The sequence below is a fragment of the Nitrospirillum guanabarense genome, assembly GCF_034653355.1.
GTDB lineage: Bacteria > Pseudomonadota > Alphaproteobacteria > Azospirillales > Azospirillaceae > Nitrospirillum.
Map to the genome: position 1 here is coordinate 866,057 of NZ_JAYEER010000004.1, position 114,326 is coordinate 980,382.

General features: G+C 68.1%; 104 protein-coding genes and 2 pseudogenes (2 of these 106 running past the window's edge). 68 read left to right on the plus strand and 38 right to left on the minus strand.

Annotated features, from left to right (window positions below; translation table 11 throughout):
- Positions 1-1,067 carry the 3' portion of an OmpA family protein gene (locus UAA55_RS22010; protein ID WP_145609635.1) on the plus strand. Its footprint begins 4 nt before the window's first position, so 1,067 of the gene's 1,071 nt are visible here — the last part of the coding sequence; the start codon falls outside the window, past its left edge; the stop codon is at positions 1,065-1,067.
- Positions 1,068-1,299: 232 nt separating this feature from the next.
- Here the strand turns inward: UAA55_RS22010 and UAA55_RS22015 are convergent, their stop codons facing one another.
- Entirely contained in the window at positions 1,300-1,962 is a 663-nt protein-coding gene (locus UAA55_RS22015; RefSeq protein ID WP_322955404.1) for a response regulator transcription factor, read from the minus strand.
- A 619-nt stretch (positions 1,963-2,581) separates the two neighbouring features.
- Between UAA55_RS22015 and UAA55_RS22020 the strand changes: the two genes are divergently transcribed.
- Complete coding sequence (locus UAA55_RS22020; RefSeq protein WP_322955406.1) at positions 2,582-3,304, plus strand: response regulator transcription factor; 723 nt, start codon at positions 2,582-2,584, stop codon at positions 3,302-3,304.
- A 277-nt stretch (positions 3,305-3,581) separates the two neighbouring features.
- Here the strand turns inward: UAA55_RS22020 and UAA55_RS22025 are convergent, their stop codons facing one another.
- The 3 genes from UAA55_RS22025 to UAA55_RS22035 form a co-directional block, all read right to left on the minus strand.
- Positions 3,582-4,334 (minus strand): hypothetical protein, encoded by a 753-nt coding sequence (locus UAA55_RS22025; protein WP_322955408.1) that lies wholly within the window; start codon positions 4,332-4,334, stop codon positions 3,582-3,584.
- 70 nt (positions 4,335-4,404) lie between these two features.
- On the minus strand, positions 4,405-5,289 hold the full coding sequence (locus UAA55_RS22030) for a 23S rRNA (adenine(2030)-N(6))-methyltransferase RlmJ (protein WP_322955409.1): 885 nt from the start codon (positions 5,287-5,289) through the stop codon (positions 4,405-4,407).
- A 118-nt stretch (positions 5,290-5,407) separates the two neighbouring features.
- On the minus strand, positions 5,408-6,115 hold the full coding sequence (locus tag UAA55_RS22035) for a transglycosylase SLT domain-containing protein (RefSeq protein WP_322955411.1): 708 nt from the start codon (positions 6,113-6,115) through the stop codon (positions 5,408-5,410).
- Between the two features lie 467 nt (positions 6,116-6,582).
- Here UAA55_RS22035 and UAA55_RS22040 point away from each other — a divergent pair, with 467 nt between their 5' ends.
- Complete coding sequence (locus UAA55_RS22040) at positions 6,583-7,911, plus strand: methyltransferase (protein WP_322955413.1); 1,329 nt, start codon at positions 6,583-6,585, stop codon at positions 7,909-7,911.
- Between the two features lie 100 nt (positions 7,912-8,011).
- On the opposite strand, the gene UAA55_RS22045 is transcribed toward UAA55_RS22040, so the two are convergent.
- The 4 genes from UAA55_RS22045 to UAA55_RS22060 form a co-directional block, all read right to left on the minus strand.
- Complete coding sequence (locus UAA55_RS22045; RefSeq protein WP_322955415.1) at positions 8,012-8,737, minus strand: LrgB family protein; 726 nt, start codon at positions 8,735-8,737, stop codon at positions 8,012-8,014.
- On the minus strand, positions 8,734-9,186 hold the full coding sequence (locus UAA55_RS22050) for a CidA/LrgA family protein (protein WP_322955417.1): 453 nt from the start codon (positions 9,184-9,186) through the stop codon (positions 8,734-8,736). Before UAA55_RS22050 ends, UAA55_RS22045 begins: the two co-directional genes overlap by 4 nt.
- Before the next feature lie 138 nt (positions 9,187-9,324).
- The gene (locus tag UAA55_RS22055) at positions 9,325-10,458 is read right to left on the minus strand and encodes a hypothetical protein (RefSeq protein WP_322955419.1); all 1,134 of its coding nucleotides are present in this window, start codon (positions 10,456-10,458) and stop codon (positions 9,325-9,327) included.
- Between the two features lie 61 nt (positions 10,459-10,519).
- Entirely contained in the window at positions 10,520-11,050 is a 531-nt protein-coding gene (locus UAA55_RS22060; RefSeq protein WP_322955423.1) for a MarR family winged helix-turn-helix transcriptional regulator, read from the minus strand.
- A gap of 135 nt (positions 11,051-11,185) precedes the next feature.
- Between UAA55_RS22060 and UAA55_RS22065 the strand changes: the two genes are divergently transcribed.
- From UAA55_RS22065 to UAA55_RS22125, 13 genes and pseudogenes are all read left to right on the plus strand, one after another.
- Complete coding sequence (locus tag UAA55_RS22065; RefSeq protein WP_322955425.1) at positions 11,186-12,280, plus strand: serine hydrolase domain-containing protein; 1,095 nt, start codon at positions 11,186-11,188, stop codon at positions 12,278-12,280.
- A 367-nt stretch (positions 12,281-12,647) separates the two neighbouring features.
- Positions 12,648-14,339, plus strand: a complete 1,692-nt coding sequence (locus UAA55_RS22070; protein WP_322955427.1) for a DEAD/DEAH box helicase — start codon at positions 12,648-12,650, stop codon at positions 14,337-14,339.
- A gap of 81 nt (positions 14,340-14,420) precedes the next feature.
- Positions 14,421-16,034, plus strand: coding sequence for a peptide chain release factor 3 (locus UAA55_RS22075; protein WP_322955429.1), 1,614 nt, complete (start codon positions 14,421-14,423; stop codon positions 16,032-16,034).
- 148 nt (positions 16,035-16,182) lie between these two features.
- A complete protein-coding gene (locus tag UAA55_RS22080) occupies positions 16,183-17,583 on the plus strand; it encodes a flavin monoamine oxidase family protein (protein ID WP_322955432.1) in 1,401 nt (466 codons plus the stop codon).
- Positions 17,580-17,972 (plus strand): VOC family protein, encoded by a 393-nt coding sequence (locus UAA55_RS22085; RefSeq protein WP_322955434.1) that lies wholly within the window; start codon positions 17,580-17,582, stop codon positions 17,970-17,972. The genes UAA55_RS22080 and UAA55_RS22085 overlap by 4 nt, the downstream gene beginning before the upstream one ends.
- A 154-nt stretch (positions 17,973-18,126) precedes the next feature.
- The gene (locus tag UAA55_RS22090; protein WP_322955436.1) at positions 18,127-18,663 is read left to right on the plus strand and encodes a flagellar basal body-associated FliL family protein; all 537 of its coding nucleotides are present in this window, start codon (positions 18,127-18,129) and stop codon (positions 18,661-18,663) included.
- A gap of 218 nt (positions 18,664-18,881) precedes the next feature.
- Positions 18,882-19,960, plus strand: a pseudogene (gene fliM / locus UAA55_RS22095) (flagellar motor switch protein FliM).
- Positions 19,957-20,883, plus strand: coding sequence for a DUF6468 domain-containing protein (locus UAA55_RS22100; protein WP_322955437.1), 927 nt, complete (start codon positions 19,957-19,959; stop codon positions 20,881-20,883). The pseudogene fliM and the gene UAA55_RS22100 overlap by 4 nt, the downstream one beginning before the upstream one ends.
- Positions 20,880-21,809, plus strand: coding sequence for a MotE family protein (locus UAA55_RS22105; RefSeq protein ID WP_322955438.1), 930 nt, complete (start codon positions 20,880-20,882; stop codon positions 21,807-21,809). The genes UAA55_RS22100 and UAA55_RS22105 overlap by 4 nt, the downstream gene beginning before the upstream one ends.
- 83 nt (positions 21,810-21,892) lie before the next feature.
- Positions 21,893-22,555 carry a protein phosphatase CheZ gene (locus tag UAA55_RS22110; protein ID WP_145749564.1) on the plus strand — a complete coding sequence of 221 codons (663 nt, stop codon included), beginning with the start codon at positions 21,893-21,895 and terminating at the stop codon, positions 22,553-22,555.
- 64 nt (positions 22,556-22,619) lie between these two features.
- Positions 22,620-23,309, plus strand: a complete 690-nt coding sequence (locus UAA55_RS22115; protein WP_322955440.1) for a flagellar motor protein MotB — start codon at positions 22,620-22,622, stop codon at positions 23,307-23,309.
- The gene (locus tag UAA55_RS22120) at positions 23,306-24,034 is read left to right on the plus strand and encodes an OmpA/MotB family protein (protein WP_322955442.1); all 729 of its coding nucleotides are present in this window, start codon (positions 23,306-23,308) and stop codon (positions 24,032-24,034) included. Before UAA55_RS22115 ends, UAA55_RS22120 begins: the two co-directional genes overlap by 4 nt.
- Positions 24,031-27,399, plus strand: a complete 3,369-nt coding sequence (locus tag UAA55_RS22125) for a tetratricopeptide repeat protein (RefSeq protein WP_322955443.1) — start codon at positions 24,031-24,033, stop codon at positions 27,397-27,399. The genes UAA55_RS22120 and UAA55_RS22125 overlap by 4 nt, the downstream gene beginning before the upstream one ends.
- A 3-nt stretch (positions 27,400-27,402) precedes the next feature.
- On the opposite strand, the gene UAA55_RS22130 is transcribed toward UAA55_RS22125, so the two are convergent.
- From UAA55_RS22130 to UAA55_RS22160, 7 genes are all read right to left on the minus strand, one after another.
- Positions 27,403-27,834: an STY0301 family protein gene (locus UAA55_RS22130; RefSeq protein WP_322955444.1), complete on the minus strand. Its 432-nt coding sequence runs from the start codon at positions 27,832-27,834 to the stop codon at positions 27,403-27,405.
- Positions 27,835-27,839: 5 nt separating this feature from the next.
- Positions 27,840-28,244, minus strand: coding sequence for a BPSL0067 family protein (locus UAA55_RS22135; RefSeq protein ID WP_322955446.1), 405 nt, complete (start codon positions 28,242-28,244; stop codon positions 27,840-27,842).
- Between the two features lie 166 nt (positions 28,245-28,410).
- A complete protein-coding gene (locus tag UAA55_RS22140) occupies positions 28,411-28,866 on the minus strand; it encodes an STY0301 family protein (RefSeq protein ID WP_322955448.1) in 456 nt (151 codons plus the stop codon).
- Positions 28,867-29,011: 145 nt separating this feature from the next.
- Entirely contained in the window at positions 29,012-29,800 is a 789-nt protein-coding gene (fliP, locus tag UAA55_RS22145) for a flagellar type III secretion system pore protein FliP (protein ID WP_322955450.1), read from the minus strand.
- Entirely contained in the window at positions 29,797-30,150 is a 354-nt protein-coding gene (locus tag UAA55_RS22150) for a FliO/MopB family protein (RefSeq protein WP_322955451.1), read from the minus strand. Before UAA55_RS22150 ends, fliP begins: the two co-directional genes overlap by 4 nt.
- A gap of 4 nt (positions 30,151-30,154) precedes the next feature.
- Positions 30,155-30,442 (minus strand): hypothetical protein, encoded by a 288-nt coding sequence (locus UAA55_RS22155; RefSeq protein ID WP_322955452.1) that lies wholly within the window; start codon positions 30,440-30,442, stop codon positions 30,155-30,157.
- A 43-nt stretch (positions 30,443-30,485) separates the two neighbouring features.
- On the minus strand, positions 30,486-30,857 hold the full coding sequence (locus UAA55_RS22160) for an EscU/YscU/HrcU family type III secretion system export apparatus switch protein (RefSeq protein ID WP_322955453.1): 372 nt from the start codon (positions 30,855-30,857) through the stop codon (positions 30,486-30,488).
- Positions 30,858-31,302: 445 nt separating this feature from the next.
- Here UAA55_RS22160 and flgB point away from each other — a divergent pair, with 445 nt between their 5' ends.
- From flgB to UAA55_RS22205, 9 genes are all read left to right on the plus strand, one after another.
- Complete coding sequence (flgB, locus tag UAA55_RS22165) at positions 31,303-31,710, plus strand: flagellar basal body rod protein FlgB (RefSeq protein WP_322955454.1); 408 nt, start codon at positions 31,303-31,305, stop codon at positions 31,708-31,710.
- Between the two features lie 73 nt (positions 31,711-31,783).
- Positions 31,784-32,194: a flagellar basal body rod protein FlgC gene (gene flgC / locus UAA55_RS22170; protein WP_004272111.1), complete on the plus strand. Its 411-nt coding sequence runs from the start codon at positions 31,784-31,786 to the stop codon at positions 32,192-32,194.
- A gap of 26 nt (positions 32,195-32,220) precedes the next feature.
- Positions 32,221-32,526, plus strand: a complete 306-nt coding sequence (gene fliE / locus UAA55_RS22175; protein WP_322957743.1) for a flagellar hook-basal body complex protein FliE — start codon at positions 32,221-32,223, stop codon at positions 32,524-32,526.
- 139 nt (positions 32,527-32,665) lie between these two features.
- The gene (gene fliQ, locus UAA55_RS22180; protein WP_322955456.1) at positions 32,666-32,944 is read left to right on the plus strand and encodes a flagellar biosynthesis protein FliQ; all 279 of its coding nucleotides are present in this window, start codon (positions 32,666-32,668) and stop codon (positions 32,942-32,944) included.
- Positions 32,944-33,705: a flagellar biosynthetic protein FliR gene (gene fliR / locus UAA55_RS22185; protein WP_322957744.1), complete on the plus strand. Its 762-nt coding sequence runs from the start codon at positions 32,944-32,946 to the stop codon at positions 33,703-33,705. The genes fliQ and fliR overlap by 1 nt, the downstream gene beginning before the upstream one ends.
- 13 nt (positions 33,706-33,718) lie before the next feature.
- Positions 33,719-34,801 (plus strand): flagellar biosynthesis protein FlhB, encoded by a 1,083-nt coding sequence (gene flhB, locus UAA55_RS22190; protein ID WP_322955457.1) that lies wholly within the window; start codon positions 33,719-33,721, stop codon positions 34,799-34,801.
- 196 nt (positions 34,802-34,997) lie between these two features.
- The gene (locus UAA55_RS22195; RefSeq protein ID WP_322955458.1) at positions 34,998-37,472 is read left to right on the plus strand and encodes a hybrid sensor histidine kinase/response regulator; all 2,475 of its coding nucleotides are present in this window, start codon (positions 34,998-35,000) and stop codon (positions 37,470-37,472) included.
- A 304-nt stretch (positions 37,473-37,776) separates the two neighbouring features.
- Positions 37,777-38,853, plus strand: a complete 1,077-nt coding sequence (gene recA, locus UAA55_RS22200; RefSeq protein ID WP_145609610.1) for a recombinase RecA — start codon at positions 37,777-37,779, stop codon at positions 38,851-38,853.
- Between the two features lie 176 nt (positions 38,854-39,029).
- Entirely contained in the window at positions 39,030-39,551 is a 522-nt protein-coding gene (locus UAA55_RS22205) for a DUF2380 domain-containing protein (RefSeq protein WP_322955459.1), read from the plus strand.
- 5 nt (positions 39,552-39,556) lie between these two features.
- On the opposite strand, the gene UAA55_RS22210 is transcribed toward UAA55_RS22205, so the two are convergent.
- Complete coding sequence (locus tag UAA55_RS22210; protein ID WP_322955460.1) at positions 39,557-40,063, minus strand: DUF2867 domain-containing protein; 507 nt, start codon at positions 40,061-40,063, stop codon at positions 39,557-39,559.
- 146 nt (positions 40,064-40,209) lie between these two features.
- Here UAA55_RS22210 and UAA55_RS22215 point away from each other — a divergent pair, with 146 nt between their 5' ends.
- The 7 genes from UAA55_RS22215 to UAA55_RS22245 all read left to right on the plus strand — a co-directional run bounded on the left by UAA55_RS22215 (position 40,210) and on the right by UAA55_RS22245 (position 50,589).
- On the plus strand, positions 40,210-41,244 hold the full coding sequence (locus UAA55_RS22215) for a hypothetical protein (RefSeq protein WP_322955461.1): 1,035 nt from the start codon (positions 40,210-40,212) through the stop codon (positions 41,242-41,244).
- 202 nt (positions 41,245-41,446) lie between these two features.
- On the plus strand, positions 41,447-44,104 hold the full coding sequence (alaS, locus tag UAA55_RS22220) for an alanine--tRNA ligase (protein ID WP_322955462.1): 2,658 nt from the start codon (positions 41,447-41,449) through the stop codon (positions 44,102-44,104).
- 476 nt (positions 44,105-44,580) lie between these two features.
- Complete coding sequence (locus UAA55_RS22225) at positions 44,581-45,426, plus strand: AAA family ATPase (RefSeq protein ID WP_322955463.1); 846 nt, start codon at positions 44,581-44,583, stop codon at positions 45,424-45,426.
- 30 nt (positions 45,427-45,456) lie between these two features.
- The gene (locus UAA55_RS22230) at positions 45,457-46,236 is read left to right on the plus strand and encodes a hypothetical protein (RefSeq protein ID WP_322955464.1); all 780 of its coding nucleotides are present in this window, start codon (positions 45,457-45,459) and stop codon (positions 46,234-46,236) included.
- A gap of 152 nt (positions 46,237-46,388) precedes the next feature.
- Entirely contained in the window at positions 46,389-46,910 is a 522-nt protein-coding gene (locus UAA55_RS22235) for a hypothetical protein (RefSeq protein ID WP_322955466.1), read from the plus strand.
- A gap of 376 nt (positions 46,911-47,286) precedes the next feature.
- Positions 47,287-48,978, plus strand: coding sequence for a methyl-accepting chemotaxis protein (locus UAA55_RS22240; protein ID WP_322955467.1), 1,692 nt, complete (start codon positions 47,287-47,289; stop codon positions 48,976-48,978).
- A 132-nt stretch (positions 48,979-49,110) separates the two neighbouring features.
- Complete coding sequence (locus UAA55_RS22245; protein ID WP_322955469.1) at positions 49,111-50,589, plus strand: methyl-accepting chemotaxis protein; 1,479 nt, start codon at positions 49,111-49,113, stop codon at positions 50,587-50,589.
- Positions 50,590-50,607: 18 nt separating this feature from the next.
- On the opposite strand, the gene UAA55_RS22250 is transcribed toward UAA55_RS22245, so the two are convergent.
- On the minus strand, positions 50,608-51,849 hold the full coding sequence (locus tag UAA55_RS22250; RefSeq protein WP_322955470.1) for an ABC transporter substrate-binding protein: 1,242 nt from the start codon (positions 51,847-51,849) through the stop codon (positions 50,608-50,610).
- A 259-nt stretch (positions 51,850-52,108) separates the two neighbouring features.
- On the opposite strand from UAA55_RS22250, the gene UAA55_RS22255 reads away from it, so the two are divergent.
- The 6 genes from UAA55_RS22255 to UAA55_RS22280 all read left to right on the plus strand — a co-directional run bounded on the left by UAA55_RS22255 (position 52,109) and on the right by UAA55_RS22280 (position 59,210).
- Complete coding sequence (locus UAA55_RS22255; protein ID WP_322955471.1) at positions 52,109-53,641, plus strand: alkaline phosphatase family protein; 1,533 nt, start codon at positions 52,109-52,111, stop codon at positions 53,639-53,641.
- A 60-nt stretch (positions 53,642-53,701) separates the two neighbouring features.
- The gene (locus UAA55_RS22260; RefSeq protein ID WP_322955473.1) at positions 53,702-54,895 is read left to right on the plus strand and encodes a vWA domain-containing protein; all 1,194 of its coding nucleotides are present in this window, start codon (positions 53,702-53,704) and stop codon (positions 54,893-54,895) included.
- A gap of 225 nt (positions 54,896-55,120) precedes the next feature.
- Positions 55,121-56,572, plus strand: coding sequence for an NADP-dependent isocitrate dehydrogenase (locus UAA55_RS22265; protein ID WP_322955475.1), 1,452 nt, complete (start codon positions 55,121-55,123; stop codon positions 56,570-56,572).
- A 415-nt stretch (positions 56,573-56,987) separates the two neighbouring features.
- Positions 56,988-57,347 carry a GcrA family cell cycle regulator gene (locus tag UAA55_RS22270; RefSeq protein ID WP_004272076.1) on the plus strand — a complete coding sequence of 120 codons (360 nt, stop codon included), beginning with the start codon at positions 56,988-56,990 and terminating at the stop codon, positions 57,345-57,347.
- Between the two features lie 773 nt (positions 57,348-58,120).
- Positions 58,121-58,324, plus strand: coding sequence for a hypothetical protein (locus UAA55_RS22275; RefSeq protein ID WP_322955477.1), 204 nt, complete (start codon positions 58,121-58,123; stop codon positions 58,322-58,324).
- A 43-nt stretch (positions 58,325-58,367) separates the two neighbouring features.
- Positions 58,368-59,210 (plus strand): hypothetical protein, encoded by an 843-nt coding sequence (locus UAA55_RS22280; RefSeq protein ID WP_322955478.1) that lies wholly within the window; start codon positions 58,368-58,370, stop codon positions 59,208-59,210.
- 165 nt (positions 59,211-59,375) lie between these two features.
- On the opposite strand, the gene UAA55_RS22285 is transcribed toward UAA55_RS22280, so the two are convergent.
- Both UAA55_RS22285 and UAA55_RS22290 read right to left on the minus strand, forming a co-directional pair.
- On the minus strand, positions 59,376-60,599 hold the full coding sequence (locus tag UAA55_RS22285) for an NADP-dependent isocitrate dehydrogenase (protein WP_322955480.1): 1,224 nt from the start codon (positions 60,597-60,599) through the stop codon (positions 59,376-59,378).
- A gap of 243 nt (positions 60,600-60,842) precedes the next feature.
- The gene (locus UAA55_RS22290) at positions 60,843-61,427 is read right to left on the minus strand and encodes an LOG family protein (RefSeq protein WP_322955481.1); all 585 of its coding nucleotides are present in this window, start codon (positions 61,425-61,427) and stop codon (positions 60,843-60,845) included.
- A gap of 243 nt (positions 61,428-61,670) precedes the next feature.
- Here UAA55_RS22290 and UAA55_RS22295 point away from each other — a divergent pair, with 243 nt between their 5' ends.
- The 3 genes from UAA55_RS22295 to UAA55_RS22305 all read left to right on the plus strand — a co-directional run bounded on the left by UAA55_RS22295 (position 61,671) and on the right by UAA55_RS22305 (position 64,081).
- On the plus strand, positions 61,671-62,198 hold the full coding sequence (locus UAA55_RS22295; protein ID WP_322955482.1) for a c-type cytochrome: 528 nt from the start codon (positions 61,671-61,673) through the stop codon (positions 62,196-62,198).
- Between the two features lie 7 nt (positions 62,199-62,205).
- Entirely contained in the window at positions 62,206-62,925 is a 720-nt protein-coding gene (locus UAA55_RS22300; RefSeq protein ID WP_322955483.1) for a cytochrome b/b6 domain-containing protein, read from the plus strand.
- A gap of 142 nt (positions 62,926-63,067) precedes the next feature.
- Positions 63,068-64,081 (plus strand): Ig-like domain-containing protein, encoded by a 1,014-nt coding sequence (locus UAA55_RS22305; protein ID WP_322955484.1) that lies wholly within the window; start codon positions 63,068-63,070, stop codon positions 64,079-64,081.
- Between the two features lie 27 nt (positions 64,082-64,108).
- Here the strand turns inward: UAA55_RS22305 and UAA55_RS22310 are convergent, their stop codons facing one another.
- The 3 genes from UAA55_RS22310 to UAA55_RS22320 all read right to left on the minus strand — a co-directional run bounded on the left by UAA55_RS22310 (position 64,109) and on the right by UAA55_RS22320 (position 66,717).
- Positions 64,109-64,669, minus strand: a complete 561-nt coding sequence (locus UAA55_RS22310; RefSeq protein WP_322955485.1) for a hypothetical protein — start codon at positions 64,667-64,669, stop codon at positions 64,109-64,111.
- A gap of 70 nt (positions 64,670-64,739) precedes the next feature.
- Positions 64,740-66,137 carry a tyrosinase family protein gene (locus tag UAA55_RS22315; RefSeq protein WP_322955486.1) on the minus strand — a complete coding sequence of 466 codons (1,398 nt, stop codon included), beginning with the start codon at positions 66,135-66,137 and terminating at the stop codon, positions 64,740-64,742.
- 115 nt (positions 66,138-66,252) lie between these two features.
- Complete coding sequence (locus UAA55_RS22320) at positions 66,253-66,717, minus strand: hypothetical protein (RefSeq protein ID WP_322955487.1); 465 nt, start codon at positions 66,715-66,717, stop codon at positions 66,253-66,255.
- Between the two features lie 239 nt (positions 66,718-66,956).
- Here UAA55_RS22320 and UAA55_RS22325 point away from each other — a divergent pair, with 239 nt between their 5' ends.
- A complete protein-coding gene (locus tag UAA55_RS22325) occupies positions 66,957-68,216 on the plus strand; it encodes an FAD-dependent monooxygenase (protein ID WP_322955488.1) in 1,260 nt (419 codons plus the stop codon).
- Here UAA55_RS22325 and UAA55_RS22330 read toward each other — a convergent pair.
- On the minus strand, positions 68,213-68,902 hold the full coding sequence (locus UAA55_RS22330) for a helix-turn-helix transcriptional regulator (protein WP_322955489.1): 690 nt from the start codon (positions 68,900-68,902) through the stop codon (positions 68,213-68,215). The two genes, UAA55_RS22325 and UAA55_RS22330, sit on opposite strands and share 4 nt — an antisense overlap.
- Positions 68,903-69,030: 128 nt before the next feature.
- On the opposite strand from UAA55_RS22330, the gene UAA55_RS22335 reads away from it, so the two are divergent.
- From UAA55_RS22335 to UAA55_RS22350, 4 genes are all read left to right on the plus strand, one after another.
- On the plus strand, positions 69,031-69,588 hold the full coding sequence (locus UAA55_RS22335) for a DUF5655 domain-containing protein (protein ID WP_322955490.1): 558 nt from the start codon (positions 69,031-69,033) through the stop codon (positions 69,586-69,588).
- Positions 69,575-70,081 (plus strand): SRPBCC family protein, encoded by a 507-nt coding sequence (locus tag UAA55_RS22340; protein ID WP_322955491.1) that lies wholly within the window; start codon positions 69,575-69,577, stop codon positions 70,079-70,081. The genes UAA55_RS22335 and UAA55_RS22340 overlap by 14 nt, the downstream gene beginning before the upstream one ends.
- A gap of 23 nt (positions 70,082-70,104) precedes the next feature.
- Entirely contained in the window at positions 70,105-70,686 is a 582-nt protein-coding gene (locus UAA55_RS22345; RefSeq protein WP_322955492.1) for a class I SAM-dependent methyltransferase, read from the plus strand.
- A gap of 101 nt (positions 70,687-70,787) precedes the next feature.
- On the plus strand, positions 70,788-71,291 hold the full coding sequence (locus UAA55_RS22350) for a hypothetical protein (RefSeq protein ID WP_322955493.1): 504 nt from the start codon (positions 70,788-70,790) through the stop codon (positions 71,289-71,291).
- Positions 71,292-71,388: 97 nt separating this feature from the next.
- Here the strand turns inward: UAA55_RS22350 and UAA55_RS22355 are convergent, their stop codons facing one another.
- Positions 71,389-72,210 (minus strand): DUF2189 domain-containing protein, encoded by an 822-nt coding sequence (locus UAA55_RS22355; RefSeq protein ID WP_322955494.1) that lies wholly within the window; start codon positions 72,208-72,210, stop codon positions 71,389-71,391.
- Positions 72,211-72,514: 304 nt separating this feature from the next.
- On the opposite strand from UAA55_RS22355, the gene ccoN reads away from it, so the two are divergent.
- The 14 genes from ccoN (at position 72,515) to UAA55_RS22425 (ending at position 84,014) form a co-directional block, all read left to right on the plus strand.
- On the plus strand, positions 72,515-73,996 hold the full coding sequence (gene ccoN, locus UAA55_RS22360) for a cytochrome-c oxidase, cbb3-type subunit I (RefSeq protein ID WP_322955495.1): 1,482 nt from the start codon (positions 72,515-72,517) through the stop codon (positions 73,994-73,996).
- 15 nt (positions 73,997-74,011) lie between these two features.
- Positions 74,012-74,737, plus strand: coding sequence for a cytochrome-c oxidase, cbb3-type subunit II (ccoO, locus tag UAA55_RS22365; RefSeq protein WP_322955496.1), 726 nt, complete (start codon positions 74,012-74,014; stop codon positions 74,735-74,737).
- 10 nt (positions 74,738-74,747) lie between these two features.
- Positions 74,748-74,939, plus strand: coding sequence for a cbb3-type cytochrome oxidase subunit 3 (locus tag UAA55_RS22370; RefSeq protein WP_322955497.1), 192 nt, complete (start codon positions 74,748-74,750; stop codon positions 74,937-74,939).
- Positions 74,940-74,948: 9 nt separating this feature from the next.
- Positions 74,949-75,818, plus strand: a complete 870-nt coding sequence (gene ccoP / locus UAA55_RS22375; RefSeq protein WP_322955498.1) for a cytochrome-c oxidase, cbb3-type subunit III — start codon at positions 74,949-74,951, stop codon at positions 75,816-75,818.
- A 335-nt stretch (positions 75,819-76,153) separates the two neighbouring features.
- Positions 76,154-77,737 carry a cytochrome c oxidase accessory protein CcoG gene (ccoG, locus tag UAA55_RS22380; RefSeq protein ID WP_322955499.1) on the plus strand — a complete coding sequence of 528 codons (1,584 nt, stop codon included), beginning with the start codon at positions 76,154-76,156 and terminating at the stop codon, positions 77,735-77,737.
- A gap of 18 nt (positions 77,738-77,755) precedes the next feature.
- A complete protein-coding gene (locus UAA55_RS22385; protein WP_322955500.1) occupies positions 77,756-78,271 on the plus strand; it encodes a FixH family protein in 516 nt (171 codons plus the stop codon).
- Between the two features lie 19 nt (positions 78,272-78,290).
- The gene (locus tag UAA55_RS22390; RefSeq protein WP_322955501.1) at positions 78,291-80,684 is read left to right on the plus strand and encodes a heavy metal translocating P-type ATPase metal-binding domain-containing protein; all 2,394 of its coding nucleotides are present in this window, start codon (positions 78,291-78,293) and stop codon (positions 80,682-80,684) included.
- Positions 80,684-80,848, plus strand: coding sequence for a cbb3-type cytochrome oxidase assembly protein CcoS (ccoS, locus tag UAA55_RS22395; RefSeq protein WP_322916700.1), 165 nt, complete (start codon positions 80,684-80,686; stop codon positions 80,846-80,848). Before UAA55_RS22390 ends, ccoS begins: the two co-directional genes overlap by 1 nt.
- A 26-nt stretch (positions 80,849-80,874) precedes the next feature.
- Complete coding sequence (locus UAA55_RS22400; RefSeq protein WP_322955502.1) at positions 80,875-81,090, plus strand: hypothetical protein; 216 nt, start codon at positions 80,875-80,877, stop codon at positions 81,088-81,090.
- 85 nt (positions 81,091-81,175) lie between these two features.
- Positions 81,176-81,706 carry a mismatch-specific DNA-glycosylase gene (locus UAA55_RS22405; protein WP_322955503.1) on the plus strand — a complete coding sequence of 177 codons (531 nt, stop codon included), beginning with the start codon at positions 81,176-81,178 and terminating at the stop codon, positions 81,704-81,706.
- 189 nt (positions 81,707-81,895) lie between these two features.
- Positions 81,896-82,678 (plus strand): hypothetical protein, encoded by a 783-nt coding sequence (locus tag UAA55_RS22410; protein ID WP_322955504.1) that lies wholly within the window; start codon positions 81,896-81,898, stop codon positions 82,676-82,678.
- A complete protein-coding gene (locus UAA55_RS22415; RefSeq protein WP_322955505.1) occupies positions 82,636-83,118 on the plus strand; it encodes a GGDEF domain-containing protein in 483 nt (160 codons plus the stop codon). Before UAA55_RS22410 ends, UAA55_RS22415 begins: the two co-directional genes overlap by 43 nt.
- 121 nt (positions 83,119-83,239) lie before the next feature.
- Positions 83,240-83,542, plus strand: coding sequence for a flagellar motor switch protein FliN (gene fliN, locus UAA55_RS22420; RefSeq protein ID WP_322955506.1), 303 nt, complete (start codon positions 83,240-83,242; stop codon positions 83,540-83,542).
- 34 nt (positions 83,543-83,576) lie between these two features.
- Positions 83,577-84,014: a PaaI family thioesterase gene (locus tag UAA55_RS22425; protein WP_322955507.1), complete on the plus strand. Its 438-nt coding sequence runs from the start codon at positions 83,577-83,579 to the stop codon at positions 84,012-84,014.
- Between the two features lie 28 nt (positions 84,015-84,042).
- Here the strand turns inward: UAA55_RS22425 and UAA55_RS22430 are convergent, their stop codons facing one another.
- The 6 genes from UAA55_RS22430 to recG all read right to left on the minus strand — a co-directional run bounded on the left by UAA55_RS22430 (position 84,043) and on the right by recG (position 95,927).
- Entirely contained in the window at positions 84,043-90,156 is a 6,114-nt protein-coding gene (locus UAA55_RS22430) for a beta strand repeat-containing protein (protein ID WP_322955508.1), read from the minus strand.
- Between the two features lie 532 nt (positions 90,157-90,688).
- Positions 90,689-91,381, minus strand: coding sequence for a Crp/Fnr family transcriptional regulator (locus tag UAA55_RS22435; protein ID WP_322955509.1), 693 nt, complete (start codon positions 91,379-91,381; stop codon positions 90,689-90,691).
- Positions 91,382-91,600: 219 nt separating this feature from the next.
- Positions 91,601-92,128: an isoprenylcysteine carboxyl methyltransferase family protein gene (locus UAA55_RS22440; protein ID WP_322955510.1), complete on the minus strand. Its 528-nt coding sequence runs from the start codon at positions 92,126-92,128 to the stop codon at positions 91,601-91,603.
- Between the two features lie 3 nt (positions 92,129-92,131).
- On the minus strand, positions 92,132-93,214 hold the full coding sequence (locus UAA55_RS22445; RefSeq protein ID WP_322955511.1) for a type III polyketide synthase: 1,083 nt from the start codon (positions 93,212-93,214) through the stop codon (positions 92,132-92,134).
- A 169-nt stretch (positions 93,215-93,383) separates the two neighbouring features.
- Positions 93,384-93,749, minus strand: coding sequence for a hypothetical protein (locus UAA55_RS22450; protein ID WP_322955512.1), 366 nt, complete (start codon positions 93,747-93,749; stop codon positions 93,384-93,386).
- A 96-nt stretch (positions 93,750-93,845) separates the two neighbouring features.
- The gene (recG, locus tag UAA55_RS22455; RefSeq protein WP_322955513.1) at positions 93,846-95,927 is read right to left on the minus strand and encodes an ATP-dependent DNA helicase RecG; all 2,082 of its coding nucleotides are present in this window, start codon (positions 95,925-95,927) and stop codon (positions 93,846-93,848) included.
- Positions 95,928-96,119: 192 nt separating this feature from the next.
- Here recG and UAA55_RS22460 point away from each other — a divergent pair, with 192 nt between their 5' ends.
- The 3 genes from UAA55_RS22460 to UAA55_RS22470 all read left to right on the plus strand — a co-directional run bounded on the left by UAA55_RS22460 (position 96,120) and on the right by UAA55_RS22470 (position 100,874).
- Complete coding sequence (locus UAA55_RS22460; RefSeq protein WP_322955514.1) at positions 96,120-96,467, plus strand: FAD assembly factor SdhE; 348 nt, start codon at positions 96,120-96,122, stop codon at positions 96,465-96,467.
- A gap of 34 nt (positions 96,468-96,501) precedes the next feature.
- Entirely contained in the window at positions 96,502-100,185 is a 3,684-nt protein-coding gene (gene mfd, locus UAA55_RS22465; RefSeq protein WP_322955515.1) for a transcription-repair coupling factor, read from the plus strand.
- A gap of 113 nt (positions 100,186-100,298) precedes the next feature.
- On the plus strand, positions 100,299-100,874 hold the full coding sequence (locus tag UAA55_RS22470; protein ID WP_322955516.1) for a tetratricopeptide repeat protein: 576 nt from the start codon (positions 100,299-100,301) through the stop codon (positions 100,872-100,874).
- A 165-nt stretch (positions 100,875-101,039) separates the two neighbouring features.
- Here the strand turns inward: UAA55_RS22470 and UAA55_RS22475 are convergent, their stop codons facing one another.
- Entirely contained in the window at positions 101,040-101,417 is a 378-nt protein-coding gene (locus UAA55_RS22475; protein ID WP_322955517.1) for a hypothetical protein, read from the minus strand.
- 224 nt (positions 101,418-101,641) lie between these two features.
- On the opposite strand from UAA55_RS22475, the gene UAA55_RS22480 reads away from it, so the two are divergent.
- Complete coding sequence (locus tag UAA55_RS22480; RefSeq protein ID WP_322955518.1) at positions 101,642-102,934, plus strand: O-acetylhomoserine aminocarboxypropyltransferase/cysteine synthase family protein; 1,293 nt, start codon at positions 101,642-101,644, stop codon at positions 102,932-102,934.
- A 90-nt stretch (positions 102,935-103,024) separates the two neighbouring features.
- Here UAA55_RS22480 and UAA55_RS22485 read toward each other — a convergent pair whose 3' ends face one another.
- The 6 genes from UAA55_RS22485 to UAA55_RS22510 all read right to left on the minus strand — a co-directional run bounded on the left by UAA55_RS22485 (position 103,025) and on the right by UAA55_RS22510 (position 108,014).
- Positions 103,025-103,894, minus strand: a complete 870-nt coding sequence (locus UAA55_RS22485; RefSeq protein ID WP_322955519.1) for a DUF2189 domain-containing protein — start codon at positions 103,892-103,894, stop codon at positions 103,025-103,027.
- 282 nt (positions 103,895-104,176) lie between these two features.
- A complete protein-coding gene (locus UAA55_RS22490) occupies positions 104,177-104,590 on the minus strand; it encodes a VOC family protein (RefSeq protein WP_322955521.1) in 414 nt (137 codons plus the stop codon).
- Positions 104,591-104,708: 118 nt separating this feature from the next.
- A complete protein-coding gene (locus UAA55_RS22495; RefSeq protein WP_322955523.1) occupies positions 104,709-105,125 on the minus strand; it encodes a thioesterase family protein in 417 nt (138 codons plus the stop codon).
- Between the two features lie 64 nt (positions 105,126-105,189).
- Entirely contained in the window at positions 105,190-106,260 is a 1,071-nt protein-coding gene (locus UAA55_RS22500) for a serine hydrolase domain-containing protein (RefSeq protein WP_322955525.1), read from the minus strand.
- A gap of 121 nt (positions 106,261-106,381) precedes the next feature.
- Complete coding sequence (locus tag UAA55_RS22505; protein ID WP_322955528.1) at positions 106,382-107,314, minus strand: alpha/beta fold hydrolase; 933 nt, start codon at positions 107,312-107,314, stop codon at positions 106,382-106,384.
- A gap of 37 nt (positions 107,315-107,351) precedes the next feature.
- Positions 107,352-108,014 carry a DsbA family oxidoreductase gene (locus UAA55_RS22510; protein ID WP_322955529.1) on the minus strand — a complete coding sequence of 221 codons (663 nt, stop codon included), beginning with the start codon at positions 108,012-108,014 and terminating at the stop codon, positions 107,352-107,354.
- Positions 108,015-108,311: 297 nt separating this feature from the next.
- On the opposite strand from UAA55_RS22510, the gene UAA55_RS22515 reads away from it, so the two are divergent.
- From UAA55_RS22515 to UAA55_RS22530, 4 genes and pseudogenes are all read left to right on the plus strand, one after another.
- A complete protein-coding gene (locus UAA55_RS22515) occupies positions 108,312-108,752 on the plus strand; it encodes a hypothetical protein (RefSeq protein WP_322955531.1) in 441 nt (146 codons plus the stop codon).
- 178 nt (positions 108,753-108,930) lie between these two features.
- Positions 108,931-110,278 (plus strand): annotated as a pseudogene (gltX, locus tag UAA55_RS22520) (glutamate--tRNA ligase).
- A gap of 57 nt (positions 110,279-110,335) precedes the next feature.
- Positions 110,336-111,721: a cysteine--tRNA ligase gene (cysS, locus tag UAA55_RS22525; RefSeq protein ID WP_322955533.1), complete on the plus strand. Its 1,386-nt coding sequence runs from the start codon at positions 110,336-110,338 to the stop codon at positions 111,719-111,721.
- Between the two features lie 84 nt (positions 111,722-111,805).
- Positions 111,806-113,242 carry a tetratricopeptide repeat protein gene (locus UAA55_RS22530; protein WP_322955534.1) on the plus strand — a complete coding sequence of 479 codons (1,437 nt, stop codon included), beginning with the start codon at positions 111,806-111,808 and terminating at the stop codon, positions 113,240-113,242.
- A 3-nt stretch (positions 113,243-113,245) separates the two neighbouring features.
- Here UAA55_RS22530 and UAA55_RS22535 read toward each other — a convergent pair whose 3' ends face one another.
- A protein-coding gene (locus tag UAA55_RS22535; RefSeq protein ID WP_322955535.1) for a tetratricopeptide repeat protein crosses the window boundary here: on the minus strand, positions 113,246-114,326 show its 3' portion. Its footprint extends 8 nt past the window's final position; the window shows 1,081 of its 1,089 coding nt (coding positions 9-1,089); its start codon lies off the right edge, out of view; it ends in the stop codon at positions 113,246-113,248.

The following is a 114,326-nucleotide window of genomic DNA, read 5'->3' on the forward strand; positions in this document are numbered from 1 at the left end:
AACTCCGTCATTCATTACTGTGCGCGGTGTTCGCGCTCGGTCTGCCGGCCACCGCGCTGGCCCAGACCAACGAGGGTTACTACCTCGGTGCCCAGGCCGGTGTGAACTGGGCTGACAAGACCGACCTGAAGGGCCCGGTCTACACCGACAAGGCCGACTTCACGACCTCCCCGACCGGCCTGGTCGAGGGCGGCTACAAGTTCGGCAACGGCGTCCGCGTCGGTGCGGAAATCGGCTACGGCGGCAGCACCGTCGGCGACATCACCGGTGGCGGCCCGGGCCGCGCCGGCGGCGCTGGCGACCTGACCGCCCTGACCTTCATGGCCGTCACCTACTACGAGTTCAACGTCGACAGCCCGCTGCGTCCGTATGTCGGCGCCGGTATCGGTTTCGGCCGCTACAAGTTCGACGGCGTGGGCGACCTGTACACGCCGGGCCTGTCGGTGGAGACCTCCACCACCGCCTTCACCTACCAGCTGGCCGCCGGCGTCGCCTACGCGCTGAGCGACAACCTGGACTTCACCGTCGGCTACCGTTTCATGGGCACGCCGGACACCACCTACGAGCCGTCGAACGCTCCGAAGTTCAAGGCCGGCTACCAGAACCACTCGGTCCTGGTCGGCCTGCGCTACACCTTCGGCGCCCCGCCGGCTCCGGCGCCCAAGCCGACCCCGACCGTGGCTCCGCCGGCTCCTCCGCCCCCGCCGCCCCCGCCGCCCCCGCCGCCGGCCCCGTCCATTTCGCGGAACTTCACGGTGTTCTTCGACTGGGACAAGACGGACCTGTCGGCTGACGCCAAGACCGTGCTGGACAACGCCGCCAAGGACGCTGCCACCGGCCACATCACGAAGATCAACGTGACGGGCTACACCGACCGTTCCGGTTCGGACGCCTACAACCTGAAGCTCTCCATGCGCCGCGCCGAGGCTGTGAAGGCTTACCTGACGTCCAAGGGCGTCGGTGCCTCCATCGCCACCGACGGCAAGGGCGAGTCCGATCCGCTGGTCCCGACCGCGGACGGTGTGCGTGAGCCGTCCAACCGTCGCGCCGTCATCATTTTCCCCTGATCCGTTCGGGGGGACTGGTGACCGGGCCCGGGGGTGACCCTGGGCCCGGTCTCCCGGCCCGATGACGACGCCTTCCGATTTCGGCCTTCGGCTCCCGCCACAAGGCCGGAAGCGGACGATGAAATAAGAAAGGGGCGCCACCCGGCTGGGCGGCGCCCCTTTTCTTGTCGGTTGTTCCGTGGCGCTGAGACGATTTCCCCGGGTGGTCGGGGCGCCTTGCCGGCGGTGATACTTAACTCAACGGCCCGATGCCGCGCTGAATGGCCCAGACGGCGGCCTGCGTGCAATTCTGCGCGCCGATTTTGCGCATCACGTTCTTGAAGTGCATCTTCACCGTGGATTCGGTGATTTCCAGCCGGCGGGCGATGGATTTATTGGATTGCCCGGCCAGCAGGCAGCCCAGGATTTGAATCTCGCGCCGCGACAGGTCGGCCGTGGCCGCCACCAGGTCGGCCGGCGTGGGGCCCTGCGGCTGCTGCGCCTGTGCCACCAGGGCCGCGGCGCGAGGCGGAAACACGGCGTCGCCGGCCAGGATCAGTTCCAGCGCGTCGCGCAGGGTGGCGACGCCGGACGATTTGGACAAGTGGCCGTCCATGCCGGCGAACAGGCTGGCCTTCAGCACCGAATTGCTGGTGTCGGAGGTCAGGACCGCGATGCGGGTCTGGGGGGCGGCCGCCCGCAGGCGCCGCAATTCGCTGGCCACGCGCGGCGGGTCGATGCCCCAAGGGTCGACCATGATCAAATCAGGCGCCGCGATGTCCCGCAGCACCTTCATTGCTTCCTCCACCGAAGGGACGGGCGGTAACAGCTGGAAGCTATCCTCCCCCAGCAATGTACCCAGCGCCGCCCCGAACAACTGATCCTGGTCGATCAGAAGAACGCTGCGGCCTGTCATTGCCTATTCCCCCATTGTGATTGCGGTCTCCCCCACCGGAGACTGTTTATTAAAAATTTTATTAACATTGTCGCGGATACTCGTGAAATGTCGACGCTAACCTGTTAACGGCCGATTTGCCCCGTGGCCAGGTAATAGATCGCCAGTTCTATTGCGACAATCCTATGGGAAAGTGGCCCCGAACGCCATGTTTCTGTTGCGGCATGTCTGAAAACGGGTCACAGTCTGTCACATCGTGAGGTGGATCGTTTGGCCACCTGGGAAGATCGCACGTCGCCGAGGGGGTACCACGGCGGAAATGGGGTTCCCGGGGAAAAAAGGTTAGGCTGCCCCATTTTGGCCGTGTTCGGATGGTCATGATGGCGAAGGTGTCGCTAACCAGTCAGGGTCACGCGTTCATCGAAAGTGTCGGTCCGGGGGCCAAAGGTGCCGGAACCGGCGGACGATCGTCAGGGGACCTGCCACGCAGGCGCCCCATGCCGGATGAAGCGTTTTGGATGGCCTGGGCCGGAAGTGGCCGGACTCGAACGTGGGGTTTCAGATGATGAGCATGACCGCGCGTTTTCCCGGGACTGTCAGCAGTCTAGCCGAGGATGGTTTGGAAAACGGAATTGCCGGTGTGGGCGCTTCGCCCCGCCATCGCACTTTTCTTGTCGTGGATGGCCAGGCCCTGGTGCGCCGTGGCGCCGCCTTGATGTTGACCTCCCAGTTCCCGGGGGCGTCTGCGCTTGAGGCCGGCACCGTGGAGGAAGCGCTGGCGCAGGCCATGTCCGCGCCGGGGATCGATCTCGTCCTGCTGGACCTGGACAGCCTGTCCGGCAGCCGGGTCGAGGCGATCGCCCAGCTGACGTCCGCCCTGGGCTCCGTGCCCGTGGTGGCGGTGTCCGCCGTGCAGGAGGGCGATGAGGTCATCGCCTCCATCCGCGCCGGCGCCCGTGCCTATGTGCTGAAGACCGGCCCCACAGAGGTGCTGGAACGCACGCTGACCCTAATCCTGTCGGGGGAGAATTACGTGGCCATGCCGCGCCAGGCGCTGACCGCCGCCTTGGCGGGGGTGCGTGGCGCCTCGGGTCCCGCCATGGGCCAGGCGCCCGCCGGCCGCGAGGCCGCGCTGGCCGACCGCTTGACGGAGCGCCAGCAGGATATCTTCCGCCTGATCCTGGCCGGCTGCTCCAACAAGGAAATCGCCCGCGAACTCGGCGTGCTGGAAGGCACGGTCAAGGTTCATGTCCGCGCGGTGATGCAGAAGCTGGGCGCCAAGAACCGCACGCAGGTGGCCGTTGCCGCCGCGCGCAGTGGCTTCGGCAGCATGGCCTTCATGGCCGGCACGCTGACCAACTGAGACATCGACGGTATGGTTCCGGCCCCACGGGGACCGGTGCACGGTGCAGGGGCCTTCGGGCCCCTGTTGCCGTTTTAGGGGCACGCACCGCGTGCTCGCGCGCTGCGGAAGAAAGATAACAAAGATAACAGAGCATTCCACGGCAGGAGCGTTGGCTCATGCCGGTGTAGGACGAGACTGCGTCCGCCGGAGCTTCGCGGACAGCGTGGCGAAGTGTGGAACGAGGACGCGCCAGGCCGGTGGATGCCGGCCCCCGCGTCCGAGGGAGACTCAATAATCAATCAAACAGCGCGTCGATGTCCGCTTGGGAGATGGTCTGGCCGCCGTCCTTGACGGGGCCGTGCAACTCCAGACCCTCGTCATGCTTATGGATGGACGGGGGCAGGGGCATGGTTTCGAACTCCTTGGTGTTCCAGACCGACATCATGGCCTCGACCCGCTCTTCGATGAAGCTCAGGGCCTGGACCACCTTGGTGATTCGCTGGCCGGTGAGGTCCTGGAAATTGCAGGCTTCGAAAATGCGCAGGGTGACTTCGTTCAGGTCCTTGAGGCGGGAGTTCTGGTAGCCCTCCGGCAACTGCGAGCGGACCTCGTTGGCGATGTCATCGATCTCTTCCGCCGCCTGGATGATGCTGTTGGTGGCGGCCTCGGTGGAGGCGACGACGGCGGTCAGCTGCTGGCTCGCCTCCATGAAGGTGTCGTCCTTGGCCAGCGGGTGGCGCAGCGCCGCCATCTCCAGCTTGGTCGCCTTGATGCGGCCGGCGATGTCGGCGATCTCCACATGGATCGCCTCGATCTGGGTGTGGTCGGTGTTCAGGAAGCGGTCCAGCTTCTGGCCCAGGTGCTGGATGGCCTCCATCACCTCCGACGTGTCCAGGCGAATCTCCTGCGCCGGGGTCAGGGGGGCCAGGGCGGCCGGGTTCAGCGGGGTGGCCGACAGCGACAGGGCGTCAACGGTGCCGGGTTGGTCCTGCGCCCGCCGCTGCCGTTGAATTTCCGCCATGAAAGGCCGCTGACCGTTCTGCGCCATCCGCTCGATCCCTTTTCCCCGTCGCATCACTGATGCCGCTCACAGCGAACCTAACCGAAAGGCTATGCCCTTAGGCGGTACTTTCGCCGGCGACCCATTCAACATGGGCGATACCCTGGGCGAAGCCAAGGGCCTCATGAAGGGACGGCAACATTTGCCGCAAAGTTTCATCCAATTGCCAAGGCGGGTTGACCAAAATCATGCCGGAGCCGTTCAGGCGGTCCACGCGGGCGTCATCGTTCCAGGTCAATTCGGCCGCCAGGATCCTCGGGATGCCGCTGTCCTCCAGCCGTTGGTGCAGGCGCCAACCGGTGGCGCGGTCCTTGATGGGGTACCATAGGGCGTAGATGCCGGTGGGCCAGCGGCCGTGGGCCAGGGCCAGGCCGGCAACCAGGCGGTCGAAATCGTCCGCCGCTTCGAAGGGGGGGTCGATTAGCACCAGGCCGCGCTTTTCCTTGGGCGGCAGGTGGGCCTTCAGCGCCGTCCAGCCGTCCATGTGGTGCACCGCCACCTGCCGATCACCCCGAAACACCCCCTTCAGGGTCCGCGCGTCCTCCGGGTGCAGTTCCGCCAGGATCAGGCGATCATTTTCCCGCAGGAAGGTGCGTGCCAGACAGGGGGAGCCGGGATAGTTGGTGATGGCGCCCAAAGGCTGCCCGGGGGCCCGGCCAGCGGCGATGCGCACGGCGTCCAGGTAGGGGGCCAGCGCCTCCGCCGCGGGCGCGCTCAGGGCGCCCGCCTCGGCGACCTGCAGCAGCCGCTGTATGCCCAGGGCGGCCTCACTCGTGCGAGTGGCCTCGTCCCCCGTCAGATCATAGCGGCCGATGCCTGCATGGGTGTCCAGCACGGCGAAGGGGGTGGTCTTGGCAGTCAGCCGGGTCATCAGCAGCGCCAGGATGGCATGCTTCATGACATCAGCCGGATTGCCGGCATGGAAAGCGTGGCGGTAGTTCATGGGGGCGGAGCATGCCAGCAAAACACGGCCAGCGACAATCGCCGCTGTCGCGACCCAGAAAAGCGAAAGGCCGCCCGGCGGGGCGGCCTGTTCAGCGGAGCGATGGGATGGGGCGGGATCAGCCCACCGGTTCGGTCGTGGCGCTCTCGTAGACGCGGCGGGTGCGCGGGGTCACGGCCGTGCTTTCCTCGTCACTGCAGCCGTTGCCATCGATCAGCGAGGCGTTGACGGAGTTCAGGCTGACCAGATTGCTGCGCACCTTGCAGGCATAGGCGTGCGCGGTCTTGCCGCTGCCGCCGTTGTAACGGGCGACGGCGGCGGCCCAACTGCCGGCGGTGGCGCGCAGGCGGGCCAGCATGCGGGCCGCGTATTGGACGTTTTCCTTGGGATCGACGATCTTTTCCACCGGGTGGAACGCGGCCTTGTGGTCGGACAGCGACAGCTGCATGCAGCCGGCGGTCACGTTCTGGCGCAGGTTACCCTTGGGATCGCGCAGGTATTTGGCGGCGGCCGTCGGCGTCGACACGAAATGGGCGGTGCCCTTCACGTTGACGGCGTAGGCCTCCGACGAAATGGACTGGCCACTTTCCACCAGGGCCACGGCCAGCAGCAGGCCGGAGGGCACCCCCGCTTCCTTTTCAGCCTGCAGGATGTGATCCAGGCAAGCGGCGTGGGCGGCGGGCGCCACAGTGAGAACGCCCAGGCTGAGGAACAGCCCGGCGATGGCGGTCTTGAAGAAGCGGACGGTGGAGATGTGGCTGCCTGCGAACTCGGATTCGGACTCCCGGCCTAGAAGGGCGTCGCTCCGGCGGCGCGCGATCTGCATGAGAGTCCTCCATCTATCGTCACTGGCGTCGACGACCTCGCGTCGCGACATCCATCTGGCGTCTGTGCTGGTTCCCCAAAGCACATCCCCGCTCGCGGGCGGGGTATTCCATCAGATCACCGATACTCAGTGCGGTGACCGCTCCCTAACCGAATGGGTCGAACTGCCGCTGCCGTCTGTCCGTAAGGCCTATATCCATGCAACGGCCGCATAGCAATTACAGACAAAACGCAGCAGGTCAATAAAAAATATGACCGGAGTGTGGCAACGGCGCCACGCTACGCCCCTGTCAGCGGGGGCACCATGCCCCATGCCGGCCGGGATTCCAAGCCCTTAGCGTGCGTCATGTTGCCCCCGTGTGAACTGCGGCACCCGCTACGAATAGCGCGACGGCCCCGGTTGCCCCCCAGGAATGGAGGGGCCATAAGGGGCTCTCAAACCCCGTTCCCTGGAACCCGAGTCCGACCATGACCTCCGACAGCGTTGCCGATTATGAACAGCGGATGGCCCAGGCCTATGACGCCCTGGACGCGGGGGATGAGGCGGTGGCGGAGACGGCGCTGACGGCGGCCGTGGCCCTGTTGCCCGAGGCCGCGGAGGCGCGGGGTGCCTTGGGCGCGCTGCTTCGCCGCCAGGGCCGGTTCACCGCCGCCGCCGCCCAGTTCGCCGCGGCGGCCGGAGCGGAGCCTGAGCGGACGTCCTGGGCGCTGGGGCAGGCGGCCTGCCTGGCCGATGCCGGCGACAATGAGGCCGCCTGGGGCTTGGTGGCGTCCGCGCTGGCGCGCCGGGCCGATGACGCCGCGGGGCACCGCCTGGCCGCCCGGCTGCAACTGGCGCGGGGGGAGACGGCGGCGGCGCTGGTCCACGCGCGTGAGGCCCGTTTCCTGGCGCCGCATGACCTGGAGGGGGCCGCCGAAGTGGGGCAGGTGCTGGTGGACGCCGGCGACCCGCTGGCGGCGGCGGAGATGCTGGAGCCGCTGCTGGCCCATGCCCACCCCGCCGACCCCGCCCGCGCGATGGCGCTGGTGCTGCAGGGCCGCGCCTGGGCCGCCCTGGCGGAAGGTGGGAAGGCGGCGCGCTGCTGGCGCCGGGCGCTGGAAGCCGATCCGGACGACCTTGGCGGTGCCGCCCGCCTGCTGGCGGCCCTGGAGGCGGCGACGGCCGCGGGCGGTGCCGACCTGACGCCCACCTATGTAAAGGCGCTGTTCGACCGCTACGCCGACCGTTTCGACACCGACCTGACGCGGAAGCTGCGCTACCAGGCGCCGCGATTGCTGCGCCAAGCGCTGGACGCCGTGGGGGTGGGCGCGGACCTGGACATCCTGGACATCGGCTGCGGCACGGGCCTGGGGGGCGTGGAGGTCAAGCCGCTGGCCCGGTTCCTGGCCGGCGTCGACCTGTCGCCGCGCATGGTGGAGCATGCCCGCGCCCGTGGTCTGTATGACCGGTTGTGGGACGCCGACCTGATGCGCGCCCTGGCGGAGGCGCCGGGTACCTGGGATTTGGTGCTGGCGGCCGACGTGCTGGTCTACCTGGGCGATCTGGCGCCGGTGTTCCAGGCGGCGGCCATGGCGCTGAAGCCCGGCGGCCGCTTCGCCGCCACGGTGGAGCGCTGGACGGGCGAGGGTCCCTATGCCCTGCGCGAAAGCCGCCGCTACGCCCATGCGCGGGAGCATCTGCTGGCGGCGGCCGGGGCGGCGGGCCTGGCGGTCGAGCATTTGGCCTCGGTGGCGCCGCGCTGGGAGAAAAACCGGCCGGTGGACGGCCTGCTGTTCATCCTACGCAAAGGGCCCTGATGCGAGTGGCATTCGATCGTGACAGTTCAAATGCGCCTCCCGTGCCGGACCCAGCATCGCTAAAGGGCATGAAACCCTGTCCCGTGCCCTCTTGGTCCGGTCAGAGCAGCAAGGCCAGCAGGAGGGGCACCAGCAGGGCGGTGATGAGGCCGTTCAGGGCCATGGCGATGCCGGCGAAGCTGCCGGCCAGGGGGCTCATGGTGTAGGAGATGGCTGTGCCCACGCCGTGGGCGGCCATGCCCATGGACAGGCCCTTGGCCCGGTCGTCGCGGATCTTCAGCCAGCGCAGCAGCAAGGGGCCGAACACCGCGCCGATGATGCCGGTCACCATGACCATGGCGGCGGTCAGCGACGGGATGCCGCCGATGCTTTCCGAAATGCCCATGGCGATGGGGGTGGTGACCGACTTGGGCGCCAGCGACAGCACGGTTTCCCGATCCGCTCCCAGCACATGGGCGACGAAGACGGCCGAGGCGGCGGCGGTGATGGAGCCCGCGACCATGGCGATGGCCAGAGGCAGGGCGCCCCGGCGCACGTCGGCACGGTGGCGCCACAGCGGTACGGCCAGGGCCACCGTCGCGGGGCCCAGCAGGAAATGGATGAACTGCGCGCCATTGAAATAAGTGGGATAGGGCGTGTCCGTGACCACCAGCAGGATGACCAGGAACAGCGCCGCCAGCGCCACCGGGTTGGCGAAGGGGTTGCGGTTGGTGCGGGTGTAGATCCGCACACCGACCAGGTAGGCCACCAGTGTCGCCGCCAGCCACAGCAGCGGGCTGGCCGACAGGTAGACCCAGATGTCGCCCAGGCCCTTTTTGCTCATCATGGGGCACCCCCCGTGCCGGTGGTGGCGCCTTTCTCCGTATCGGTATCGAAAGGATCATGGCTGGCGGCCACGTCTGTCGGCACCGGGCCCTTGCCGCCGAAGCGCCTGTCGGCCCACAGGAAAGCATAGGCGGTGACGGCTATGGTCAGGACGGAACTGGCGAACAGCGCCAGCACGATGGCCGGCCCCTGGGCCATGAAGCGCTGGCCATGCTGCACGATGCCCACGGCCGCCGGCACGAACAGCAGCGACAGGTTGCTGAGAATGACGTCGGCGGTGGTGCCCATGGTCTGGGTCGGGCCGCCGCGCCAGGCGAACCAGGCGACCAGCAGCAGCAGGCCCAGCACGGGCCCCGGGACGGGCAGGCGCAGGCCATGCACCACGATTTCCCCGATGAGCTGGCAGACCACCAGCATGGCAAGGGCGCCGACCATGGCGAACTCCGTCATGTGAGGCGGCCCCCGGCGGCGGAAAGCCTTGGGACGCCTGACGCGGTGGGTTTGGTGGATGTGGATTATCGCGACGCCAAGCTGACCCTGCGCGCCACCGGGGTCAACCGGCATGGGCGCAGGCGTGGCCCGCGATTTCTACCGGCCGTCGCCGATATCGGGGCCAGTATCGGCAAAACCCGCCGGCAGGACGGCCGGCCGCGCCTCTTGCGTCGTCAGTTCCAGGCCCCGGGCGCCCAGCCGCGCCTCCAGCCAGCGGCCATCCGTGGCCAGGGTGGGCAGCAGGCGGCAGGCTTCCTCCGTCGCTGGCGGCGCGCCGGGACGCAGGTGCACAATCTCCATGGCGGCGGCATCGCGGAGGCGGTCCAGCGCCGGTCTCAGGGTCTCCCCGGCGCCGCTGCCGGGACGCAAGCGGGCCAGGTGGGCGCGCCAGCCGGTGATGGGGGCGCGGGGGCCGCGTGTCAGCACCAAAGCCGCGCGGCAGCCGCGCAACCGGTCCAGCCGCTCCGTCAGCATATCCGGGTCGGCGGCGGCATCCAACGCCAGCACGCCCAGGCGGTTCAGCGTCAGGCCCTGCACCAGGTCGTTAGCGCCGGCCCAGGCGTTTTCCGCCTTGTCCTCCGCCCCCAACCCTTGGGCCAGCAGGCGGTGCAGGGCGCGGGGCCCGGCCGCCTTGCCATGGTGCGTCCCCGGGCCGGTCCAGGCCGCCAGGTGGGGCACGCTGGCCATCAGGGCGCGGCGTTCCGCCTGGGCGGGGCCGGCCAGCGTGCCGTTCGGCGCCAGGCCGAGCGGCACCACGCCACTGAGCACGAACAGGTGGAAGGGCTGCACCCGGTGGCGGGAAAGCAGGGCCGACCAGGCGGAAGGGCCAGAGGTCGAAGCGCCAGAGGATGAAGAGGCAAACGGGGCGTCGCCGCCAACATCGGCCAGCGCCACGCGTGGCGGCACCGCCATGCCGGGCACGGCGAAGGACCAGGGCGTGCCGAGGTCCAGGAAGCCATAGTCCGCCCGCCCATCCTGCGCGCCCCGGGGTACGGCGAAGTCGTAACGCCAGGCGGCGCCCTTGCCCTCGGGCAGTTTGCCCAGCCAGCGGGGCGGCACGGGCAGGCCCACGCCGGCCACCGTCAGATCCGGCGGCTCTTCCTCACCGTCCGTGACGATCACGGCGCTGACGCGCCAGCGGTCGCCCTGGCCGCCCCGGGCCAGCAGCAAGGGCCCCAGCAGCAGCGCGGGCTGGGCGGGCCGTCGGGGAGTGGAGGCGCGGCGTTTCATGGCGGCGGACCATGGACGACAGGGCCCGGCCGGCGCAAGGGTGTAGCGGCCCGTCTATGCCTTATGCCGTCCCGTCACCTGGGTGATCGTCCCCCAGATGATCCAGGACCCGTTGGTAGAGGCTGCGGCGGGCCAGCGCGTCCTCCAGCCGGTCGAGGGCGGCAGTCACGGCCTGCGCCTCGGCATCCAGGTCCAGCGCCGCCGCCTCCAGCGCCCGCCACAGCGGGCGCAGCCGTTCCACCAGCGCCACCCCCGCCGGGGTCAGGGCCAGGCGCCGGCGGCGCGCATCGTCCGGATCGGCGGTGGTCTGGGCCAGGCCCGCCTTCTCCAGTGAGGCGCGCGTCTGACTGACGGAGACGTGGGTGATGCGCAGGCGGCTGGCCAACTCCCCCACCGTCAGGGGGCCATTCAGCACCAGCTGGTTCAGCACGCCGAACCAGCGCTGCTCGAACGTGACGCCCAGGGTGTCGTAGGTACGGGTGGCGTCGCCGTCTATCGTCTCCGACAGGCGCCGCAAGCGGGCGCCCAGCGCCGCCCCGCCCAGGCGGCGGGAATAATCCTCCGGCGATGTGATCTCATCGGATGGCGGCACGGCGACAGGTTCCTTGACAGATATGTAGGTGCCTACTGATTATAGGAGCACCGGACCGGGATGTCCAGAATCAGGGTAGGGGAAGATATGGAACTGACGCGCCGTCATGTGATTGCCGCTGGGGCCGGGGTCCTGATGGCACGCAGGGCATGGGCCCAAACCCCTGCCCACCTGGACCACGACATCCGCATCACCTTGGCCCAGGCCGGCATTCCTGGTGCCGCGGTGGGCTACGCCCAGGAGGGGCGGGTACGATTTGTGCGCGGCTACGGCTATGCCGACGTGGCCCGCCGCCGGCCGGTGACGCCGGACACGGTGTTCGCCATCGCCTCCATCACCAAGACCATCACGGCGGCGGCCATCCTGCGCCTGGCGGGGCAGAGGCGCTTGCGGCTGGACGATCCGGTGGCGGCCCATCTCGACTTTCCCGTCGTCAACCCGCACCACCCCGGCGCGGTCATCACCGTGCGCCACCTGCTGACCCACACCTCCGGCATCTCGGACGAAAAGTACTACGCGGTGAATTTCCTGCACCGGGGCGGCGACACGCCGCTGGCCTTGCGCGACATGCTGGTCGGCTATCTGGTGCCGGGCGGCACCTATTATGATGCGGACGGCTGTTACGCCGCCGCGGCACCGGGAGAGGCCTGGGACTATTGCAATGTCGGCTTCGCCCTGCTGGGCTATGTCGCCGGCCGCGTCGGCGGCTTTGACGCCCGCATGGCCATCCGCCAGTTCCTGATGGCGCCCCTGGGCATGCGCCACAGCTATTGGACCTTGGGCGAGGTGCCACCCGCCCTGGCCGCCACGCCCTATGAGGATGGGAAGCCCGTGCCCACCATGGGTTTCCCCGACTGGTCGGCCGGCATGCTGCAATCCTCCGCCGCCGACTTCACCCGCTACATCGCCGCCTGCGCCAACGATGGCGCGGCGGAGGGCGCGCGCGTGCTGCCGGCCGGCACGATGGCGCGGATGCTGACGCGCCAGCCGGCGCCGAACCTGCCCGGCTGGCTGACGGGCCAGGGCCTGGGCTGGATGATGGGGCCGCTGGACGGCATGGACCGATGGGAGCATTGGGGCGGGGCGGAAGGCATCTTCACCGTGGCCTATCTGGACCCCGACCGCCGCCAGGGTGTCACCATCCTGACCAACGCCACCGCGACGGACGCCGCCAAGGCTGCGGTGAAGCGGGTGGCGGCGCGTTTGCTGCGGGAGGGACCGGATTTATAAGGGGTGATCCTGTGCGTCTGGCGCCACGCTGCGTTGCGTCGCGGCATGTCACGGAATCCTTGGCTTTTGTCAGCCACCCCCGTATGGTCCGCCTCGCCTGAGTGGCCGAGGGGCCCCCTGGCGCATGGTTATGGTCGTCTCCGCTTTCCAGGGGGCGACGCCAGCGCCGCTTCCATAGCCCCGCTTCTTTCGGGGTTGTGATCGCCGGATGGGTCCGGCTTTCCACACGTTCCGACGTTGCGCCGCTCTTTCGTTGGCTGGTGCCGCCTGCCGTTCATTCGGCGGGCGCGGTGCCGGCTTGTTTGTTCGCGTGCCTTTCCCGGGCGGGAGGGGCGCGGCGCTGTTTTGCTATGTGAAGGAAAGTCCCTTGGATTTGCCCGTTGCCGCCAATACCGAAGTGACCGAAACCGAAATTCTCGACGCCGTCGAGCTGGACGCCGCCAATGACGGCCGCGCCACTTTCGCCGACCTGGGCTTGGCCCCCGCCCTGACCAAGGCGCTGGAAGAAGTCGGCTACCAATACCCCACCCCCATCCAGGAGCGGGCCATCCCCGTCGCCCTGGCTGGCCGCGACCTGATCGCGTCCGCCAACACCGGCACCGGCAAGACCGCGGCCTTCGTGCTGCCGGCGCTGCACCGCATGGCCACCACCCCGCGCCCGCTGAGCGCCGAGGGCCTGCAGACCTTTGGGCCCCGCCTGCTGGTGCTGACCCCCACGCGTGAGCTGGCGACCCAGGTGATGGACGCCGTCCGCGGCTATTCCAAGTACAGCCGCATCCACACCCTGGCCATCCTGGGCGGCATGCCCTACCGCCAGCAGCTGGAGATGCTGCGCCGCCGGGTCGACCTGGTGGTCGCCACCCCCGGCCGCCTGATCGACCATCTGGAGCGTGGCCGCCTGGACCTCTCCACCGTCGAGATGCTGGTGCTGGACGAGGCCGACCGCATGCTGGACATGGGCTTCCTGGAGCCCGTGGAGATGATCGCCAACGCCTGCCCGGAAAACCGCCAGACCCTGCTGTTCACCGCCACGGTGGACAAGGCCATGGTGCGCCTGGCCGGCAACCTGCTGAAGAACCCGGAGCGCGTTGATGTCGCCGGCGGCAGCGTCAACGTCAGCGCCATCGAGCAGCGCTTCCTGCGGGCCGATGGCCTGGAGCATAAGGAAAAGCTGCTGGCCCACCTGGTGGCCGACCCGTCCATGAACAAGGGCATCGTCTTCGCCGCCACCAAGCGCGACGCCGACCGCCTGGCCGACAGCCTGTCGGAAATGGGCTACGCCGCCGCTCCGCTGCACGGTGACATGCGCCAGCAGGAGCGTAACCGCACCGTCCAGGCCCTGCGCAACGGCCGTGTCCGCCTGCTGGTGGCCACCGACGTGGCCGCCCGCGGCATCGACGTGCCGGACGTGACCCATGTCATCAACTTCGACCTGCCGCGCCAGGCCGAGGATTACGTGCACCGCATCGGCCGCACCGGCCGCGCCGGCAACACCGGCAACGCCTTCAGCCTGTACACCCGTCATGAGTGGGGCCTGGTGCGCGGCATCGAAGGTTACACCCAGACCCGCGCCGTTGAGCATGTCATCCCGGGCCTGGAGCCGCGTGAGCTGCCCAAGCGCCCGGCCGGCGGCCCCGGCGGCGCCCCCGGTGGCCGTCCGCGCAAGTCGTTCGGCGGCCATGGTGGCGGCTTCAAGCAAGGCGGCTTCAAGCAGGGCGGCTTCGGTGGCGACCGGAAGCCGGATGGCTTCCGCGCCGAGGGACCCCGGGGCGAAGGCCCGCGCGGTGAGCGCGGCGACCGCCCGGAAGGCGGCTTCAAGAAGTTTGGCGGCCCCCGCCCTGATGGCCAGCACCGCGGCGAAGGCCATCGGCAGGACCGCCCGGCCCGCGTCCACGGCGCCGGTCACGGTGGCGGCAACGGCGGCGGCTACCACCCGCTGGACGGTGCCAAGCCGGCCCGCGATGGCGCCCGCAAGCACGGCAACGGCCCGCGCCCGGCTCGGGTGCAGGGTGACGGCGGGACGGGGGGCTTGCGCCGTCCGCGTTCTTCCGCCAATTAAGTCCCGCGTTTGATGACGGGGCCGTCCGCACCGGACGGCCCCGTTTTCGCCTTTGCAAGCCTATAGCCAGTACCAGGTCCCATGAGCGCGCTCCCCCAGGAAGTCCATAACCGTCGGACGTTCGCGATCATCGCGCACCCCGACGCCGGCAAGACCACGCTGACGGAAAAGCTGCTGCTGTTCGGCGGCGCCATCCAGATGGCCGGCGCGGTGAAGGCGCGCGGCGAGCAGCGGCGCGCCCGGTCGGACTGGATGAAGGTGGAGCGGGAGCGCGGCATCTCCGTCACCGCGTCGGTGATGAACTTCGACTACGCCGACCGCACCTTCAACCTGGTGGACACGCCGGGCCACGAAGACTTTTCCGAAGACACCTACCGCACGCTGACGGCCGTCGACAGCGCGGTCATGGTCATCGACGCCGCCAAGGGCATCGAGGCCCAGACCCGCAAGCTGTTCGAGGTTTGCCGCCTGCGCAACGTGCCCATCATCACCTTCGTCAACAAGATGGACCGCGAGGCCCGCGACCCCTTCGACCTGATGGACGAGGTGGAGCGCGACCTGCAGCTGGAGGTGACGCCCGGTTCCTGGCCCATCGGTTCCGGCCCCGACTTCCGTGGCTGCTATGACCTGATCCGCGACCGGCTGGTGCTGCTGGACCGCCGCCAGGGCGACGTCGCCAGCGAGGGCATCCAGTGCGACGGCCTGGACGATCCCAAGCTGGACGAGCTGCTGCCTGCCGACCAGGTGGCCAAGCTGCGCGAGGACGTGGCCATGGTGCGGGAACTGTGCCCGCCCTTCGACCTGGAAACCTATCGCGAAGGCCACCAGACCCCGGTGTTCTTCGGCAGCGCCATCAATAACTTCGGCGTGCGCGAGCTGCTGCTGGGCCTCGCGGCCTACGCGCCGTCGCCCCGGCCGCAGCAGGCCGACAGCCGCACGGTGCAGCCGGAGGAGCCCAAGGTCACCGGCTTCGTGTTCAAGGTCCAGGCCAACATGGACCCCAACCACCGCGACCGTATCGCCTTCTTCCGCCTGTGCTCCGGCCATTTCCGCCGGGGCGTGAAGCTGAAGCACATGCGCTCGGGCAAGCTGCTGGCGGTGAACAACGCCGTGCTGTTCCTGGCCCGTGACCGGGAACTAGCGGAAGACGCCTACCCCGGCGACATCATCGGCATTCCCAACCACGGCACGCTGCGCATCGGCGATACGCTGACCGAGGGTGAGGATCTGCGCTACACCGGCGTGCCCAGCTTCGCGCCGGAACTGCTGCAGCGCGTGAAGCTGGACGACCCCATGAAGATGAAGCACCTGCGCAAGGCGCTGGAGCACTTCGCGGAGGAGGGCGCCAGCCAGGTGTTCAAGCCGCTGATCGGCGCCGACTGGGTGGTGGGCGTGGTCGGCCCGCTGCAGTTCGAGGTGCTGGCCGCCCGCATCGACGCCGAATACGACATCAAGGCCAAGTTCGAATCATGCGGTTATGATTCGGCCCGCTGGATCGAATGCGATGATCCGGTGGTGCTGAAGTCCTTCCTGGACAGCAACCGCTCCGCCCTGGCGGAGGATCACGACGGGGCCCTGGTCTTCCTGGCGCGCAACGGCTGGCAGCTGAACCGCGCGCAGGAGGATTATCCCAAGATCCGCTTCCAGAAGACCCGCGAGCAGAACCGCGCCGTCACCACCTCCGCCCTGGGCTGACCGGGGCTGCCCAGGCATCCCGACGCGTGAGGGACGAAGCCCTTATGCGGAAAGGACGAAATGGCGCATCCGCCGGATGGCGCGGTGACAGGGGCCAATCCCGGGCGGTATCATCCGCGCCGAAGATGGGTAAGTCGGAAGGCGTGACATGTCGGGTTCTTCCCGGTCACCGGGTTACATGCGGGGTGCCGGACTGTCGCGGCGCCGCCTGGTGGGCGGTCTGGGGCTGGCGCCCCTGCTGGCGGCGGGCCTGCCCGGCCTGGCGGGGGCGGTGGCCAGCCGCCCAGGGCCCATCCGTCCCGGGCGCACGGTGGTGGTCATCGGCGCTGGTCTCGCCGGCCTGGCCGCCGCGGGCGCCCTGCGCCAGGCGGGGGCCGAGGTCACCGTGCTGGAGGCCCGCGCCCGCGTGGGCGGCAGGGCCTGGACCGAGGCGCGGCCCTTCGGCTTCCCCTACGACATCGGCTGCGCCTCGTTGGAGGCGACGGCCGACAACCCGTTGCGGCGCCTGCTGGATGAACGCGGCATGGAAACGGTGCCGGACGACGGCGCCGACGACCTGCTGTTCTTCGACACCAAGGAGGCCGACGCCGACACCGACGCGGCGGCCGCCGACGCCATCGACCGGCTGGAACGCGCGGTGAAGGACGCCGGCCGCGCCCAGGTCGACCGTTCCGCCGCCGAGCTGGTGCCCGACCTGGGGAACCTGGGCCAGCTGGCCACCGCCTTGGTGGGGCCGCTGGACTTCGGGGTGGAGCTGAAGGACCTGTCCAGCCTGGACGCCGCCCGCCGTCCGGATGCGGAGGCGGCGCTGTGGTTTCCGCGTGGCATCGGCACGGCCGTCGCCGGCCTGGCCAAGGACATGGCGCGGGATGTGAAGATCACGCTGTCCAGCCCCGTCAGCCGCATCGACTGGTCGGGCAGCGGCGTGCGTGTCACCACGCCCAAGGGGGTGGTCAGCGCCGACGCCGCCATCATCACCGTGCCCATTTCGGTGCTGGCTTCGGGTGGCGTCACCTTCGACCCGCCGTTGCCCGACAGCGTGCGTACCGCCTTCGACGGCCTGGCCACCGGCTTGGTCAACCGCATCGCCCTGGGCTACAAGCCCGACAGCCTGGACTGCGACCCCTTCACCGCCCTGGACCAGGTGCGCGGTGACGGCCGCGTGCTGGATCTGTGCCTACGGCCCTTCGGCCGGGAACTGGCCATCGCCACCGTGGGCGGCGACTTGGCCCGCCAGCTGGAGAGGGCCAAGGACCAGGAGGCGGTGGACCTGGTGCGCGACGCCGTGGCCGACGTCTTCGGGTCGCTCACCCGCCGGCAGGCCACCGCCTGGCACGTCAGCCGCTGGGGGACCGACCCCTATTCCCTGGGGTCCATGACCGCCGCCAAGCCGGGTCATGCCGAGGCGCGGCGCATCCTATCGGAACCCGTGGGCGACCGGTTGTGCTTCGCCGGTGAGGCCTGTTCGCTCACCTGGCCCGGCTGGCTGCCCGGCGCCTATGAGACGGGCATGGCCGCCGCCCAGCGCGTGCTGGCGCTACCGTCATGAACGCGCGCGCCATCCTGAAGGGCATGGCACCGTTCTTCATCGTGCGCGACGTGGCGGCGTCGGCGGCGTTCTATCGCGACGCGCTGGGGTTCACGGTCATGCACATGTCTCCGGAAGAGGCGCCCTTCTTCGCCATCGTCGTGCGGGATGGCGCCATGCTGTTCCTGAAGTCGGTGGAGGTGGAGCCGGTGCCCAACCCCGCGCGGGCGGCCAACGCGCGCTGGGACTCGTACGTCAATACCGACGAACCGGACGCGCTCGCCGTTGAATTCCTGGGGCGCGGCGTCGTCTTTTCCGTGCCGCTGCAAGACACGGATGACGGCCTGCGCGGTTTTGAATTGATGGATCCCGACGGCTACACCCTGTTTTTCGGTCGCCCCCGGGGGTGAAGGCCGAGGGGTGGGCACCATCCCCCCGATTTTGTTGAAAGGAAGGGTTAACGCCTTCATGATTATATGAGCCTGCCCCGAGCGGGGGCGGGACGGTGGGCCCTACCTGGACGGAAGTCCCAACGGGCCCGGTGCACGAGCGTTGCGGGGTAGCATGACGGCCATCGAAACGGATGGTGGGGGCGAGCAGGAACTGCCGCGAAAGAAGTTCAGCGGCAAGAAGATCGTCATGTTCGTGGTGGTGCCGCTGCTGCTCATCGCACTCATCGCCGGCGGCCTGATCTTCAGCGGCCTGCTGGACGGCTTGCTGGGCAAGAAGAAGGCGGAGGAGGCGGAGGAGAAGCCCGCCGCCGCGGAGGAGGCGTTCGACCCCAAGGCGCCCCCGGTGTTCTTCCCCCTGGGTGAGCTGCTGATCAACCTGCAGACCAACGAACGCCGCCCGGCCTTCCTGAAGCTGAAGATCCAGCTGGAGATCTACAAGGAAGAGGACAGGCCCAAGCTGACCCTGGCCACGCCGCGCATCGTCGACACCTTCCAGACCTATTTGCGCGAACTGCGGCTGGACGATCTGAGGGGCTCGGCCGGCATCTACCGCCTGCGGGAGGAGTTGCTGCAGCGGGTGAACGCGGCCGCCGCGCCGGTGCGGGTGAGGGACGTGCTGTTTGAGGAAATTCTGGTACAATCACAGTGAGATGGGGCAGAGCCTTAAACGGTCCTGTCATCGTTTGGGTGGTCAGGGCGCGTGCGTGCTGGCATGGATATTGCCGCGACAATGATCGTAGTATGGCCTGGTACGTGCATACGTCTGAACAATCGGCGTCCCGCCCGGTTTCGTGATGGGCTGTCGCCTGGTGATCAAAGGGGTACCGGGGCCCCGCATGCGAGTTTTGTACGCTGGAGCGCTGACCGATGCCGGATCCGCAGGAGCTGAGTGAAGAGGAACGCATGGCCGCCGAATGGGCGGCCTTGGCGGACGAGGGCGCCGGCGACAGTGGCTTTGGCGACATGGGCGGCGGGGCCACCCGCGTCCTGAACCAGGATGAGATCGACAGCCTGCTGGGCTTCGACAAGGATGGCGCCGGCGACGGCGACAATTCCGGCATCATGGCGCTGGTCAACTCGGCGCTGGTGAATTACGAACGCCTGCCCATGCTGGAGGTGGTGTTCGACCGCCTGGTCCGCATGATGTCGACCTCCTTGCGCAACTTCACCTCCGACAACGTGGAAGTCAGCCTGGACCAGATCTCCTCGTCCGTTTCGGCGATTACCTCAACTCCATTCCGCTGCCCGCGATGCTGGCCGTCTGCAAGGCGGAGGAATGGGACAACTATGGCCTGATGGTCATCGATTCGGCGCTGATCTACTCCATCGTCGACGTGCTGCTGGGCGGCCGGCGCGGCACGGCGGCCATGCGCATCGAGGGCCGCCCCTACACCACCATCGAGCGCAACCTGGTGGAGCGCATGGTGCACGTGGTGCTGTCCGACCTGTCGGCGGCCTTCGACCCCCTGTCGCCCGTCACCTTCCGCTTCGACCGGCTGGAAACCAACCCGCGCTTCGCCACCATCGCCCGCCAGGCCAACGCCGCCGTGCTGGTGAAGCTGCGCATCGACATGGAGGATCGCGGCGGCCGCCTGGAACTGCTGATCCCCTACGCCACCCTGGAACCCGTGCGCGAACTGCTGCTGCAGATGTTCATGGGTGAAAAGTTCGGCCGCGACAGCATCTGGGAAACCCACTTGGCCAGCGAGCTGTGGATGACCGACGTGCACCTGTCGGCGGTGCTGGATGAGATCACGCTGTCGCTCTACGACGTGCTGAACTGGAAGGTGGGCTCACGCGTGCTGCTGAACGTGGCGCCGGACGACACCATCGAGCTGCGGTGCGGCGACGTGCCCATGTTCCTGGGCCGCATGGGGCGCAAGGGCGGCAACATCGCCGTCCGCATCGACCGCGAGGCGCCCAAGCCGGAGACCGCGCCGACATGAGCCTGACCATCCTGCTTTCCTTGGCTTTGGATGTGGTGGTGGGCGGCCTGCTGGTCGCCACCATCGTTTACGCCTTGCGCCTGAACCGCCAGATCGCCCAGCTGCGCGACAGCCGGGGCGAGATGGAGACCCTGGTGCGGGAATTCAGCGAGGCCACCGCCCAGGCGGACGCCGGCGTGAAGGGCATGCGCAAGGCCGCCGCCGAATCCGGCGAGGCGTTGCAGTACCTGATCGGCCGCGCCGACAAGATGCGGGAAGAACTGGAGCAGATGACCCAGGCGGCCGACGCCCTGGCCGCGCGTCTGGAAGGCGCCGCCCGGCGCGCCCGCGCCAATGCCGGTCCGCCGGAACCCGCGCGCGACACACGGCCCGAACCCCGTGATCTGCCCCGCGCGGAAGCCCTGCGCGGCAGCGCCGCCGGTGGTGGCGGCCTGGTCGGCGGCCTCGCGGGCGGCATGAACGGCCACAGGTCGGAAACGCCGCGCGGCGGTGCCGCCGGAATTCGGCCCGATCCGCGCCCCCTGCCGGCGCGCCTGGAGGCGGAGCGCGGCCAGGAACGCCCCAACGAGCGTTCAACCGCCGAACGACAGCTGGCGGAGCGCATGGCGGCGGAGCGCCAGATCGCCGAGCGGCAAATGGCCGAGCGCCTGGCCGGCGAGCGGCTGAACGGCGACCATATGAATGGCGAGCGCGCGCCCGAACGCGCGCCCCGGCCCGAGCGGCCGGGCGACCGCTACGGCAACGACGCCGGCCTGGATGACAACCGCCCCACGCCCCGCGCGGCACCGGCGCGCCTGCCGGCGCCGGGCGCCGCCGCGCCGGGTGGCGAGACCGCCGGCGGCCAGGCGGGCGGCAACCAGCCCGAGGCCCGCTCGCGCGCTGAGCGTGAATTGCTCCAGGCCTTGGAGAACATGCGTCAATGACGGCTGAACCTTCGGCTCCCCGGCAAGGCCGGCCTACGGCGGCACCCAATGGGGCGCCCATCGGGGCCGTGCCCAAGGCTGTCGGTCCCCAGGGCCCTCGGACCCAGCGTCCGGCGCCGGCCGCTGGTGCCCGCGCGGCTGCGGGCAAGGCCGGCCGCGCGCCCAAGAAAGAGGCGGCGCCCAAGGTTCCGCTGTGGCGCCGCCTGCGCCTGCGTCTGTTGCCGGCCACCATCTTCGCCGCCGTGCTGCTGCTGGGCGCGCGCGCGGGCGACGTGTGGTGGACCCTGACCGTGGGGGCGGCCCCGCCCGACGTGCCGGCCGCCAAGGCCCAGGGCCCGGCGCCGGAGAAGCCGGCCACACCCGCCGCCGCGCCCGCGAAACCGGCCGAAAACCCGGCCGCCAAGCCCGCCGAGGGCGCGGCCAAGGCCCCGGCCGCCGACGCCAAGGGGGAGACCCGAGGGGAGGGCGGCAGGCCGGAGCCCTCGGGCAGCCCGACGGACGGCCAAAGCTTCACGCCCAAGGATGTGGAGCTGCTGCAGCGCCTGGCGGAACGGCGCGAGGCCCTGGACAGCCGGGAGCGCGACCTGGACCAGCGCGAGGCCATGCTGCAGGTGGCGAGCCAGCGGCTGGACCAGAAGCTGGCGGAGATGCAGGCGCTGAAGAAGCAGCTGGACGGCCTGGTCAACCAGGTCAACGCCGATCAGGCGCAGCAGTTGGACAGTCTGGTGAAGATTTACGAGACGATGAAGCCGGCCGAGGCCGCCCGCATCTTCGAGGCCATGGACGACAAGGTGCTGCTGAACGTGATCAGCCGCATGAAGGAGGCCAAGGCCGCCCCGGTGCTGGCCGCCATGACGCCCAAGCGGGCGGAGCAGGTCACCACCATGCTGGCCGACCGCAAGCGACTGCCCAGCGTGCCGCAATGAGCGCGCCCACCAACCGCACCAAACCCCAACCCAGCCGCCACCAGGCCCGATAACCGGCCCCATTTGACGAGACGAGAGCCGCCATGATCCGCCCCGCCGCCGACCCGATCCTTCAGGACCGGCTGGATGCCGCCCGCTCCCAGGCCCGCCAGCCGCTGTCGCGGGAAGAGGTCGCCCAGATCGTCTCCACCGTCGTCGCCTCCATGGGCGGCGACGTGACCCAGCACGACATCAAGCTTTATGGCGAGCTGGAGGGCCTGGCCCGTTTCATCCACAATGCCAAGAAGGAAATCGCGGCGCTGCAGCCCAGCGACATCCACGCTGAACACATTCCCCGCGCGACGGATGAGCTGGACGCCGTGGTGGGCGCCACGGAGGATGCCACCAACCGCATCATGGACGCCTGCGACCAGCTGATGGGCATGGCCGGTGATGTGACGCCGGAGGTGTCGTCCAAGATGATGGACATCACCACCGGCATCTATGAGGCCTGCAACTTCCAGGACATCACCGGCCAGCGCATCACCAAGGTGGTGAAGGCGCTGAAGCACATCGAGGCCAAGGTGGAGGCCATGCTGGTGGCCTTCGGCGAAGATGTGCAGCGCCGCCACCCGGACGGCCCGCCCGCCGCCGACACGCCGGCCGGCGGCACGTCCGACGACGATTTTCTGCTGCACGGGCCCCAGCTGCCCGGCCGGGCCATCGACCAGGATGAGATCGACCGCCTGCTGGCGAGCTTCGACTGAGTCTCTAGAGGCGATGGGCCCAAGGGCGACAGGCATGACGGTTGGGGTATCCAGGAACCGGCCCATGGCGGGGCTGGTGACGGGGGGACGGAAGATCGTCCAGGAAGAGGGCGGGGTCTTCGTCCTCTACCTGTCGGTTTTCTTCCTGTTGCTGGCGTTCTTCATCCTGCTGACCTCGCTGTCCACCTTCGAGAACCGCAAGTTCGACGCCGTCGTGCAGGCCGTGCAGGACGCGTTCGGCGTCACCCTGACCCAGGGGCCAGCGGCGCAGGCCGCCCTGGCCCGCGCGGACGAGCGCCTGGGCGCCGTGGGCCGGCGCCTGGTGGCCGTGATGCCCGACACCGTCATCGACCAGGGCGGCAAGGGGGGCACCCTGGCCGCGACCATGCCGACATCCAGCCTGTTCGCCACGGCGGCGGCGGAGGGGGGCGGCACCGTCGTCACCGTCCTGCCCGGCCGCGAGGGCGTGTGGCACCAGATGGCCGAGGCGGTGCGCCCGGATGAGGAGACGGGGCTGGAGATCGATCTGGAATTCCTGGTCGGCGACGGTGGCAATCCGGGCGCCAGCCTGCCGGTCCTGCAGGCTGGGGCCATGGCCCGCACGCTGGCCGCCGCCGGGGTGGGCCCGCGCGCCATGACCGTGGGCGTGGAGAAGGGCGCGGCGGACAAGGTGCGCTTCCTGTTCCGCGCCCGGCTGCCGCATGCCGGCCCGCCGGCCGTTCCGGTGGCACCGGCGGCGGGGACACGGCCATGACCGGGCCCGACACCCTGCCGCCGCCCATCCCGGGCTTCCTGCCGGCTTTGGCGCCCAAGGCCCAGGCGCCCAAGCGCATCTGGCTGATCTCCTTCACCGATTTCGTCTGCCTGATGCTGTCTTTCTTCGTCATGCTGTACGGCATGACGGCGCCGGACGCGCGGCGGGACCAGGTGTTGCAGGCCATCTTCGGCGGATCGCCCGCCGAACAGCGCGGCAACGGCAACCTGGACCGGGGCAAGGCCACCGACCTGGGTTACCTGGGCCGGGTGATGGAAAGCCAGCTGTCCAGCGACCCGGCCCTGGCGGCGGTGCGCGTCATCCATGCCGGCGACCGCCTGGTGGCCGCCTTGCCGGAGGAGACGCTGTTCGCCCCCGGTTCCACCACCCTGTCCTCCGCCGGCTTGGCCATCCTGTTCGCCCTGGGCGGGGTGGTCAGCAACGTCGCCAACGCGGTGGAGGTGGTCGGCCACACCGATCCCAGCCCCATCGCCAACGCCGCCTATCCGTCCAACTGGGAACTGTCGCTGGCGCGCGGCCGCACCATCGCGCTGGCGCTGGCCCGCGCCGGCTACGCCGACCCCATCACCGTGCGCGGCCAGGCCGACGGCGCCGATCCGGTCGCCGCGGGCGTCGCCACCGACCCCGACCAGGCGCGGCTGGAACGCCGCGTCGACATCGTCATCCGCGACTATGCCGCCCGGGACGGCAAGGGCCCGTCATGACCGCTTACGCCCCGTTTTTCCGTTCCCTGATGCTGGGCGCCGCCCTGGCGCTGGCGGCCACGCCCGTGCTGGCCGCCCAGGAGGCCAAGGAGCCGCCGCCCACCGCCGCGCCGGCACCGGCCACGTCCCAGCCGGCGGAGGCCGCAGCCCCCCTGCCCACCGTAGCGGTGCGGGCCGGTGAGCACCCCGGCCGCAGCCGCCTGGTGTTCGACTGGACGGGGCCGGTCAGGGCCACGCTGGAGCGTGACGGCGCCAAGCTGCTGATCCATTTCGATAGACCGGCCAAGGCCGACTTGGGCGCCGCGCGCAAGGCCGGCTCCCCCCGCATTTCCGGGGTGGAGGCGGTGGCGGGCGGTCCCGGCCTGACCGTCGCCCTGACCATTCCCGCCAACGCGGCGGTGGAGCAGTCCCGCTCCGGCGACAAGGTCGTCATCGACGTTGGTGACGGCAAGCCCGGCGCGCCGCCGGTCACGGCCAGCACCACCACGTCCGCCCCCCCGGCCACGCCCGAGAAGGCGCCGGCCACGGCGGAGAAGGCCGCCGTCGGGTCCACCGCCAAGGCCGCGCTCCCGGCGCCGGGCGCGGCGGCCAACGCCGCGCCTTCGGTGACGGCGCCGCCGGCCGACCCGCGCGCGGTCAAGGAAGGACAGCCGCTCTACCTTATCCAGCAACAACAGCAGGCGGCCAAGAATACCGCCGCGAAGGAGGCGGCCGCCAAGCCGCCGGCGCTCGCGGCCCAGGCGCCGGAAACCCGGACGGCTGAGGCCAAGCCCCCGGCCGCCCCTGCCACGGCGGGTGAACACGCCGCCCCGCATCCACCCGCCGCCACCGGACCCGAGGGCGCGCCGGCCGCCCCCGACGTGACGGCACAGGCGGCCGATGCCCCGCCGGCACCAGCGCCGACCCTGGTGTTCGACCCGGGCCAGCCTTCGGCGGTCGCGGTGTTCGCGCGGGCCGGCTGGCTGTACGTGCTGTTCGACCGCGCGGTGCCGCCAACCACCGTGCCCACGGCCCCCGCCAACCAGCCGGCCGTGCTGGGCCAGGTGGAGCCGGTCACCTTCACCGGCGGAACGGGCTTCCGCCTGCCGGCGCCGGCGGTGCTGGAACCCAAGGTGACGGGGGAGGGGGCCACCGGCTACCGCATCACCTTCGACCACGCGCCCACCACCCCGCCCAACGGCGTGCCGGTGGTGACCGACCCCGACTTCGCCTTGGGCCCGCGCCTGGTGGTGAAGACGGCCAAGCCGGTGAAGGTGTTCACCTTCACCGACCCGGTGGTGGGTGACACGCTGAAGGTCGTGCCCATGAGCCCGGCGCCGCAGCTGACGCCGGCACCGTTGCGCTATGCCGAGGCGCAGTTCCTGCCCACGGCCCAGGGCGTGGTCATCCGCCCCATCGACGAGCGCCTGCTGGTGCAACCGTCCAAGGAGGGCGTGGAATTGACCGTGCCGGGCGGCCTGCGCCTCTCCCCCTCCACCGACGTCGCCACCGCCGCCCCGCCGCCGCCGGTGGTGGAACCCGACCGCTTCTTTGATTTCCAGCGCTGGGCCAAGGTGGACCCCAATGGTTTTGTGGCGGGCCGCGAGCGCGTCATGAACGAGATCGTCAAGGCCCCGCCGGACGATCGGCCCAAGCTGCGCCTGGATCTCGCCCGCTTCTACGCCGGCAACGGCTTCGGGCAGGAGGCGCTGGGCCTGCTGGAGATGGCGCGCAAGGACCAGCCGGATTTGGAAAAGCGGGCGGAGTTCGCCGCCGTGCGCGGCACCGCCCGCATCCTGACCGGCGACGCCAAGGGCGGTCTGGACGACCTGGCGGCGCCCCCCCTGCAGAACGAGCCGGACGTGGCCTTGTGGCGCGCCTACGCCGCCCACACCACCGGCGACGACGAAACGGCCTATCGTCTGTTCCAGAGCCGCCGGGAACTGCTGCGCGCCTATCCGGAGCCGTTCAACACCCGGTTCAGCCTCGCCGCGACCGAGGCGGCGCTGGCCAAGGGCGACGTGGACACGGCCAACACCCTGCTGGACCGGCTGGTGAAGCGGGGGGCCAACAAGGGCCCGGCCGAGACCGCCATCAACTATCTGCGCGGGGAGGCGGCGCGGCTGGCGGGCGACCATGAAAAGGCCATCGACTCCTACCGCGCGGCGACGGAGGGGACGGACCGCCTTTATCGCACCAAGGCGCGCATGGCCCTGGTGGACGAGGAGCTGGCCGCCGGCAAGCTGACCCCCGCCAAGGCGGCGGAGCAGATGGAGAAGATGCGCTTCGCCTGGACGGGCGACGATCTGGAACTGCACATCCTGCGCCGCCTGGCCGACCTGCACATCAAGGCCGGCAACTTCCCCCAGGCCTTCGACACCATGAAGCGGGCCATCACGCTGTTCCCCAACAGCCCCGAGGCGCCGCTGATCACCAAGCAGATGACGGACACCTTCACCGGCCTGTTCGTGCGCAATGGCGCCGACAAGATGCCGCCGCTGGAGGCGCTGTCGCTTTATGAGCAGTACAAGGAGCTGACGCCCCCGGGCCCGGACGGCGACACCGTCATCCGTGTGCTGGCGGAGCGGCTGGTGGATGTGGACCTGCTGGACCGCGCGGCGGAGCTGCTGGACCGCCAGGTGCAGTACCGCCTGCAAGGGGAGCAGAAGGTCCAGGTGGGAACGCGCGAGGCCGCCATCCGGCTGCTGAACAACCAGCCGGACAAGGCGCTGGCGGCGCTGGACCAGTCCGAGATGGCGGGCATCCCCGACACCATGGCGGCGGAACGCCGCCTGCTGCGCGCCCGCGCCCTGTCGCGCACCGACAAGGGGCCGGAGGCGGTGGCCCTGCTGAAGCAGGACAATTCCCGTCCCGCCAACCTGATGCGCATCGACATCGCCTGGCACGCCAAGCAGTGGCCGCTGGCGGCCCAGGCCCTGGCCGATGTTATCGGCCCGCCGCCGGCCGCCGGCCAGCCCGTGGACCCCAACATTTCGCGGCTGGTGGTGAACCGGGCGGTGGCCTTGTCGCTGGCCCAGGACTTGCCGGGCCTGCAGAAGCTGCGCACCGACTTCGGCCCGTCCATGGACAAGGGGCCGGACGCCAACATGTTCCAGGTGATGACCCGCCCGACCGAGGCCAACGGCCTGCTGGACGCCGCCACCATCCAGAACCAGGTCAAGGAGATCGACCTGTTCAAGAGCTTCCTGGACAGCTACCGCACCCGCCAGACCCAGGGGGCGGCTGTGCCGGGCGAGGCGTCGACGGCCGGGGGCGGGGCCGCACCCAGCGCCACGGCGCCACCGGAATCGGCCAAGCCGGCGGGCGAACCGCCCTCGGCATCCGCCGCCGCCGCCCCGCCCGCGCCGGGAGGCCAGCGGCGCTAAGTTTCAATGGCACCGCGTACCGGTTACGATATTGCCATCATGCTCGTAGCTGACCTTACATTCCTTAATGCCCGCCGGCATCTTCGTTACCGTAATAAGGGTCGTGGCGGCATAGGCGCAGGCCATCCATATGTCGTGGCCGGGGAGGGGTTGGAATTTCCAGGTCAACAGAGATTTTGTGGCCATGTCGGGAACAAGCCACGCCTGCTCGGCCGGCGGACCTTCGGAAAAAAGGACCGTCATTAAAGGATGCTGCAAGGGTGCTGGGGAAATTGCCACTGGCGGGTTCCTGCCTTGTAGAGCTGTGAAGCCGGCAGGTACATCTTGGGCGGATTCCACGACGCCCAGGGTTTTAGGGCATTGCGGCAAGCTTTCTGCGGCGGAAGACGCTGTTGCGGTTAAGATCGTAACGATAAAGAAAATGGGTTTGATCATTTTCGTCACTCTATAACAGAAAAGGCGTCACCATTTCGGCTGGGTTCGATATATGTCCCATCGGCATTCTGGCCCCTGAATAGAAGATGGCGCTTCTGAATGCCGCCGCTATTGGTGAACTGGTCAATGACCCAAATTCCTGTTGAATCTTGGCTTACATAAAAAGCGGCGTGATTGCCGTGGGCGTGGTTGGGGTATTGTCCATTCACAAAAGTGGCAATGGCTGTCCCAATTCTCAAGGATGTATTCCCCCGCACAGGAGCGCCTTGTTTCCAACTTGCCGTCCTCCCAGCAGAGGTAAATGCTTGAACCAAGGCAACGCATTGCCCCGTTCCTACATTCGGTTTTATCGGATTCGTCAAAAGTGACATGGCGTCATTATAGACGTAAGGCATGACGGCGATTTCCATGCGGGGTGGTGCACATTCTTCGCCTTGAAATAGAGGGGTGTCCTGCAATCTCCATTTCACTTAGGAACAGACTGCCCTGAGAGCCTTTATGCCTTTTGGGATGTTGGATGTTCGAGCGCCGGAAATGGAGGCAGGGGCCGGCGAGGGGCCGGCCCCTGACCTTCGCTTACTGGCAGGTCAAACCAGCGGCCATGTTGCCGTCGGGGGACAGGGTGACCGTGCAGCTGCTGACGCTGGCGGGCATCTTGGACGCGATCATGATGGCGGTGGCGTCGTAGGCGCAGGCCAGCCACAGGTTCTGGGTCTGGGCCGGCGTGAACCTCCAGGTCAGGGCCGCCCGCGACTGGCTGGACGGGGGCAGGGGCGGCTGGCCGTTGGGTTCCCCATTCCAGAACAGGATGGCGGCCAGCGGCAGGGGCAGGGGGCTGCCGTCCGGCGCCTTGGGCGGGTTGCCGTCCTGGTAGGCCTTGAAGCCGGCCGGCACGTCCCTGACCGTCTCGGTCACCGGCAGGGTCTTGGGGCACTGGGGGCCGCCCTGCGCGGCCGCCTGGCCGGCCCCTAGCCCGGTGACGGCGGTGACGGCGAACAGGGACAGCAGACCGCTGGTCAGAACCTTCTTCATTTTCCTCACTCGGGTCATGTGGACTCAAGGTCATGGGGTGGGGCGTCGGCGCCCACGCCTTATACGAATTTAGGGTGGGCGAGCCTGCCGCACAGCGGCAAAGCGTCCCACACTTCGTTGCGCCGGCGCGGAAGAGCGATGGGCGCTACCCGAAGCTTTTCACTAAGCTGCCGACGATCAGGTACCAGCCGTCCACCAGCACGAAGAAGATGATCTTGAACGGCAGGGAGATCATGGCCGGTGGCAGCATCATCATGCCCATGGACTGCAGCACCGACGACACCACCATGTCGATCACCAGGAAGGGCACGAACACCAGGAAGCCGATCTCGAACGAGCGCTTCAGCTCCGACAGCATGAAGGCCGGGATGACCACCTGGATGGGCAGGTCCTTGGCCGTCGTCACCTTGTCGATCTTGGCGATGTCGGTGAACAGCTGCAGGTCACGCTCCCGCGTGTGCTTCAGCATGAAGTCCTGGAAGGGCACGATGGCGTTCTTCAGGCCCGTCAGCTCATCCACCTGTTCGTCGATCATGGGTTTGATGCCCGCGTCGTAGGCGGCCTGGAAGGTGGGCGCCATGATGAAGAAGGTGAGGAACAGGGCCAGGCTCAGCATCACCTGGTTGGGCGGCACCTGCTGCGTGCCCAGGGCGGAGCGCAGGAAACCCAGCACGATGATGATGCGCACGAAGCTGGTCATCATCACCAGGATGCTGGGCGCCACCGACAGCACGCTGATCAGCACCACCAACTGGATGATGCGGCTGGTGGAACTGCCGCCCTGCGACCCCAGGTCCAGGTTCAGGCTTTGGGCATGGGCGGTGCCGGCCAGCAGGGAAGCCGCCACCGTCAGCAGGATGGCCAGGACGGGCACACCCCAGCGGAACAGGCGGGAAGGGGGCGGCGTGCGGGAACGGTGGACGGTGGTGCTCATGACAGGGGCCCCGGGGCGGGCGCCGTCGGGGCGGCGGCTTCACTGAGAACGGTCTGGAAGGTCGGGGCGGCCGTCCCGGATGGCAGGATGGGACCCTCCAGGTGCAGATCCTGGGTGCCGCCCAGCAACAGCAGATGCTCCACCCCGTCGCGGCGGATCAGCACCAGGCGGCGGCGGGGGTCCAGGGCCACGGCCTCCACCACGCCCAGGCGGCGCTGGGCCCGGCCAGGCAGCCGCGACAGGGCGCCGCCGCCGAAGCGGCGCACCAGCCAGCCGGTCACCAGGATGAAGCCCAGCACCAGGCCCAGCATCAGAGCGGCGTAGACGTAATAGGCGGCGGAGGTGACCATGGGTTCAGCCGACGTCCGGATCTTCGGCGCGACGGTAGGCGGCGGCGGCGCGCCCCACCGTGGCCTTGCCCTGCGTCAGCTCGTTGGCCTTCCTCACCACCGTTTCCAACCGTTCCAGCGCGGCCAGCACGTTCTCTAGCCGCGGCAGGAAGGTTCGCGCTTCCTGCGGCGGAAGTTGGACAACTGCATTGCATAATGCGGTAGCTTCTTCCTCCAAGCCAGCGAAGTCCACGGCGTCGCCGGCAGCCACCAGATTGGTGGTGCGGTCCAGGATGGCCAGCAGGGCGTCCATGGCCGCGGCCAGGGCGTCCGCTTGGGGGAGAGGGGGGACGTGGTCATCTGAGCGGCGGTGTTCCGGTCGTGGTGCCGGGCCCTGGACCGGGGGCCTGGCCATAAGGGTTGGGAGGCTGGACGGGGGCGTCCAGCGCGGCGCCGCTGCTGAGACGGCCGTTGGCACGGTAGACGTGCGCCAGGATTTCCGCCACCGCCGCCAGCGCCTCGATGGGGATTTCGCTGTCGATGTCGATGACCGACAGGATTTCCGCCAGGTCCGCGTCCTGTCGCACCTTGACGCCGTTGGCGAAGGCCAGCTCCAGGATCTGCTCGGCCACCGCGCCCTGGCCGGTGGCGACGATGCGGGGCAGGCCCTCGGCCATGTGCTGCAAGGCCACGGCCACCTGGCGGCGGGGCTTGTCGCTATCGCCCATGGGGTCTTGGGGCGGGGGGCCTGAGGGCGGGGGAGCCAAAGGCGGTAAGTCCTTCGTTGAATTGAAAACCGGTGCCGGCCGGCCATATGGGGCCATGGCGGCACATGCAGGGACGGGGCCAGGGTATATCCCCGTGCCCCTGGACGCAAATGGGCGACGCAAATGGAGGCGCGAATGGCCAGCCGGCAGGTGGGGCGGTACGTCGCCGTTGGAAAATGCATGGGACGCCGGAGCGGCGTCCGGGCCCGCGGAAACGAGGCCGGCAAAAAGTGCTGGAATCCCATTTGGTTTAGAGCGATTCTCCGAGCGATGGCTTGCGGATTGCATATAGCCATCTATCGCTGTAGAGGTGCCTGGATCTGGTGTGCGGGGTGACGGTTACCCCTTGGTTGAACCCTTACGGGTCGTTTGGTTTTAACCCCTTCGGGGTGGGCGGGTACGGATCATGGATCTGAACAGGCTGGGTATCTTCAAGCTGATGTCGGACAAGATGGCCTGGGACAACCAGCGCCAGGAGGTCCTGGCGCAGAACGTCTCCAATTCCGACACGCCGAGTTACCAGGCGCAAGATCTGGTGCCCTTCGATTTCAAGCACCAGCTGCGCGAGGCCGGCCATCTGGACCTGGTGTCGACCGATCCGGCCCACCTGTCGGCCAGCAGCACGGGGGTGGGCGGCTTCCGCTCCGCCAAGGACCGTACGGCCTATGAGACCTCGCCCACCGGCAACGCCGTGGTGCTGGAGGACCAGATGACCAAGATCGGCCAGAACGCGATCGACTTCCAGGCGCTGACCAACCTGTACCGCAAACAGATCGGCATGCTGAAGATGGCCCTGGGCAAGGGCTCCGGCTGACCGGTTCTGGTTAACATGTTCTTGATGATTGGTTTCGTACCTTAGGTTTCAAGGGTTGGGGACGAGGGTTCCGATGGATTTGATGAACGCGCTGAACTTGTCCACCGCCGGCATGAAGGCGCAGGGCACCCGCCTGCGCGTCATCGCGGAGAACCTGGCCAACACCGACAGCACGGCCGCCAGCCCGGGCGACCTGCCCTATCGCCGCAAGGTGGTGCTGTTCGCCAACAGCCTGGACAAGGCGCTGGGCATCAACACCGTCAATGTGAAGAAGGTGGATGTCGACCGCAGCGACTTCCAGCGCAAGTTCGACCCAGGCCACCCCAGCGCCGACAGCGAGGGCTATGTGCTGATGCCCAACGTCAACGGCCTGGTGGAATCGATGGACATGCGCGAGGCCCAGCGGTCGTATGAGGCCAACCTGGGCGTCATCGACGCCACCCGCACCATGTTGACCAAGACCATCGATCTGCTGCGCAACTGATCGCGACCCGGAGCTGAGTGAACAAGATGGCCATTCCCATTCCGAACGCGATCGCGGCCTACGCCAACACCGCCCGCCAGGGCGCCGGCCCCGGCATGGCGGCCCCCGCCAGCGGTCCCAGCTTCGGCGAACTGATGAAGCAGGCGGCGGTGGACGCCATCGACACCATGCACCAGGGCGAGCGCATGACCGCCGCCGGTGTGATGGGCAAGGCCGACCTGACCGACGTGGTGAACGCCGTCAGCAACGCCGAAGTGACGCTGCAGGCCGTGACGGCCGTGCGGGACAAGGTCATCTCCGCCTATCAGGAAATCATGCGCATGCCGATGTGACGGCGGTGCCGGACGGGGCGGGCCTGCGGGCCGGTCCCGTTTCACATTTGTGGGGCGGATGGTTCTGGGGCAAGCTGGCCCCGTTTCGCATTTGTGGGGCGGTCGGTGCCGGTTCGCCCCGCGCCGGGTGGATTTGCGCATGAACGAACAGGAAATCATCGAGATCGCGCGCCAATCGCTGCTGACGGTCATCATCGTCAGCGGGCCCATCATGGCCGTGTCCATGGTGGTGGGCCTGGCCGTCTCGCTGTTCCAGGCGCTGACCCAGATCCAGGAACAGACGCTGACCTTCGTGCCCAAGATCATCGCCATGTTCGTGGCGCTGGTGTTCCTCGCCCCCTTCATGATGCACCACATGGTGACCTTCACCGAAGGGATCATGGACAAGATCGTCGGGGTCGGAACGGGCAGCGAGTGATGTTGCAGACCTTCCTCGTCAGCCAGTTCTACACCTACCTGATGGTGTTCGTGCGGCTGGGGGCGACCTTCCTGATCATGCCCACCATGGGCGAAACCTTCGTCTCCACCCGCATCCGCCTGTTGTTCGGCGTCATGGTGGCGCTGGCGGTGACGCCGGCCGTGGGCGGCACCCTGCCGCCGGAGCCGGCGCAGCCCGCCGACATGGCCGTGCTGATCATCGGCGAGGCCTTGATCGGCATTTTCATCGGCACCATCGCCCGCACCATGATGGGCGCCCTGGAAACGGCGGGCAGCCTGATCGCCAACCATGTCGGCCTCAGCTCCGCCCAGGCCTTCAACCCCGCCATGTCGCAGCAGACCACGGTGGTCAACTCCATCCTGGGCATCCTGGGCATCCTGCTGCTGTTCGCCACCGACATGCACCACATGCTGATCCTGGCGGCGGTGCGCAGCTATGGCCTGTTTCCGCCCGGCGGCGCCATGCCGCTGGGGGACTTCACCGAGCATCTGACGCGCATCTTCTCGGAAAGCTTCTCCATCGGCCTGCAGATGTCGGCACCCTTCGTCGTCATCGGCCTGCTGTTCTTCCTGGGCATGGGCCTGGTGGCGCGGCTGGTGCCGTCCATCCAGGTCTTCTTCGTGACCCAGCCCCTGCAGATCGCCCTGGGCCTGCTGCTGCTGGGCGGCAGCTTGTCGGGGCTGATGGTCTATTGGCTGCGCGCCTTCCAGGGGCAGATGATGCCCTTCCTGTCGTCGTAGGGGGAAGGGGCCCATGTCGGAAGACCAGGATCCAGATTCCAAAACGGAAGAGCCGACAGGCAAACGCCTGTCCGAGGCCCGGGGGAAGGGCAACATCCCCAAGTCGCAGGAGGTGCCGCACCTCTTCATGCTGGGGGCCATCCTGGTGCTGGTGGTGGCCGTGCTGCCCTGGACCTTCGGGCGCATCCATACCGTGCTGATCCCCTTCATAGAACGGCCGGAGACCATGCCGGTGGACAGGGGCGGGCTGGGCCACCTGCTGACCGAGCTGATGGGCCAGGTGGCGATCGCCATGTCGGTGCCCTTCGCCCTGCTGATGATCGCGGCCTTTCTGGGCTCCGTCCTGCAGGTGGGCTTCGTCTTCAGCGCCGAACGGCTGCTGAGCTTCGACCTCAACCGTTTCAACCCCGTCAGCAACCTGCTGAACAAGTTCAAGGTCAGCAACCTGATCGAATTCGCCAAGTCGGTCATCAAGCTGACGGTGGTGTCGGTCATCGTGCTGCCCGGTCTCATCCCCCTGGGTCACGCGGTGGAGCATTTGATCGGCCTGCCGCTGATGGGCCTGGTGGCGGAGACCAAGAGCCAGGCGGTGGGCCTGATCTTCCGCGTGCTGATCGCGCTGGGCCTGTTGGCTGGGGCCGACTGGTGGTACCAGCGCTGGAAGTTCATGCGCGACATGCGCATGACCAAGCAGGAAGTGAAGGACGAGCACAAGCAGACGGAAGGCGACCCGCTGATCAAGGGCAAGATCCGCGCCCTGCGCATCCAGCGCGCCCGCAGCCGCATGATGGAGAACGTGCCGAAGGCCGACGTGGTGGTGACCAACCCGACCCACTACGCCATCGCGCTGAAGTACGACCCGCTGTCCATGACGGCGCCCATGGTGGTGGCCAAGGGCGTGGACTTCATCGCCGCCCGCATCCGCGAACTGGCGGAGGAGCACGGCATCCCCCTGGTGCCCAACCCGCCGCTGGCCCGCGCCCTGTACGCCACGGCCGAGGTGGACGACGAAATCCCGGCCGAGCATTACAAGGCCGTGGCCCAGGTCATCTCCTATGTCTTCAAGTTGAAGAAGAAGACCTTCCCCAAACGCTGACCTGAGGCGTTTTGCCGGAAAGGCCCCGGCGCGCCCGTTTTATTTCGCCCCCAATTTATTTCAGCGGGCCATCTCGTCCCGCGCGGCCGGTGCTGATAGGATCGTGGCCCCCATCCCGAGGTGCCTGCCGGTGGCCGCTTCCCCCTCCCGCCCGTCCTCCGACCCGTTCGTGACGCCGAAAGATGCCGGCACTGGAATGAGTTTGGCGCCGGGCGGATTGATGCTGCTGGTTGGGGCGCCGCTGCTGCTGATGGTCTTGTGCTTGGCGGCCGCGCTGGCTTGGGGGGTGCTGGACCATCCCCTTTCATTAATGGTCGCTGTGATCGCCGCAGGCGCTTTCCTGCTGGCGGCGCTGCTGGGTCTTTATTGGCTGCGCCAGGCGGCGGCGCGCGCGGCGGTGTTGCGCGCGGTGGTGGAGGCGGTGCCCGACGCTTTGGCCGTGGCGGGGGAGGACGGGCGGGTGCTGGTCGCCAACGGCGCCTTTTCCGCCCTGGCCCATGCCGCCGGAAGCGCCCGGGTGGCCGACATCCTGGCCCACCACTGCCGCGAGGGCGCCGACACCCAGCGCCTGCGCGACCTGGACGGGGCCGTGCGCCGGGGCGAGGGGGGCGAGGCCTTCGTCGTCTTCGTCGATGACGCGCCGGGCCAACCCGCCGGTGGCGTGGCCCGTCCGGTGCCCCGCCTGGTGGCGGCGCGGCCCCTGGCCGCCGACCGGCCAGGCCTGTCGGAATGGCGGGTGCGCAGCGGTGGCGCCGTCCCCGTGCCGGGCAGCCATCCCTGGCGCGAGCTGTGGGACCTGGCGCCCCTCGGCGTCATGCTGGTCGACGGCTCCGGCACCCTGCTGCGCGTCAACCTGACGCTGGCCGACTGGCTGGGCCATACCCGCGACCTGCTGGAGGATGGCAGCCGCCACCTGCGCGACCTGTTGGCCACCCCGCCCCAGGGCGAACTGTTTCCCGAGCGCCTGGCCGGCATGGCGGAGGTGGAACTGGCGGCCGCCCGCGCCGCCCCCTTGCGCGCCAGCGTGCTGCACGTGGCGTCGTCGCCCGGCGGCAGCCTGGTCTTCCTGGGCGACCTTACCCGCGAGACCGCGCGGGAGGAGGAACTGCGCCGGGCGGAGCAGCGTTTCCAGCGCTTCTTCCAGTTCGCGCCCACCGGCTTCGCCTTCGTGGATGGGGAGTTCCGCCTGGCGGAGTGCAACCCCACCTTCCTCACCATGGCCGACTTGCGCCTGGGCGACGTGCAGGGCGAGCCCATCGCCAGCCTGTTCCAGCCGGAACACCGCGCCAACCTGCTGGCCCGCCTGGGCGAGGTGCTGGAGGGCCGGCAGCCGGCGGGCGCCGCCGGGGGCATGGGCACGCCGGTGGAGGCGCGGCTGCGCGGCGCGTCGGGCGCCGTGGTGCATGTCTATTCCCGCCGCTTCGACGGCGAGGGCGACGGCGACCGGGGCCTGATCCTGCACCTGGTGGACATGACCGCCCAGAAGAACCTGGAGGCGCAGTTCGTCCAGTCGCAGAAGATGCAGGCCATCGGCCAGCTGGCCGGCGGCGTGGCGCACGACTTCAACAATCTGCTGACGGCCATGATCGGCTTCTGCGACCTGCTGCTGCTGCGGCACAAGCCGGGCGACCAGTCGTTCAGCGACATCATGCAGATCAAGCAGAACGCCAACCGCGCCGCCAACCTGGTGCGCCAACTGCTGGCCTTCTCCCGCCAGCAGACGCTGCAGCCCCGGGTGCTGAGCATCACCGACGTCCTGGCGGAACTGTCCAACCTGCTGCGGCGCCTGATCGGCGAGAACATCGAGCTGCGCATGCTGCACGGCCGCGACACCGGCCTGGTGCGGGTGGACCAGGGGCAGCTGGAACAGGTCATCATCAACCTGGCGGTGAACGCCCGCGACGCCATGCCCAAGGGTGGGCGCCTGACCATCGTCACCGGCAACCTGCACACCACCGAGCCCATCCGCCATGAGACGGAGGAGATGCCGCCCGGCGACTGGGTGGTGGTGGAGGTGATCGACACCGGCATCGGCATCCCGCCGGAGAACCTGCAGCGCATTTTCGAGCCCTTCTTCTCCACCAAGGAGGTGGGGTCGGGCACGGGCCTGGGCCTGTCCACCGTCTACGGCATCGTGCGCCAGACGGGCGGCTTCGTCTTCGTGGAGAGCAAGCCGGGGGAGGGGGCCAAGTTCTCCATCCACCTGCCCCGCCTGGACGACAAGGCCGCCCAGGCCGCGCCGGCGGAGGAGGCCAGGGACAAGGCCGCCGCCGATCTCACCGGCATGGGCACCGTGCTGCTGGTGGAGGATGAGGACGCCGTGCGTGTCTTCGGCGCCCGCGCCCTGCGCAACAAGGGCTACACCGTGCTGGAGGCCCGCAGCGGCGAGGAGGCGCTGGACCTGCTGCAGGGGGAGCGGGGTGGCGACGTGGACCTCATCGTCAGCGACGTGGTCATGCCCCAGATGGACGGCCCCACCATGATCGAGCAGGTGCGCCGCTTCCGCCCCGACGTGAAGGTCATCTTCATCTCCGGCTACGCCGAGGACCGTTTCCGCCATTCCCTGAAGGACGGCGCCGTGGTCGACTTCCTGCCCAAGCCCTTCAGCCTGAAACAGCTGGCGGCCAAGGTGAAGGAAGTGATGGAAGGCGCCCCGCGCACGGGGGCATGAGGCGGCGAATCCGGGGGGCTGTCCGAGGGGCCTGCTAACCCTCTGACCTGGAAGCGAATTGGAGCGCAGCGACGAGGCCCCGACCGGGGCCGCCGCAGGTTTCCGGGGAACGCAGTGGACTGGAAACCGAGGAAGCCAAGCCGGCGGATGCCGGCGCCCGGCGTCTGAGGGCATCATAACAAGAACAAAAAAGAACAAAAGATCAACAAACCCTCTTTCCAGACCAGAACAGACCATGTACGTTCTCCCTCACCACAGCCGTTGAACGCCCGTTGGCCGTATGCGACAAGAGGGGGACAGCAAGATGTCGGCACCACTTCGTCTGGTAGAAACACCCATGGATAAGCAAAAGGCCCTCGACGCCGCTCTCGGCCAGATCGAACGCGCGTTCGGCAAGGGCTCCATCATGAAGCTCGGCGCCAAGGAGGCGTCGATGGAGGTGGATGCCATCTCCACCGGCTCCCTGGGCCTGGACATCGCGCTGGGCATCGGCGGCCTGCCGCGTGGCCGCATCATCGAAATCTACGGGCCGGAAAGCTCGGGCAAGACCACGCTGGCGCTGCACGCCATCGCGGAGGCGCAGAAGGCCGGCGGCACCTGCGCCTTCGTCGACGCCGAGCACGCGCTGGACCCGTCCTACGCCCGCAAGCTGGGCGTGAACGTGGACGACCTGCTGGTCTCCCAGCCCGACGCCGGCGAACAGGCCCTGGAGATCACCGACACGCTGGTGCGCTCCGGCGCCATCGACGTGCTGGTGGTGGACTCGGTGGCGGCCCTGGTGCCGCGCGCCGAACTGGAAGGCGAGATGGGCGACAGCCATGTCGGCCTGCAGGCCCGCTTGATGAGCCAGGCGCTGCGCAAGCTGACCTCGTCCATTTCCAAGTCCAACTGCCTGGTCATCTTCATCAATCAGATCCGCCTGAAGATCGGCGTGATGTTCGGCAACCCGGAGACAACGACCGGCGGTAACGCGCTGAAGTTCTACGCCTCCATCCGCCTGGACATCCGCCGCATCGGCGCCATCAAGGACCGCGACAACGTCGTCGGCAACCAGACCCGCGTGAAGGTGGTGAAGAACAAGCTGGCCCCGCCGTTCCGCGTGGTCGAGTTCGACATCATGTACGGCGAGGGCGTGTCCAAGGTGGGCGAACTGATCGACCTGGGCATCCAGGCCGGCGTGGTGGAGAAGTCGGGCGCCTGGTTCTCCTACGACGGCCAGCGCGTCGGCCAGGGCCGCGAGAACGCCAAGCAGTTCCTGCGCACCAACCCGGCCATCGCCAAGGCCATCGAGGAAAAGGTCCGCGCCAATGCGGGTCTGGTGGCCGGCGCCATGATGGTGGGCTCTCCCGAGGCCGACGGCGACGCCGACAGCCCCGAGTGACGCCCTGACGGCGTCAGAGGAATGCGAATGAGCGAGGCGGGCCGGTGACGGTCCGCCTTTTCATATGTGTTCCTCGTTCTTTAGGCCTGGAAGAGGTGGGGGCTGTCAATTCGCCATGAGGGCGGCCTTATCCTGACCTGGACCAAAGGGCGGGAGGCCGAAGGGTGGAGGACGGAATGGCGGGGCGTTTCGGAAGCATCGGGCTCATCGCCTTGCTGGCCTGTCTGGCGCTGGGGGCCATCGGTCGCGCCGCGGCGCCCACGACCATCGCCATCACCGACTTCGGCTTTGTCGACACCTCGGACGAGGCGGGCGATCAGCGGGCGGCGCATGCGACACGCCTGACGGACCTGACCCAGGGCCTGAAGGCCGACCTGGGCGAGGGCGGCCATTATCGCGTGCTGTCCCTGGCCTGCGGCGGGGCGGGCAGCGGGGTGGATTGCCGGGCCGCCGACCCGGCCGCCCTGGCGGAGGAGGCCCGCCGGGCCGGTGCCCGCCTGCTGGTACTGGGGGATGTGCACAAGACCAGCACCCTGCTGCTCAGCACCAAGGTCCAGGTCCTGGATGTCCAGACCAACAGGCTGGTGCTGGACCGCTTCCTGTCCTTTCGCGGCGACAATGACGAGGCCTGGCGGCGCATGACGCGGTTCATCGCCCGCGAGCTGGACGGTTTGGCGCTGGACGGTACCCCGCCCTGAACCTCTTATGGGGACGCCACCTGGCCCAGCATGGTGCGCACCACCAGGCGGTGAAAGGGCATGATCAGGGTGAGGTAGGCGCGGCCCAGCCAATTGTGGGTGCGCACCACCGTGGTGGCGGTGACCTGGCAGCCGCCGGAATCCCGCCGCACATCGACCACGGCGCGGAAATCCAGGTGCTTGTCCGCCATGCCCAGCACCACCCGATCCGGCCCGCTGCTGAGGATGGGGAAAATACCGATATGGCCGGCGCGCGAAGCCTCCGCCGCAGCCGGCGGCCGGGGCGCCTTCAGGCCCAGGGGCGCCACGATGGCGTTGCGCACGGCCATCAGCCGCCGCACCCAGGCGGGGGAGGTGCCCATCATGCGCCGCGCCGCGGCCACGGCGTCCAGGGCGAGGGCATCGGCGGCGGCCCCGGCGGACGGCAGCGTCAGGCGAAAGGCGTCGGCGAACTGGGCGCCGGGCAACAGGGTCCAGGTGTCGGCCCCGGGGGTGACTTCGTGCACGGTCATGGCGGGGCTTCCTCGCGATCCGTCCGCATTTTACCCACTCCACCCCCAAAGGTGTAACGCCGCTTAATTGCAGAACTGAGATCAAAAGCGTATCATCCGCACCGATCGCATGAATGCGAAGATCATGGACCCAAAACGGGGGGCGGATGATGGTTTCGACCACCGGCGCGTACGGCTATTCCCAGGCGCAGAGCCTGGCTTCCTCGGCGGCGCAGCAGACGTCGCTGTTCGGTGGCGCGTCCACCGCCAACGCCCCCAAAACCACCGCCGAAAAGGTCGCCGCCGCCCTGCAGAAGGGTGACACCGCTGGGGCCATCGGCGCCTTCGTCGATGAAAAGACCCTGAAGAAGCTGACCAAGCTGCAGGCCGACGCCACCCAACTGGACAAGCAGATCAAGCAGAAGTCGGCCGACAACGACAAGAAGGCCGCCCAGGACAAGGTCGATAACGCCAAGCGCCAGCTGAAGGCCTTGCGCATGCGCGCCCAGCTGGCCGCCGCCATGGGCGACAAGCAGGCCGCCGCCCGCATCGCGCGCGAGGCGGCGGACGTGGCCAAGTCCCTGGGCTCCGCCGCCCAGGAATACGCCGGCGCCGTGAAGAATGGCGCCTCGGTCGGCGGCACCGGCGGCGATTCTTCCGTCTCCGGCGGCGCCTCGGGTACCGGCGGGACGGCCACCGGCGGCGCCACCACCGACATCGCCGGCGTGGGCAGCGACGCCGCCCAAATCCAGGCCACCGCCGCCGGCACCGGTCAGGCCCCGACCACTTTCACCCAGGCCGCCTCGGCGCAAGCCGCCACCGCAGCCGGCGCCGACGCCACCTTGCAGACGGGCGACGCCCAGGCTGCGGCCAATGATGGCAAGACCGGCAAGGCCGGCATCATTCAGGTGCCCGACAGCGAGAAGGACACGGCGGCCCGCAAGGAACGCATGGATTTCATGGGCAACGTCCGCACCCTGATGGACCAGGCGCGCAGCGTCTACGCCCAGGCCAAGCACATCCTGGAGCGCAAGCGCAAGCCCGGCGATCCCCAGGACTCCGACCACAGCGGCCAGGACATCGCCGACGCCGCCAAGCAGGTGGACGCCGCCGACCAGGACCTGGCCGCGAGCACCACCCCCGCCGCGCCCACGGCGCCCACCGTCATCGCCACGCCGAACAACACGTTGCTGCTGGTTTGACGGAACGGTCCGCGCCCGCCGACCGCGCAGTCGGCGAGGCGTATCGCCCCCGGTCCGGAATGGACAGGCGGTGAAAAGCCACGTGTCCAGGGCATTTCATCGCCCCCATCCCATGGACAGCCCCCGCATCCGCACGCTACAAACCCTGTCCCGGTGTTTCACGCCCCGGGGTGTTCCTTCGCATGCTTAAGGCTGTTGCCCGATGAAGACCGCCAACGAGATTCGCTCCGCTTTCCTGGACTACTTCGTGAAGAACGGCCACACGGAGGTGGAGTCCAGCCCGCTGGTGCCGCGCAACGACCCGACGTTGATGTTCACCAACGCCGGCATGGTGCAGTTCAAGAACGTCTTCACCGGCAACGAGGTGCGCCCCTACACCCGCGCCACCACCTCGCAGAAGTGCGTGCGCGCCGGCGGCAAGCATAACGACCTGGAGAATGTGGGCTACACCGCCCGGCACCACACCTTCTTCGAGATGCTGGGCAACTTCTCCTTCGGCGACTATTTCAAGGCCGACGCCATCGAGCTGGCCTGGAACCTGATCACCAAGACTTTCGCCCTGCCCAAGGACAAGCTGCTGGTCACGGTCTACCATACCGATGACGAGGCGCACGGCCTGTGGAAGAAGGTGGCCGGCCTGTCGGACGACCGCATCATCCGCATCCCCACGGCCGACAATTTCTGGGCCATGGGCGACACCGGCCCCTGCGGCCCATGCTCCGAGATTTTCTACGATCATGGTGAGGGCATCCCCGGCGGCCCCCCCGGCAGCCCGGACCAGGACGGCGACCGCTTCATCGAAATCTGGAACCTGGTGTTCATGCAGTATGAGCAGGTGACGAAGGAGGAGCGGGTGTCCTTGCCCCGGCCCTCCATCGACACCGGCATGGGGCTGGAGCGCCTGGCGGCGGTGCTGCAGGGCGTGCACGACAATTACGACACCGACCTGATGCGCGCGTTGATCGAGGCGTCGGCCGATGCCACCAACAGCGACCCGTCGGGCGCGCACGCCGTGTCGCACCGCGTGATCGCCGACCATCTGCGCGCCTCCTCCTTCCTCATCGCCGACGGCGTGCTGCCGGCGAACGAGGGGCGCGGCTATGTCCTGCGCCGCATCATGCGCCGCGCCATGCGCCACGCCCATATGATCGGCGCCCGTGACCCGGTGATGCACAAGCTGGTGCCCGCACTGGTGCGCGAGATGGGCGGCCACTATACCGAGCTGCAGCGCGCCCAGGCCCTGATCACCGAGACCCTGCGGCTGGAGGAAACCCGGTTCAAGCAGACGCTGGACCGCGGCCTGAAACTGCTGGACGAGGAAGAGGAAAAGCTGGGCGACGGCCAACCCTTGGCCGGCGAGGTGGCGTTCAAGCTGTACGACACCTACGGCTTCCCCCTGGACCTGACGCAGGACGTGCTGCGCGGCCGCAACCGCACGGTCGAGGTCGATGGCTTCACCGCCGCCATGGAGCGCCAGCGGGCCGAGGCGCGCAAGGCCTGGGCCGGCAGCGGCGAGGCCGCGACCGAGCGCGTGTGGTTCGAGCTTAAGGATGAGCTGGGCGCCACCGAGTTCCTGGGCTACGACACCGAGAACGCCGAGGGCAAGGTCACGGCCGTGCTGGACCGGCAGGGTAACAAGCTGGACAAGGCGACCGCCGGCCAGGATGTCATCGTCCTGGTGAACCAGACGCCCTTCTATGGCGAGTCCGGCGGCCAGGTGGGCGACAGCGGCGTCATCTTTGGCGCCGGTGGCGTCGAGGTGGCCGTCAGCGACACGCAGAAGAAGCTGGGCGCCGTCTTCGCCCATATCGGCACCGTCACCCACGGCACCCTGGCCCCGGGCCAGTTGGTGGAGCTGCGCGTGAACGGTCGCCGCCGGGGCGACATCCGCGCCAACCACTCCGCCACCCACCTGCTGCACGAGGCCCTGCGCCAGCGCCTGGGCGAGCATGTCACGCAGAAGGGCTCACTCGTTTCGGCGGAGCGCCTGCGCTTCGACATCAGCCAGCCGACGCCCCTGTCCGACGACGACGTGCGCGTGGTCGAGGCGGCGGTGAACGCCCGCATCCTGGGCAACAGTGAGGTCGTCACCCGCCTGATGACCCCGGCCGAGGCCATCGAGCAGGGCGCCATGGCCCTGTTCGGCGAGAAGTATGGCGACGAGGTCCGCGTGGTTTCGATGGGCGGACAGGATCAAGGCCAGAACCGCCAGTACTCCGTGGAACTGTGCGGCGGCACCCATGTGCGCCGTACCGGCGACATAGGCCTGTTCAAGATCGTGTCGGAGGGTGCGGTCTCCGCCGGCGTGCGCCGTATCGAGGCGCTGACCGGCCGGGGCGCGTTCGAGTACCTGGAAGGGCAGGAGGGCCGCCTGCTGGCCGCCGCCGGCGCCCTGAAGGTTTCCGCCGCCGAGGTGCCGGCCCGCGTCGCCACCCTGGTGGAGGAGCGCCGCCGCCTGGAAAAGGAAGTGGCCGACCTGAAGCGCCAACTGGCCCTGGGTGGGGGCGGCGGTGCCGCCGCCACGCCGGAGAAGGTGATCAACGGCGTGAAGCTGTCGGCCCGCGTGCTGGACGGCATCGAGGCCAAGGACCTGAAGCCCCTGGCCGATGAGATCAAGGGCCAGATCGGCAGCGGCATCGTCCTGCTGGTGGCGAGGGCTGAGGGCAAGGTGACCCTGGTGGCCGGCGTGACCGCCGACCTGACGGGCCGCTTCAACGCCGTCGACCTGGTGAAGGTCGCGGCGGCGGCCGTGGGCGGCAAGGGCGGTGGCGGCCGCCCCGACATGGCCCAGGCCGGCGGCAGCGAGCCCGACAAGGCCGACGCCGCCGTGGCGGCGGTCGAGGCGGCCATCGCTGGTTGACAAATCAATGACACGCCCGCGCAAAATTTGCGCGGGCGCTCAATTTCCTCAAATAATTGAGGTTCCGAAATGCGCTCTGTGGGTTCGTTTGCCGGATTTCTTGCTGTTGTGGCAACGATGGTGAGCCCCATGGCCTTGGCGAGCAGTACTACAGCCGGAACAGTGGCTCAAATAATTTCTCAGAACTCCGGTCAGACTTTCTTCCTTCAAAGCGGCAGCCGGTCGGGGGTGAGGCCGACGTGTGCGTCCCAAGATCGCTGGGTTTTAGATAATTCAACGCCAAAAGGCCAGTCAATGCTATCGACGCTGCTTCTTGCCTATTCCATGGGGAAAAAGGTGGCGATCGCCGGCACTGGTGCATGTGCTGATTGGGGTGATACCGAAAGTGTTTTTTCCGTAATGGTTGTGGATTAAATCTTATTTGCCCCCCGAGTCCTTCACAAGAGCCTGTGTGAAACCCACAAAGGAAGATGGATATGCGCTTCCAAGGGACGGAAAACTACGTCGCCACCGATGACCTGCGGGTCGCCGTCAACGCCGCCGTCACCTTGCAGCGCCCCCTGCTGGTGAAGGGGGAGCCGGGCACGGGCAAGACCGTACTGGCGCAGGAAGTGGCGAACGCCCTGGGCCGGCCGCTGCTGCAATGGCATGTGAAGTCCACCACCAAGGCGCAGCAGGGCCTGTACGAATACGACGCCGTCAGCCGCCTGCGTGACGGCCAACTGGGCGACGCCCGCGTCAACGACATTGCCAACTACATCCGCAAGGGCAAGCTGTGGGAGGCGTTCGAGGCCGACGTGGCCCCCGTGCTGTTGATCGATGAGATCGACAAGGCGGACATCGAGTTCCCCAACGACCTGCTGCAGGAACTCGACCGCATGGAATTCTTCGTCTACGAGACGGGGCAGACCATCAAGGCGCGGCAGCGGCCGGTGGTCATCATCACCTCAAACAACGAGAAGGAACTGCCGGACGCCTTCCTGCGCCGCTGTTTCTTCCACTACATCCGCTTCCCCGATGCGGAAACCATGGCCCGCATCGTCGATGTGCATTTCCCCAAGCTGAAGCAAGACCTGCTGCGCGACGCCCTGACCCTGTTCTATGAGGTCCGCGAGGTGCCGGGCCTGAAGAAGAAGCCCTCCACCTCCGAACTGCTGGACTGGATCAAGCTGCTGATGATCGAGGACATCGACCCGGCGGTGCTGCGCCAGCGCGACGTGAAAAAATCCATCCCACCCCTGCACGGCGCCCTGCTGAAGAACGAGCAGGACGTGCACCTGTTCGAGCGCCTGGCGTTTATGGCGCGGCGGGAACGGGATTGAGGGTAGATCAAACAGGACTGCGGGGGGATTATGGGTGACGATGTGCGTGAGGCGGGGGCTGATCTGAGGAAAATGATGGGGCTGCCGGATCAGTATGATCCATTTAGTGAGGCCAGTTTCATTGAACGTGTTTCCGCCAAGGTCATGCTTCAGTTGCTTATTATTTTCCTGTTTTCCGTCATAATTATTTCTTCTATCTTCCAAAAATATACCATGGAGCATATTGTTCCTTCGATTAAATCTTCTCAAGATTTGATTGACGTCCCGGTTAGTGTAATTGTTTCCGCTATAGTTATTTCAGGGGCCCTCGCTTGTATTGGGGTAATTTGTGGTCGTGCCGCTCTTGGTTTAATGGCTGGCGGGCTGATTGTTCGGCTCGACAGATCATTGTCCCTTCTTGTAAAGAGGGGGCCTATTGGGGATAAATATATAGATTTCAAGATATTTATTGAGGCCATTTCGCTTGATGGTGACGTTCTTGTTACTGAAAATTTGAGCAAATCCGAGTTCGCGCATTATTGCTTTAAAAGGAAAACGCCGACTGTGCGATTTCCTCTGAACATCAATTTGGAGAGATGTCTGCCAGACAATGAGAATCGTCTGTTGAAGATCACTGTTCTCTATGTCCATGAGTGGACTGGAATAAGGGTTGCCCAGTTCAGGTATCTGGATCGGGCCATGCTGGTCCGGGCATTGAGCCAAAATGACCAAGACACCGGCAAGTCACCTGCACGGGAAATCTTGGCGATGGGTCTGCAAACGGAGCATCTGCATTTAAGGCGAACCTCCCCAGCCCAGGCTGGGGGGTGAAGAAGGGAAGGCCAGGAGGGCAAGGCCCTAGGGCCCCGTTGTTGTCGCTCCTCTCGCAGCTTTTGTGTGCACTGCAACATTCATCACAGCGCATCGCGGCGCGTATGCGCTAACACTGTTGACATCTCAACAGTGGGCGAAGGGTTGCGATCATGGGTGCCGGTGTCGTGCGGCGGTGGATGGTGGCTTTGGTGCTGGGCGGGCTGGCGGTGGCGCCCCAGGTGGCACAGGCCGGGGCCGGCCTGGGGCTGGAAATGGTGTGCGCCGATGCCGTGAACGCCGCCCCCACAGCCGCCTGTGTGGCGGGGTATCGGGCGCTGTGGTCGGCTAGGCCGGCTGAACCGGTCGCGGCCAGCCCCGCGTCGGCCGTCGCCCGTCAGACGGCCTGGGGGCCGCCGGCTGTCGGCGGCCTGGATCATGAACGGCGGGAACTGGGGCTCTATACCCGCTACGCTGGCGCCCTGCTGGCCGGTGTGCCCACCGAATTGGCGATGCGCGGGGGTGAAGTACGGACCGCCGCCGTGACGCGGCTGGTGATCATTGGCCAGAGCCTTGCGGCCAGCGCCTACCGCCCCGTCGCAGCCCTGCGCCGCGCCGATCGCGATCCGTCGCAGACGGCCACCGCGCGCATCGCCCGCCTGCTGCGTCCCGAGGCGGACATGCAAAGTCCCTGACGTCTACCGCCGCTTGATCCCCGGACGTGCCGGCCGCATGCACGGCGCGGAAGCCCGTCAGACATGCCGCCGGCTTGGCGGATGTCCATGGGGTTTGCGACAATTTTATTTTGTATGCAATATATTTATTGCTGGCGATGCTTGCGCGGCATTGGCGCATTGCAACCGATTTCATCGTTGTTATTCCCCAAACTAAAATAAATCACCTGGATATTTTTGGCTGATGCCAAATGTTCTTGCCAATATTTGCCCACTGGCTTTGCATTATATACTTATGGATATAGTAAATTTACTTTGACCCAAGGAACGCATTAGCGCTTTCTTAACGCCCAGGAGGCCATTCTCAGCCCCCATGGATTAACTCCCCAGGCTAGAGATGATGAACCTCCTATCCAGCATGAAGGTCGGGCGGAAGCTGGCCGCCTCCTTCACGATCATCGTCGCCGTCACCTTGATCGCTTCCGGCCTTAATTACCGGGCGCTGTCCACCATACGCGAGACGACGCGGTGGACGGACCACACCTACAAGGTGCTGGAACGGCTTGGCCATGCCATGGCCGCCATGGTGGATCGTGAATTGGGTCTGCGCGGCTATCTGATCGGCGCCGACGCCAAGTTCCTGGAGCCGTACCAGAAGGGTCAGGTGGCGTTCGAGGCGGCGTTTGCGGAGGTCAAATCGCTGACCGCGGACAACCCCGCGCAACAGGCGCGCCTGGATGAGATGCGGCGGTTGGAGCAGTCCTGGATACAGGAGGTGGCCGATAGGGAAATCGGCCTGATGGCCAAGCCGGAAACCATGGAACAGGCGCGCAAGCTGGCGGCCAGCGGCATCGGCAAGGTGCACATGGACCCCATCCGCGCCAAGGTGGCGGAGATCGACAAGGCGGAGCGGGACCTACTGGCGCAGCGGGCCCTGGTCCAGGCTGACGCGCTCGCCACGGCCATGACGGTGGCGCTGGCCAGCAGCGGCCTGTCCATCCTTCTCGCCGTCATCATGGCCTGGGGCCTGACCCGGTCGGTGGCGGCTCCCATCGTCGGCATGACCGCCGTGATGCAGCGGCTGGCGGACGGCGACACCCAGGTGGAGATCCCGGCCCGCGACCGCGAGGACGAGGTCGGGGGCATGGCCCAGGCCGTCGCGGTCTTCAAGGACAACATGCTGGAGGCGGAGCGGCTGCGCTCGGAGCAGGAGGCGCTGAAGCGACGCGCTGAGAAGGAGCGCCGGCAGGCGATGCTGGACTTGGCCGGCGCATTCGAGAACAGGGTGGGCGGCATCGTCAACGGCGTGACGGCGCAGGCCACGGAACTGCTGGCCACCGCGCAGACCTTGAATTCCTCATCCGGCCATGTGGCGCGTGAGGCGGGGACCGTTGCCGCCGCCTCCATGCAGGCCACGCAGAATGTGCAGACGGTGGCGGCGGCGACAGAAGAACTGTCCGCCTCCATACAGGAAATCACCCTGCAGATCTCGCGGTCCAGCCAGATGATTTCGAGCGCCGTTGGCCAGGCGGGGCGGACCAATGAGGAGGTGCAGGGCCTGATGCAGTCGGCCCATCGCATCGGTGAGGTGGTGACCCTGATCAACGACATCGCCAGCCGTACCAACCTGCTGGCCCTGAACGCCACCATCGAGGCGGCCCGCGCGGGCGATGCCGGCAAGGGCTTCGCCATCGTCGCGTCGGAGGTCAAGTCCCTGGCCACCCAGACGGCCCAGGCCACGGAGGAAATCCGGGCGCAGATCGCCGGCATGCAGGCGGCGACGGAAACCTCGGCCAAGTCCATCCAGGGCATCGTCGAGATCATCAACCAGGTCGACCAGGCCGCCACCACCATCGCCTCGGCGGTGGAGGAACAGGCGGCCACCACCAATGAGATCACGCGCAACGTCCAGCAGGCGGCCCAGGGGACCAGCGATGTCAGCCAGACCATTTCGCGCGTCAGCGACGCGGCGCAAGAGACCGGGGGTGCGGCCGGAGAGGTGCACACGGCGGCCAACGATCTCAGCAAGAACGGCGAACTGTTGAAGCAGCAGGTCGACACCTTCCTGCGGGAGATTCGCGCCGCGTGAGGCGGGGAATGACTTGAACGAGAGCCTGGAGGGCGCGTTCCGATTGAGCGCGGCCCGCCTGTGCAAGGGCAACTGCGATGCCGGACTTCGTTGATCGGATAGGGCATCGCAACAGGAAAGCAGGGAAAAGAGATGTTCGGATTTTCAAAAAACAACGACGCCATCAACCGTAAGATTTCGGCGCTCGGCGCGCTGCGCGCCAAGGTGATGGTGGCGGACGAGGATCTCAATATCGTCTACGTGAACCCATCCGTGGTCGCCCTGCTGCGGGACGTGGAGCAGGACCTGCGCAAGGAATTGCCGCGTCTGAACGTGGACCGACTCGTCGGCAGCAACATCGATATCTTCCATAAGAATCCGGCGCATCAACGGGGTATGCTGGCCAAGCTGGCCAAGCCGCACGCCGCCACCATCAAGGTCGCCAGCCACCAGTTCGACCTGCTGGTCACGCCGCTGAACGAGAATGGCCGCCGCATCGGCTTCGTGGTCGAATGGGCGGACGCGAAGGAGCGGCTGGAGAACCTGGATTACGCCGGGCAGATCGCCGCCATCCGGCGGTCGCAGGCGGTCATCGAATTCACGACCGACGGCATCATCACCAAGGCCAACGACAATTTCCTGACCGTCATGGGCTATCGCCTGGATGAGGTCGTGGGAAAGCACCATCAGATGTTCGTCGACCCCGACTATGGCGCCACGGCGGAGTACCGCCAGTTCTGGGAAGCCTTGAAACGGGGCGAGTTCAAGGCCGCCCAGTTCAAGCGCATCGCCAAGTCGGGCAAGGCCGTCTGGATCGAGGGCGCCTACAATCCGATCTTCGATGAAAAGGGGCAGGTGACCAAGGTCGTGAAGTTCGCCGTGGACGTGACGGCCCAGGTCAACCTTCTGAACAACTTGAAGGTCCTGATCGACCAGAACTTCGGTGAGGTCGAACACGCGATAGAACAGTCGACGCGCGAGGCCTCGTCGGCCGGTGTGGCGGCGGGCACCACGGCGAGCAGCGTGCAGATGGTGGCGGCCAGCGCCGAGGAACTGGCGGCCTCCATCGCCGAGATTTCGCAGAGCATGTCGCGCGCCCGCGCCGCGACCGACAGTGCTTTCGACCGCACCATCCAGGTGGGGGAAAGCACCGACCGGCTGGCGGCGGCGGCCCAGGCCATGAACGGCATCGTCGGCCTGATCAACAATATCGCCGGCCAGATCAACCTGCTGGCATTGAACGCCACCATCGAGGCGGCCCGCGCCGGCGAGGCGGGCAAGGGCTTCGCCGTCGTGGCCAGCGAGGTCAAGAACCTGGCCAACCAGTCGGCCAAGGCCACCGAGCAGATTTCGGGTGAAATCGAGGGGATACAGTCCACCTCCGCCGAGGTCGCCGGCGCCCTGAACGCCATCCGCGACGCCGTCTCCACCGTGCGCGAGCATGTGTCCGGGACGGCCGCCGCCGTGGAGGAGCAGAGCGCCGTCACCCGCAGCATGTCCACCAACATGCACAGCGCCTCCAGCGCCGTCTCCACGGTGACGACCAACGTCACGGCCATTTCCGCCGCCATCAGCCAAGTGGCGGCCGCCGTGGACAAGACCAAGGAGGCCGCCCAGGTGCTCGTGCGCTGAAACCGGGAGGGGGCGGCGTCAGCGCCCGCCCAGCTGTTCCACCCCTGTCGATGCCGCCCTTGCGCGCTCCAGCGCCGCCAGGGCGGCGTCGATGTCGTGGGGCGGGTCCATGAAGCGGCGGAAGACGCTGTCGGCCGTCTCGGCCAGGGGCGTGGTGGCGTCGCGGTCGAAGTAGGCGGCGAAGCCGGACGCGTCCTTGAGCACGTCCCGCCCCGCGTCCTGGAAGAAGTTGGCGGCACCGGCCGGTGGGGGCTGCGCGCCTTCCGGCCCCCGACGCAACGGTGACACCATGGCCAGGTCGGTGTTGAAGCGGTCCAGTTCCGCCGTCGCCGCCAGGAAGCGCACGAAGCGCCGGACCTCCGGCCGCGCCGCCGCCCGGGGGGCGATCACCAGCACGTCCTGCGGCGCGTCCTCGTACCGGGGCATGTCGGGGGTCAGCGTGGGGAAGGGGATGAAACCCACGTCGTCGCGCACCAGGGTGGAGAAATGCATGGCGGCGAACCCGCCCAGCAGCAGCATCCCCACCTGCTGGTGATAGAAATAGGGCAGGGTGTCGCGCCAACCGTCCTCCGGCCGGGGGGCATGGAAATAACCCCGGTCCAGCAGCAGCTTCCACCGCGCCATCACCGCGCGCGTCGCCGGGTCGGTGAAAGGGATTTGTCCCGCCAGCAGCCGGCGATGGTAGTCCAGACCGTTCAGGCGCAGATCCAGGTAATCGAACCAGGCGAACAACGGCCAGGTCTCCCGCGCGCCGTAAGCGAACGGGGTGACGCCGGCGGCTTTCAGGCGCGCCGCCACAGCCAGCAGGTCGTCCCAGGTCCGGGGCGGGGCCAGGCCCAGATGCTGGAATAGGGACTTGCGGTAAAAGAAACCCCAGGGATAGGTCGACAGCGGTACGGCCACCACCTTGGGCCCCACGGTGACGGCATCGACGGCTGGGGCGCTGAACCGGTCGCGCACCAGCCGCGCCAGGTCCGGCGGCAGGGGGGCCACAAGCCGCTGGGCATAGCCGTCGCGCAACGCCTTGCCCGAGTCCCAGAAGGCGACGTCCGGCGCGTCGGGCCCGCCGGCCTTGGCGGCCACCCGCCGCCAGTAGAGTTCCATCGGCACCTCGCGATGGGTGATCTGGATGTCCGGGTTGGCGGCGGCGAAGCGGTCCAGCAGGGCCGCCCAGGCGGTATGCTTGTCCCGGCTGCCCACCATCATGTCGATGGTCAGGTGGCCGGCCCGGGCCGGGGACACCAGGCACACCAGCGGCATCAGGCAGATCGACAGAAGAAGGCAAAGCAGATACCGCGCCACGGCCCCCAAAGCCCCCGCTCATCAACGCGCGTGAACGCTACCACGGAACGGCCGCCCGATGGCTGCGCCTTCGCGGCCACGGGCGTGACAATGTTCCTTTGGGCACGATATGAACTTGCCAATCCGCAACTTTCAAGGGAGAGTCTCGCGGAAAATCCCCGCCAGACGGATCGGTGCGAAGCCGCGGGGGTGGAACCTCCATTGATGAGGCTGTCCCATGGCGAAGCGTCTTCCCGCGGTCGATGCCCCCTTGCCGGGTATTGAGCACATCGTCGTGCTGATGCTGGAAAACCGATCCTTCGACAACATTCTGGGCACCCTGCCGTCGTCCCCGGAATTCTGGGGACTGCCACTGACGAAGACCAATACCTATACGGACAAGGATGGCCTGTCCTGCACCGTGCCGGTCACCAATCAGCCCCCGTCCGGCCAGAGTGTTTTCGTCGCGCCCAATCCCGACCCGGGTGAGCCTTATGACGACATGACGGCCCAGATTTTCGGCTACCAGCAGGATGGCACCCCCATCGACCCCTGCAAGGACACGGACGCGAAGGCCACCATGGCGGGCTTCGCCCAGAATTATTATGACGTGGCGGAAGGGAAGGGCGGGGTCGCCGGCGACATCATGACCTACTTCACGCCGGACCAGGTGCCGGTGAGCAGCTATCTTGCCGGTCAATACGCGGTGTGTGACCAGTGGTCCGCGTCCGGCCCCGTGCAGACCTTCCCCAACCGGCTGTTCGCCCATTGCGGCACGCCTGGGGCGTGGCATCTGCCCTTGGACCGGAACCTGCACGCCTTCCTGAACGACATTGATTACCTGCCGTTCCTGCCGCTGGCCGACCGGACCGTGTTCGAGTTGCTGGACCAAGGTGCCGCGAAGCCGGATCCGGCCAATTGGAAGGTGTACTTCCACGATGTGTCGCTATCGGCCGTGCTGACCAAATACGTGGCCGATGCCTTCCTCGACGCTTCGCCCTGTGTCGCCAGCTTCGACGGCAGCGACTTTGATCCGCCCTTCGGGACCACCTTCGCCCAGGATGTGCTGGACGACACCCTGCCGGCCTACGCCTTCATCGAGCCGCGCTACTACGACAACGTCTCCGGGTCAGGTGGCCCATCCAACAGCAACCACCCGGGCAATAGCGGCATCCTGGGTGAGGCGCCGGCGCGCAGCGTCGCTGATGGCGAGCAACTGGTCCTGGACGTCTTCGCGGCGCTGGTCGCCAATCCGGCGGTGATGGCGAAGACGTTGTTGATCGTCACCTATGATGAGCATGGCGGCGTCTATGACCATGTGCCGCCGCCCTCCGGCGCGGCGGAGGGGGTCGTCTCCCCGTTTCCGGGGGACGCGATGCCGGTCAACTTCGATTATTGCCGGCTGGGAGTGCGGGTGCCGACCTTCTTCTTCAACCCCTGCATCCCGCCCAACACCCTGTTCCGCCCAGCGGCGGACAATACGCATTTCGACCACACCAGCCTGATCGCGACGGTGCGCGACCAATTCGGATTGGGCGCAACCTTGACCCCGCGGGATGCGGCGGCGCCGACTCTGGTGGGGCTCATCCCCGCCGGCGCCACGCCTCAGGACGAAGACTATACCCAGCGTCTTCGCACGCTGCAGGCGGCGGTGACGACGTTGGCGCCGGGTAAACCTGGCAAGCCGGTGTCCCGGCCCGATCCCGTGAAATGGCTGGCGGAGATCATCGAATGGCTGTTGAAGGCCCGCCGCCAGGCCGCGGGTCTGTAGGCGTGAACCGCCAAGCGCGGGCCCTGGCCCCAGCCCCCGCGGTCGCGTAGACTGCCCCCCATGTTCACCACCTTCTTCTTCGAGCTGCGCCAGGCCCGCATTCCCGTCACCTTGCGGGAATACCTGGCCTTGATGGAGGCCATGTCCGCCCATGTCGCGGGCTACAGCGTCGAGGACTTCTACCACCTGTCGCGCACCATCCTGGTGAAGGATGAGCGTAACCTGGACCGTTTCGACGTGGTCTTCGGCCATGTCTTCAAGGGGTTGGAGGGGGCGGCGGCCGGGGACGGCGGCGACGTCGCCGCGCGCGACCTGCCGGAGGAATGGCTGCGCAAGCTGGCCGAGCGGCACCTGAGCGAGGAGGAGAAGGCGCAAATCCAGGCCCTGGGCGGCTGGGAAAAGCTGATGGAGACATTGGCGCAGCGCCTGCAGGAGCAGCACGGCCGCCACCAGGGCGGCAGCAAGTGGATCGGCACCGCCGGCACCTCTCCCTTCGGCGCCTATGGCTACAATCCGGAGGGCGTGCGCATCGGGCAGGAGGGCAGCCGCCACCGCCGCGCGGTGAAGGTCTGGGACCGTCGAGAGTTCCGCAACCTGGACGACACGGTGGAACTGGGCACCCGCAACATCAAGGTGGCGCTGCGCCGCCTGCGCAAGTTCGCCCGCACCGGTGCGGCCGAGGTGCTGGACCTGCCCGACACCATCCGCGCCACGGCGGCCAACGCCGGCCATCTGGACCTGAAGCTGCGCCCCGATCGGCACAACGCGGTCAAGGTGCTGCTGTTCCTGGATGTGGGCGGTTCCATGGACGACCACATCCGCCTGTGCGAGGAGCTGTTCTCCGCCGCCAAGGGGGAATTCAAGCACCTGGAGTATTTCTACTTCCACAACTGCGTCTATGAGGGCGTGTGGAAGGACAACCGCCGCCGGCGGACGGAGCAGATGTCGACCGTCGACGTGCTGCACACCTACCCGGCCGACTACAAGCTGATCTTCGTGGGCGACGCCAGCATGAGCCCCTATGAGATCACCCATCCCGGCGGGGCGGTGGAGCATTGGAACCAGGAGGCGGGGCAGGTCTGGCTGAAGCGCCTGCTGGACGTCTACCGCCGCGCCATCTGGCTGAACCCGGTCAGCGAGGGCCACTGGCCCTACACCGCCAGCATCGGCCTGGTTAAGAATTTGATGGAGGGCCGTATGTACCCCTTGACCCTGCAGGGGCTGGAGGCGGGCATGCGGGAACTTAGCCATTGATTTATTAACGTTTCTTGGCGCCCACCCACGCAAGTGCAGGGGGGCAGGGACGCCCAAAGCACAGTTGCCGCGCCGGGCGTCCCGGCATAGTGTCCGCGCGGGCTCAAAAATTTTGAGCCGGACGCGGGCGGCCTTCCCAGACCGTGCCCCAAACCGCGCCCCCAAAACCGCGCCATGTCCCCCGATGGTTGGGGAAAGGCGCCAGTGCCAAGGATGAAAGAGAAGATGAATTCTCCGACCAAGATCACCATCGCGCGCGGCGACGGTATCGGCCCCGAGATCATGGACGCCACCCTCGAGGTGTTGGCCGCCAGCGGCGCCAACCTCGAGTATGAGGAAATCCAGATCGGCGAGAGCGTCTACCGCCGGGGCATCATGAACGGCATGGAGCCCAGCGCCTGGGAAAGCCTGCGCCGCACCAAGGTGTTCCTGAAGGCCCCCATCACCACCCCGCAGGGCGGCGGCTACAAGTCGCTGAACGTGACCATCCGCGGCGCCCTGGGCCTGTACGCCAACATCCGCCCCTGCGTCTCCTACTCCCCCTTCGTCGCCACCAAGCACCCGTCCATGGACGTGGTCATCGTGCGCGAGAACGAGGAAGACCTGTACGCCGGCATCGAATACCGCCAGACGCAGGACGTGACCCAGGCGGTGAAGCTGATCTCCCGCCCCGGGTCGGAAAAGATCATCCGCTACGCCTTCGAATACGCGCGGGCCAACCATCGCCGCAAGGTGACGGCCTTCGTGAAGGACAACATCATGAAGATCTCCGATGGCCTGTTCCATCGGGTCTTCGACGAGATCGCCGCCGAGTATCCGGACATCGAGGCGGAGAGCATGATCGTCGACATCGGCGCCGCCCGCCTGGCGGACACGCCGGAGCATTTCGACGTCATCGTCACCCTGAACCTGTACGGCGACATCATCTCCGACATCGCCGCCCAGATCACCGGCTCGGTCGGCCTGGCCGGTTCCTCCAACATCGGTGACCAGTGCGCCATGTTCGAGGCCATCCACGGCTCCGCCCCCACCATCGCCGGCAAAGGCATCGCCAACCCCTCAGGCCTGCTGCTGGCCTCGGTCATGATGCTGGTCCACATCGGCCAGTCGGAAGCGGCCGAGCGCATCCATAACGCCTGGCTGAAGATGATCGAGGACGGCATCCACACCGTCGACATCTTCAAGCGCGGCGTCAGCAAGGCCCGCATCGGCACCCGCGACTTCGCCGCCAACCTGATCGACCGCCTGGGCGACCGTCCGGCCACCCTGGTGCCCGCCAGCTATCCGGCCGGCGTCGCCAGCAGTTTCAGCGGCATCGCCCTGAAGGGCGCCCCGGCCCAGACCAAGAAGCTGGTGGGCGTGGACGTGTTCCTGGAGCGCAAGGGCGGCACCGGTGACGACATGGCGGCGCTGTTCCAGCCGTTGATCCCCGCCGGCCTGAAGCTGGTGATGGTGTCCAACCGCGGCCAGAAGGTGTGGCCGGACGGCGCGCCGGAAACCTTCTGCACCGACCACTGGCGCTGCCGCGTCATGGCCGACGGCGCCGAGGAGCTGAAGCACGGCCAGGTGGCCGAGCTGCTGGCCCGTGTCGCCAAGGAAGGCCTGGATTTCGTCCAGAGCTCCAACCTCTACACCTTCGACGGCGCCAACGGCTTCTCCGCCGCGGCCGGCCAGTAAGGCCTGTATGTGAAGGGCGGGCATGGGAGCGTTCCCATGCCCGTCGCCATTTCGGGCGCTTCCCGTTGCTTCTTAACCCCCCTTTAATGGGGGTGGGCGACAGTGGGCCCGCTAGGAATAGTGGCTGTGCCTGGGATATACCCACTAAGGAGAGGGGCTGCGGGTTTTTCTAGGTTGCCTGCGGATCTCATGAGTGGATTCTGTACCCGTGGTCAAAAAACGAGTTGGAATCACCTGTTCAGGCTTTGGCAAGTTTGGTAGTGTCACACGCATCTCGATACCAAATCTTGTTGATGGGAATTTCCCGGTATCGACTGCTGGAGCGGGACGCTCGGCGGTGACGGCATGTTTTTGCGCGCCCGCCGATCTCGGGGGCTAAGGAGCGAGGGCTTCGATGGAAGAAGAAAAAGCGTCGATGAGTTGGACTGACGAGCGGATCGAGCGCCTGCGCCAACTGTGGGGCCAGGGCATGAGCGCCAGCGAGATCGCCGATCTGCTGGGCAACGTGACCCGCAACGCGGTGATCGGCAAGGCGCACCGGCTGGGCCTGTCGGGTCGGCCGTCGCCCATCAAGAAGAAGCCCACGCGCGGTGCGACCATCCTGTCGCTGAACGAGCGCATGTGCAAATGGCCGGTCGGCGATCCCAAGCACGCCGATTTCCATTTCTGCGGCTGCCCTTCGCTGCCCGGCATGCCCTATTGCCGCGAACACGCGCAGATGGCCTACCAGCCCGCCAAAAAGCGGGATGACGAACGCAAGTTGGTCATGGCCTGAGGACGCCTTACACGCGATGTACAAGCAAACCCCCGCCGGCGACGGCGGGGGTTTTGTTTTTGGGAGGCTGTCATGGGGCATACTTGAACGTGAAAATCCCTCCGTACACTGGTCACGGTGAACGAAGAGACGAGCAACTGCATGAGGGCGACCGAGCATGGGGAGGATGCCTTGATCGACGCTGCAGGCCAATGGACAAGAACCTGATATGAGGCGGTACCGACCAGGTAGAGCGGTCAAGCGACTGCGAATCTTTTGTGACCAAGGGACGATGGCGTAAATCCGGCGACTGTGCGTAGCGGATTACCCCGATCCGGAAGGACCGAACGAGGGGGCGTGCCTGCTGCCTGTCGATGTGTGGGGTACTCCGTCAGATGCCCGCGAGCGGGGCGACCGAGGAGGGGAAGGTGAAGCTTTGCCTGCTCTCTCCGGCAGCGATGGAACCGACCGCCTCGGCACAAAACCAAGCGGACGCGGGGCAACTTCAACCCCTCGAACCACATCCGGCGCGGACCTGCATGCCGGGTAGGGTGGCGGGGCGATCCACAGATGAGCGCCTTATCCCGATTATGCGGCCGGCGTCAGCACTGTGTCCTGCCGGACATGTCGAACACATCGGACATGCCGGACACTGGTTGGTTTGGCCGGAGCGAATCCATAAATCATTGGAAATAAATAACTAATTATTTGGCATGAGGAATGCTTAGACGTTCCGGTGCCCATTGGCGCCGCTACACGTAAAAATCGCATTAATTTTTGAAAGAGAGACGAACATGAGCCAATCAACCGTAATTTTGACTTGCACGCCGAACTCTTCAATCGAAGGCGACGGTTTCCATGTCATGGCCAGTGTGGGCGGCGGTCCCTTGCATGATTTCCAGATTGATACCGGTTCTTCTGGTATGGCTATTGGCGCGGCGACTGCCGGCAATTATACGGACTTTCCTTGCTACGGAACCGGGGCAGTTCCAATATGAGCCTAGTGGGAACTTACTTAAGGGCACTTGGTATCTATTGCCCGTGACCTTGTACAGCACGACGACAACTAATAATACGACGACCTACTCCCAGGCTGCGATCAGCCAGTGCATGGTCTTGGTTGTCGACAGCTATACGGATGGCAAGACCGGTAAAACGTCGAGCGACTACGGCGGCGGTATGATGGGGGTTTCCGCGAAGAGCGAGAACATCAACTATAATGTTTTGCTCAATGCCTCGATCCCTGGAACCGCTGGCGCACCTGCGACCCCGTTAGCTCCGGCTTATGTCCTTGACGATGGTGCGGATGGTTTGACCTGCACCATCGGTCAGACCCACACGTCAGGCGATGGTTTCGCTGTGGTCAATCTCCAGCCGGTCACCGCTCCACTGCTGCCCGAATTGACCTATCCCAGCATCCTGCTCACCCCCAATACCACCTCAACCACATGGGCGATGCCCACGGTGATCGGAACGTTCACAATGGGGACTTCCGTGATTAGTGTGACGGCTGCGTTCGAGCTAGATACGGGAATTGATGGGATGCTGGTGGCTGTGCCGTCGGAGACATTTCCATCAGGCTTTACGGACACTGCCAATTCCGCAGGGAAGGCGGCCTTTGTCGACGGTATTATAGTCAATATTACAGTGCCTGGAACTGGATCTGGTCTTGAATTAACTGGTGCCTCTGTTCGCCATTACACCTTCACGACTGGAAGTGGCACGCCTGATTCCGCGCCAGCATTCACTACTCTCATGCCGCCGCCAACGGATACTTTGGGGGATATGGTGAGAATCAACACAGGTATCCATCCGCTTATCGGTTATCAGTATTTGTACGATGCCCAGAATGGTGTCATCGGCATGAAGTCCAACAAGACCTGACGCAGATTTCGCTTTAATTTCGACGATTTAAGGTTACGGCGAGGCGTGCCGAGAGGAAACGATGGCCTGCCTCGCCGCACCGAATCCTGGACAAGTGGCAATCAAAGAAAACGCCGGGCGGTGGTGTGCCGCCCGGCGTGTCCCGTCTCAAACCGTCAGAAGATCTCAGGCGTCGAAGCCCATGGCCTTGCGCAGGTTCTCGTCCAGCTTGGCCAGGAAGTCCTGGGTGGTCAGCCAGGGCTGGTCCGGGCCGATCAGGATGGCCAGGTCCTTGGTCATGAAGCCGAACTCGACCGTCTCCACGCACACCTTCTCCAGCGTCTTGGCGAAGTTGGTCACCTCCGGCGTGCCGTCGAACTGGCCGCGGTAGGCCAGGCCCTGCGTCCAGGCGAAGATGGAGGCGATGGGGTTGGTGGAGGTGGGGCGGCCCTTCTGGTGCTCGCGGTAGTGGCGGGTCACCGTGCCGTGGGCGGCCTCGGCCTCCACGGTCTTGCCATCGGGGGTCAGCAGCACCGAGGTCATCAGGCCCAGCGAGCCGAAACCCTGGGCCACGGTGTCGGACTGCACGTCGCCGTCGTAGTTCTTGCAGGCCCAGACGAAGGCGCCGTCCCACTTCAGGGCGGAGGCGACCATGTCGTCGATCAGACGGTGCTCGTAGACGATGCCCTTGGCCTTGAAGCGCTCGGCGAACTCGGCGTCAAAGATTTCCTGGAAGATGTCCTTGAAGCGGCCGTCATAGGCCTTGAGGATCGTGTTCTTCGTGGACAGGTACACCGGATAGCCGCGCTGCAGGCCGTAGTTGAAGCAGGCGCGGGCGAAGCCGCCGATCAATTCGTCCAGATTGTACATGCCCATGGCCACGCCGGCCTCGGGGAACTTGAACACGTCGTAGGTGATGGCCTCGCCGCCGTCGTCGGGCGTGAAGGTCATGGTCAGCTTGCCGGCGCCGGGCACCTTGAAGTCGGTGGCGCGGTACTGGTCGCCGAAGGCGTGGCGGCCGATGACGATGGGCTTGGTCCAGCCCGGCACCAGGCGCGGCACGTTCTTGCAGATGATGGGCTCACGGAAGACGGTGCCGCCCAGGATGTTGCGGATGGTGCCGTTGGGCGACTTCCACATCTTCTTCAGGCTGAACTCGGCCACGCGGGCCTCGTCCGGGGTGATGGTGGCGCACTTCACGCCCACGCCGTACTTCTTGATGGCCTCGGCCGCGTCCACGGTCACCTGGTCGTTGGTGGCGTCGCGATGCTCAATGCCCAGATCGTAGTATTTCAGGTCGATGTCGAGGTAGGGCAGGATCAGCTTGTCTTTGATGAACTGCCAAATGATGCGGGTCATCTCATCGCCATCAAGCTCGACGACGGGATTGGCAACCTTGATCTTCTGCATTCTCAATGCCTTCTGCGTATAGGTAATTTTTATGACAGCCGGCGCCGCGTTTGAGCGCGCCTCGATATGCCAGAGCCGTTTCCCGGGTAAGAAACGACCGCGATTGGGCGACCAGTATATCGGACGGCCGGTATAAGAGCCCATTCGGGCCCGGCGATCAAGCAAGCGGGGCGGGGAACCGGCGTGCGGTCCCCGCAACGGTGTCCCCCCGAAGGAATCGGGGCCGGTCGCCCTTGAAACAGCCTACAGCCGTTCCACCGCGATCTTCTGCAGGGCGTCCGGCGCCCGGCGCAGCGCCGGCAGGATGCCATGGACGCTGTCGACGAAGGTGAAATAGCTCTCGATCTCGCCCCGGCCGAAGCCGGTGGCCCGGATGTGGGTCAGCAGATCCCGCAGCGGGTCCCAATAGCCGTCGATGTTGGCGATGACCACCGGCTTGTCGTGCAGGCCCAGCTGGCGCCAGGTGATGATCTCGAACGCCTCGTCCAGGGTGCCCAGGCCGCCGGGCATGACGATGAAGGCGTCGGACTTCTCCACCATCATGCGCTTGCGGGTGTGCATGCTGTCCACGACGTGCAGCTCGGTCAGGCCGCTGTGATCCACCTCGCGCGCCTGGATATGGTCGGGGATGATGCCCACCACCTCGCCGCCCGCCGCCAGGGCGGCGTCGGCGGTGATGCCCATCAGGCCGACACGGCCGCCGCCATAGACCAGCCGCAGGCCGGCGTCGCCGATCAGGGTGCCCAGGTCGTGGGCGGCCTTCTTGTATTCCTCGGACACCTGGCCCGAGGACCCGCAATAGACACAGACGCTACGCACCTTGGACATTCCTCTCATCCTCATGGAACGGTGGGGATGGGATGAAACCACCTCATCCCCGCCCGGGATGCCGCCGTCCGATGGCTGCCAGCGGGGCTTGCCGGACGGGTGACGGCCCGTTACACCATCCTTGCGAGCCGACTGCAAGCCATCCGGCAGGCCGTGCAAGGCGGCGAATGGCATTAGGCGACCCGGACGGGTGGCGGGCAAGGCCATAGAGATAAGTGGTTACAATCAGGGCAGGAGAGAAGAATGCCGCGTGTTTTTCGTGATGTGCCGCAAGCCTTTCGCGCCAGCCGCCCCTGGGGTCGCCCCTGGGACCGCCCGCTGCGGATCGCCGCCGGCCTGGCTATCGCCATCGCCCTCCTGGGCGGCGGCGTGGCCCACGCGGCGCTGGAACCGGCGGAAATCGTCAAGGCCCGCCAGCAGGACATGAAGAAGCTGGGTGGCGGCATGAAGGTTTTCATGGGCTATCTGAAGGATGACAAGGGCACGGCGCAGGACGTGGCCGCCGCGGCAGCCGCCATGGAGGCCGTGACCAAGGGCCTGCCCGACCAGTTCACCGACGGCACCGCCGTGGGCGTGGGCGAAAGCGAGGCCCTGCCCATCATCTGGCAAGATAACGCGAAGTTCCGCCAGGGCTTCACCGACCTGGCCCAGGCGCTGGACAAGATCCTGGCCCTGCCGGCCACCGCCGACAAGGCCGCCATCGGCCCGGTGGTGCAGGCCGTAGGCGGCACCTGCAAGCAGTGCCACGACACCTACCGGCAGAAGAAGTAAGCCGGGCATGACGCCCAAGAGTCAGGGCGGGGCTCCCGGGGAGCGCGTCCCCATCTGGGACCTGCCCATCCGGCTGTTCCACTGGCTGCTGGTCGCCGATTTGGCCGGGCTGTGGTGGACGGCCACCCATGACAATCTGGCCCTGCATTTCAAGCTGGGCTACGCCGCTTTGGCCCTGTTGCTATTCCGCCTGTTCTGGGGGGTGATGGGTAGCGACCAGGCGCGCTTCGCCCGCTTCCTGAAGGGACCGGCGGCGGTGCTGCGCCATGTGCGCCACCTGGCCACGCCCGGCCCCCTGCCGCCGCAGCGTGGTCACAACGCGCTGGGCGGTTGGGCCGTCGTCATGCTGCTGCTGGTGCTGCTGGCCCAGGTGGGCACGGGCCTGTTCGCGGTGGATGACGACGGGATGGAGGAGGGGCCGCTGGCCCATCGCGTCAGCGCATCGGTCGCCAAACTGGCGCGGCGACTGCACCACGCCAACTTCAGCCTGATCCAGGTGGTGGTGGCGGTCCATGTGATGGCCGTGTTGTTCTACCTGGTGGTCAAGCGCGAGAATTTGGTGCGCCCCATGGTCACCGGCTGGAAGCGCCTTACGTTCCTGCCCGGCGCGGACGTGCGGGAGGGCGCCCGGAACGCCGACCGCCATGGCTGGGTGCCGCTGTGGCGGGCGGGCCTGCTGGCCGCCATCGCCGCCGGTTTGGTGGCGGGTCTGGTCGTTTTCGCCTGAGGCGGCGATCTTCCAGGCTTGATCGCGCGGGCGCCACCGGGCTATTCCGGGACAGCACCCGGGGTCTATCCCAGGATCGTTGGGGGGCTCATGAACCGGCGGCCGGGGCTCTGCCGCCGGGAGAATGACAAAGGAACCGACTGTGACGCAGAACAAGGTCATTGCCGCCGTCGTCGGCGTGGGCGCGCTGGCGCTGCTGGTCTGGGGCTTGTCCCACATGCAGGCCGACCGCACCGCCGGCACGACGCAAACCCCCGCCCCGGCGGTGGCCGAGGCCCCGTCCGGCCCCAGCGCGGTTCCCACCTTCGACGTGGTGCGCGTCAGCCCCGACGGCACGGCGGTCATCGCCGGCCGCGCCATGCCGGGCGCCGCCGTCACCATCTCCGATGGCGACAAGGAGTTGGGCACCGTCACCGCCGACAAGCGCGGCGAGTGGGTGCTGACCCCCACCCAGGCGCTGACCCCCGGTTCGCGCACCCTGTCCTTGAAGATGAAGACGGCGGAAGGCGCCGAGGTCGCGGCCGATGAGACGGTGACCCTGGTGGTGCCCGACGCCAAGCGCGACATCGCCGGCCGCAAGCAGAACGAGACGGGCGGCGCCTTGGCCGTCGTCACCCCGCGCCAGGGCGGCAGCCGCGTGCTGCAGAGCCCGGTCAAGACCGACAAGTCGCTGGCCGTGGCCATCGACACCATCGACTACAACCGCGCCGGCGCCGTCACCGTGGGCGGCGACGCCCCGGCCAAGGCGGAGGTGCAGCTGTACCTGGACAACACCCTGGTCGGCCACGCCACGGCCGACCTGCAGGGGCGCTGGTCCATCACCCCGGAACGCCTGGTCGACCCCGGCCGCTACACCCTGCGCGTCGACCAGGTGGGGGCCGACGGCAAGGTGGCCGCCCGCGCCGAGGTGACCTTCGAGCGCCAGCCCATCGCCGACAGCGACAGCCGCGCCGTGGTGGTGGTGGCCGGCAACAACCTGTGGACCCTGGCCCGCCACCTCTATGGCGAGGGTATCCAGTACACCACCATCTTCGACGCCAACCAGGACCAGATCCGCGACCCCAACCTGATCTACCCCGGCCAGATCTTCATCCTGCCGACCACGACCGGGCAGGCGGGCGGCGGGCAGGCTGGTGGCGCCGGCGGGCATCACTGATCATAGAGCTTGGGGGCGGCCCGGGCTTCAGGGGCCACCCTGCAATTCCAGAGTCAGCCCGGTCACCCGGGCGGACGCGGCGCGGGGGGGCGCCTGGCCGAGCGGCACCAGAATGATCGTCACTTGCGGGGGGGCTTGGATCAGGGTCCGCAGGCCGCCAGCGCCGTGTCCGGCCAACGCCGTCCGCAAATTGATGACGAAGGATAAGGGCGGCGCCCCCGGCGGCGGGCTGCTGGGGAAGAAGGCGACGTTGCCCAGGTAGCCGGGGGCGGAGTCTGGAGTTTCCGCCGTCGCCTTCGGCTGGTTCAGGAACAGGCGCAGGCCCAGCCCGACGTCCGCCGGGTTGCGCACCGCGCCGATCTCGACGCGCAGACTTATGTCGGGGCCCGGCCGGGTCAGGATTTTCAGGCCGTCCTTGGGGGCGGTCCCCCGCCAGGTCGGCCTGAGGGTCAGCGGCCTGTTGAGGGGCAGGTCGGCGGGCGTGGTGGCTAGCGCTGGTGTCGTGGCCAAGGCGAGGAACAGGCCGAGGATGCGCGCCCGCCAGCGCTGGCGGGTGCTCGGCGGAAGATCGCGCGGCTTCCCGTTCATCCGGTCCGTTCCTGTTGGGGCCCTTGGCGTTTCCGTGGCGCCGGGGGCGTCACGGAAACGCGACTGGTCCTTATATGGCGACGATCTTGACCGATGCCACGGTCAGCTTGGACGCCGCCTTGTCGTCGTTCAGGGCCACGGGCACGATGGTAACCGCGTTTTCCCGCCCCTCCTTCAGGTTCAGGGCTTCCGCCTTCTCGGTCACGTCCAGCACGAATGTGACGGTGTGGGGGCCGCCGTGGCCAGCGTCATGGGTGCCGAAGAAGGCGACGAAACCGACATAGCCTTTGTCCTCCACCGGTGTGCTGGCGTCGGCGCCGGGCGTGTCGATGAACAGGCGCAAGCCTACGCTGGGGTCGGTCGGTGGCACCACCTTCTCCAGGATCATGTAGTAGCGGGCCTGGGGTGACGGCGTGGCCGTGGTGGCCCGCAGGTTGGGCGTGACCGACCGTTTGACAGGTGCCGTCTCGGGCTTGCCGATGGCGGTGGTGATGGCCGCGCTGCCCGCCAGCACGAAACCATCCAAGGGATTGCCCCCCGGGGGAACGGTGGCGACGGGGCTGGCCGCCAGGGCGGCCACGGCTTCAGCCGCCAGGTTGGGCGTGCGGCCGTTGTCATAGATGTAGCCCAGGGCCTCGGTGGATAGCTGGTTCTTCACGATTGGGCTGATGGGCGTGCCGTTCGGCAGGTAGAAGTTGTTGGGGAAGGTGAAGTCCCGCCACAGCGCGTTCGTCTCATCCGTTCGGCCCATGCTGCGCCAGACGGACCACAGCCGGTCAACGTTGCAATGGTGTAGCCAGAAGATGGGGTCCAAGGGCGACATGTAGTTGCCCATGTTGCCGCCGATGGTGCCGTGCACGGTGTTGTGCGGCGTGCCTTCCAACGCGCCGGTGCCGCCACCGGCCCGCTGCCATTTGTTGTCCAGGTTGTTCTGGCCCGAGGGCATGTAGCTGCCGAAGGCTTGATAGTTGGTTTGGCTCAGCACCTGGCTGTTGATCACCGGCAGGCCGACGGCGCTGGCCGGCATGGGCGTGCTTGCGGTCACCCGCCGGGTGGTGTCGTTCAGCGAGCCGGTCCAGAAAGGGGCGGGAATGGTGGGGCCCGTGGTCCAGTTCCAGTAGGGCAGCGCGAAATCCGCCTTCTGCGCCACGTCGCGGATGATGTTCTCGAACGCGACCAGATAGGCGCGATGCCAGGGCAGGAAGTACCAGTTGCCATGCGGGCAGTGGTTCTGGTGGATGCTCGCCTGCACCCGCCAGTTTCGTTTGTCGCTGGCCGGGATCTTGTCCTTCATCTGACCCACGGCGGCGCGATAGATGTCCAGATCTTTCTGCGCGGCGGAGTCCGTGACGTTGCGCCGAACCACCGTCGCCGCCTGGGCAACGACGGGTAGGCCGTCGATGACGGCGACACCGCCAATGGCGCCAGCGTACTGGATTAGGCGGCGGCGATTAATTTCAAGGTTCATTTTCAGCCCCTGGTTGTGTTTCGGGGCACTATGCGCTTGCCGCGCGCAAAACGCGCCAGGGCGTACGGACTACCACTTGAAGGGGTATTCCAATCAACAGATCAACTTAATGGATTTACAAATAGCTGCCGAAGATGCGCAGGTAGGGCCGCGCCTCCTGGATGAACTGCACCGTCTCATACATCAGGTCGGTCAGGCTGACATGGCCCGGCACGTCCTGCTGGCTCAGCACCAGCACCTTCTGCTGCTCGTCGACGATGAAGCGGGCGGTGCGCAGGCTGGCGGTGGCGCGCAGGATGGACTGCAGCTTGGCGCGCTTCTCCGGCGCCTCGATCGTGTAGGGCAGGAAGCCGACCTCGGCCCAGATCTGGAACAGGGTGCTTTCATCCCGCGGCGTGATCGAGACGTGGAACAGCAGGCCGTCCAGGTAGAAATGGTGGCGGGAGGGGGAACGGTCGCGGTTGAGGCGAGCCGTGCCATCCTCGCCGAACAGCAGGGCGTCCTTGCCCAGCGGCAGGCCTGCTTGGGCGCTCTGCGCCAAGCCGGCGAGGTTCTGGACGGTGACGATCGCCTGTTCCATTGACTGAACGCCCTCTCAATGCTTTAGCGCCGGTTCGGCAGCAGAACAAACCGGCCTCATGCTTACCCTCAGGCGCCGTTGGCCGTCCACCTTAATCCCCGGGCGCCCCTCGTGAACTGGATAAAGGCGCCCTATTGCCAAGGTGCGCATTGCGGCGCGCGTGAAGCGGGAGCATATCGGCAGAGAACTAACAAGAAGTAAGCGGCCAGTTCCTGGGCACGGGGTGGGAGGACGCGGACTTGAGCAGCGATATGGATGTGGCGGTCCTGGTGGTGGGGGCCGGTCCCACGGGCCTGGCGCTGGCGGCCATGCTGGGCCGCACCGGCGTGTCCGTGCGGGTGATCGACAAGGCGGTGGGGCGCTCCCGGAAATCAAAGGCGCTGGGCGTACACGCCGGCACGCTGGAGGCGCTGTCCGACGTGTTCGGCGTGGGCCTCCCGGCGCGCATGGTGGCCACGGGCCAGCCCGTGCGCACCGTGCATTTCCATCTGGGCGACCGGCGGCCCATCCCGGTGGATATGGGCGGCCTGCCCAGCCCCTACAACTTCGTCCTGGTGCTGCCGCAGGGAGAGACGGAGCGGCTGCTGGCGGAGCAGGCGGCGGCCTTCGGCGTGACCGTCGACTGGAACCACGAGCTGGCCAGCCTGCGGCAGGACGGCGACGGCGTGCAGTGCGAGGTGCGCCGGCCCGATGGCGGCATCGAGCTGGTGCGCGCCGCCTATGTCGCCGGTTGCGACGGCGCCCACAGCGTGGTGCGCCACCAGGTGGGCGCCGGTTTCGCCGGTGGCTCCTATCCCGGCACCTTCCTACTGGCCGACGTGACGCTGGACTGGGGCCCGGGCCACGCGGATCTGGGCCACGACTCCGTGCGCTTCTTCAGTACGGAGGTGGGCGCCATGGCCTTCTTCCCCCTGAAGGATGCGAACCATCCCACGCTGTGCCGCCTGGTGGTGATTCCCAAGGGCGATCCGCCGGTGCCGGAGGCGGAGATCGACCTGGCCGCCTTCAGCACGCTTGCCCGCGCCGTGTCCGGCCTGCCCCTGGTGCTGGGGGAGGCCACCTGGCTGACCCGCTTCACCATCCACCACCGCATGGTGCGGCGGCTGCGCCACGGCCGGGTATTCCTGGCCGGCGACGCCGCCCACATCCACAGCCCCGCCGGCGGCCAGGGCATGAACACCGGCATCCAGGACGCCCTGAACCTGGGTGCCCGCCTGACGGAGACGCTGCGCCGGGGCGGGCGGGGAAGGAAGGACGAGGGCGTGCTGGACCGCTACGCCCAGGACCGCCTGCCCGTGGCGCGTGGCGTGCTGCGCGGCACGGACCTGATTTCCCGCGTCGGCCTACTGGCCGACGGCTGGTGGGGCCGGCTGCTGCGCCGTCACCTCCTGCCCCTGATTATCGGCACCCCTTTCCTGCGGCGGCGCATCGCGCTGACCCTGTCGCAACTGCCGGTGTCGCGCCAGGAACGGCCAGTGCGGCTGGCGGCGCTGGACTAAACCCCGCTGCCGGCCATCTCCCGCGCCACCGCCTCGCCCTTGGCGCGGCGAAAGTCGGCCAGGCGCTTGCCCGGCTCATCCCGGAAGGTCTGGTCCAGCACCTCCGACGCCCGCAGGCGGTCCAGGCGGAAGCAGCGGAAGTCCGCCTTCAATTCGCACCAGGCGATCAGCAGCCACACGGGCCCGAAGAAACTGAGCGACAGGGGGCGGATCGATCGCTCGCTCAGGGTGCCGTTCAGGGTCTCATAGGTGATGCGCAGGTACTGCCGCCGCTGGGCAGCGCGCTTCAACTGCAGCAGGTCCACCGCCGGCGGGTGGCGGGTCACCCATGGGGGCGCCCACAGGATCTCCCGCGCCGCGCTGTCGCGGGCAGCCTTGGGCAGCACGGCCCGGATCTTGGTCAGCGCCATCTCCGCCTGCGCCGCCAGGGCGCCGTCGCTCCAGATGCTCAGCACCCGGGCGCCGAAGGCCAGAATCTCCGCCTCATCCTCCGTCAGGGTCAGGGGCGGCAGGAAATAGCCCTGGCCCAGACTGAAGCCCACGCCGGCTTCCCCCCGGATGGGAACGCCGGCGGCCAGCAGCGCCTCGATGTCGCGATAAACCGTCCGGGCGGAAACCTCCAGGGCCTCGGCCAGGGTGGCCGCCGTCACCACCGGGCGGCTCCGCAGCAGATCCAGTAGGATCAACAACCTCTCCGCGCGACGCGCCATCTTGCCACCATGCTGTCAACAGGCCGACCATAGAATGCATGACGGCGCCGGTTCCCGGGAAGACGGGGCGGGTGCCGGAACCAGGAACAGGAATGGGGGTGGCCATGGCGTCGGTGGAAGACGCGATCGCGACACTGGAACGGAACATCGAGGCGGCGTCGGGGCAGCCGGTGGCCGTGTGGGTGGGACGCATTCGGGCGCAGGGCCTGACCAAGCACGGAGAGATGGTGACTTGGCTGAAAGCGGAGCATGGCTTCGGCCACGGCTATGCCAACCATGTCGCCAAGCGTGCCCTGGCTGACGCGGCGCCGCGCTCCGTCGACGATCCCGTGGCGCACCTGTTCGAGGGCAAGGCGGGGCTGCGCCCCCTCCATGACGCCCTGGTCGCGGCGGTGATGGCATTCGGGCCCGACGTCGAGGTGGCGCCCAAGAAGGCCAATGTCAGCATCCGCCGGCGCAAGCAGTTCGCCCTGATCCAGCCGTCGACGCGCACCCGCCTCGACCTGGGCCTGGTGCTGAAGGCCCGTCCGCCGGAAGGCCGGCTGGAGGCGTCGGGCAGTTTCAACGCCATGTTCACCCACCGGGTGAAGCTGGTCACCGTGACCGACGTGGACGCCGCGGTGCTGGCCTGGCTGAAGGAGGCTTATGATGAGGCGGTCTAAGCGGTTGGCGGTGGCCGTGCTGGCGACGCTCGCGGTGGCACCCCAGGCGATGGCGGCCGAGTCCTTGGCGGCCCTCTCTTTCCTGGTGGGCAAGCGCGTCGCCGACACCGATCCGGCCGCGCGGCCCAACCAGGGCGGCACGTCGGAGATCACGCCGGACCTGAACGGCACCCTGCTGGTGCGCCGCGACCGCACCCACATGGTGGAGGGTGGCGACCTGGACATGGTCATGACCATGTATGCGGAGGGCGGGCACTTGCGCGCCGACTTCTTCGACACGGTCGGGCACGTCATCCACTACCGCGTCACCGACCTGGAACCTGGCCATCGCGTGCAGTTCACCAGTGATCCCGCCCCGGCGAACCCCACCTTCCGCCTGACCTATGAGGGGCTGGCGGGCGGTCGCCTGGCCGTGCGGTTCGAGATCGCGCCGCCGGGGTCGCCACCATCCTTCAAACTGTTCACCGAGGGGACGCTGTCGCCGGCACCCTGACGGCATCGGGACGAGGAGGTATCTTGAGCATCGACCATTCCAACGGCTGGAACGCGATCGCGCCCGAGTTCATCAGGGTGCGGTCGGGCGTCGGTGCCGACACCGTGCGGCGATGGGCGCGGGGGCTGCCACCGGGCGGGGCGGTGGTGGATGTCGGCTGCGGCTCGGGGACGCCCATCGCGGCGACCCTGATCGCCGACGGCTTCCGGGTCTTCGGGGTCGACGCGTCGCCGGTTCTCGTGGCCGAATTCCGTCGCCGCCTTCCCTCCGCCGAGGTGGTCTGCGAGGCGGCGGAGACCAGCGGCCTGTTCGGGCGGACGTTCGATGGCGCCGTGGCCATCGGGCTGCTGTTCCTGCTGCCAGCCGACGGTCAGCGTCAGGTCATCGATCGCGTGGCCGGCGCCTTGGAACGCGGCGGGCGCTTCCTGTTCACGGCACCCCGCCAAGCTTGTGAATGGCGGGACACCCTGACGAGGCGGCCGTCGTTGTCCCTGGGGGAGGACGCCTATCAGCTGGCGCTGGAGCGTGCCGGCATGCGCCTGTCGGGCCTGCATGCCGACGAAGGCGGGAACACCTATTTCGACGCGCGACGCCCATTGGACTAGGGCCACCCCTTGGTGCATGGCCACCCGCCCGCCAGGGGCCTTTGATCCGCCGGGCGGGGCCGGTATACAGGGTGCTGTAGCCCAGACAGGATGGAAGCCCCGTGGTCAGACGCGTTTACGCCCGCAAGGAAGTGGTGGGTCTCCTGGATGCGCTGGAACGCCAGGCGCGCGAATCCACGCAGCTGGCCAAGCAGGCGGAGGCCGCGGCCGCCCGCGACAGCTTCGAGGCCTACAACGCCTTCCGCAACAAGGTGGGGGAGTTCCGCGCCCTGTGCATCCTGGTGGAAGGCCGCCTGCGCAGCATGGACGGCCCCGCCGACGAGGTGCGCGAGCGCTACGCCCAGCTGGACACCCTGATGCTGAGCCTGCTGGTGCGGGCCAGCATGCGCTTCTTCTTCGTGCTGTCGGCCAAGACCGTGCTGCCCCTGGGCGCCCGCGAAATCTTCGTGACGGAGCTGCGCAGCCTGTATGAGGCCAGCGAGAAGCTGCGCAAGCCCGAATACGCCAGCCGCCTGAATAAATCCATCCGCAGCGAGCTGGAGACGGCCGAGATGATCCTGGAAGAGATCATCGACAAGGCGCCGTCCATGCTGCAGTTCAGCTGAGCTTATTCCCTCAATCGCCGGGCGCGGGCATTTCCGCTTCGCTTTCCGGAAATCCCCGGCGGAGGCGGTCGCCTCCTAGATGGCATGAGGTTGTTCCTCATGCTTCCGATGTGACCGGCGTGATCACGGCGGGCAGGCGCACGATGTCGCGGTAGGCGTGCCAGCTGGCGTGCCCGATCAGGGGCAGCAGCGGCACCAGGCCGATGAACAGCGTGGCCATGCCCAGCGCCACCGCGAAGGATATCAGGCCGGCCCACAGCAGCATGGCGCGGGGGTTGGCCCGCACCGCCGTGATGCTGGTGGCGACGGCGGTGAGGACGCCGACGTCGCGGTCCAGCAGCAGGGGCAGGGTCACCACGCTGATGGTGAAGGTGGCCAGCGCCAGGGCCGCCCCCAGCAGCGTGCCCACGATCAGGAAGGGCAGGGCCGCCGGGGTCAGCAGCACGGCGGCCAAGCCCTCCGGCGGCACATGCGCGTCGCTGAGCATCAGGGCGTAGAGCAGGGTGGCCAGCCGTACCCAGAACAGGTGCATCAGCAGCAGCACGACGCCGAAGGCGCCGATGGCGGACAGGTTGTCGCGCCAGGCGTTCAGGCAGGCGGTGGCGTCGGGGGGCAGCCCCCTTTCCCGCCGGCGCGACGCCTCGTAGAAGGTGACGGACAGCAGGGGCGCCAGCAGCATGAAGCCACCGGTCAGCGGCAGCAGCAGGGCCAGCCAGCCGTTCAGGATGGCCACGGCGGTCGCGAAGAAGCCCACCGCCGCCAATATCAGACCATAGCCCAGGCTGATCGGCGGCGTCGCCGCCATGTCGTCCCACCCCAGCCGCAGCCAGTGCCATGGCCGGTCCATCGGCACCCGCCGCACGGCGGGCGAGGGATGGGTGAAAACCGGGATCAGGGTCCCGTCCGTCATCGCCGTCATGGCCTTGGTGCTCCTCCGCCCAGGGTTGCAACGCCAACCGCGCCCCGGAGGCCTTCTTGCCGGGCCATCCGTCACTCACCCAACCATACGCCAGGTTGATGGATGGCGGCTTGACGCAGGTCAATGCGGCGGGGTGTGGCCGCCATCACAGTGCGGACGCTGAGGTGCATCGGCCCCGTCGCCCGACGGACACCACCTGGGTAACCAGGCCGCCGATGCCCGCAATCGTTGTCTTGAGGGACCGAGGCGCGGGGGCCGCAACCCCCCGCGTCCCTGCCGCTTGAGCCCATATTCGGGGGGTGTCATGAGTGTAGCGGTTTCCGGGGGGGTGCCCATCACGGCGGCCCGTCCCGCCAGCCGGGAAGCCTATGTGGAGGATGTGGTCCGCGCGTTCACCATCGCGACCATGTTCTGGGGCATCGCCGCCTTCACGGTCGGCGTCCTGATTGCCTTCCAGTTGGCGTTTCCCGCGCTGAATTTCGGATTGGAATGGACCAGCTTCGGCCGCGTGCGGCCGCTGCACACGTCCGCGGCCATCTTCGCCTTCGGCGGCAACGCGCTGCTGGGCACCTCCTTCTTCGTGGTCCAGCGCACCTGCCGCGCCCCCCTGTTCGGCGGCGCGCTGCCGGCCTGGTTCATCTTCTGGGGCTATCAGCTGTTCATCGTGCTGGCCGGCACGGGCTACCTGATGGGTATCACCCAGGGCAAGGAATACGCCGAGCCCGAGTGGTACACCGATCTGTGGCTGACCATCATCTGGGTCGCCTACCTGATCGTGTTCGCCGGCACGCTGATCAAGCGGCGTGAGCCGCACATCTACGTGGCCAACTGGTTCTACCTGGCGTTCATCATCACCATCGCCATGCTGCACATCGTCAACAACCTGGCGGTGCCCGTCAGCTTCACCGGCACGAAGAGCTACGGCGCCTTCGCCGGCGTGCAGGACGCGATGATCCAGTGGTGGTACGGCCACAACGCGGTGGGCTTCTTCCTGACCGCCGGCTTCCTGGGCATGATGTACTATTTCATCCCCAAGGCGGCGGAGCGGCCGGTCTATTCCTACCGCTTGTCCATCATCCACTTCTGGGCCCTGATCTTCCTCTACATCTGGGCCGGCCCGCACCACCTGCACTACACGGCCCTGCCGGACTGGACGCAGACCCTGGGCATGGTGTTCTCCATCATGCTGTGGATGCCCAGCTGGGGCGGCATGATCAACGGCATCATGACCCTGTCGGGCGCCTGGGACAAACTGCGCACCAACCCGTCGCTGCGCTTCACGGTCACCGCCGTCGCCTTCTACGGCATGAGCACCTTCGAAGGCCCCGTCATGTCGGTGAAGCCGGTGAACGCGCTCAGCCACTACACCGACTGGACCATCGGCCACGTGCACTCCGGTGCCCTGGGCTGGGTCGCCTTCGTCACCTTCGGCGCCCTGTACTACCTGGTGCCGGTGCTGTGGCGGCGTAAGGGGCTGTGGAGCCAGACGCTGGTCGAATGGCACTTCTGGACCGCCACCCTGGGCATCGTGCTCTACATCACCTCGATGTGGGTGTCGGGCATCATGCAGGGCCTGATGTGGCGCGCCTACGACGACATGGGCTTCCTGCAGTACTCGTTCGTCGAGACGGTGGCCGCCATGCACCCCTACTACATCATCCGCGGCATGGGCGGCGTCCTGTTCCTGACCGGCGCCATCATCATGGCCTTCAACCTGATCCGCACCGTGAAGCATGGCCAGCCGCTGGCGGAAGACCGGCCCGCGGGCCTGGTCGCGGCCGAGTGAGCGGAGGGACCGAAAATGAAATTCTCTCACGCCATCGTCGAAAAGAACGTCGTCATCCTGGCGCTGCTGACCCTGATCACCGTGTCCATCGGTGGCCTGGTGCAGATCGTGCCCCTGTTCTCCATCGAAACCACGATCGAGCGGGTGGGCGGCGTGCGCCCCTACACCCCGCTGGAGCAGATGGGCCGCAACATCTACATCCGCGAGGGCTGCTACGTCTGCCACAGCCAGCAGATCCGCACCTTCCGTGATGAGGTGGAGCGCTATGGCCCCTACAGCCTGGCGGCGGAAAGCATGTACGACCATCCCTTCCAGTGGGGGTCCAAGCGTATCGGTCCGGACCTGGCCCGCGTCGGCGGCAAGTATTCCAACGACTGGCACGTCGCCCACCTGAAGGACCCGCGCGCCGTGGTGCCGGAGTTGATCATGCCGACCTACGCCTTCCTGGCCAGCCGTCCGCTGTCGGTGCCCAACATCCAGGACCACCTGAAGACCCTGCGCACCGTGGGCGTTCCCTACACCGACGACATGATCGCCAACGCCGCCGCCGACCTGAAGGCCCAGGCCGACCCGGACGCCGACACCAGCGGCCTGCTGAAGCGGTACCCGAAGGCGGTGGTGGGCAAGTTCAACACCGAAAGCGCGGAGCTGACGGAGATGGACGCCCTGGTGGCCTACCTGCAGATGCTGGGCACGCTGGTCGAGTTCAGCAAGCTGCAGCCCGAAGACCTGCATCAGTGAGGGGGACGCCATGGAAGAGTTCCACGCCCTGATCTCGCAAGTATGGCTGGTGTGGTTCGTGGCCTTGTTCAGCGGCATCGGCATCTGGGCCTATTGGCCCTCGCGCCGGCGCCGCCTGGACGACTGCGCCCGTATCCCGCTGCTGGATGACGCCGACCGTCCCCTACCCGTACGGCGGTCGGCGCCGACTATGAAAGGCTGAGGTCCCCCCATGTCGACCCACATCGAAAAAGACGCCCATACGGGCCGGGAGACCACCGGCCATGAATGGGATGGCATCAAGGAACTGAACACGCCGCTGCCCAAGTGGTGGCTGTACACCTTCTACGCCTGCATCGCCTTCGCCCTGGTCTACACCGTGCTGTATCCCGCCTGGCCGTCCTTGCACTCCCACACCAAGGGGGTGCTGGGCTGGACCCAGCGCGACACGGTCAAGTCCGCGCTGGACACCCGTCAGCAGACCCTGGCGCCTTTGAAGGCCAAGCTGCTGGCCACGCCCATCGGCGACGTCGAGAAGGATCCGGAGCTGCGTGGTTACGTGCAGGCCGCCGGCCACATCGCCTTCGCCGAAAACTGCGCCGCCTGCCACGGCGCCGGCGGCGCCGGGGGCAAGGGCTTCCCCAACCTGGCCGACGACGATTGGCTGTGGGGCGGCACGCCGGAGCAGATCCTGCAGACCGTCACCTACGGCGTGCGCAATTCCAACCCGGACTCCCGCGTGTCGGACATGCCGCGCTTCGGCGCCGACGGCCTGCTGACCAAGGAGCAGATCAACGACGTGGCGGAATATGTGCTGAGCCTGTCGAACACCGGAACGGACAAGGCGGCCGCCGGCCGCGGCGCCCAGGTGTTCGCGGACAACTGCGCCGCCTGCCACGGCGAGAAGGGCGACGGCAACCCCGACGTGGGCGCCCCCCGCCTGAACGACGCCATCTGGCTCTATGGCGGGGACAAGGCCACGGTCGTCCAGACCATCACTTACGCCCGGCGCGGCAGCATGCCGGCGTGGAGCGAACGCCTGGACCCCGCCACCGTCAAGCTGTTGGCCGCCTACGTGCACACCCTGGGTGGTGGGAAGTAAGACGCCGGGGGGATGGGACCATCCTTCCCCCAATTCCCCGACGCCCGCTTCCCCCAGTAGTTGTTACAGGGGGACCCCGCCCTGGGTCCGCACGAGAGAACCCCCGCCGCATACCCATCCGGCGGGGGTTTTTCTTTTCCCGATCCTGGCTTTTGACGCTTGGCAAGCGGTTGTTTTCACGCCCGTGACCTGCTGTCGCGGTGCGGCGGCGCCCAATGGGCGGTTGATCTAGCGCAAGGCGGGGGGGCGGCCGGGGCATAGGGTCCCTCCATATCCGCGTTGGTGGCCCAACCGTTGGGGCCCCGCCACGCGGTTGACACCGAATGGACCGACCCATGGACACGACACCCACGGATGGCCGCCCCGCCGGAGAGGAACAGGGCGGTGAGGTATTGGACCGCCCCGCCAAGGCGGCCCGGGCCTCCGCCGCCCGCGATGGCCGCCCCCGCTCCATCAAGGTGGACCTGGAGAATGGTGACACGGGCAGCCTGTATGCCGAGCGCATCAAGGTTTATCCCAAGGCCGTGTCCGGCCGGTACCGCACCATCAAGTGGGCCGTCCTCGCCCTTTGCCTGGCCGTCTATTACACCGTGCCCTGGCTGCGTTGGGACCGGGGGCCGGGGGCGCCCGGTCAGGCCGTGCTGATCGACCTGTCGGCGCCGCGCGCCTATTTCTTCGGCATCGAGATCTGGCCGCAGGAGGTCTACTACATCACCGGCCTCCTGGTGCTGGCCGCCGTGGGCCTGTTCCTGGTGACGGCGCTGGCGGGGCGTGTCTGGTGCGGCTACGCCTGCCCGCAGACAGTGTGGACCGACCTGTTCATGGCGGTGGAGCGCTGGGTCGAAGGCGATCGCGGCGCCCGCATCCGCCTGGACCGCCAACCCTGGACGCGCGGGAAGGCGCTGCGCAAGACGGCCAAGCACGCCGCCTGGCTGGCCATCTCGCTGGCGACCGGTGGCGCCTGGGTCCTGTATTTCGACGACGCGCCCACGGCGCTGAAGGGCCTGTTCACCGGCCAGGCGACGGTCAGCGAATATTTCTTCGTCGGCCTGTTCACGGCGACGACCTATACGCTGGCCGGCTGGGCGCGCGAGCAGGTCTGCACCTATATGTGCCCCTGGCCGCGCATCCAGGGCTCGATGCTGGACGTGCATTCCCTGGTTGTGACCTATGAGGCCTGGCGGGGGGAGCGGCGCGGACCGCACAAGGCCGGCACCAGCTGGGAAGGGCGGGGCGACTGCATCGACTGCGGCCAGTGCATCACCGTCTGCCCCACCGGCATCGACATCCGCGATGGCCAGCAACTGGAATGCATCGGCTGCGGCCTGTGCATCGACAGCTGCAACGACATCATGGCCAAGGTCGATCGCCCGCCCAACCTGATCCGTTTCGATACCCTGGCCAACCAGGAAGCCAAGGCCCAGGGCCAGTCCAACCGCTATCGCCTGGTGCGGCCGCGCGTCGTGATCTACGCCCTGGTGCTGGCGATAGTGGGAGGCGTGATGCTGACGGCCCTGGAGACGCGCACCACCATGGGCATCAGCGTGCTGCGCGACCGGGCCCCCCTGTACGTCACCCTGTCGGATGGCAGTCTGCGCAACGGCTACACCATCAAGGTCATCAACAAGCGGCGGGGCGAGAGCGCCTTCAGTCTGGGCGTGGTCGGCCAGCCGGGCGCCACCGTGGCGGTGCAGGACGTGGGCGAGGCGCATGGCGCGGACGGCGTGACCTTGGCCGTCCACGGCGATGCCGTCGCCACCTTCCGCGTCTTCGTCAGCCTGCCTCGCCAGTCGATGACCCGCGACGGCGGCGCCCAGGGCTCCATCCCCCTGGTGTTCAGCCTGACGGAGCGGGAGCCGATCCCCGCCCACACCACCTTCTACGAAGGCGTCTTCATGGGCCCCGGCGCCAAGCCCTGATCCCGAGGAGTGACCGTCATGACCGTCATCGAAATGCCCGGCCGCCAGCCGCTCAAGCCCAAGCGCTCCTTGATCCCGTGGATCTTCGTGGGCGGCATGGGTGTGGTGATCGTGGTGAACAGCATCCTGATCTATGTCGCCCTGCACAGCTGGACCGGCATCGTCACCGCCAAGCCTTATGAGCGCGGCATCGAATACAACAAGGTGCTGCAGGCCCAGGCCCAGCAGGACGCCTTGGGCTGGGTGTTCGACGCGGATATCGAGCCCTGGGGCGACGGCCCCAAGGGCACGGGCGTGCTGACCGTGCGCGTCAGTGACCGCGACGGCGCCGCCCTGGACGGCATGGCCCTGACGGGACGGCTGGTACGGCCCATCGACATCATGCCCGACGTGCCGCTGACCTTCACCGCCGCCGGCAACGGCCGCTACACCGCCAGCGTCGCCCTGCCCAAGCACGGGCAGTGGGACCTGAAGCTGAAGGCGGAGAAGGGGGCCGACTGGTACCACCTGACCCGCCGGCTGTTCGTGAAGTAGGGGCGGGGAGGACGCGGCCATGCCCTTGGACAGCCTGACGGCGCACTGCCGGCACTGCGGTCAGCCCCTGATGGGGGCGGCGACGGAGCGGGGCGCCTTCTGCTGCCAGGGCTGCGCCGGCGCCTACACCCTGATCCATGACCTGGGGCTGGACGCCTATTACGACCGTCGGCCGGCGGAGGCCGCTGCCCCCGCCGTGGCGGATGACGGGGACGGCGCCGATCCCCTGTTGGGCCTGCCCGATGCGGTGGCGGTGGCGCCGGACGGCAGCTGCCTGCTGCGCCTCAGCGTCGACGGCTTGCACTGCGGCGCCTGCCTGTGGCTGATCGAGGCGGCGGTGACCAAGCACCATCCCGAGGTGCGCTCCGCCCGGGCCAACCTGACCACGCGCTGCCTGACCCTGCGCTGGACTGGCGCGCCCGCCCAGGCCGTGGACTACGCCCGGCTGGTGACGGGGCTGGGTTACCGCGTGGCACCCTTCGGTGGCGCCGGCGCGGGGGCCGACCCGGCGGCGGCACAGGAACGAGCCCTGCTGCGCCGTCTGGCGCTAGCGGGTTTCGCCGCCGCCAACGTCATGCTGCTGTCCGTTTCCGTCTGGTCAGGGGCGGACGCCATGGGCGACGCCACCCGCACGCTGCTCCACTGGGTATCGGCCCTGATCGCCCTGCCCACGGTGGCCATCGCCGGCCAGCCCTTCTTCCAGTCGGCCCTGGCGGCGTTGCGGGCCGGGCGTACCAATATGGACGTGCCCATTTCGGTGGGCGTGCTGCTGACCACGGGCATGAGCGTGGTGATGACGGCCCAGCATGGGGAGCACGCCTATTTCGACGGCGCCGTCATGTTGCTGTTCTTCCTGCTGGTGGGCCGCTATCTGGACAGTCGGGCGCGCGGCCGGGCGCGTTCGGCCGCCGCCCATTTGCTGGCCCTGAACCAGGCGCCCGTGACGGTTCTGGACGCCGACGGCCTGCCCCAGGTGGTGCCGCCCGCCCGGGTGTCCCTGGGCGCCACCGTGCTGGTCGCGGCGGGGGAGCGCATCGGCGTGGACGGCACGGTGGCCGAGGGCGTGTCCGACCTGGATGCCAGCCTGGTGACGGGCGAGACGTTGCCCCTGGCGGTGGCGCCCGGCGCCCAGGTCTTCGCCGGCATGATCAACCGCACCGCCCCCTTGCGCCTGACCGCCACGGCTAGCGGCGAGGGCACGCTGCTGGCCGAGATGGTACGCCTGCTGGAGGCGGCGGAGCAGGGGCGGGCGCGCCATGTCCTGCTGGCCGACCGCATCGCCCGGGCCTACACGCCCGTGGTGCATCTGACGGCGCTGACCACATTCCTGGCCTGGGTGTTCCTGGGCCATGCCGCCTGGTACCAGGCGCTGCTGATCGCCGTATCCGTCCTGATCATCACCTGCCCCTGCGCCCTGGCGCTGGCGGTGCCGGCGGTGCAGGTCACGGCCAGCGGCCGGTTGATGCGCCAGGGCATCCTGCTGAAATCCGCCACGGCGTTGGAACGCCTGGCGCCGGTGGACACCGTGGTGTTCGACAAGACCGGCACCCTGACCCTGGGCCGTCCCGACCTGCTGCCCGACCCCACCCTGACGGCGGCGGAGCTGGAGCTGGCCGCCCGGCTGGCCCGCGCGTCGCGTCATCCCCTGTCGCGGGCGTTGGCCCGCGCCGCCGGCCCCGGCCCGGTTGCCGAGGGCGTGGTGGAGGTGCCGGGGGGCGGCCTGCGCTGGAGGGGACCGCAGGGCTTCGTCCGCCTGGGCTCCAGAGCCTTCTGCGGCGTGACGGATGCGGACGACGAGGGGCGGGCGGGACCGGAGCTGTGGTTCAGCCGCTGTGGCCAGCCGCCCCGGCGCTTTCTGTTCGCCGACCGGCCCCGCCGCGACGCCGCCGCCGTGGTGGCGGAGCTGAAGGCCGCCGGCTACCGGGTGGAGCTGCTGTCCGGCGACCGCGCCGTCACCGCCCAGGCCCTGGCGGCGGAGGTCGGCATCGATATCGTGCGTGCCGATGCCCGGCCGGCCGACAAGTGCGCGCACCTGGCGGCGCTGCGGGCGGAAGGGCGGAACGTCCTGATGGTGGGCGATGGGCTGAACGATGCCGCGGCGCTGGCCGCCGCCGACGTCTCGCTCAGCCCGGCCAGCGCCGTGGACGTGACCCAGACGGCGGCTGACGTGGTGTTCCAGGGCGATGGCTTGGCCGCGGTGGCGGAGACGCTGGCCGTGGCCCGGCGGGCCCGCGCCCTGGTGCGCCAGAACCTGGCCTTCACCCTGCTGTACAACCTGTGCGCCGTGCCGGTGGCCATGGCCGGCCTCGCCACGCCGTTCGTGGCCGCCGCCGCCATGTCGGGATCGTCCCTGGCGGTCATGGCCAACGCCCTGCGCCTGGGCGGTAAGAAATCCCCCGACGGAGGTCAATGATGAACAGCCTGCTTTTCCTCATCCCCGCCGCCCTGCTGCTGGGCGGGCTGGGGCTTTGCGCCTTCCTCTGGGCGGTGCGCGACGGCCAGTTCGAGGACCTCGACGGCTCCGCCACCCGCATCCTGTACGAGGATGAAACACCGCTGCCCAAGCGGCCCGTTTGACACCTGACCTGATGGAGTGAGTTCCCATGAAAGCGTCCAACACCCTGCCGGCCGTCATCGTTCATGGCATGGGCATCATCGTGGCTGTGCTGGGCCTGTTCTTCGCCGCCGGATCCACCGACTTGGCGGGCTACATCGATGGCCTGCTGTTCGTCGCCTTCGGCGTGCTGGTCAATTTCTTCACCATCGCCCGCACCGTCGGCGGTCATCAGGACGAGTTGGCGCAGCAGCCGGCGGAGTGAAGCCAGCGGATGCGGCCACCCGGCATCTGAGGGCGGATAAACATGATCACTGGCGCGGGATCGGGGGCGTCCCTATCTTTGCGCCATGCTGATCCCCGACGTCCTCGTCCCCGGCCTTCACCTGGTGTTCTGCGGCACGGCGCCCAGCCGCGCCTCCATGGAGGCCAGGGCCTACTACGCCAAGCCGGGCAACGCCTTCTGGCCCAGCCTGCACGCCGCCGGATTCACGCCCACGCGGCTGAAACCCCAGGAATATCCCATCCTGCCGACCCTGGGGCTGGGCCTGACCGACCTGAACAAGACCCAGTTCGGCAACGACGTCGACCTGGACCCCGCCGCCTATGACGTGGCGTCCTTCGTGGAGAAGATGCGGCGCCATCGTCCCGGCGCCGTGGCCTTCACCAGCAAGACGGCCGCGTCCGTCTTCCTGGCCGGGCATTTCGGGCTGATCGGCAGCCCCGTCTACGGGCGGCAGGCCCAGGATTTCGAGGGCGTCACCCTGTTCGTCCTGCCGTCCCCCTCCGGCCAGGCGCGGCGCTTCTTCACGCTGGAGCCCTGGCGGGAAGCGGCGGCCTTCGTGGCCCACCGGCGCACCGCTTCCGCCCGGCTCCCCTGATTTTGCAGATTTGCATTTCCAGGTAGTGCGCCGGCATAGTCCACTCCGGGAACAGTTGTGTGCTAGTATCACTACTGGGTTCCGGTGTTCGGTTGACGGATTTATTTTCGCTGTCCTGTCGCGGGCGCCCCGGTCGATGCCATGGGGAATATCCGGCCGTTATCGGTATTGCGCGGCGGTGGAAGTGAAATGCATGTCCTGACACTTCTCGACGTGAATATTCTGCTGCATGTCATCGCCGCCTTCTGCTTGTTTCCCGTCGGTCGTACGCTGAAGGCGGGCAGGGCGGTCTGGTTCTGGGTTTCCTCGAACCTGTTCAATGCCGCTGGCTTGCTGATTGTCCTGACGCCCCACGCCAACCGGCCCATACCGGCGTTCAGTTTGATCGGCAACCTCTTGCTGGATTGGGGAACGATGCTGGCTTACGTCGGCATCCTGTCGTTCCTGAACCGGCCCCGGCGGACCCTCTGGCTGTTGCTTCCGGCGGCGGCGCTGTCGTGCGCCAAGATCGGCCTTTTCCTGGGGGTCGGTCTGAACTTGCCCATCAACGTCATCCTGGGGTGCGGCTGCCGCCTCCTGCTGGCGACGGGTTGCGCCTGGCTGCTGCTCCGCCATGCGGAGCGCGATCTGAGGATCGCCGCCTGGACGATGGCGGGATTCAACGTGGCCTGGGCGGCGGTGCTGCTGACCCGCATGGGTTGGGAAGCGCTGATGGTGCTGCCGCACGGCCGGGTGGTGATCGGTGATGTGCGTGATTCCACCACCTCCATAGGGCTGATGCTGCGGGCCGGTGTCACCTTCACGCTGACCCTCGGCTATTTGTGGATGGTGGGGCAGCGGTTGCAGGCGCGCCTGATCCGCCTGGCGGAGCAAGACCCCTTGACCGGCATCGCCAATCGCCGCGTCCTTTGGGAAAGGGGGAGCGCCTGGTGGCGCGGGCCCAGCAGCGGGGCGGCATGCTGGCGGCGTTGATGGTCGACATCGACCACTTCAAGGCCATCAACGACCGGTGGGGCCATGGCATGGGCGACGTCGTGATCACGCGCGTCGCGCAGGCCATCGCCGGCGTCATCCGCGCGACGGATATCCTGGGCCGCGTCGGCGGCGAGGAATTCGCGGTCGCCCTGCCTGACGCCGACGCGGCCACGGTGGCCGCCGTGGCGGAGCGGATCCGCAAGGCCGTCGCCGACCTGGTCGTGGACCCGCAAGCGCCGGTTCGGTGCACCGTCAGTGTCGGCCGCGCCAATCTCGCGCCCGGCGTCGATTGGGCCGCCTTGGTCCACGCGGCCGACCAGGCGCTCTACCGTGCCAAGACCGGCGGCCGGAACCGGGTGGAGGCGCACGTCTGGGACGAGGCGGGGCGGGGCGCCGACGCGGAAATTCCCGGACTGGCCATGGCCTGCTGGATTTAGGCGCCCGCCCGCGCGAACCGCGCCGGCCCATCCATCCAAATCGCCACTCGCTTGCCTGCCGGGTCATGGTAATGTCATCCGGTATCCCACGGGCGGGATTTGCGAATACGGATCCGGCGACATGAGCAACCAGGACGATATCGACGCCATGTTCGGCGGTGGCGGCCAATCCATGGCCTCATCCACCGAGCTGTCGGCCATCTACGACACGGTGGTCGAGGTGTCGGTGGTGCTGGGCACATCAACCATTCGCGTCCGCGATCTGCTGAAGCTGGGCCGCGGCGCCATCGTGGAACTGGACCGCAAGATCGACGACCTGTCCGACATCATCGTTTCCGGCCGCACCGTGGGCCGGGGCGAGGTCACCATCGTCGAGGACAAGATCGCCGTGACCTTCCGCGAGTTCACGCGGGTGAACGGCTGACATCGTTCGCCTGGGAACCAAGGGGGGCAAGGGCATGATGGCGGACGGCGCGGAGGCGGGTACCGAGGGCTGGGCCCTGTGCCCGGTGACGCCTGGTTTCATCGCCCATATCGGCCCCTTCTGGGAGGGGCGGCCCGCCCGTGGCGGCGGGGACGGCGGCTGGGTCCGCGCCTTCGTGGCGGATGAGCGCCACCTGGCGGCCGGCGGCCAAATCCATACCTCCGTCCTGGCGTCCTTCGCCGAACTGGTTTGCCTGCGCGCCATCAGCGACGAAGGCGTGCCGGAGGGGGAGGCGGTGCTGCTGAATTTGACGCTGAACCACCTGGGCAGCGGCCCGCGCGGCACCCTGGTGCAGGGTGAGGCGCGGCTGATCCGCCGTAACTGGTCGCAGCTGGTGACCGAGGTCCGGGTCCATGATGGCGACCGACCCCTGGTGGCCGGCACCGCCCTGTGGAGCCTGGCCGGCGCCTGAAGGCGGCCCCGTCGCCCCCACCCGCCCCTTATGACGTGCGGGCCGTCTGCCAGGCGTTGGTCTGGTCCGAAGTGAAGACGCCCAATTGGTCGCCGCTGAAGGCGTTGGCCTGGTCCGACGACATCGCCAGGATCTGGTCGGTGCTGAGGCCCGGGATCTGATCGGTGGTGAACATCGGCACCTGGCTGACGGTGAACTCGCGGATGTCGTCCGTGGTCAGGGCGCTGATCTGCGCCGTGGTCAGGGCGTCGATCTGGGTGCTGTTCAGCAGGGCGACCTGGGTGCCGCTCAGCGCCGACAGGTTGCTGGTGCTGAGGCCCGCCAATTGCGCCGTGGTCAGGGCCGTCACCTGCGCGGGCGTCAGATTCACGATGCGGTCGGTGGCCAAGGCGTCCAGCTGCGCGGTACCCAGCGCCTTCACCTGGGCCAGCGACAGGCCGGAGACCTGGGTGGTGGTGAGCGCCGCCACCTGGCTGGTGGTCAGGGCCCCGACCTGCGCCGTGCCCAAGGCGGCCACCTGCGCCGCGGTCAGGCTCGACACGTCGCCCGTGGTCAGGGCGGATATCTGGTTGGTGGTCAGAACACCCAACTGGGTGGCGGACAATTCGCGGATGTCGGCGGTGGACAGCGCGTTCAACTGGCTGGTGGTCAGCGCCTGGATCTGCGCCGTGGTCAGCACGGTGGCCTGCGGGCCGCTCAACGCCGAGAGGTTGTCGGTGTCGAGCGCCGATATCTGGGCCGTGGTCAGCGCGGTGATGAGGGTGGGCGACAGGCCCCTGATCTGCGACGTGCTGAGCGCGTTCAGCTGATCGGTGCTGAGCGCCTGGATCTGCGGGGCCGACAGGCTGCTCAGCTGGGTGTTGCTCAGCGCCGTCAGCACCGCGGTGCTGAGGCCGGAAAGCTGCGCCGTCGTCAGGGCGGCCAGCTGGGTGGCCGACAGCGCGCGGGCGTCGCTGGTCGACAGGGCGTTCAATTGGTCGGTGCTCAGCGTCTTGACCTGCGTGGCCGACAGGCCGGCCACCTGGGCCGTCGTCAGGCCGGCCACCTGGGCCGTGGTCAGGGCCGTGATCTGCGCCGTGGTCAGCGCCGCGGTCTGAGGCGTGGTCAGCGCCGCGACGTGGGTGGTGTCCAGGGCCGCTAGCTGGCTAGTGGTCAGCAGGGCGACCTGGGCGGCCGTGAACTCCGTGATGTCCGAGGTGGTCAGGGCGTTCAACTGGTCGGTGCCCAGCGACTGTAGCTGGGCGCTGTTCAGGCTGTTCACCTGGGTGGCGCTCAAGGCCGACAGGTTGTCGGTGCTCAAGCCGGCGATCTGGTCTGTGGACAGGGCGGCCAGCTGCGTGGCCGTCAGGGCGCGGGTGTCGGCGGTGGACAGCGCGTCCAGCTGGCTGGTGGACAGCACCTTGACCTGGGCGGCCGTCAGGCTGGCCACCTGCGTGCTGCTCAAGGCCTGCAGGAAATCGGTGCCCAGGCCGCTCACCTGGTCGGTGCCCAGGCTGCTCAGTTGCGTCGCCGTCAGGGCCCGCGTGTCCGCCGTGGGCAGGGCGTTCAGCTGGTCGGTGCCCAGGGCGTGCAGTTGCAGGGTGGTCAGGCTGGCCACCTGGCCGGTGGTCAGGGTGGACAGGAAGGGGATGCCGAGGCCGCTGATCTGGTCCGTGGTCAGGGCCGCCACCTGGGTCCCCGTCAGCGTCCGGATCGTGTCGGTGCTGAGCGCGTTGATCTGGCTGGTGGACAGCACCTTGACCTGGGCGGCCGACAGGCTGGTCACCTGCGCCGTCGTCAGCGCCCCCACCTGATCGGTGGTCAGGGTGCTGACCTGCGCCGTGGTCAGGCTGGGCACTTGGCTGGTGGAGAGGGCGGTCAGCTGGGCGGTGCCCAGGGCCGACAGCTGGGCCGTGGTCAGCTGGCCCACCTGGGTCGCCGTGAATTCACGCACATCGGCGGTGGTCAGGCTGTTCAGCTGGCCGGTGGTCAGGGCCTGGACCTGGGCGCTGCCGAGGTTGCCCACCTGGGTGGCGCTGAAGGCTGACAGGGCGTCGGTGCCCAGGGAGGATACCTGGGCCGTGGTCAGGGCCTGGACCTGGGTGGCGGTCAGGGCGCGGGCGTCGGCGGTGGACAGGGTGCCCAGCTGGTCCGTGGTCAGCGCCTTGACCTGGGTGGCCGAGAGGTTGGCGATCTGGGGGGTGCTGAGCGTCGCCAGGAAGCTGGTGCTGAGCTGCGAGACCTGCGCCGTCGTCAGGGCCTGGATCTGCGCGGCGGTCAGGGCGCGGGCGTCGTCGGTGGACAGGGTGTTCAACTGGTCGGTGGTCAGGCTGGACACCTGCCCCGCCGTCAGGCTGGACACCTGGGCGGTGGTCAGCACCGACAGGTTGGCGGTGCTGAGGCCCGCCAGCTGCGCCGTGGTCAGGGCGGCCACCTGGGTGCCCGTCAGCGTCCGCACCGTATCGGTGCTGAGCGCGTCCAGCTGGTCGGTGGTCAGGGCCTTGACCTGGGTGGCGGTCAGGCTGGTGACCTGCGCCGTGGTCAGGGTGGCGACCTGGCCGGTGGTCAGGGTGTTCAGCTGCGCCGTGGTCAGGCCGCCGATCTGGCTGGACGACAGGGATGTCAGCTGCTCCGTGCCCAGGGCCGACAGCTGGGCCGTGGTCAGCTGTCCCACCTGGGTGGCGCTGAGTTCCCGGATGTCGGCGCTGTTCAGGCTGTTCAGCTGGCCGGTGGTCAGGGCCTGGACCTGGGCGCTGCCGAGGCTGGGCACCTGGGTGCTGCTGAGCGCCGACAGGTTGGCGGTACCCAGCGCCGCGATCTGGCCCGTGGACAGGAAACCCACCTGCGCGCCGGACAGCTCGCGGATATCGGCGGTGGTCAGGCCGTTCAGCTGGTCGGTGGTCAGCGCGCGGACCTGGGCGGAGGTCAGGCCGGCCACCTGCGTGGCGGTCAGCGCCGACAGGGCGTCGCTGCTCAGCGCCGCCACCTGGTTGGTGGTCAGGGCCGACACCTGCGTGGCCGTCAGGGCGCGGGCGTCGGCCGTGGGCAGGGTGCCCAGCTGGTCGGTGGTCAGGGCCTTCACCTGGGTCGCCGACAGGCTGGCCACCTGGGTGCTGCTGAGGGCCGTCAGGAAGGCGGTGCCCAGCGCCGACACCTGGCTGGTGCTGAGGCTGGTCAATTGCAGGGACGTCAGGGCCCGCGCTTCCGCCGAGGACAGGGTGTTCAGCTGGTCGGTGGTCAGGGCCCCCACCTGGGCCGCCGTCAGGCTGACCACCTGGGCCGTGGTCAGGGCCGTCAGGGTGCCGGTGGCCAGGCCCGCCACCTGCGCCGTCGTCAGGGCCGAGACCTGGGCGGCGGTCAGTTTCTGCAGGTTGGCGGTGGGCAGGGCCGACAGCTGGTCGGTGGTCAGGGCCTTCACCTGGGTGGCCGATAGGGTGACCAGTTGCGCGGTGGTCAGGGCCGCCACCTGGTCGGTGGTCAGGGCCCCCACTTGGGTGGTCGTCAGGCCGGCCAGCTGCAGGGAGGTCAGCGCCGTCAGCTGGCTGGTTCCCAGGGCCGACAGCTGCCCGGTGGACAGCGTGCCCACCTGCGTGGCGCTGAACTCACGCACGTCGGCCGTGGTCAGCGCGTTCAGCTGGTCGGTGGTCAGCGCCCTGACCTGGGCGCTGGTCAGGCTGGGCACCTGGGCACTGCTGAGCGCCGACAGGTTGGCGGTGCCCAGGGCGGACACCTGGTCCGTCGTCAGGGTCGCGACCTGGGTGGCGGAGAATTCGCGGATGTCGGCGGTGGTCAGCGCGTTCAGCTGATCGGTGGTCAGCGCCCTGACCTGGGCGCTGGTCAAGCCGGTCACCTGGCTGGCGCTGAGCGCGGACAGGGCGTCGCTGCCCAGGGCTGCCACCTGGGCGGTGGACACGGCCGCCAGCTGCGTGGCGGTCAGGGCGCGGGCGTCGGCGGTGGACAGGGTGCTGAGCTGATCCGTGGTCAGCGCCCGCACCTGGGCGGTGGTCAACGCGGCGACCTGGGCGGTGCTCAACGCCGCCAGGGTGGCGGTCTGCAGGCCGGCCACCTGGGCGGTGGTCAAGGCCGCGATCTGGCTGGGGGCGAATTCCCGCAGGTCGGCGGTGGTCAGGCTGTTCAACTGGTCGGTCGTCAGCGCCTGGACCTGCGCGTTGGTCAGCGTCTGCACCTGCGCGCTGCTGAGCGCGGACAGGGCACTGGTGCCCAGCGCGGCGATCTGCCCGGTGGTCAGCCCGGGAATCTGGAGGGAGGTGAGGGCGCGCAGGTCCGCGGTCGACAGGGCGGACAGCTGGTCCGAGCTGAGTGTGCGCAGCTGGGCCGTGGTCAAATTGGCCACCTGCGCGGTGGTGAGGGCCGCCAGGGCGTCGCTGCCCAGCCCCGCCACCTGGGTGGTGCTCAGCTGGCCCACCTGGGTGGCGGTGAATTCGCGGATGTCGGCGGAACTCAGCGCGTTCAGCTGGTCGGTGGTCAGGGCGCGGATTTGCAGGCTGCCCAGCACCGCCACCTGCGCGCTGTTCAGCGCCGACAGGTTGTCGGTGGACAGGCCGGCGATCTGCGCCGTGCTCAGCGCCGCCACCTGCGCCGGCGTCAGCTTCTGCACCGACGCCGTCCCCAGGGCGCTGAACTGGTCCGACCCCAGGCCCTTCAGCTGCACCGCCGTCAGGCTGGCCAGCTGCGCGGTGGTCAGGGCCGCGACCTGGCCGGTGGTCAGCGCCGACAACTGGGTGGAGGTCAGGCCCGTCAGTTGCGGCGTGGTCAGCGCCGACAGGTTGTCGGTGTCGATGGCGGAGATCTGCGCCGTGCTGAACGCCGTCACCTGGGCGGCGGCGAATTCCCGTATGTCGGCCGTCGTCAGGCCGTTCAGCTGGTCCGTGGTCAGGGCGCGGACCTGGGCGGTCGACAGCTTCTGCACCTGGGCGCTGGTCAGGGCCGACAGGTTGTCGGTGCTGATGCCCGCGATCTGCGCCGTGCTCAGGGCGGCGAGCTGGATGCTGGTCAGCGTCCGCACCGTGGCGGTGCCCAGCGCGTCCAGCTGGTCGGTGGACAAGGCCTTGATCTGGTTGGCGGACAGGTTCGCCACCTGCGCCGTCGTCAGGCCGCCGACCTGGTCGGTGCCCAGGGCGGCCACCTGGGCGGTGGTCAAGGCGGTCGTCTGGATGGTGGTCAGGGCGGCCAGGTTGCCGGTGCTGATGCCCGCGATCTGCGCGGTGGTGAGGGCCGCCACCTGCAGGCTGGTGAATTCGCGGATGTCGGCGGTGGTCAGGCTGTTCAGCTGGTCGGTGGTCAGCGCCCTGACCTGGGCGGTGGAGAAGGCCGCCACCTGGAGGGAACTGAGCGTGGACAGCACGTTGCTGGTCAGGAAGGGAATCTGGCCGCTGGTGAGGGCGGACAGTTGCGTCACCGCCAGGGCCTTGGCATCGGCCGTGGACAGGGCCGACAGCTGGTCGGACGTCAGCGCGCGGATCTGCGCCGTGGTCAGGCCCGCCACCTGCGCGGTGGTGAGGGCGGCGACGGCGTCGGTTGTCAGGCCCGAGGTCTGGCCGGTCGTCAGGGACGCGATCTGGCTGGCGCTGAATTCGCGGATGTCGGCGGTGGTCAGCGACGCCAGCTGGTCGGTGGTCAGCGCCTTGACCTGGGCGGCAGTCAGGCTGGCCGTTTGCGCGCTGTTCAGGGCCGACAGGTTGTCAGAGCCCAGGCCCGCCAGCTGGGCCGTTGTCAGGCCGCTCAGCTGCGTGACGGTCAGGGCGCGGATGTCGGCGGTGGACAGGGCCGCCAACTGGTCGGTGGTCAGAGCGCCGATCTGCGCCTTGCTGAATTCCTGGATGTCGGCGGTGGTGAGGGCGGCCAGCTGGTCGGTGCTCAGCGCCTGTATCTGGTTGGAGGTCAGGCCGGCGACCTGGGTGGATTTCAGGGCCTTGAAATCATCGGTGCCCAACGCCGTGATGTCGGCTTCGCTGAACGCCTGCAGCTGAGTTGCGCTGAATACCATTTGGCTGACCTGGAAGGCCGCCGCCTGCTGCGTCGTCATCGCCCTGATCTGGGCGGTCGTCAGCGCCTGGACGTCCTGCGTCGTCAGCCGCTGGATATTCGTGGTCGTGATGGCGGCGAACTGCGCCGGCGTCAGAAGACCGATCTGCGAAACCATACCCACCTCCGACCGCATCTCTTTGAGATGCTTCGTATTCGGCGCAAGAACCCACACCCCTTCTGGGTGTCGCCACGGCCTGGTGGCGTTGACGTCCGCCTTGTCCCCCGCCCCCTACTGGATGCGCTGGAAAAGGTATTGAGACACGACCGCCCCGACGCCCCTTTGGGGCCGCCACGACCAGGCGACGCGATGCCAATCACAAGATTGCATTCAAGGGATGAATGTATCCGTTTTCGTGGTGTTTCGCACCCTCGAATGCACGGCTTGGCTTAGGCGCGCGCAAGAGGCGCAAAGGGATGGGGTATGGGGCGGGCCAGGGCGCCGGCGACCCCAAAAAAAACGCCGGCTGTCTCAGGACAGCCGGCGAAGATGAAGGGAGCCTCATAAGGAGGTTGAAGGCTTGAGAGTGTCAAATCCGTCACGGTCAAGCCCCTCTTATATAGCTCCGACGCGGATTGATGAAAAGTTAAAAAACCGTGGCAAGCGTGTCACACTTCAAAAAACTGACCTCATGGTTAACCCCAAAGGCTCAGTCGCCGCGCACTTCCTCCACCATCTCCTCCAATCGGGCGAAGTCGCGGACCAGAAGGGAGTTGTCCTGGCGGATGACCAGCCTGTCGCGCGACAGGTCGCCCAGCACGCGGGCGACCGTTTCGCGGGTGGTGCTGACCCGGGCGGCGATGTCGCTGTGAATCGGGATGGGGGAGATGGCGGCGGTGTTGTCGCCCTTCAGATTGGGCTTGGCCAGGCGCAGCAGCTCGGCGTGCACGCGGTTGTTGGCGCCCAGCGTCGACAAATCCATGATCCGTCCGGTAGCGGAACGAACGATGCTGGCCAGGCGGGTCATGACGCCCCAGGCGATGGTGGGGTTCTGCGTCACCACCTGCTGGAACAGGCGCGGCGACATGAAGGCGACCATGACCTCGCTCAGCGCCACGATGCTGGCGGATCGCGCCTCGCCATCGATGGCGGACAGTTCGCCCAGGTAGCCGCCGGCCTCCACATCGTCGAAGGTGACCTCGCGGCCGGAGAGGGAGTAGTTCACCACCCGCACCCGGCCCTCGACGATGAAGCAGACGTCACGGCTGTCCGACGCGCGGTCGATCACCTGTTCCTGCGGGTGGAAATGGCGCCAGCTGCACTGCTTGGCCAAGCTGGCGCGCTGGTCCGCCGTCAGGGGGGCCAGCAGCTCGATGCTGTCGAGGGACGCGGCTTCGATCACGGGAATAGGCTCCGGATAGGGTCGGTCGCGGTACGGATGCCATCCCCGGCATCCGTACCGGCCCCTAACATTGTGTGTGGGGGCTGATTTAACAGGGCCCATTTAACAGGGACTGGAGCCGGACAATAACGGCCCGCAAGCCCGCCGTAAACGGCTCCACGCCTTTTGGTGGAGACCCGCTATCCAAAGAGCCGTTCGTCCCCCTGCGGCGCCCCCGCTTTATCCCTGCGGCGCCATTGACCGGCGCGGCCTCAGCGCCGTTTCCTCCACTCGGATGCGGTGGGTCAGCAGCAGGACGTTGGCGAGGGAGAAGACCAGGGCCAGTTGCCAGGCGCCGAAGGCCAGGGGCACCGCCGCGATCTCCGCCACCACGACGCAGTAGTTGGGATGGCGGACCCAGCGGAAGGGCCCGCCCCGGACCAGCGGGGCTTGGGGCAGGGTGATGACGCGGGTGGTCCAATAAGGGCCCAGGGTACGGATGACCCAGTACCGGGCCAACTGCAACAGGACCAGCAGGCCCACCACGGGCCAGACCACGGGCGCGTCGGCCGGAACCAGGAAGAACAGCGCCGCCAGCCAGGCGCTGTGCAGCAGGATGAACAGGGGGTAATGCGCCCGCCCGACCTCGCGCCCGCCCTGGTCCAGCAGGCGGCGGGTGTTGCGGTTGGCCAACCGCAATTCCGCCAGGCGCTGGACGGCCAGCAGCAGGACGACGATTTGCGGGGGGCCGAAAGCGAGTCCGTCCATGGCTTAGAACCGCATCAAGCCCAGGGCCGCGACGAAGCCGGGCCCCAGGGCGGACAACAGCTGCAGGCCTCGCGCCCCCTGGCGCAGGCGACGTTCCAGGACGAACAGCACGGTGACGGCGGACATGTTGCCATGCTGGCGCAGGATTTCGCGGGCGTCATTCAGGCCCTCGGTGGCGGGTGCGAAAATCTCTTCCAGCGCGTCCAGCACCTTGGTGCCGCCGGGGTGGCAGATCACGCCGGCCAGGTCCGACAGCGTCATGCGCTGGCGATCCAGGAAGCCGGCCACCACGGCCGGCAGTTTCTCCCGCACCAGGGTGGGGATGCTCTGCGCGAAAATGACGCCCATGCCGTCGTCCTCCACCTGCCAGCCCATGATGCCCAGGCTGTCCGGCCAGCGATGCTCGGCCGACGTCAGAAAGGCGGGACCGGAGTCATGTCCCTCATGGCGGCCTTTGGGGGCCGCGCGCAGTATGGCCGCCGCCCCGCCGTCGCCGAACAGGGCGGTCGCGATGACGTTGGCCTTGGACAGGTCGCCCCGGCGGAAGCTGAGGGCGCACAGCTCCACCACCAGCAGCAGGACGTTGGCCCCGGGCCGGGCGGTGGCCCAGGTGGCCGCCCGCGCCAGGCCCAGCACGCCGCCGGCGCAGCCCAGGCCGAACAGGGGCATGCGCTCCACATCCGGCCTCATGCCCAGACGCTGCATGATCAGCGCGTCCAGGCTGGGCGTGGCGATGCCGGTGGAGGAGACGGCGACGATGGCGTCCACGTCGGTGGGCTTGAGGCCGGCCTGATCCAGCGCCTGGGTGGCGGCGCGGGCCAGCACGTCAACCGCGTGCTCCAGGTACAGGGCATTGCGCTCCGCCCAGCCGTGCGGCTCCAGATACCAGTCCAGCGGCACGCAGGAGGCGCGGCCCTCGATGCCGGCATGGGTGAAGACGGGCGCCAGCCGGTCGAAATCGCGCAGCCGGTGGGCGAAGACCTGGCGGGCGCCGGCCAACGCCTGCTCCTGCGTCAGGCGGTAGGGCGGCAGCGCCGTGGCGATGGACAGCAGCCGGGCGGTGGTATGGTCTGTCGCGTGGGCCATGATCGATGCGTGTCCCCCCTTTTGTTCGCCCGCCGGCAGGCGGAAACGAAATCATCTTAAGGCCGGGGGGTTCCGGGAACATCCGCCACTTTGGCGGGGTGGCCCGACCGGCGGCGGTTGGAATAAACCCCGCCGCCGTTTCGTCAGACGCCCGTCATGCCCGCACTGATCACAGCAGCGACAAAACGCCCAGGCCCAGGATGATCAGGGCCAGCGGCGCCAGGCCCAGGGCCAAGCGCACGCGGCCGATGGGGCTGGGCTGTTCGGGCGGAATGGAACGGGCGCGATAGGCGCCGACCAGGGTCAGGAGGGTCATGCCGCCCAAAGCCCCGCCGATGATGGAGCCGACCAGGGCGCCGCGGCTGCCCACCGGCTGGTGCGGATGCGCCATGACGGTGAAGACCACCGGCACCAGGCCCAGCCCCAGGCCGATCAGGGCATGCTTGATGATCGTCAGGGTGCGCAGGCTGACCTTGCCAGAAGGGGCGGGGCCAGAGGGGGGGCCAGAAGGGGCGGCGGTGGAAATGTCGGACATGCGGGCGGCCTTTCACGGCTGAGGTGACGTGACGCGAGATATGTCCCACCCTTTCTCCCGCAACTGGCCGGAGGATGTAGCCCTGCGGGGCGGTGTTCAGCCTGACCGCAGCGTCTTGACGGCCTCGTCGCGCTGGAACAGGTACAGCAGCACGCGCAGGGCCTGGCCGCGCGGGGTTTCCAGGTCGGGGTCGCGCGCCACCATCAGGCTGGCGTCGTCGCGGGCGGTGGCCAGCAGATCGGCGTGCACCGTGATGTCGGCCATGCGGAACTCCGGCAGGCCTGACTGGCGGGTGCCCAGCACCTCGCCGGCGCCGCGCAGCTCCAGGTCCTTCTCGGCGATGATGAAGCCGTCCTCCGTTGACGTCATGACATCCAGGCGGGCGCGGGCGGTCTCGCCCAGCGGGGCGGTGTACAGCAGCAGGCAGGCGGAAGGGCGGTCGCCGCGCCCCACGCGGCCGCGCAGCTGGTGCAACTGGGCCAGGCCGAAGCGCTCGGCATGCTCCACCACCATGATGGTGGCCTCCGGCACGTTCACCCCCACCTCGATGACGGTGGTGGCCACCAGCACCGACAACTCGCCGGCGGCGAAGCGGGCCATGACGGCGTCCTTCTCCGCCCCCTTCATCTTGCCGTGCACCAGGCCGACGCCATCGCCCAGCCGTTCCATCAGGGTGGCGTGGCGCAGGGTGGCGTTGGCGAGGTCCACCGTTTCCGACTCGTCCACCAGGGGGCAGACCCAATAGACCCGCTGGCCGGTCTTGATGGCGGCGGCCACGCGCTCCACCACCTCTTCGATGCGGTCGGCCGCGGCGGCGCGGGTCACCACCGGCTTGCGCCCCGGCGGCTTTTCCGTCAGGCGGCTGACGTCCATGTCGCCATAGGCGGTCAGGGTCAGGGTGCGGGGGATGGGCGTGGCGGTCATGACCAGGGTGTCGACGCCGCGCCCCTTGGCCGCCAGGGCCAGGCGCTGGTGCACCCCGAACTTGTGCTGCTCGTCGATGATGGCCAGCGCCAGGTCGCGGAAGGCCACGTCCTCCTGGAACAGGGCGTGGGTGCCGATCAGGATGTCGATCTCCCCCGACGCCAGGCGATCCAGCACCTGCTGGCGCGCCTTGCCCTTGTCGCGGCCGGTCAGCAGGGCTAGGCGGATGCCGGCGGCGTCGGCCAGGTCGGCCAAGCTTTCGGCGTGCTGGCGCGCCAGGATTTCCGTGGGCGCCATCAGGGTCGCCTGGGCCCCGGCCTCCACCGCTGTCGCCATGGCCATCAGCGCCACGATGGTCTTGCCGCTGCCCACATCGCCTTGCAGCAGGCGCAGCATGCGCTCCGGCCGCGCCATGTCGGCGTCGATCTCCACCAGCGCCTGGGCCTGCGCCCCCGTTAGCCGGTAGGGCAAGGCCGCCTGGATGCGGGCGCGCAAGGTGCCGTTGCCCACCGTGGCGCGGCCGGCCAGCCGCCGCTGGTGCCAACGCACCAGGGCCAGGGCCAGTTGGTTGGCCAGCAGCTCGTCATAGGCCAGACGCTGCCGCAGGGGGCTCAGCGGGTTGACGTCCGCCTCTCCCTTGGGGTCGTGCGCGCCGGTCAGCGCCGCCTTCCAGGCGGGCCAGCCCTGGCGCTCCAGCCACGCCGGGTCCTGCCACTCCTCCAATTCCGGCGTGCGGGCCAGGGCGGCCTGGATGGCGGTGCGCAGCGGCTTGGGGTTCAGGCCGCCGGTCAGGGGATAGACCGCCTCCACCTCTTGCGGCGGAGCGCCTTCCTCCACGGGGGCGAAATGGTCGGGGTGGGGCATCTGCAGCAGGCCGTTGTAGCGTTCCACCTTGCCGCTCACGACCACCATCTTGCCCTGGGGCAGCTTCTTCTCCAGCCAGTCGCCCTTCACGTGGAAGAACACCAGCTCCATCTCCCCGGTATGGTCGGTGCAGCGCACGCGGTAGGGACGGTGGCGTTGCACCGGCGGCATGTGGCCGTCCACCCGCACCGTCAGGGTGACGATGCGGCCCTCTGGCGCCTCATTGATGCTGGGGGCGTTGGCGCGGTCCAGGATGCCGGTGGGCAGGTGCCACAGGATGTCCGCCACATGCGGGCCGGTCAGCCGCTCCGCCAGCTTGCCCAGGCGGGGGCCCAGGCCCGGCAGGCTGGTGATGGGCGCGAACAAGGGATAGAGGACGGGCGGGCGCACGCGAAGGCTCCAGGACGCAAAACCGTAGGCATATGCCTATATCCTAGCGGCCCGCGCTGTCGACCGCCTAGCGCGCGGCAAGGTGCGTTTACGATATGTTCCGCCGCGTGTATGGTGCGGCCATGCCGGGCGCGCGGCCATTGAGGACGTGACAGCGCCCGGGTCTGCCGTTACTCCAGGGACGGATGCGGCGTGGCCGGTGCGGCCGCCAAGCATCCCTATCAGATTTCCGTTTCCATAAGGCCGTGCCATGCCCCCCGCCCCCCGTCCGATGCCGCCCCCGAAGACGCCCTGGCCGTGCGGCGCAAGCGCCTGATCTTCCGCAGCTGGCATCGCGGGATGAAGGAGATGGACCTGCTCATGGGCACCTTCGCCGAAAAGCATGTGCCGGCCTTCACGGTGGAACAGCTGGACCGGTATGAACATTTGCTGGATCTGAACGATCCGGACGTCTTCGACTGGCTGCTGGGGCGCGCGCCCTTCCCGGATGACCTGGATGCGGACCTGATGGCCCTGCTGCAGGCCCACCGCGTCGCCTGACCTTCCTTCTTCGCCTAACGCTTGGCTGTTTCCCATGCCCGACACCGTGCTGCCGTCCGCCGTCCTTTCCAGCCTGAACCCCGATACGCCGCGCCGCCTGCTGGTGGCCGGCGCGCCGGAGGGGCATGACGCCCGCGTGCTGGCCGACCTGGCGCGGCGGGCCGGGGCCTCGGGCCTGATGCATGTGGCGCTGGACGACACGCGCATGGCCCGGGTGCGGGAGGCCCTGGCCTTCTTCGCGCCCGACGTGGCGGTGCTGCCCTTTCCGGCGTGGGACTGTCTACCCTATGACCGCGTCTCGCCCAACGGCGACATCGTCGCCCGGCGTATCGAGACCCTGACCACGCTGCTGGGCGCCCGGCCGAAAGGCCCCTTCGTCGTCCTGACCACCCTGAACGCCGCCCTGCAGAAGGTGCCGCCGCGCCTGGCCTTCCGCAACGCCACCTTCAGCGCCAAGGTGGGCGGTCGCCTCAACGTCGATGAACTGCAGCGCTTCCTGGCCAACAACGGCTACACCCGCGCCCAGACGGTGCGTGAGCCGGGCGAGTACGCCGTGCGCGGCGGCATCATCGACCTGTTCCCCCCGGCGACGCCGGAACCCTTGCGCCTGGACCTGTTCGGGGATGAGCTGGAAGGCGTGCGCGCCTTCGACCCCATGACCCAGATGACCACGGAGAAGCGGGCGGGCGTGGACCTGAAGCCCATGTCGGAGGTGTTCCTGGACGACCCCTCCGTCCAGCGCTTCCGCACCGGGTATCGCGAGCTGTTCGGCGCCGTCACCGACAGCGACCCGCTGTATGAGGGCGTCAGCGCCGGGCGTAAGATGCCGGGCATGGAGCACTGGCTGCCCCTGTTCCACGCCGGCCTGGACACGCTGTTCGACTACGTCCCCGCCGCCATGGTCAGCCTGGACGCGCAGGCGGAAGAGGCGCGCGACGCCCGCCTGTCCCAGGTGGCGGATTTCTACGAGGCCCGCCGCACCTTCCAGGAGGTGGAGAAGAAGTCCGGCACACCGGTGTACAAGCCGGTGCCGACTGGCGCCATGTTCCTGGACGGCGACGCCTGGGACCGGCACCTGGCCCTGCGCTGTGTCGCCCAGCTGTCGACCTTCGCCGCTGTCGCCCGTGAAGACGAAAAGGGCGGGTCCAACCCCAACCTGGCCGATGCCGGCGGCCGCCGGGGGCGGGACTTCGCCGACGCCCGCGCCAACCCGGACGTGAACGTCTTCCGCGCGCTGGGCCAGCACATCGACCAGATGCACGCCGACGGCCGCCGCGTGGTGGTGGCGGGCTACAGCCAGGGTGCCCGCGACCGCCTGGCCAAGATGCTGAAGGAACACGGCATCGACCCGGCCCTGACCGCCGACACCTGGGCGGAGGTGGGGGCGCAGGAATCGCGGGCCACCGCCGTCATCGTGCTGGGCATCGACACCGGCTTCACCACCGGCGACCTGGCGGTCATCACCGAACAGGACATCCTGGGCGACCGCTTGGCCCGCCCGTCGCAGAAGAAGCGCCGCGCCGCCAACTTCATCGCGGAGGCCGCCAGCCTGTCGCCCGGCGACCTGGTGGTGCACGTCGATCACGGCATCGGCCGCTACGATGGGCTGGAGACGCTGACCGTCACCGGCGCCCCGCATGACTGCCTGCGCATCCTCTACGACGGCGGCGACAAGCTGTACGTGCCGGTCGAGAACATCGAAGTGCTGTCCCGCTTCGGCTCCGAGGAATCGGGCGCGCAGCTGGACAAGCTGGGCGGCGTGGGCTGGCAGTCGCGCAAGGCCCGGGTCAAGAAGCGGCTGAAGGACATGGCCGATGCGCTGCTGCGCATCGCCGCCGAACGCGCCCTGCGCAAGGCCCCGCCCATTGAGGTGCCGGACGGCGTCTATGACGAGTTCGCCGCCCGCTTTCCCTATGCCGAGACGGACGACCAGCTGAAGGCCATCGAGGACGTGCTGGAGGATTTGAATTCCGGCCAGCCCATGGACCGCCTGGTGTGCGGCGACGTCGGCTTCGGCAAGACCGAGGTGGCCTTGCGCGCCGCCTTCGTCGCGGCCATGAGCGGGTTGCAAGTGGCGGTGGTGGTGCCCACCACCCTGCTGGCCCGCCAGCACACCCGCACCTTCGAGAAGCGCTTCGCCGGCCTGCCCGTGCGCCTGGGGCACCTGTCCCGCCTGGTGACGGCGAAAGAGGCCAACCAGACCAAGGCGGGCCTGGCCGACGGCACCGTCGACATCGTGGTCGGCACCCACGCCCTGCTGGCCAAGAGCATCCAATTCAAAAGCCTGGGCCTGGTCATCGTGGACGAGGAACAGCATTTCGGCGTGAAGCAGAAGGAACGGCTGAAGGAACTGCGCACCGACGTGCACGTCCTGACCCTGACCGCCACGCCCATTCCCCGCACCCTGCAACTGGCGCTGAGCGGCGTGCGTGAGCTGTCGCTGATCGCCACCCCGCCGGTAGACCGCCTGGCCGTGCGCACCTTCGTGCTGCCCTATGACCCGGTGGTGATCCGCGAGGCCATCCTGCGCGAGCATTACCGCGGCGGGCAGAGCTTCTACGTCTGCCCGCGCATCGAGGATCTGCCCAAGCTGCAGGAACGGCTGGCCGAGCTGGTGCCGGAGGTGAAGATGATCACCGCCCACGGCCAGATGCCGGCGGCGCAGTTGGAGGAGGTGATGACCGCCTTCGATGAGGGCAAGTACGACCTGCTGCTGGCCACCAACATCATCGAAAGCGGTCTGGACATCCCCAGCGCCAACACCCTGATCGTCCACCGCGCCGATATGTTCGGCTTGGCGCAGCTGTACCAGGTGCGCGGCCGCGTGGGCCGGTCCAAGGTGCGGGGCTACGCCTACCTGACCTATCAGCCCAAGACGGTGCTGTCGCAGACGGCGCAGCAGCGCCTGCACGTCATCGAGACGCTGGACAGCCTGGGGGCGGGCTTCCAGCTGGCCAGCCATGACATGGACATCCGTGGTGCCGGCAACTTGCTGGGTGAGGAGCAGTCCGGCCAGATCCGCGAGGTGGGCGTGGAACTCTACCAGCAGATGCTGGAGGAGGCGGTGGCCGCCGCGCGCGGCGGCCTGACGGAGGCGCAGGCGGCGGAGGAGCAGTGGACGCCGCAGATCCAGCTGGGCATGCCGGTGCTGATCCCGGAAGACTATGTCGCCGACCTCGGCATCCGCCTGTCGCTCTACCGCCGCGTGGCCGACCTGGTGGACCGGGCGGAGATCGACGCCTTCGCCGCGGAGATGGTGGACCGCTTTGGCACCCTGCCGGGGGAGGTGGAGAACCTGCTGCGCCTGGTGGAGATCAAGCGCCTGTGCCGCGACGCCGGGGTGCAGACCCTGGACGCGGGCCCCAAGGGTGCCGTCATCGGCTTCCGCAACAACGAGTTCAAGAACCCGGCCGCCCTGGTGGGCTTCATCCAGAGCCAGGCGGGTACCGCCAAGATCCGGCCGGACCACAAGCTGGTGCTGCTGCGCCCCTGGGACAGCGCCGAGACCCGCATGGACGGCGTGCGCAAGCTGATGAGCGATCTGGCCAAGATGGCGGCCGGTGAGACGGTGAAGGCCGACCCGCCCCCGCCACCGCCGCCCCCTCCGCCGCCCAAGCCCCAGGGCAAGCCCGTCTCCGCCTGGGGGCACAAGCCGCCGCTGCCGGCCGGCAAGCTGAACCGCCCGGGCTTCTCGACACCGCCGCGCGGCCGGCGGTAAGGCCGCGGGGAAACCCAGTCGGCCCCGCACCCTGGCGGTACAACCAATCCCTGCCTTCCTGATGTTGGCGGCGCGGGTTAGAATCCGGGCTGTGTCCTGGAGGGGAGGGGGCTATGGTCGGGGTGCGAGAGCTTCTGGAACAAGCCGCCGCTGCCCGGCGGGCGGGCCGGTTGTCGGAAGCCTTCGACCTGGCCAGCCAGGCCGTTACCCTGTCGCGCACCGGTGGCCAGGAGGGTGGCGCCGATCTGCGCCAGGCGTTGACGCGACTGGCGCAAGCGTTGCGGGATCTGGGGCGGCCGGCTGAGGCGCGGCTGCCGCAGGAGGAGGCGGTGGCCCTTTTCCGCGATGCGGGCGATGGCCTGTCCACGGCTGGGGCCCTGCGCCACTTGGGTGGTATCCTTGACGACATGGCGGCCCATGCGGACGCCGTCCCGGTTTATGCCGAGATGATGACCTTGTACCAAGCGGCGGAGGTCGCCCCCCTGGAAATGGCCAACGCCGTACGGGCGCTCGCCTGCAATGCCGAGGGGCGCGGCGACCAGCGCGAAGCCGTAGCGCGATGGCGGGAGGCGTTAAACCGCTATGCCGCGCTCGACGCGGTGTTCCACGGCGACTTCGGCCTGGCCGACAATCCCGGTGTCAAAGAGGCGCGGACGCGCCTGGCACGGCTCCAGGCCGGCGCAGTCTGAGGCGGGCCCCGAGCCAATCCGTCCCGTGCCGCCGGCGACATCCACAGCGCCCAAGCCCCAGGTCAAGCCCGTCTCCGCCTTGGGCCACAAGCCGCCGTTACCGGTCAGCAAGCTGAACCGCCCCGGTTTCTCCACGCCACCACGCAGCCGGCGGTAAGTGTCGCTTTACTGGGGTGGTATCACAATCCATTGAAGCGTTTCCGAATCTGACCAAAGATTACATGAGCCAGTACCAGCAATGTTTACTTTTTTATTAAGGGAATATGCGGTCAGCACGACGGAAAGCATCGCTTTTCCCACGTCTGACGATGGATCGATGGCAAGTCTATCTGCATAGCGGGAACAGGCAGGAGTGGAGGTAGTGTCGCTTGAGATGTAAACGAAGGCGATCCCACTCCCACCTGCAAGATTTTGTCCAAGCTCGACTTGCGGCTGGATGACATAGACACTGTTTGCCGATCCGGCCATGCCGCTCTTACACGTGATTAAAGTGGCTATGAGTGTTGCGGAAATAATATTTATACGTTTGACTGAGGCTGTCATCAAATTCTCCCCCGAAACTAGTATAATAAATACCTATAGCGGATGAGAGCCAGAATCACAACGTGTGGCGGATCAGCCTATGGACAGTGGCGGCACGGTGCGGCCAGCCAGCCGTTTTCCGCCATAAATGAAATAATTTAATAAGCCCGGATCGGTGGATGCAATTTCCGAACGGCTGAGGCAACAATCGCCGCAACGTGGAATAATGAGCGGAGGATGTCACCATGGCCGTCGACAGCAAGCACCCCGAGACCCTGGCCCTGCACGCCGGGTACCGGGCCGATCCCGCCACGGGGGCCGTGGCCGTGCCCATCTACCAGACGACATCCTATCAGTTCCGCGACACGGAGCACGCCGCCAACCTGTTCGCGCTCAAGGAACTGGGCAACATCTACACCCGCATCATGAACCCCACCACCGACGTGCTGGAACAGCGCTTGGCGGCGCTGGAGGGTGGGGTGGCGGCCCTGGCGGTGGCGTCGGGCCAGGCGGCCAGCACCTTCGCCATCCTGAACGTGGCCAGCGCCGGCGACAACTTCGTCACTTCCACCGACCTGTACGGCGGCACCTGGAACCTATTCGCCAACACCTTCAAGCAGCTGGGTATCGAGGCGCGCTTCGTCGACCCGTCGGACCCGGAGAACTTCCGCCGTGCCACCGACGACAGCACCCGCGCCTATTACGCCGAGACGCTGCCCAACCCCAAGCTGCGCGTCTTCCCCATCGCCGAGGTGGCGGCCATCGGCCGCGACTTGGGCGTGCCGCTGATCATGGACAACACGGCCACCCCCATCATCGCCCGCCCGCTGGATCATGGCGCGGCCGTCGTCGTCTATTCCACCACCAAGTATATCGGCGGCCATGGCACCAGCATCGGCGGTGCCCTCATCGACGGCGGCAATTTCGATTGGGAGGCGCATGCCGATCGCTTCCCCCTGCTGAACCAGCCGGACCCCAGCTATCACGGGGCGGTGTGGACGCAGGCGGTGAAGCCGCTGGGTCCCATCGCCTATATCCTGCGCGCCCGCGTCACCCTGTTGCGCGACATCGGCGCCGCCCTCAGCCCGTTCAACGCCTTCCAGGCCATCCAGGGGCTGGAGACCCTGCCGTTGCGCATGCGGGAGCATAACCGCAACGCCAGCGCCGTCGCGGCCTTCCTGGCGGAACATTCCAAGGTGTCGGACGTCATCCACCCCAGCCGGCAGACGGGGGAACTGCGCCGCCGGGCGGACGCGGTGCTGAAGGGCGGCCATGGCGCGCTGGTGGGCTTCGAACTGAAGGGCGGCGCCGACGCCGGCCGCCGCTTCATCGACGCGCTGAAGCTGTTCTACCACGTGGCCAACATCGGCGACGCCCGCAGCCTGGCCATCCACCCGGCCAGCACCACCCACTCGCAATTGTCGGTGGACGACCAGGCGGCCACCGGCGTCACCCCCGGCTATGTCCGCCTGTCCATCGGCATCGAGCATATCGACGACATCCTGGCCGACCTCAGCCAGGCGCTGGATGCGGCCTGAGGGGGGCAGCATGATATAAGCCCAAGACGGGGCGCCGATGTGCCGGCACCCCGCCTGCGGGCAAGGTCAGGGCGGCCGCGCCTGATGGTCTCAGGCCACCAGGCGGCGATAGAGGTGCCAGGTGCTGTGACCCAGCACCGGCATCACCACGATCAGGCCGACGAAGGCGGGCAGGGTGCCGGCCAGCAGGCTACCGGCCACGATCAGGCCCCACAGCGCCATGACGCCCGGGTTGCGCGCCACCGCCCGCATGGAGGTGCCGATGGCGGTGTGCAGCGGCACATCGCGGTCCAGCAGCAGGGGGAAGCTGATGGCGGCGATGGCCAGCACCACGGCGGCGAAGCAGGCGCCCACGGCGCAGCCTACCGCGATCATGGTCCAGCCGGCGCGGGTGCCCGCCACGTCGGCCGCGAACTGCGCCACCGAGGCTGGCGGCTGCGGGCCCAGGGTGGCGTCATAGATGCCCTGGGCGGCGTACAGCCAGGCGAAGTAAATGATGGTCAGCAGGAAGCCCAGGGCCGCGATGGCGGCGATGGCCGGGGAGCGGAGGGGCCCGAACGCCTCCCGCCAGCTGGGCTGGGCGCCGCGCTCCCGCTGCCGGCTCATCTCCAACAGGCCGATGGCCGCCACCGGACCCACCAGCACGAAGCCGGAGGCCAGCGGGAACAACATCGGCAGCATGTTCAGGTTCACCGCCGCCCGGGCCAGCACACAGCCCAGGATGGGGTAGATGACGCACAGCGCGAAGACGTCGGTGCGGAAGGCGCCGAAGTCGCGGAAGCCGGCGGCGATGGCCTCGCCCAGGTCGGCCACGCCGATGCGGCGAACCACCGGCGCCTCACGCGCGCGCAGGTCCTCCATATGCCCGATGGCCCGGCCGACGGAGGCGACACCGGCCGCCGCCTCCCCCAGCCGTTCCCAGGTCCATTCCACGGGGTTGCGTATGGTCTCTTGTGTCATGCCCGATCCTCCTGAACGCATTGCGGTTTCAGGCAGAGGCCCAGAGATCGCTGGGGCCCAAGGCAGGGTGTCTTGTCGCGACCGAGGCCCAACGGTCAGGGGTCGGCCGCGCAGGGCGGTTAAGCGCCGCTCCCGTCTTCGCGGGAAGTGTACGCCGGTTGGTTGGTCTTGTTAATGGGCGTGGGAATAGGGGACCGGAAGTGGAGAAGCGGCTTCCAATGTCCGGTCCCGGCGCGTTCCGTGCGCCCATCTTGTCGAGGCGGGGTCGTCCGTGTGTGGGGGCTAGGGCTTGGGCGGGAGTTGGGCGGCGTCCAGGAACAGGGGCTCCCAGACATGGCCGTCCGGGTCTTCGAAGCTGCGGCTGTACATGAAGCCGAGATCTTGGCTGGGGTTCACGTCGGCCTTGCCGCCATGCCGGCTTGCGGCCTCGGCCATGGTGTCGACGGCGGCGCGGTCGTCGCAGGACAGGGCCAGCATCAACGCCCCGCTGGCGTGGGTGTCGGTGATGGGCTTCTGGGTGAAAACCCGCCACTTATCGTGGGTCAGCAGCATCACGAAGATGGTGTCGGAGAACACCATGCAGGCGGCGGTCTCGTCGGTGAACTGCGGATTGTTCACCGCGCCGATGGCGGCATAGAACGCCATCGCCTTGGGCAGGTCGCGCACCGGTAGGTTGATGAAGATTTGCTTGGCCATTGTCCTCTCCTTTCAGGAAGCAGTGCCCAAAGGACGGGCCGGGCCATCCGGAACCGACAGGGCCCAGAAATTTTTCTTTCGGTGGTGGGGAGCCACCCCAGGCGTCCATATCGCGTTCTCAGCACGCCGCCTTCTTCTCCACCCGGGCCATGAAGCGGGCGTAGTCGATCACGCCCCGGCTGTGGAAGCCTTCGCCGATTAGGCCGGCGGCGTCGTGGGCGGCGACCTTGAAGCGCAGGGCGCGACCGTCGAAGGCGATCAATTCCACGGTGGCGGTGACGGTCATGCCCACGGGCGTGGCGGCCACATGGCTGACGTCGACATGGGTGCCGACGGTGCGCTCCCCCGGCTCCAGATAGGGGGCCAGCGCCCGCACGCAGGTCCATTCGATGAAGGCCACCATCTGCGCGGTGGCGAAGACCGGCGGCATGTCATGGAAGCCGCCGAAGGCGGCGGGCAGGGAGGGCACCAGCATGCTGGCGTCGACGGTCAGGCTTTCGCTGTGGCGCAGGCCGGGCTGCAGGCAGGATTTCATGGGGGCGGCTTCCTCTGTTGGGCGGCCGCTGTTCGTCAAGCCACGGCCCTCAGGCCCCGGGGCGTCAGGACAGGGTCGCCAGAATACCCAGCAGGATATCCTGCGACCGCCGCTGGCCATAGCCCTTGCCGTAGGCGCGGGAGGTGATGGCCACCACCAGGTCCCGCGACGGCACCACGTAGATCTTGTTGCCGCCATTTCCCGAGGCGAAATGGACGGGCACGGTGCGGCCATCGTCCAGGCGCTCATCCTTGGCGTACCACATGTAGCCATAGAAATCGGCGTAGGGGTCGCTGGCGGCGATGGGGTGAATGCGGGCCAGGCTGTCGCTCAGCCACCGCTGGCTGATGACGCGTCGGCCCTTATAGGTCCCCCCATTCAAGACCATCTGTCCGATGGTGGCGGCGTCGCGGGCGGTAATCGACAGGTTGCCCTGGCCGGTGCCATGGCCGCCGGGAAGCTGGCGCCAGCTGTGGGCCGCGATGCCCAGCGGGCCGAACAGGGCTTCCTGTGCCAGCCTGTCCAGGCTTTGGCCCGTGGCGTGTTCCACGATCAGGCCAACCAGGAAGGCGTTGAGAGAGCAATACTGGTAGGTGCGGTCCGGCGCCTCCCGCATCGGCACGGCCAAGGCGGCGGTGGCCCAGTCGCCGGTCTTTTCCCCCGCCTCGTCCAGCGTGTCCTCGTTGCCGGGGCTGGCGGGGTCGGTGTCGTCGGCCGCCAGGCCGGAGCGCATGGTCAGCAGGTCGCGGATGGTGATCGCCTCCCATCCTGCGGGCAGGGGACCCGGCAGGTAGCGGGCAATGGGGGCGTCCACGCCCGCCACCCGGCCGCGATCGATGGTGATGCCCATCAGCAGGCCGGTCAGGCTTTTGGTGGCGGAGCGGATGTCGTGCAGGGTGCCGGCGTCGTCGCCGTTGTAATAGGCCTCGGCGACGCGCCGGCCGCGCCGCAGCACCACCACGCCCTTGAGGTCGGGGTGGGGATCATCACGCAGGGTGTCGAGCAGGGCGGCCAGCCGGGCCGGGGCGGGCGCCGCCGTTTCCGTCGCCCTTGCCCTCACGGGCGACAGGCCGATGAGGGCTGTGCCCGCCAAGCCGCCCAGCACCGTCCGCCGGCCGCAACCTCCCCCATTCATGTCCCCACTCCCCGCTGGTTGTGGGCGCAGCCTCGCCGGGTCTCGGGACCGGGGCAACGGCCATCCGGGCGGGGAAGCGTGGGGCCACTTTATAAGAGGTTTAAGGGACTGAATCCTCGCCTCACGCCCCCGCCAGCTCGGCGCCCAGGAAGTCCAGCAGCAGGCGGCTGACCTCCTCCGGCGCTTCCCGTGTGGGGAAGTGGCCCACGCCGGGCAGCACCTGACGCCGGTAAGGCCCGGTGAAGTGACCTTGGTTGCCGGCCGTCGTCTGCGGCAGGGTGCAGCGGTCGTCGCCGCCCTGGATCATCAGGGTGGGCACGGCCAGGGTGCGGGCGGCGCGCTGGCGCTTTTCCATGTCGGCGTAGCGCGGGTCGGGTTTGGCCTCGTCCCAGCGTACCCGGTAGGAATGCAGGGTTATGGCGGCCCAGTCGGGGTTGCCGAAGGCCGCCGCCGTGCGTTCGAACTCCGCCTCGTCGTACCAGCCATCGGGGCTCCAGCTGTCCCACTGGTAGCGGGCGAAGGCTTTGCCGTCATGGCAGATGGTTTCCGCCCCCCGTTCCGTCGTCAGGAACCATTGGTACCAATAGCGCTGGGCCTGGGACAGGGACGGGGTGGGCAGGCTGCCCGGCTCCCATCCCACGGACAGGGCGGCGATGCGATGCAGGCGGTCGGGCGCCACGGCGGCCAGGAAATAGGCGATGCGGGCGCCCCAGTCATGGCCGATGACGCTGAAGCGCTGCCAGTCCAGGGCGTTGGCCAGGTCCAACGCGTCCTGCGCCAGGGCGGCGATCTGGCCGGAGCGGGTGGTCTGGCTGGACAGGAAACGCGTGGGCCCGAAGCCGCGCAGCCAGGGCGCCACCGTCTTGTACCCGGCCTTCCACAAGGCCGGCGCCACCCTGTCCCAGGTGTGGGCGTCGTCAGGCCAGCCGTGCAGCAGCAGCACCGGCGGCCCATCGGCCGGCCCGCCGGCGATGTAGGCCACGTCCAGCAGCGGGGTGGAGAGGTGGCCGATGTCGGTATGGTGTTCGGTCTGATGGTGTTCGGTTTGGGGCATGCCGTTCCAACCTTGTTGAGGCGCAGCCGGTTCCGGTTCAGCCCGCGGCGCTGGCCACCACCCCCTCCGCCCCCGCCAGATCCAGCAGGGGCAGGAAGGCGCCCGGTTCCTGGGCGCCCGACAGGGAATAGAGGCGGTTGAAGATGAAGCAGGGCACCGCCTGGATGCCCAGCTGCCGCACGGCGGCCAGCGACTGGCGCAAGGCGTCGCGGTCGGCGTCGCTGTGCAGGAAGGCGGCGGCGGCCTCGGCGTCCAGCCCGCTCTCCCCGGCGATGGCCGCCAGCACGGCGCGGTCGCCGATGTCGCGACCGTCGCGGAAGAAGGCGGCCTGCAGGGCCGTGGCCAGTTCCTGGGTGTGGGCGCCGCCCTGGCCGGCCGCGCCGGCATGGCGCAACAGGCGGTGGGCGTCCAGCGTGTTCGGGGTGCGGCGGATGCGGTCCAGGTTCAGGGTCAGGCCCTCGGCCGCCGCTGTCTGTTCCAGCAGGGCGTTGACCTGGCGGATGCGCTCCACGCTGCCGAACTTGGCCAGCTGGTCGATGGTGCGGTCGATGCCGCTGGGCGGCGTGTCGGGGTCCAGCTGGAAGGGCAGCCAGCGCACCTCCGGCTGCTGGGTCGGGCGCTGGGCCAGCGCGCGCTCCAGGCGGCGCTTGCCGATGTAGCACCACGGACAGACGAAGTCGGCGACGATCTCGATCAGCATGGGGGCGTCGTGGGGTGGTCCAGGTCGCACGCGTGGACGGACGGTACGGCGGTGGTGCCGGCTCGTCTGGCCTCATCCCGGTTTATACACCAAGGATGGTTACAGGGGGGAGGTGGCCTGGCGGATGGCGTCGGTTTCTTTTCCGTTCCGGTTCGGGGGCTCCTGCGCTAAACTTTTCTTATCTCTGCCTTATATGGGCATGCCGTCGGCTTTGGTCGATGGCGCCGGGCGGTGATTTCGCGGCGATTCAGAAAGGCTGGTCCGGCGTGGACCGCCCGCCCGGTGGGGGCCCGTTCCATGAGCGAAACCTACGTCACCATGAAAATACGCGAGGCCATGGCCCAGGCGCAGGGCAGCCGCGCCCAGGCGCAGCGCATCCTGATGGCCTGGGCGCTGGCGGATGAGCAACTGATGCGCGGCCTGTGCAAGCCCTTTCTGAAGGGCATCACCGGTGCCGCCATCGAACGCGCGTACCGCGGCGGCCCGGCCCTGTCGTCCATGACCCCCGCCGCCGCGCCCAGTGGTGGGGCCGGTGGCGGCACCAGCCGCCGCGCCCCGGCGCCGCAGCGCCTGACCCAGGCCCAATTGGACGCCATCGTCGCCCGCATGGGCGGCACCCGCCTGGCCAACCAACCGCCCATCCTGAACGGCGCCCCGCCGCCCAAGAGCGAGGGCACGGTGAAGCAGGCGGCCTCCGTCAAGGCGCTGGCCGCCGCGTTCCACCGCAAGAAGTTCTGAACAGTCCCTGGCATAGACCCGGCGGGCATCGAAGATGCCGGCTGGAGGCTGGCGCCCGGCGTTTGAAGGGGGCGCAGAAGACGGGCGGGGCCGGTGGCTCCGCCTTTTGCTTTTGGGCCGCTTCATGGTATCGCTGCGCCCTTGGTTTCCGTCCGTTTCCTGAAGGCCCGCTTTCCCCATGAGCCCTGTCGCCGTCCGTTTCGCGCCCAGCCCCACCGGCCGTCTGCACATCGGCAACGCCCGCGCGGCGGTGATGAACTGGCTGTTCGCCCGCAAGCAGGGCGGCAGCTTCCTGCTGCGCATGGACGACACCTAACCGGGAGCGGTCGACGGCGGAGTTCGCCGCCGGCATCGAGGAGGATTTGCGCTGGCTGGGTCTGACCTGGGATCGCTTCGCCCGCCAGTCCGACCGGCTGGACCGCTACACCGCCGCCGCCGAGCGCCTGAAGGCCGCCGGCCGCCTCTATCCCTGCTATGAGACGCCGGACGAGCTGGGCCTGAAGCGCAAGGCCCAACTGGCCCAGCACCGCCCGCCGCTGTACGACCGCGCCGCCCTGCGCCTGACCGACGCCGACCGCGCGCGGCTGGAGGCGGAGGGCCGCCGCCCGCACTGGCGCCTGAAGCTGGAGCACACCCCCGTCGTCTGGGACGATTTGGTGCGCGGCACCCAGCGCTTCCAGGGCCAGGACCTCAGCGACCCGGTGCTGATCCGTGAGGATGGCCAGCCGCTGTACACCTTCGCCTCCGTCGTGGACGATATCGAGCTGGGCATCACCCACGTCATCCGGGGTGAGGACCATGTGGCCAACACCGCCGTGCAGATTCAGCTGTACGAATCCCTCGGCGGTCCCGTTCCCACCTTCGGCCATTTCCCCCTGATCACCGATGCCAGCGGGGCCGGCCTGTCCAAGCGGCTGGGCAGCCTGAGCCTGAAGAGCCTGCGTGAGGACACAGGTTTGGAGCCCCTGTCCATCCTGTCGCTGCTGGCCAAGATCGGCACCTCGGACGCGGTGGAGGCGAAGGGCACGCTGGATGAGCTGGTGGCCGATTTCGACCTGGCCAAGGTCGGGCGCGGCACGCCCAAGTTCGATGCGGAGGATCTGCGCCGCCTGAACGCCCAGATCCTGCACCACATGCCCTACGCGGCGGTGGCGGACCGCCTGCCGGCCCTGGGCATGGTCGGGGCGGATGAGGCCTTCTGGCTGGCCGTGCGCCCCAACATCACCCATGTGGCGGAGGCCAAGGGCTGGTGGGACATCACCCACGCGCCGCTGGCGCCCGTGGTGACGGACGCCGCCTTCCTGGCCGCCGCCGCCGGCCTGCTGCCGGCCACGCCCTGGGGCCCCGACACCTGGGGCCAGTGGGTGGACGCGGTGAAGGCCGCCACCGGCGCCAAGGGCAAGGCCCTGTTCATGCCCTTGCGCCTGGCGCTGACGGGCCTGGAGCACGGGCCGGAACTGAAGGTCCTGCTGCCGCTCATCGGGCGGGAGCGGGCGCTGGCCCGGCTGTCGGGTCAAACCGCTTAAACGGTTCGTGTTTTCAACCTAGTATCACCGTCTTCCCTTATCCCAGGTCAATCCGCCATGGCGCTTCAGCTCTACAATACGCTCACCCGCGCGAAGGAAGTCTTCGTGCCCGTCGACGCCGGCCATGTGCGGATTTATTGCTGCGGTCCCACCGTCTACAGCTACGCCCATATCGGCAATGGCCGCACCTTCACCGCCTTCGACCTGCTGGCCCGGGTGATGAAGCACCTGTACCCGACCGTGACCTACGCCCGGAACATCACCGACGTCGATGACAAGATCATGGACCGGGCCAAGGCCCTGGGGCAGTCCATCGAGACGGTGACGGAGACGACGACGGCGCAGTTCCATGCCGACATGGACGCCCTGAACCTGCTGCGCCCGGATGTGGAACCGCGCGCCACCGGGCACATCGACGCCATGATAGCCATGATTGGGCGGCTGATATCCTCGGGCCACGCCTATGCCGCCGAGGGGCACGTGCTGTTCAACGTGCCGTCCATGCCCGACTATGGCCGCCTGTCGCGGCGCAGCCAGGACGAGATGATCGCCGGCGCGCGGGTGGAGGTGGCGCCCTACAAGAAAAGCCCGGCCGACTTCATCCTGTGGAAGCCGTCGGCGGCGGACCAGCCCGGCTGGGACAGCCCCTGGGGCCGGGGCCGTCCCGGCTGGCATATCGAGTGCAGCGCCATGACCGCCGCCCACCTGGGCCCGGTGTTCGACGTGCACGGCGGCGGGCTGGACCTGATCTTCCCCCACCATGAGAACGAGATCGCGCAGAGCCGCTGCGCCCACGGCACCCAGGTCATGGCCAACTACTGGGTCCATGCCGGCTTCCTGACCATGTCGGGCGACAAGATGTCGAAGTCGCTGGGCAACATCTTCACCGTGGCCGAGCTGCTGGACGAGGTGCCGGGCGAGGCCCTGCGCCTGGCGCTGTTGCAGGCCCATTACCGCCAGCCGCTGGACTTCTCCAAGGAGGGCCTGCGCCAGGCCAAGGCCACGCTGGACCGCTGGTACGGCGTGCTGCGCGCCGCCCAGGGGGAAACGGGCGAGGTGCCGGCCGCCAAAGTGCCTGATGAGGTTCTGGCGGCGCTGGAGGATGACCTCAACACCCCGCTGGCCTTCAGCCTGCTGCACGAACTGGCCAACCGCTTCCACAAGGAGACGGATGAAGGCGCCCGCCGGGCCGTGGCCGCCAGCTTCAAGGCCGCCGCCAACCTGATGGGCCTGCTGACCCAGGACCCCGAGGCCTGGTTCCGCTGGACGCCCAAGGGGGCGGAAGGCCTGGACGAGGCCGCCATCCAGGCCGCCATCCAGGCGCGCAAGGATGCCCGCACCGCCAAGAACTTCGCCGAGGCCGACCGCATCCGGAAAGAACTGCTGGATCAGGGCGTGGTGCTGGAGGACGGGCCCCAGGGCACGACCTGGAAGCGGGCGTAGCCGCGACACGATTGCCCCGACGCGCTCAGCGGGTAATACTGCCAGCGAAATCCCCTCTTCGGGGCTGGCGATCCGGGGGGAAGCATGGTCAGGGTCACGGCGGCGTTTGGCCTGGGGCTGCTGGCGGCGGCCCTGGGCGGCCCGGCGGGCGCGCAAACGGCGGCGTCGGCCGCGCGGACCAATTTCGACCGGCGGCACTGCGCGGAATCCCCAGCGCAAGAAGCCATCTCCGCCTGCACCCGCATTATCGAGGCGAAGGGGGAAACGGCCCAGGTCCGGGCCGGCGCCTTGCGCAACCGGGCCTTCCACTTCCATCAGGCGGGGGACCTGGACCGCGCCATCGCCGACTATAGCGCCGCCATCGATTTGCATCTGCGGGCGGGCGAGACGGACGCCAGGCTTTATGTCGACCGTGGCCTGGCCTATGCCGAGCGGGGCGATGATGGTCGGGCGCTGGCGGACTACGACAGTGCCGTGACGGCGGATCCCCAACTGCTGGCTGGCTACATCAACCGTGCCGCCCTTTTCCTGAAGCGGGGTGACCGTGACGCCGCGTTGGCGGATTTCAGCAGCGCCATCGCGCTGAAGGCGGATGATCCCACGCTCTATGTCAGCCGTGGCGCGCTCTACATCCAGCGCCATGAGGCCGACCGGGCCATTGCGGATGAAAGTGAGGCTATCCGTCTGGACCCGACCGCCGCCGCCGCGTGGCGCTTCCGCGCCGTGGCCTATCGCGCCAAGGGCGACGATGCCCGGGCCCAATCCGACGCGGCGGAGGCGGTACGACGGGACCCGCGCATGGCCGAGGCCTACAGCGACATCGGTTTTAGCCTGCAGGCGGCGGGGAAGGCCGCGGGCGCCATCGCCGAATTCACCAACGCCATTACGCTGAATCCCCAGGATGCCCGTTCCCTGAAGGCGCGCGGGGACAGCTATCTGGCGGTTGGCGCGCCGGACGCGGCCATCGCGGATTATGGCCAGGCGCTGGCGATCGATCCCGGCTTTACCGACGCGCATAACAACCGGGGCGTGGCCTATATCGGCAAGGCGGCCTGGGACTTGGCCATCGCCGATTTCACCGCCGTCCTGGCCCAGGAACCCGGGAACGCGGGCGCGCACCTGAACCGCAGCCTGGCCTTGCAGTCAAATGGACAGGACGCCGCCGCCCTCGCCGACCTGGATGAGGCCCTGCGGCTGAAGCCCGGCACGCCGCAAGCCCTGTTGCGGCGTGCCGCGATTTACCGCGCCGAGGGGCGGATGGCTGACGCCCTGGCCGACCTGAACGCTGCCGTCGCGCTGTCGCCGACCTACGCCGACGCGCTTCGGGCCCGGGGCGCCATCGCGCTGGACCAGGACCGTTTTGAGGCCGCCATCGCCGACATGACCCAGGTCATCGCCCTGCACCCCCGGGACGCGGCCGCATATCGCTATCGCGCCATCGCCTACGCCGCCCTGCATGACGACGCCCGCGCCACCCGTGATGACACGGCGGCGCAAGGGCTGGCGCCGGAACAGAAATGAGGCTCACCCCACCGGCGCCCTGGCCCTCAGTTCCCAGGCGCCGGCTTCCTCCGTCCGGCCCAGCTTGCGCAGGCAGGCGGCGCCGGCGGTGAGGGTGGCGGCCAGGCCGGCGGGGTCGCCGTGTTCGGCGGTCTCGGCGGCGTGGCGGTACCAGTCCATGGCCTCGTCGAAGCGGCCCATGCTGGCCAGGGTGTCACCCACCGCCTGCAGGGCGTGGCACAGGCCCTCCAGGTTCACGCGCCCGGCGGCGTCGCCGTCCTCAACCGCCGTGACGGCGGCCAAGGCCCAGGGCAGGGCGTCGGCCGGGCGCTTCAGGTCCATCAGGCAGTAGCTGACGCGCAGGCGGGCGCGGCCGACATCGTCGTGGTTCACGGGGGTTTCGGGGGCGCCACGCTCCAGCGCCTGGACGCTGCGTTGGAACCAGACCAGCGCGTCCTCCACCAGGCCCAGGGCGTAGAGGCAGTCCGCCATCAGGTGCAGGCTGGCGCCCAGGCTGGCGTGGTCCACCCGCGCCGTGGCGTCGCCTTGCTCCTTGGCGGCCACGGCCTGCTGCAGCCAAGGCAGGGCCTGGTCGGGCTGGCCCTGGCGGGCCAGGCAGGCGGCGGCCTGGTGCAGGCTGTGGCCCACGGCCTCCTGGTCCACTCGGCCCTGGACGTCCCCCCGGCTGGCGGCCTCCGCCGCGTGCTGGAACCAGGCCAGCGCCTCCGTATCCCGGCCCAGGCGGGCCAGGCAGGTGCCCACCAGATGCTGGCAGGCGGCCAGGTTGTCCCAATGCACCAGGCCCTGGGCGTCGCCCTGTTCCGCCGCCGCCACGGCGTCCTGGAATTCAGCCAGCGCCTCGTCGATGCGGCCCAGGTCGTACAGGCAATAGCCCATATCATAGAGGATGCGGCCCAGTCGGTCGGCGTCCACACCCCCTTGGCCGTCGCCCTGCCGGGCCAGCAGGGCGGCGTGCTGGAACACGGGCAGCGCGTCCTCGGGACGGCCCTGGTCGATCAGGCCGCGTCCCTGCCGGTGGAACCCCCCGGAGTTTGGGAAGGCGGGATCCATGAAGGCGGGATCGGCGAAGGGAATCGCGGTATGC

Coding starts and splice junctions, on each gene's coding strand:
- UAA55_RS22015 (WP_322955404.1), bottom strand. CDS start 1,962: ATGACAGGCCGCAGCGTTCTTCTGATCGACCAGGATCAGTTGTTCGGG.
- UAA55_RS22025 (WP_322955408.1), bottom strand. CDS start 4,334: ATGGCGCAGAACGGTCAGCGGCCTTTCATGGCGGAAATTCAACGGCAG.
- UAA55_RS22030 (WP_322955409.1), bottom strand. CDS start 5,289: ATGAACTACCGCCACGCTTTCCATGCCGGCAATCCGGCTGATGTCATG.
- UAA55_RS22035 (WP_322955411.1), bottom strand. CDS start 6,115: ATGCAGATCGCGCGCCGCCGGAGCGACGCCCTTCTAGGCCGGGAGTCC.
- UAA55_RS22040 (WP_322955413.1), top strand. CDS start 6,583: ATGACCTCCGACAGCGTTGCCGATTATGAACAGCGGATGGCCCAGGCC.
- UAA55_RS22045 (WP_322955415.1), bottom strand. CDS start 8,737: ATGATGAGCAAAAAGGGCCTGGGCGACATCTGGGTCTACCTGTCGGCC.
- UAA55_RS22050 (WP_322955417.1), bottom strand. CDS start 9,186: ATGACGGAGTTCGCCATGGTCGGCGCCCTTGCCATGCTGGTGGTCTGC.
- UAA55_RS22055 (WP_322955419.1), bottom strand. CDS start 10,458: ATGAAACGCCGCGCCTCCACTCCCCGACGGCCCGCCCAGCCCGCGCTG.
- UAA55_RS22065 (WP_322955425.1), top strand. CDS start 11,186: ATGGCACGCAGGGCATGGGCCCAAACCCCTGCCCACCTGGACCACGAC.
- UAA55_RS22075 (WP_322955429.1), top strand. CDS start 14,421: ATGAGCGCGCTCCCCCAGGAAGTCCATAACCGTCGGACGTTCGCGATC.
- UAA55_RS22080 (WP_322955432.1), top strand. CDS start 16,183: ATGTCGGGTTCTTCCCGGTCACCGGGTTACATGCGGGGTGCCGGACTG.
- UAA55_RS22085 (WP_322955434.1), top strand. CDS start 17,580: ATGAACGCGCGCGCCATCCTGAAGGGCATGGCACCGTTCTTCATCGTG.
- UAA55_RS22090 (WP_322955436.1), top strand. CDS start 18,127: ATGACGGCCATCGAAACGGATGGTGGGGGCGAGCAGGAACTGCCGCGA.
- UAA55_RS22100 (WP_322955437.1), top strand. CDS start 19,957: ATGAGCCTGACCATCCTGCTTTCCTTGGCTTTGGATGTGGTGGTGGGC.
- UAA55_RS22105 (WP_322955438.1), top strand. CDS start 20,880: ATGACGGCTGAACCTTCGGCTCCCCGGCAAGGCCGGCCTACGGCGGCA.
- UAA55_RS22110 (WP_145749564.1), top strand. CDS start 21,893: ATGATCCGCCCCGCCGCCGACCCGATCCTTCAGGACCGGCTGGATGCC.
- UAA55_RS22115 (WP_322955440.1), top strand. CDS start 22,620: ATGGCGGGGCTGGTGACGGGGGGACGGAAGATCGTCCAGGAAGAGGGC.
- UAA55_RS22120 (WP_322955442.1), top strand. CDS start 23,306: ATGACCGGGCCCGACACCCTGCCGCCGCCCATCCCGGGCTTCCTGCCG.
- UAA55_RS22125 (WP_322955443.1), top strand. CDS start 24,031: ATGACCGCTTACGCCCCGTTTTTCCGTTCCCTGATGCTGGGCGCCGCC.
- UAA55_RS22130 (WP_322955444.1), bottom strand. CDS start 27,834: ATGATCAAACCCATTTTCTTTATCGTTACGATCTTAACCGCAACAGCG.
- UAA55_RS22135 (WP_322955446.1), bottom strand. CDS start 28,244: ATGGAAATCGCCGTCATGCCTTACGTCTATAATGACGCCATGTCACTT.
- UAA55_RS22140 (WP_322955448.1), bottom strand. CDS start 28,866: ATGAAGAAGGTTCTGACCAGCGGTCTGCTGTCCCTGTTCGCCGTCACC.
- fliP (WP_322955450.1), bottom strand. CDS start 29,800: ATGAGCACCACCGTCCACCGTTCCCGCACGCCGCCCCCTTCCCGCCTG.
- UAA55_RS22150 (WP_322955451.1), bottom strand. CDS start 30,150: ATGGTCACCTCCGCCGCCTATTACGTCTACGCCGCTCTGATGCTGGGC.
- UAA55_RS22155 (WP_322955452.1), bottom strand. CDS start 30,442: ATGGACGCCCTGCTGGCCATCCTGGACCGCACCACCAATCTGGTGGCT.
- UAA55_RS22160 (WP_322955453.1), bottom strand. CDS start 30,857: ATGGGCGATAGCGACAAGCCCCGCCGCCAGGTGGCCGTGGCCTTGCAG.
- flgB (WP_322955454.1), top strand. CDS start 31,303: ATGGATCTGAACAGGCTGGGTATCTTCAAGCTGATGTCGGACAAGATG.
- flgC (WP_004272111.1), top strand. CDS start 31,784: ATGGATTTGATGAACGCGCTGAACTTGTCCACCGCCGGCATGAAGGCG.
- fliE (WP_322957743.1), top strand. CDS start 32,221: ATGGCCATTCCCATTCCGAACGCGATCGCGGCCTACGCCAACACCGCC.
- fliQ (WP_322955456.1), top strand. CDS start 32,666: ATGAACGAACAGGAAATCATCGAGATCGCGCGCCAATCGCTGCTGACG.
- fliR (WP_322957744.1), top strand. CDS start 32,944: ATGTTGCAGACCTTCCTCGTCAGCCAGTTCTACACCTACCTGATGGTG.
- flhB (WP_322955457.1), top strand. CDS start 33,719: ATGTCGGAAGACCAGGATCCAGATTCCAAAACGGAAGAGCCGACAGGC.
- UAA55_RS22195 (WP_322955458.1), top strand. CDS start 34,998: ATGAGTTTGGCGCCGGGCGGATTGATGCTGCTGGTTGGGGCGCCGCTG.
- recA (WP_145609610.1), top strand. CDS start 37,777: ATGTCGGCACCACTTCGTCTGGTAGAAACACCCATGGATAAGCAAAAG.
- UAA55_RS22205 (WP_322955459.1), top strand. CDS start 39,030: ATGGCGGGGCGTTTCGGAAGCATCGGGCTCATCGCCTTGCTGGCCTGT.
- UAA55_RS22210 (WP_322955460.1), bottom strand. CDS start 40,063: ATGACCGTGCACGAAGTCACCCCCGGGGCCGACACCTGGACCCTGTTG.
- UAA55_RS22215 (WP_322955461.1), top strand. CDS start 40,210: ATGATGGTTTCGACCACCGGCGCGTACGGCTATTCCCAGGCGCAGAGC.
- alaS (WP_322955462.1), top strand. CDS start 41,447: ATGAAGACCGCCAACGAGATTCGCTCCGCTTTCCTGGACTACTTCGTG.
- UAA55_RS22225 (WP_322955463.1), top strand. CDS start 44,581: ATGCGCTTCCAAGGGACGGAAAACTACGTCGCCACCGATGACCTGCGG.
- UAA55_RS22230 (WP_322955464.1), top strand. CDS start 45,457: ATGGGTGACGATGTGCGTGAGGCGGGGGCTGATCTGAGGAAAATGATG.
- UAA55_RS22235 (WP_322955466.1), top strand. CDS start 46,389: ATGGGTGCCGGTGTCGTGCGGCGGTGGATGGTGGCTTTGGTGCTGGGC.
- UAA55_RS22240 (WP_322955467.1), top strand. CDS start 47,287: ATGATGAACCTCCTATCCAGCATGAAGGTCGGGCGGAAGCTGGCCGCC.
- UAA55_RS22245 (WP_322955469.1), top strand. CDS start 49,111: ATGTTCGGATTTTCAAAAAACAACGACGCCATCAACCGTAAGATTTCG.
- UAA55_RS22250 (WP_322955470.1), bottom strand. CDS start 51,849: ATGCCGCTGGTGTGCCTGGTGTCCCCGGCCCGGGCCGGCCACCTGACC.
- UAA55_RS22255 (WP_322955471.1), top strand. CDS start 52,109: ATGGCGAAGCGTCTTCCCGCGGTCGATGCCCCCTTGCCGGGTATTGAG.
- UAA55_RS22260 (WP_322955473.1), top strand. CDS start 53,702: ATGTTCACCACCTTCTTCTTCGAGCTGCGCCAGGCCCGCATTCCCGTC.
- UAA55_RS22265 (WP_322955475.1), top strand. CDS start 55,121: ATGAATTCTCCGACCAAGATCACCATCGCGCGCGGCGACGGTATCGGC.
- UAA55_RS22270 (WP_004272076.1), top strand. CDS start 56,988: ATGAGTTGGACTGACGAGCGGATCGAGCGCCTGCGCCAACTGTGGGGC.
- UAA55_RS22275 (WP_322955477.1), top strand. CDS start 58,121: ATGAGCCAATCAACCGTAATTTTGACTTGCACGCCGAACTCTTCAATC.
- UAA55_RS22285 (WP_322955480.1), bottom strand. CDS start 60,599: ATGCAGAAGATCAAGGTTGCCAATCCCGTCGTCGAGCTTGATGGCGAT.
- UAA55_RS22290 (WP_322955481.1), bottom strand. CDS start 61,427: ATGTCCAAGGTGCGTAGCGTCTGTGTCTATTGCGGGTCCTCGGGCCAG.
- UAA55_RS22295 (WP_322955482.1), top strand. CDS start 61,671: ATGCCGCGTGTTTTTCGTGATGTGCCGCAAGCCTTTCGCGCCAGCCGC.
- UAA55_RS22300 (WP_322955483.1), top strand. CDS start 62,206: ATGACGCCCAAGAGTCAGGGCGGGGCTCCCGGGGAGCGCGTCCCCATC.
- UAA55_RS22310 (WP_322955485.1), bottom strand. CDS start 64,669: ATGAACGGGAAGCCGCGCGATCTTCCGCCGAGCACCCGCCAGCGCTGG.
- UAA55_RS22315 (WP_322955486.1), bottom strand. CDS start 66,137: ATGAACCTTGAAATTAATCGCCGCCGCCTAATCCAGTACGCTGGCGCC.
- UAA55_RS22320 (WP_322955487.1), bottom strand. CDS start 66,717: ATGGAACAGGCGATCGTCACCGTCCAGAACCTCGCCGGCTTGGCGCAG.
- UAA55_RS22335 (WP_322955490.1), top strand. CDS start 69,031: ATGGCGTCGGTGGAAGACGCGATCGCGACACTGGAACGGAACATCGAG.
- UAA55_RS22340 (WP_322955491.1), top strand. CDS start 69,575: ATGAGGCGGTCTAAGCGGTTGGCGGTGGCCGTGCTGGCGACGCTCGCG.
- UAA55_RS22355 (WP_322955494.1), bottom strand. CDS start 72,210: ATGACGGCGATGACGGACGGGACCCTGATCCCGGTTTTCACCCATCCC.
- ccoN (WP_322955495.1), top strand. CDS start 72,515: ATGAGTGTAGCGGTTTCCGGGGGGGTGCCCATCACGGCGGCCCGTCCC.
- ccoO (WP_322955496.1), top strand. CDS start 74,012: ATGAAATTCTCTCACGCCATCGTCGAAAAGAACGTCGTCATCCTGGCG.
- UAA55_RS22370 (WP_322955497.1), top strand. CDS start 74,748: ATGGAAGAGTTCCACGCCCTGATCTCGCAAGTATGGCTGGTGTGGTTC.
- ccoP (WP_322955498.1), top strand. CDS start 74,949: ATGTCGACCCACATCGAAAAAGACGCCCATACGGGCCGGGAGACCACC.
- ccoG (WP_322955499.1), top strand. CDS start 76,154: ATGGACACGACACCCACGGATGGCCGCCCCGCCGGAGAGGAACAGGGC.
- UAA55_RS22385 (WP_322955500.1), top strand. CDS start 77,756: ATGACCGTCATCGAAATGCCCGGCCGCCAGCCGCTCAAGCCCAAGCGC.
- UAA55_RS22390 (WP_322955501.1), top strand. CDS start 78,291: ATGCCCTTGGACAGCCTGACGGCGCACTGCCGGCACTGCGGTCAGCCC.
- ccoS (WP_322916700.1), top strand. CDS start 80,684: ATGAACAGCCTGCTTTTCCTCATCCCCGCCGCCCTGCTGCTGGGCGGG.
- UAA55_RS22400 (WP_322955502.1), top strand. CDS start 80,875: ATGAAAGCGTCCAACACCCTGCCGGCCGTCATCGTTCATGGCATGGGC.
- UAA55_RS22405 (WP_322955503.1), top strand. CDS start 81,176: ATGCTGATCCCCGACGTCCTCGTCCCCGGCCTTCACCTGGTGTTCTGC.
- UAA55_RS22410 (WP_322955504.1), top strand. CDS start 81,896: ATGCATGTCCTGACACTTCTCGACGTGAATATTCTGCTGCATGTCATC.
- fliN (WP_322955506.1), top strand. CDS start 83,240: ATGAGCAACCAGGACGATATCGACGCCATGTTCGGCGGTGGCGGCCAA.
- UAA55_RS22425 (WP_322955507.1), top strand. CDS start 83,577: ATGATGGCGGACGGCGCGGAGGCGGGTACCGAGGGCTGGGCCCTGTGC.
- UAA55_RS22430 (WP_322955508.1), bottom strand. CDS start 90,156: ATGGTTTCGCAGATCGGTCTTCTGACGCCGGCGCAGTTCGCCGCCATC.
- UAA55_RS22440 (WP_322955510.1), bottom strand. CDS start 92,128: ATGGACGGACTCGCTTTCGGCCCCCCGCAAATCGTCGTCCTGCTGCTG.
- UAA55_RS22445 (WP_322955511.1), bottom strand. CDS start 93,214: ATGGCCCACGCGACAGACCATACCACCGCCCGGCTGCTGTCCATCGCC.
- UAA55_RS22450 (WP_322955512.1), bottom strand. CDS start 93,749: ATGTCCGACATTTCCACCGCCGCCCCTTCTGGCCCCCCCTCTGGCCCC.
- mfd (WP_322955515.1), top strand. CDS start 96,502: ATGCCCGACACCGTGCTGCCGTCCGCCGTCCTTTCCAGCCTGAACCCC.
- UAA55_RS22470 (WP_322955516.1), top strand. CDS start 100,299: ATGGTCGGGGTGCGAGAGCTTCTGGAACAAGCCGCCGCTGCCCGGCGG.
- UAA55_RS22475 (WP_322955517.1), bottom strand. CDS start 101,417: ATGACAGCCTCAGTCAAACGTATAAATATTATTTCCGCAACACTCATA.
- UAA55_RS22480 (WP_322955518.1), top strand. CDS start 101,642: ATGGCCGTCGACAGCAAGCACCCCGAGACCCTGGCCCTGCACGCCGGG.
- UAA55_RS22485 (WP_322955519.1), bottom strand. CDS start 103,894: ATGACACAAGAGACCATACGCAACCCCGTGGAATGGACCTGGGAACGG.
- UAA55_RS22490 (WP_322955521.1), bottom strand. CDS start 104,590: ATGGCCAAGCAAATCTTCATCAACCTACCGGTGCGCGACCTGCCCAAG.
- UAA55_RS22495 (WP_322955523.1), bottom strand. CDS start 105,125: ATGAAATCCTGCCTGCAGCCCGGCCTGCGCCACAGCGAAAGCCTGACC.
- UAA55_RS22500 (WP_322955525.1), bottom strand. CDS start 106,260: ATGAATGGGGGAGGTTGCGGCCGGCGGACGGTGCTGGGCGGCTTGGCG.
- UAA55_RS22505 (WP_322955528.1), bottom strand. CDS start 107,314: ATGCCCCAAACCGAACACCATCAGACCGAACACCATACCGACATCGGC.
- UAA55_RS22510 (WP_322955529.1), bottom strand. CDS start 108,014: ATGCTGATCGAGATCGTCGCCGACTTCGTCTGTCCGTGGTGCTACATC.
- UAA55_RS22515 (WP_322955531.1), top strand. CDS start 108,312: ATGAGCGAAACCTACGTCACCATGAAAATACGCGAGGCCATGGCCCAG.
- cysS (WP_322955533.1), top strand. CDS start 110,336: ATGGCGCTTCAGCTCTACAATACGCTCACCCGCGCGAAGGAAGTCTTC.
- UAA55_RS22530 (WP_322955534.1), top strand. CDS start 111,806: ATGGTCAGGGTCACGGCGGCGTTTGGCCTGGGGCTGCTGGCGGCGGCC.